The organism is Tumebacillus flagellatus (assembly GCF_000714935.1).
Lineage (GTDB): Bacteria > Bacillota > Bacilli > Tumebacillales > Tumebacillaceae > Tumebacillus > Tumebacillus flagellatus.
The window spans coordinates 113232-228574 of the sequence record NZ_JMIR01000003.1; the positions used below are offsets into that span (position 1 = coordinate 113232).

The window sequence follows — 115343 nt, forward strand, 5'->3', positions numbered from 1 at the left end:
TCAGCGCGTAAAACCCAAGCGACATCAAGAGGATATTCAAAAGCGTCAACGGAACGCCCTGCGGAAAACTGCGCATCCAATCCATCGGTTTCTTCCAATACATCGTTCCTCACCTCAACCTCATGCTACTAGGAGGAGGTTCGATTCGTAAAACGAAACTATTGAATAGGATCTATTCAAAAACTTGAACCAAGAAAGGTCTGCCCGCCTCTATGGAACTCGATCAAATCCGCGCCTTTCTCGCCATCGCGCAGACGAAGAGCTTTACCCGCGCCGCCGAACAGCTGCATGTGGCGCAATCGACGATCACGACGAGAATCAAACTGCTTGAGGAAGCGGTCGGCAAGCCGTTGTTCACCCGCGACTCGCGGCGGGTGGAAGTGACGCCGACGGGGTTGACGCTGCTGCCCTATTGGCAGCGGGCGTTGGACTTGTTGCAGGAAGCGGAAGTGTCCGCGCACCTGCAAGGCAAGTTTGCAGAGCGCTTCACGGTGGGGGCGCTGGCTTCGATCTGGCAATTCACGCTCTACCCGTTGGTCTTGGAATTTCGCAAGCGGCACCCGGAAGTGGCGCTGCGCACGATCACGGGGCATTCCAGCGACATCGTGCTCAAGATGTTTGACGGGCTGATCGATCTGGGGCTGGTGTACTTGCCGCCGCATCATCCCGATATCGAGGTCAAGCCGTTGTACCACGATTCGATCGTGCTCGTCGGACCTCCGGACTTCGATGCGGGCGTGGACGAGATCACGCCGGATCGGTTGCCGGACTTGCCGTTCCTCTTCATGAACTGGGGCTCGCCGTTCTCCGAGTGGTACGAATCGGAAGTCGGGCCGGGGTACGTGCCCTCGTGGCAGATCGACGATACGATGATTCTTGCACAGGCGATTCAGGCGGGAGAAGGGATCGGCTTCTTGATGGAGAATCTCGCCGACGACCTCGAAGCGAAGGGCGTTGTCAAAAAACTCCCCTTCCGCCCCCGTCAGCCCGTCCCCACCCGCACCGCCTACCTGATCTACCCCAAACGCAAAGTGGAGTCTCCTGTGCTCCACGCGTGGAAGCAGCTGTTCAACGAACACGCCGACCGCTTGCCCTAGATCAAAAAAGGAGATTGAGCCCCGCGCTCCATCTCCTTTTCTGTTCAATGGAAACATTCCGGTATCACTTCTGTTTCATCAGCTTCTCCATCTCATTGAGCTGTTCCTCGAACACTTTCATCGCTTGCTCGATCGGCTTGGGCGTGGACATATCCACACCTGCATCTTTCAAGATCTCCAGCGGCGGTTTGGACGATCCGGCCGCGAGGAAGTTTTCGCGGACGCGCTGCACCGCCGGTTCGCCTTCGTCGAGGATCTGCTTGGCCAACGCCGTCGACGCCGCAAACGATGTCGCGTACTGGTACACATAGAACCCGTAGTAGAAATGCGGCACCCGCGACCATTGCATCCCGACTTCCGGATCGGCGGCGAGGGTGTTGCCGAAGTATTTTTTGTGAATGTCGAGGTAGAGGGTTTTGAGCGTTTCGGCGGTCAGCGCTTCGCCCTTCTGCTCTTTTTCATGTGCGAGCTTCTCAAATTCCGCGAACTGCGCTTGGCGGAACAGCGTGCCGACGAACGTCTCCAGATATTGATGCAAGAGATACATCTTCTCGTCGCGCGTCGTCGCGTGCTTGTACAGCGACTTGAACATCAGGGTCTCGTTCATCGTCGACGCCACTTCCGCCGTGAAGATCGGGTAGCCGGAGTAGAGGTACGGCTGCTTCTGCTGCGTGTAGTACGACTGCATGGCGTGCCCGAGTTCATGCGCCACCGTCGAGACGTCGTCGTAATGCCCTTGGTAGTTCAACAGCACGAACGGATGGGTGTCATAACAGCCCCACTGGTAGCCGCCGCCCCGTTTGTTTTCCGTGGAGTAGACGTCGATCCAGTTGGAGTCAAACGCCTGTTTCAACACGTTCACATAATCGTCGCCGAGCGGTTTCAGACCTTCAAGCACCATCCCTTTCGCTTCTTCAAACGGGATGTAGCGCTGGTCGTTCGCCGAGATCGGCAGGTAGAGATCGTAGACGTGCAGTTGGTCGACGCCGAGCAGTTGTTTTTTCAAGTTCATGTAGCGTTGCAGGAGCGGCAAGTTTTTGTGCACGGTGTTGAGCAGTTGGTCATAGACGTCGGTCGGGATGCCGTTGGGCAGGAGGCTGGCTTCCAGCGCGGAGTCGTACTTGTGGACGCGGGCGGCGAAGTTGTTCGCTTGCACTTCGCCCGCAAACATTGAGGCGTAGGTGTCTTGGTAGTGCTCGATCACGCGGTTGTACAGTTCATACGCGCTCTTGCGCAGCTCCCGGTCGCCCTGTTGCAAGATCGCCGAATAGTTGCCCGGAGTGAGGTGAATGTCGTGCCCGTCCTTGGTGCGGAGCGTGGGAAACAGGATGTCTTTTTGCAGCATGGTGTAGATTTTCTCCGGGGCCTTCGCCATCGGATGCGTTTGCGCGAGGACGGCTTCCATCTCCTGCGAGAGCGTGTGCGGCTTCGTCTTCATCGCGTCTTCCAGAAACGGTTTGTAGGCGGCAAGTTCCGGTGCCGCGAAGATCGTTTTGACTTCCGCTTCGGGAATCGAGCACAGCTCCGGCATCACCCAAGAGGTTTTCTCGCCGACGAGGGTGGCGAGTTTTTCGGCGCGGTCGTTTAACGCTTGCAGTTTGGAGTCGCCGGTGTTCGTGTCAAAACTGAGCTTGGCGTAGACGTGCACTTTGTCAAACGTGCGGGAGAGGACGGCGTAGTTGTCGAGCATCGCCTTGACTTGCGCGGGGTTTTTCAGGTGGCCCCGAAAGCGGTTGAAGTCGCGGAGCAGGGCTTCGACTTTTTTGCAGTCTTGTTCCCAGGCGGTTTGGGACGGGTAGATGCTTTCGAGGTTCCACTTGTACTTGTCGGGCACGTCGCCGCGCTTGCGGTAGTTCGGTGCGCTGGCGGCTGCGGACGGTTCGCCGGCTTCCGTGCTGCGGATTTCGACCGCTGGTTGCCCGGACGGCACGGCGGCGTGCGTGGCGGAAGCGGGGACGTAGAGCGTGGTCAAGGCGATCAACATCGCCGAAAGCGCAGTCAACGATCTTCTCATCGGTCGCTCCTCCTCGGGGTGATAGTACCTATTGTGATTCCCTGAAATCCCCAAACCCATGTGGAAGAGATGGAAAAAAAGCCCCTCTCCGCCAAGGCTGCGGAAAGGGGCGTTTCAGACTTACTTGCCGTCGGCGATTTCGCGGACGAGTTGCGGGAGCCAGTCGTTCAAGTTGGTGAACTCGTATCCGGCGAACTTGGCTTTGTCGGTGTTCAACAGCCACGAAGCCGGGACGCCGTACGGAGACGCTTCGGCACCTTCCGCGACGAGAGCCTGCTTGCCGACCGTCTCTTCGATCAAGCTGAGCAAGTCGCGCAGAGAGATGGTGCCGTCAGCCGCGCCGTTGTAAGGGCCGGGTTGCTCGACCGTGCCGCACCACGCGATAAATTTCCCGGCTTCCTCCGACGTGATGTAGCCCATCGAAGCGTCGAGGTTCGGCATCCAGAACGGCTTCTCCTCTTGCACATGCTCGACGTGGAAATGCAGGCGGCGGGTGTAGTCATCGAGCCCGACGACGATCGGGATGCGAATCGCGACGACCGGGAAGTCCGCTTTTTGGAAAAAAACACCCTCTGCGTGGCGTTTGCCGTCCGCATACGAGAAGTTGGTGTACGGGCCGTATTGGATTTCGTGGCGGTACGGGTCGAAGTCGGACTCCGCGTGCGTTTCGCCGTTCGGGTCGTACACCGCCATCGTCGAGGTGAACACATAGCGGCCGACTTTGCCGGTCAGCACGTCGACGGCGTTTTGCGCGTCGTCCGGGCCGTAGCAGATTTGGTCAAACACGACGTCGTAGCTTTTGCCTTCCAGAGCGGACGAAAGCGAATCGCGGTTGAGACGGTCGAGCGTCAAGCGCTCGACGCGGTCGCCGAAGCCGTCCTCCGTTTGGCCGCGCGTGGCGACGGTGACGGTCACGCCGTCCGCGAGCAGTTTTTCCACGAGATGCTTGCCAAAAAAGCGGGTGCCTCCGAAGATGAGTGCTGTTTTCATCGGGTTGATCTCCTTTATCTGGGTGGTATTTCCATTGTACCACTCAAACGCAAGGTTGTGATAAGATCAATTTGTTAGGCATTTAAAGTTGAAAACAGGGAGAGATACCCGATGAGTCATCAGGTTGACCGAGAATTTAACGGGACATTTACGGAGACAGATGCCGCCGAACAGAAGTCGTGGATGATGCTTCAGGATTGGGCGGATCTGTGCTTTTTGCATTACGCGTTTGATCCGGACATGCTGCGTCCGCACCTCCCCGCGGGAATGGAGTTGGACGTGTTCGACGGTCGGGCGTACGTTTCGATCGTGCCGTTTTATATGAAGCGGATTCGGTTGCGGTTGGAGCCGGATTTCCTGTCGATGCACTTTGGCGAGTTGAATTTGCGCACGTATGTGACGGTAAACGGGCGACCGGGCGTGTATTTCTGGTCGATCGACGCCGATTCGTGGTTGGGGTCGGTGATGGCGAAGTTGATATATCACCTGCCGTATCACGACGCGGACATTGCGCTGGTGGAGAACGACGGAGTGTTTGAGTTCAATTCCGTGCGCGGCGGCGCCGGTCCGGTTGCGAATTTCTCGTGCAGATATCGTCCGACGTCGGAGGTGTTTGAGGCGGAGAGCGGGTCGTTGGAGGCTTTCTTGACCCAGCGGTTCTCGTTGTTCTCGACCGATGCCGAGGGGAATCTGTACCGCGGCGACATCGAGCACGGGACATGGCCGTTGCAACACGCCGAGGCGACCGTGGAAACAAACCTGCTGTTTGAAGCGGCCGGCCTTCCCCAGCCGCTCGAAGGGCCGAAAGCGTATTATGTGAAAGATATCGTCACACACTGCTTTGCGTTAGAGAAAGTGAAATAGAAAGAAACAAACCTCGGGCGATGTTGTACCCGAGGTTTGTTCGTTGAAAAGACAGTGGAACGTGAAAAACCTCGGGCCGAAACGGTGCCCGAGGTTTTTGTATTGGGTTGACCCGGTCGAGTTCGGACGGACGGCGTCTTGGACTCGGAGACGGGCCGTTCATTTTTTTCTTACTTGCGGGTGAGGCCGACAGCCGCTTCCACCTTGGCGAGGGTCGCGTTTGCGACTTTGTTCGCTTTCTCTGCCCCGGCGTCGAGGATGTCGTCGAGCTTGGAGGACTCGATGAGGTTGTGGTAGCGCTCTTGGATCGGCTTGATCACCGAAACGGCGAGTTCGGCGAGGTCGCCCTTGAGCGCGCCGTACGTCTTGCCCGCATACTCCGCTTCGATCTCTTCCAGCTTGCGGTCCGCAAGCAACGAGTAGATCGTCAGCAGGTTGGAGATGCCCGGCTTGTTTTCCTTATCGTAGCGAATCGCGTTGTCCGAGTCGGTCTGCGCACGCTTGATTTTCTTCACGAGGTCCGCTTCCGAATCGAGCAGCGAGAGGAACGCGCCTTGGTTCGGGTCGGACTTGGACATTTTCTTCGTCGGGTCTTGCAGCGACATGATGCGCCCGCCGACCGTCGGCAGTTGAACTTCCGGAATCGTGAAGACCTCGCCGAAACGGTTGTTGAAACGCTGCGCCAAGTCGCGGGTCAATTCGAGGTGCTGCTTCTGGTCCTCGCCCACCGGCACGATGTCGGTGTTGTAGAGCAAAATGTCGGCTGCCATCAGCGGCGGGTACGTCAACAGGCCGACCGGGATCGACTCTTCGCGGCCGCGCGCTTTGTCTTTGTACTGCGTCATGCGCTCCAGTTCGCCGACGTAGGAGATCGTCTGCATGATCCAGCCCAGCTGCACGTGCGCCGGAACGTCCGATTGAACGAACAGCACGACTTTCTCCGGGTCAAGCCCGATCGCCAAGTACAGCGCCGCCAGCGAGCGGGTGTTTTGACGCAGTGCCGCCGGGTCTTGCGGCAACGTGATCGCGTGCTGGTTGACGATGCAGAAGAAGCAGTTCTGTTCCTCTTGGACGGCCAAAAACTGCTTCATCGCGCCCAAATAGTTGCCAAGCGTAATCATGCCGCTCGGTTGAATCCCGGAAAAAATGGTTTTCATGACCTTCGCCTCCATAAGTTCTGCTCTCCGTTTTTCTGTCTGCACCCGGGGGTTATTTGCCGTCGAAGAGACCGCCTTTTTTATGTTGTTTGGTGACTTTCATCGCTTTCGCCGCAATTTCCTTGTCGGCACGGCCGAGACCGCGTTGTGCGGCGCTCTTGGATTTTTTTTCTTCAACGAGTCTGCGCATTCTCTCGATTGCGGTTTCGTTTTGCTCGCTCATGGTGTCTGTGAGCCTCCTCGGTTATTCGTTCGCCATCTCGCGGGCGCGGGCGTTGGTGGCAAGTACCGCGTCTTGCATCATCTCGGAAAACTTGCGCTCCTCCATGACGCGAAGACCCGCCGCCGTCGCGCCGCCCGGCGTGGTCACACTGTCGCGCAACTGTGCGGGATCGGCTCCTGTCTTCAGCATCGCCGCCGAGCCGTAGATCATCTGCGCGACCAATTTTCTCGCCGCGTCCTGCGGCAAGCCGTAGGACATCGCAGAGACTTCCAGCTCTTCGGCCATGCGGTAGAAAAACGCCGGCGCGCTGCCGGAGATCGCGGTGAGGTCGTGGACTTGCTGTTCCGTGCATTCCACCGATTCGCCGATCCCGGCGAGGATCATCTGCAGCGCGTCGCGTTGCTTGTCCTCCACGTGTCGTCCGCACGTGAACAGGGTGATCGACTCGCCGATGCCGGCCGCCGTGTTCGGCATGATCCAGACGACGGGAGTTCCTGCGGGCAGCAGTTCTTCCAACAGCCCGACCCCGATGCCCGCCGCCACCGTCAGCACGAGTTGTCCGTTCACGTACGGCGCAAGTTCGGTCAGCACGGCGCGATGGTGTTGCGGCGGCATCGCCAGCACGATCACATCTGCTTGGGGTGCGGATTCCCGCCAATCTTGAGTCACCGTGACGCCGTGCGCCTCGCGCATCGCTTGCAGACGCGCCAGGTCGGAGCGGTTCGACACGATGATCTCCTCTATGTAGTCCTTCTGTGTACGCAAAACCCCGGCAAAAATCGCTTCCGCCATTCGCCCGGCACCTATGAACAAGATTCGTTGCTTCCTCACAGCTCTGCCTCCCATCATTCTGGCATCATTATACTTTGCTATTGCGCAGAAAAAAAGTCTTCAGTTGAACTTGTAACTCCGTCTTGATCTGCGCAAATTGCGTCTTACGATGCCCGTTGGCGCCGGAAGCCTCCCAACAATTCCTAGTACATGGATTGTAGCATGGAACGGACATACTTTCACTGTCAATTCTAGAGGAAAGACGGGGATGCGAATGAACACCTACCACGACCTCGTGCGCCAAATCCGCAACACGTCCATCCGCATGGACTCGACGGACGACCTCGATGTGCTGGTGGAGGCGGTGGGAGACGCGCAGATCGTGCTCCTTGGCGAAGCTTCGCACGGCACGTCCGAGTTTTATACGTTGCGCATGGAACTGAGCAAAAAACTGATCGAGCGCAAAGGCTTTCAATTCATCGGCGTGGAAGGCGACTGGCCTTCTTGCTGCAGCTTGAATTCGTATGTGAAGCACATGGCGGACGCTCCAGAGTCTGTTCGCGACGCGCTCGGCGCGTTCAACCGCTGGCCGACGTGGATGTGGGCGAATCGGGAAGTGATGGAGCTGGGCGAATGGTTGCGCGGGTACAACGCGAATCGTTCGGAGCAGGAACGAGTGGGTTTTTACGGATTGGATATGTACAGTTTGTGGGAGTCGCTCGACGAAGTGGTGAAGTTTCTGGAAGAGACGAACGCGCCGGAGTTGTTCAAAGCGAAGCGGGCGTTTGCTTGTTTTGAACCGTATTCCCGCGAAGGGCAGACGTACGGGATGGCGGCGGCGTTTTTGAATGAGACGTGCGAGGAGGAAGTGGTCAAGCTGCTGACCTCGCTGCAGGAGCGCCGTTTTCAAGGTCGTCCGCAAAGCGAAGCGGAATTGAGCGCGGAGTTGAACGCGATGGTGGCGGTGAACGCCGAGCGCTATTACCGCACGATGATGCGCGGCGGAAGTGATTCGTGGAACGTGCGCGACACGCATATGGTCGATGCGTTGGAGCATCTGATGCGGTTTCACGGGAGAGGCGCGAAGGCGATCCTCTGGGAGCACAACACGCACATTGGCGATGCGCGGGCGACCGACATGGCGATGGACGGCATGCTCAATGTCGGGCAGCTGGTTCGCGAGCGGTACGGGCGGGAGACTTGCTATGCGATCGGGTTTGGTACGCATCGCGGTACGGTGATTGCGGCGCGCGAATGGGGAGCGGCGATTCAAGAGATGCCGGTGCCGGAAGCGATCCACAATTCCTGGGAGGACCTCATGCACCGCGCCGGAGCGTACAACCAAATCCTCATGCTCGGCCCGCGGAACCCGCACTTCCAAACCACCGTCGGCCACCGCGCGATCGGCGTCGTCTACCACCCCGAGTACGAACGCGGAAATTACGTCCCGTCGAAAATGTCGGAGCGGTATGACGCGTTTGTGTTCGTAGATGAAACGAAAGCTCTCCAGCCGTTGGCGGTGGAGAAGGTTTTGGTGTAAATCTAGCAAAAAGCACGGACCTCAACTAGGCCCGTGCTTTTTTACTCATCCTCATTTCGAAAATTCACAATTGGAAGTAAAACTGGATCAAATCCAGCCATCGTGACCACTTGGCTTACAGCTGCACGCAAGTAAGGATAAAGAATTGAAGGTGCATTATACTTCGCAAATACCTCTAAATCAGAGGGTTCAACTTGCTCAGCTACAAAATGACCTAATAGTGAGATATCAAGAGAAAAAGGCATTTCAGAATCAGAATCTTCTTCTCTTTGATTAATTTCACATAACATTGTGACGATAAAATCACCCGGATTTTCTTTATGAACTGCCCAACTACGGGTGAGATTTATGGAAAGATTCTCATCCTCTTGATCTTCGCCAACGTAATCACGATTTATTTCAAAATGAATGGAGTCAATTTTATAACTAATAAATCTAATCCGACTCTCTTCTCTCATGACGCAGCGACTCCTTCTCTACTTGTTACGACAACTCCTTGTTCAGATTCATTGTGCTTGTTTTGATAAGAGTACTCAATGCGTACTACAATTGAATCTCCACCAGATACAAACATCAAATCGCCGTTTTTTGGCATTGTTTTAATCGAAGCAGTTTGATAAGGCTTAAGGGTATGTGTCGCATCAGACCACATTTTCGTGTAAGGAAGCGACCCAAAATATTGATCGTACACGCGCTGAGTTGCTTCCACTCGTGCGGCCAATTGTTCTGGCGTTAGCGAACTATAATACTGATCAACTAATGCAATCAGCTCCTGCAATCTGCGATCATCCATGGTCACACACCCTTTCGAAACTTTTTATACACTCAATATTCTTCACGCAAATATGAATTTCGGTATCTGTGGTTAAGCCAGTTTGAAAGTAGTTCTGTAATGGAGCGGATTTGTTATAGATTGCTCTTATCATATCAAATTTCCCAATCAACCCCAAGTCTTCATTTTGCAAAACTTCTACCAAAGTATATGCAAGATGGTCTTGATTGCTTCTCAAATTCGGAAGTTTGTGTGAAGATTCAGAATTTAACCAACTCCATATACGATCCAATAACTCTCTACCATTAGCAGACATCGTGTCGAGCACACGGTTTGCTTCCGCCTCAAGTATGGAAGTATATACAACTGGATTGGGACCTCCCCATCTAGCTGCTAAAGAATCATCATCGTAGTAGTAATACCCGCCTCCTAGCCAATGCCATTTACTTGATGGGATTAACCCATCATCATCAATTACGTTTGCACGCGTTGCATCAGTACCATGATAACCTCTGAACATTTTAATCATCCTACCGAATCCCCATTTCAAACTCATATTCCGGTTAAGATACAATAATTCCTATGTTACTAAACAAATTATATTTTAAAATCAATTTTCCCGCAACTATCATTTTTGTGAAGTTCCACAATGGGAAGACTTAATTTTTCCAACTGAAAAGAATTAGGAATCGGCCATTTCATCTTTTCTCATCCTACGGCTTCATACTCAAACTCTGAACCAAAAACGCCTCCCCCCCAAAATGGGAGGCGTCTTTTTAATGATGCGCTGACCTCATTTCGTTTGCCTGCCAAAGAAAAGCGAATCACGAGCACGCTCATGGCGAAGACGATGTACACCGGCAGGTACGTCTTGGTGTCGGTGTCGGTGCCGTTGGCGATGCAGCCGAAGTCGAGTCGGGTTCCCTGCTGAACGCGGAATTTACGTCCCGTCGAACATGTCGGAGCGGTATGACGCGTTAATATATGTTGAGGAAACGAAGGCTCTGCAGCCGTTGGCGGTGGAGAAGATATTGGTGTAGCAAAATGACCTCCCGCATCCGTGGGAGGCTTTTTTTCTGGAAAGCAGGTAAAAAGTCCCCCTTTTCACCGCGAGTTCTCTCTGCTACACTCTCCCTAACGATCATTAGTTAGGGAGGTCCGTCCACCATGACAGCGACTGAAATCAAAAAAGTCGCCCTCTCCCTGTTTGCGGAGAAGGGTTATGAGGAAACAACGCTTGGCGAGATCGCACGGGAAGTCGGCATCAAGACGCCCTCGATCTACGCGCACTTTGCCAGCAAGGAAGAAATTTTCTGGTGCTTGGTCGAAGAGCAGACGGCGCTCTATGTGCAGCACTTGGAAGCCTCGTTCGCGCACGTCGAGGGAGCGGACATCGAAACCCAACTCTACTCCCTGCTGCGCGAGATGACTTCGTTCGTCGTGCAAAACAGCGAAACCGCTTCGCTGTACAAACGCATCTGGATGCACCCGCCTCTCCAGTTCAAAGACCGCATCCGCCGCGTCGTCACCGAAGTGGACCGCATGATCTGTTCCCGCCTCGCCGCCATCCTCGCCCAAGGCGTCGAGCAAAACATCATCCGCGACCAAAACCTCGAAGAACTCACCCAAACGTACCTCTGCCTCGTCGACGGCTACACGTTCGGGTTGATGTTCTACGACGACGATTCCTATACGCAAAAGCTGGACGGCATCTGGCGTGTGTTCTGGCAGGGACTCAAACGCTGAGAAAAAACACTCTTTCCCCTAAGGAGGCTGATTCCCCGTGGCCACTCTGCTTCAATACAAATGGGTCATCCTCGGCGTGCTCGAAATCCTCGCGTGGACGACGACGTTTCTCATGCTGTACGCCCGTTACGGGCTTCGCTCCAACCTGTGGTTTAAAATCTTCAGCGTCGCGTTCGCCCTCACCGGCGTGATTCCGCAAGTCGCCGTCGGCATCTTGAATTTCATCGCCAACCGCGAACTCGACCTGTTCACCCTGATCCTCGTCCTGCTGATCCTCTACGGCGCCACGCTTGGCAAAAAGCAAGTCCGCCAACTCGACGCCTGGGCGAAAAATAAGTTCAACAAAAAAAACGCCTCCCTCTCGTAAGGGAAGGCGTCTTTTCTACGAAGCGCCGACTGCTTTGCGCTTGCCTGCCAAGGAAAAGCGAACCACGAGCATCACGAGCACGCTCAGGGCGCTGACGATGTACATCGGCAGGTACGTTTTGGTGTCGGTGCCGTTGGCGATGCCGTGCACGGTGGAGAGGAGATAGAGAAGCGGGCTTGCCATGTGGAGTTTTTTCCAGACTGTTTGCCCGATCTTCGTGCGCAGTTCGGTGGTGAAGATCGTGAAGACCAAGAAGTAGCCCGCCACGATGCCAAACGCCATCGGGATCGGCTCCAAGTGCGACTTCAGCGGGATCAACAACTCCGCCCACGTGTAGTGCGAGTACGAATCGTACGCCAGCAAGATCAGGTGGAACATGACCAGATACACCGACCAGCGGGCCAGCGAGACGTGAGCAGCCGATGCCGCCGCGGCGGGCTTGCCCTGTTTGGTGCGAAGAGATTGATAGAGTCCGACCAGCACGGAGAGCGTGATCAAAATGTAGCTGCTAATGCCCGCCGCCCGCGTTAACGTCCACGCGTCCATCCAGGACGGCATCGAGATGTGGTAGAACGACAAAATCGTATTCATGGGAGTACCTCCTCCTCTAGTTCACAACTTGCACGTGGCGAGAGTGCTCGACGAACACGCCCTTTTGCTTTCGGCGTTGCAAAAATTCCGCGCCGCGTTTCGGACCGAGCAACAATGCTGTTTTCGCCCAGACGTCCGCTTGCACGGCGGTCGGTGCCGTAACCGTCGCCGACGCAATCGTCGTGTTCGACGGGCGTCCCGTGCGCGCATCGAGCAAGTGATGCTGCCACGCAGATCCCTGTTGCCAGCGGCGTTTGACGGTGGACGAGGTGGCGACCGCTCCGGTGCTCAGTTGCAGTTCCGCCACGTTGCGCTCCGGATCAAACGGGTCGGCGACGCCGATGTTCCATGGCTCTTGCGGCTGTCCGAACGCCCGCAAATCTCCGCCCGCGTTGACAAATCCGCATCCAAACTGCCGCAGATGCCGGGCGGCGCGGTCGACCGTCCAGCCCTTGGCGATGCCGCCGAGGTCAAGCTGCGTGCCCGGCTGGACACGGATGGCTTTCTGCCGGAGATCGAGTTGGAACGGGAGAACCGTCGGGAGAGGCAGTTCTGCGTCCGCTTCTCCTCGCGAGTCGCGCTTGGCGGGCAGTTTTTCAAACGAGTCGTCGTAGCCCGCCGTCTGCAAGTGGCGCAAGAGACCGGGGTTAAAAATCCCCTCTGTTTCGTAAAACGCATCCTCTGCCGCTTTCAACATCTCGCAAAGCATCGAGGAGATCGGCATCCAAGTGAGCGTGTCTTCCCCATCACCGCCCAACTCCGCCGTTGCGGATTCGAGACGGAAGCGGGGGCCGCTTACGGATTCGAGACGGGAGCGGGGGCCGCCCGACCTCTCTGCCACCGCAGCGTTGAGTTTGGAAAGCTCGCTGTCCGGACGAAAGCGGGAGGCGATCTCCTCGACTTGTTCAAACAGCAGTTGCACGTCGGTCATCAGCGTTTGCATGTCGGCCGCTTCCATCGGTTGTGCAGGTTGGAAGCAGACTTCGATGTTCGTGTTCATGGCGCGAAAGTTCGTTTTTTCCATCTGCACCTGCCTCCTTCTTCCTGATTAGGACCCGGATGTACGGGAGTGATTGCCGCCGCCTTGGCGCGGCGAGGTGAAACCGCCGAAGTTGCTGTTTCCTCCGAAATTCCGGCCGTTGTTCGGGTTCACGAACCCGCCGTTGCTGTCGCCGAAACTTCCGCTGTCATCTCCGTTCGGGTCTTGCTGCCCTTGATCGAAGCCGCCGGTGGAACCGTCAAACCCGCCGCTGTCGTTGTTGTTATAGTCATCGTTGCCGAGATAGCCGTCCGTGCCGCTTTTGCCGTCGTCGATGGTGGAGTTGTTTTTATTGGAGTTCGAATCGCTGTTGCCGGAATTCGAATTGCCGTTGTTGTTGTGGTTGCGCGACGGCGTGTTCGTCGCGGTCTGTTTGCTGTTGTCCGTGTTTTGGTTGTTGTCGACGTTAGCCATCGTGATTTGCCCGGTGAGCACGGAGACGAGCGCGACGCTCCCCAAACGGATGATCCAAGGTACCCATTGTTTCGGTTTCATCTATCCTTCACTCCTTGAGAGGGTTTGTTGTTTCGTTGTTGAGTTCAGTATGGAGCACGAGGATTTGATTTTTCTTTGTGCCAAACAAAAAAAGACCCGACTCGCATCGAGTCAGGTCTTTGTCACAGCTTTGTCAAAATACTTACCGCTTCTCCCGAATCAACCACTTCTGCTTGATTTTCAGATACCGCTCCATGTCGTGAATGAAGTGCAACAGCATCGCACGGTTCTCAAACTCATGGCGGTTTTGCGGGAGTTCATCCTGTTTAAACGCTTCCTGCAGCGCGTACAACTGGTTCAACCGGGTTTGCACCAGTTCCTTGGTACCTGGTGCGATGTACTTCGACATCTCATCGAGATAGTCGGCGACTTTGCGCCCTTGGTCATACGCCCCTTCAAACGCCGAAAGCGTCAGCATGATCCGCTCGATGATCTCAAACTGACGGCTGCGCATGAGGAAGTAAGCGTAATAGCGGGTCTCCACGCGCAAGACGTGGTTCTCAATGTCATGCAACGCCGTTTTCAACGCGTCGCGCAAAATGTCGGCGGTCTCCGTGATCTCCCGCCCTTCCCAATCGGTTGCGCCCTCGCGCAAGAAGCGGGCAATCTGGCGGAAGATCGTCTTGAAATTGCTTTCGATCTGGGTTTGGTACTTGATCAGTTCTTTCTCGCGGTTTGGCATGTACGAGTTCATCAACAGCGCCGACCCGATCCCGACGGCGACCAGCTTCAACTCGTTGAACACCATCGAAAGCCCGACGTGCTGCGCCATGAACATGTGCAAGATGATCACGCACGCCGTCAACACGCTGCCCTGCACTTTGAACAGCACCGCCGTCGGAATCAAAAACAGCAAGATCAACCCGATCACCCACGGATGAAATCCGATTAAATGAAACGCGAGCACCGCATACGTGATCCCGATCAAGCACGCGCAGAATCGCTCCCACGCATCGCGGTACGAACGCTTGACCGTCTCCCGCAAGCACAGGATCGTCAAGATCCCGGCAAATGAATAAAATTCCAACCCCAGCCAACCGGCGACATAGATGGAAAGGGCGCTGCCGAGCGCTGTTTTCACCGTGCGAAACCCGATTTTCACGGAGGCAATGCGTTGCAACATCTGGAAGAGTCCTCCTCGCTCTGGAACTTGTTCCTTCCAGCATATCACAACAGCGTTGCCAAGACCTCCGGGGCGCGCTTACAAAAGTGTGAATACTGATGCTCTCCGCCCTCTACAGCGCGAAACTCGGCATGAGGCACTTTTTCTTGAAGAATGTTCGCGACGGCGCGGTTGGAGTTCAGGAACTGCAACCCCGCCTCTTCGTCGCCCTTGCCTTCGTTGGTGCCGCAGTCCAGGTAGACTTTCTCCAACAGCGAGAGATCCGCTTCCCGCACGAATCTCTCCATGTCTTCCTGGTTGCGGTAATACGCGATGGAAAAACCCGCGATGCGGCGAAAGATGTGCGGATAGCGGCACGCCGCATACACAGTGATCGACGCTCCGGACGAAATCCCCGCCATACCCGTCCGCTCCGGCAACGTGCGGTACTTGCGGTCGATCAGCGGCTTCAATTCCTCCGCGATGAAGTCGATGTACGCGCCGCCCTTGCCGCCGCGCTCGTCGTGAAAGCCCAAGATCTGCTCGCTGAACGCCCCGTGTTTCCACGCGTAATACTCGTCGATGCGCTGCTCCGGCACTTGGTCGACCGCCACGACGATCACGTCCACCGCCCGCTCGTCCAAGTACGCTTCCAAACCGAGCGACACACCGCCGATCTCGTCTTCGTCGCGAAACACGTTTTGCCCGTCGTGCATGTACAACACCGGATACCGCGCGTCCCCCTGCCCGTAGCTTTTCGGCAGGTACACACGAATCTGGCGTTCTTGCTGAAACGCCGGAATCGGCACCAGAAATTTTTCCACCATCAGATTAGACCTCCTCGTAAAACGCCAGCACTTCGCGGGAGACTTCCGCCGGGAAATCGTAGAGCATGTTGTGCTCGGTGTTCGGGATGATTACGACTTTCGAGTACGGTTTGAGAACCGCTCGGCAACGGGCGATGAATTCGTTTTTATAAGCAAACGCGCGGTGCTTGGCTGCGGGTAAAAAAAGCACCGGGCACTGCATCTTCTCATACAGCGGAAGATGGCGGACTTGATAGAGTTCGGAGATCATCTTCACTTCGAGCGCCTTGGTGGTCTTGCGCCCGAACTTGCCGTTTGGAAGCTGTACCAACGCCGGGACAAACCCGTCGAACACGGCGCGCTCCCGCACGGCGTTCCACTTCTCGCCCCAATGATCGCGCAGCACTTGCACAAACTCGTCCGTCGTCGCAAACTCCGGCTCTATGGAATTTCCCGCCACCATCTGCAGGATCGTCTCCAACGCGACCGGCTCGCCCTGCGGTTGTGCCATGTCGTAGATCGCGCCGTCGGAGAGCGCGAGCGACCGTGCGCGCTCCGGGTAGTGCGCCGCCAGCCACGCCGAAACATGGCAGCCGAGCGACGACCCGACGAAATGCGCGCTCTCTATGCCCAGCGCATCCATCACGCCGATCACATCGGCGGCCATCGTCGCGATCTCATACCCCGACTCCGGCGCGTCCGAATGCCCGTGCCCGCGCAGGTCAATCCCGATCGCCCGATACGTCTCGGTAAAAAACGGAACCACGCCGTTCCACACGCACGCCGCCCCGTTCATAAAGTGCAAAAAAATCACCGGTTCGCCGCTGTCGCTCCATTCGTAGACAGCAAGATCGACGCCGTTGACCGGTATTTTTTTCATAGGAGCCCGCCCTCTCTCTTTCGCTCTCATTTCTGTGCTGATAGTACCATGATCTGGAAGACTTTGCTACCTACATTTGTGCACATCTTCACTTGTGGTTTTACGGTTGTAAATTATAATGAAATAAAACTGGTCAGTCACTTAAATTTCATAAGGGAAAAAGGGAGATGAACCAGCATGTGTGGAATCACGGGATGGTTGGACTGGCAGCGTGATCTGACAGAACAAGGAGCCGTCGTTACCGCAATGGCAGACACGTTGAAACGGCGAGGCCCGGATGCGGGAGGTCAATGGTTGTCCCCGCGGGTCGGTTTGGCACATCGCCGCTTGATCGTCATCGACCCGAACGGCGGGCTGCAACCGATGGTGTGCAGCGTCGGCGGGCGGGCATTTGCCATTACCTACAACGGCGAACTCTATAATTTTCTCGACTTGCGCCGCGAGTTGGAAGGCCGCGGACATGTGTTTGAATCGCGCTCCGATACGGAAGTTCTGCTGCGCGCCTATATCGAATGGGGTCCCGCCTGCGTGGAGAAGCTCAACGGGATCTTTGCGTTTGCCATCTGGGATGAGGGAGAACAGCAGTTGTTTCTGGCGCGCGACCACATCGGCGTGAAACCGCTGTTCTATGCGCAGCGAGGAAGCTCGTTCCTCTTCGGGTCGGAGATGAAAGCGCTGTTGGCAAATCCGCTCGTGAAGCCGGAAGTGGACATGGACGGTCTCACCGAGTTGGTGTCGATGGGCGTGTTCCGCACGCAGGGGCACGGCATCTTCCGGGGCGTGACCGAAGTTCTGCCGGGCCACTCCTTGCTCGTCACCCGAAACGGCGTGCGCGTGACGCAGTACTGGAAATTGGACAGCCATGAGCACACCGATGATTTCGCGGCGACGGCGCAACACGTGCGCGAACTGCTGGAAGACGCGATCACCCGCCAATTGGTGTCCGACGTGCCGATCGGCTCGATGCTTTCCGGGGGGCTTGATTCCAGCGGCGTGTCCGCCATCGCCGCCCGCGCATTCCGCCAAGAAGGGCGTCAACTGGACACGTTCTCGCTGCAATTCGTGGGCGAGGAGCGCGACTTCAGAGCCAACCCCATGCAACACGACCTCGACGCTCCGTGGGCGAAACGGGTCGCCGACGCATCCGGCACGAACCACCGCGTCATCTTGCTGGACACGCCCGACCTGCTGGACAACATCCTCGAACCGATGCGCGCCCGCGACTTGCCGGCGACCGGCGACAACGAAACCTCGCTCTACACCCTGTTCAAAAAAATGAAACCGGACGTCACGGTCGCGCTCTCCGGCGAATCGGCCGACGAAGTGTTTGGCGGGTATCCGTGGTTCTACGTGCCGGAGATGCGCAATTTGAACCTGTTCCCGTGGCAGGCGATCGGTGTCGGCAAAGTCGAGAATATCGTCCGTCCCGACCTCTTGGATCAGCTCAACCCGGTGCGCCACCGCGCCGAGCGGTACCAACAAGCGTTGCGCCAAGTCCCGCGGCTTGCGGGTGAATCGGCGGAAGACGCGCGGACGCGGGAGATCTTCTATCTGAACATGACAGGATTCCTCCCGTACATGCTGGACCGCAAAGACCGCATGAGCATGGCGGCGTCCTTGGAAGTCCGTGTGCCGTTCTGCGATTACCGGTTGATTGAGTACTTGTGGAACGTGCCGTGGGAGATGAAGTTCGCCCGAGGCGAAGAAAAAGGCTTGCTGCGTGAAGCGTTCTCCCATGTGCTGCCCGAAGACGTGGTGCGCCGCCGCAAAACCGCCTACCCGCTCAATCACAACCCGGCGTATCTGGAGGGTGTGAAAGCGAAAGTGCGTGAAATCGCGGAAGACGGCACCTCGCCGATCTTCGACGTGTTCAACCATGAAAAAATCCTTGCCTCCGCGTACTTTGAAGGGCAGTACGAAGCAGGCCCTATTGCGCTGAAAAACTACTACGAATACATCATCCAAATGGACGGCTGGATGCGCGAGTACAACGTGTCCTTGGTGTAAAACAGCAAAAAAAGCAGTGGAACGCGAGGGTGCGTGCCGCTGCTTTTTTTATAGCGTGTTGAGTCTCCTGCCCTTTTCTAACGCAACGCCTGCGCCGTCGAGCGAATCAAGCGGGTCAACTGCGTCGCCATGTATTTCGGCGAATACGCCATGTCGCCCTGCAACCACCACGCGACCATGCCGGTGTGCGCCGAGGAGATGTAATGCAGGAAGAAATCGAACGGCACCGCCCACTCTCCTTGCGGCGGGAGCAGGTCTTTGCGCTTCTGCATCGCCACGCGCATGACGTTTTCCAAGTAGAACTGAAAGCGCGGGAACCCGCGCTCGCTGAGCATCACCCGGTAGAAATCGCCGTTTTGCGCGAAGTGTTCAAACATCCGCACGAACGCGGGGGCGGGATCTCCGTCCTTGGGCAAAGGTTCCGTTTCGCCAAAGCAGCTCCGCAGTTCGTCCAACACCTCTTTGACCAGTTGGCGCAACAGGTCTTCTTTGTCCCGGTAGTGTTGGTAGAACGTCGAGCGGTTGACAGTGGCTCGCTCCGTGATGTCGCGCACGGTGAGGCGGTCGTAGCCTTTCTCCTGGATCAGTGACACCAACGCGTCACGCAACAGTTTGCGGGAGCGTTTGATGCGGGCATCGAGTTTTGCTTCCACGAGAATTCCTCCTGTTGTGTCTCATCTGTCGTATATTTCGCTGTTGTTGCACAAAATTCCTCATTGTGTTGGACATCCAACACTTGCGCCGATTTTGAGGGTTGTAATTCGATATGCGAAAATTATAATGAATATAAATCATCTCAGCCATTACATTTCAGCACAAGGAGAGAAGATTTTATGGAGACTAAACAACTGGTTCAAACCCGCGGGTCGAGCCTGATTCCGCCGATGGAAGAGTTCAACACCGAAGAGAAGCGGGCGAACCCGTTCCCGATCTTGAAAACCCTCCGTGAAACAACCCCCCTGCGCTACAACGAGACGTACGGCACGTGGGATGCGTTTCTCTACGAAGATTGCCATCGCATCTTGAAAGACCCCAAAACGTTCTCGTCGAGCTTCAACCGCGACAACCGCAACGTGGAGAACATCATCTCCGTCGACCCGCCGCGCCACCAAGAGTTCCGCGAGTTGGTCAACGGCGTGTTCACGCCCAAAGCGGTGGCGGACATGGCGCCGCGCATCCGCGAGATTCTGGGCTTTTTGCTGGATGCGGTGAAAGACCAAGGGCGGATGAACACCGTGTATGACGTGGCGGCGCCGCTGCCGGTCATGGTCATCGCCGAACTGCTCGGCGTTCCGGTCACCGACCGTCTGTACTTCAAGGAGCTCTCCGACACGCTTGTCACCGGCGTGGAAGACGCGTCGGAAGAAACCTACCAGCGCGTGTTGGCGAAGCGAAATCACGCCCGCGAGACACTCACCGATTACTTCCGCCACCATTTGAACCTGCGCAAAGAGCAGCCGACGGAGGACTTGGTTTCTCACCTCTGGTATGCCAACGCCGAAAAGCAAGTGCTGAACGAAGAGCAAATCCTGATGTTCTTGACCACGCTCTTGATCGCCGGGCACGAGACGACGACGAACTTGATCACGGCGATGGTGCGCGTGCTCACCGAGCACCCGGAGCTGCAAGAACGCCTGCTTGCAGAGCCGGAGCTGATCCCCGGCTTTGTGGAAGAGACGCTGCGCTACTATCCGTCTGTGCCGAAATTGATGCGCCGTGCGACGACCGACGTGGAAATTCGCGGGCAAGTGATCAAACAGGACGAACTGGTCAACGTCTGGATGGCGTCCGCCAACCGCGATGCGGCGAAGTTTGCCAACCCGGATCAATTCGACCCGACGCGCCAGCCGAACGCGCACATCACGTTTGGCTTTGGCAACCACTTCTGTTTGGGCGCGCCGCTCGCACGTCTGGAAGGGCAGATCGCGCTGGAAGTGATCGTGAACACGCTGTGCAACCTCGCGCTGGTTGAGGGTGCCAAGATCGAGCCGACGCCGTACCCGCTGTTCACGGCAGTCAAGGAATACCCGGTCACGTTTGAAAAAAGAGCCTGACACGCGACCGTTCATTTTTTACGAGAAAAAGGGAGATGACACAACATGTGCGGAATCACCGGATGGTTGGATTGGCAACGCGATTTGACAGAGCAAGGCAACGTCGTCACGGCGATGGCAGATACTTTGAAACGGCGCGGCCCGGATGCGGGCGGTCAATGGCTGGCACCGCGCGTGGGGTTGGCGCATCGCCGCTTGATCGTCATCGACCCGAACGGCGGAGTGCAGCCGATGGTGCGACAAGCGGGCGGAAACACCTACGCCATTACATACAACGGCGAACTCTACAACTTCCGCGAACTGCGACGCGAACTCGAAGGCCGCGGGCATGTGTTTGAATCGCGCTCCGACACCGAAGTGCTGCTGCGCGCCTACATCGAGTGGGGCCCTTCTTGCGTGGAGAAGTTCAACGGGATTTTTGCGTTTGCGATTTGGGATGAGAAGGAACAGCAATTGTTCCTCGGCCGCGACCACCTCGGCGTCAAACCGCTGTTCTATGCACAGCGCGGCAGCTCGTTCCTATTCGGGTCGGAGATGAAAGCGCTCTTGGCCAACCCGCTCGTCAAACCGGAAGTCGATCAGGACGGCCTGACCGAGTTAATGGCGATGGGCGTGTTCCGCACGCCGGGTCAAGGAATCTATCGCGGCGTGACCGAAGTGTTGCCGGGCCACACCGTGCTCGTCACCCGAAACGGCGTGCGCGTGACGCAGTACTGGAAGTTGGAAAGCCGCGAGCACACCGAAGATTTCGCGGCGACTGTGCAACACGTGCGCGACTTGCTCGAAGACGCGATCACCCGCCAACTCGTGTCCGACGTGCCGATCGGCACGATGCTCTCCGGCGGCCTCGATTCCAGCGGCGTCTCGGCGGTGGCAGCGCTCGCGTTCAAGGGAGAAGGCCGTCAACTTGACACCTACTCGCTGCAATTCGTGGACGAAGACCGCGACTTCAAAGCGAATCCGATGCACCGCGACCTCGACGCGCCGTGGGCGAAGCGGGTCGCCGACACGTCCGGCACGAACCACCACATCATCTTGCTCGACACGCCGGACCTGCTCGAAGACATCCTCGAACCGATGCGCGCCCGCGACTTGCCGGCGACCGGCGACATCGAAACGTCGCTCTACACCCTGTTCAAAAAAATGAAACCGGAAGTCACCGTCGCCCTCTCCGGCGAATCGGCGGACGAAGTGTTCGGCGGATATCCGTGGTACTACACGCCGGAGATGCGCAGCATCAACAACTTCCCGTGGACGGCGCTTGGCGGCAACAAACTGGAAGAAGCGGTGCTTCCCGACGTGATGGAGCGCTTGAACCCGAAAGCGCATCAAGCGATGCGCTACCAAGAAGCCCTGAGCCTCGTGCCGCGACTGGCGGGCGAATCGGCGGAAGACGCGCGGACGCGCGAGATCTTCTTCTTGAACATCGCCCGCTTCCTCCCCTACATGCTCGACCGCAAAGACCGCATGAGCATGGCGGCGTCGCTGGAAGTCCGCGTGCCGTTCTGCGACTACCGCTTGGTGGAATACATGTGGAACGTGCCGTGGGAGATGAAGTTCGCAGGCGGCGTGGAAAAAGGTCTGCTGCGCGAGGCCTTCTCGCACGTCCTGCCCGAAGACGTGGTGCGCCGCCGCAAAACGGCGTATCCGGTCACGCACAACCCGACGTACGTGAACGGCGTCAAGCAACGCGTGCGCGAGATCGTCGAGGAAGGCACCTCCCCGATCTTCGACCTGTTCGACCGCGACAAAGTCCGCCAAGCCGCGTACTACGAAGGGCCGACCGGCTCCGGCTTCGTCTCGTTGAAAAACTACTACGACCACATCATCCAGATGGACGCGTGGATGCGCGAGTACAAAGTCTCTCTGGTGTAAGAGGGCAAGAAGACACAAAAAAAGCAGTGGAACGCATTGGCATCGCAAAAAAGAGGCGCGAGGATAGGCTCCCCCTATCCTCGCACCTCTTTTTCCATGCCAGACACGAAACGCACTAAAACAACTCCGCCAGCAGCCTCGACTGCTCCTCCAGCTCTTTCGCCGCTTGTCCGATGCCGACGAACTCATGATTCGCCCGCTCGATCAGGCGTTTGGAGTCGACGACAGTGGATTGGGAGAGTTGAGTGCCGGCTTCGATGTTCTCCACTTGGCTGTTGATGTTCTTCACGCTGGTGTTGACCATCTCTGTGGTTTCTTGCACCCGTCGCGCCAGTTTGCGCACTTCGTCGGCGACAACGTTGAACCCGCGTCCCGCTTCTCCAACCCGTGCCGCTTCAATCGCGGCGTTCAGCGCCAGCACGTTGGTCTGTTGGGCAATACGGCGAATCGTCTCGACCAACCCGCGGATCGACTTGACCTCTTCCACGAGCAACGCGAGGACAGCCATGTTGTCTTCGGCGACGTCCACGCTTTTCTGAATCGCTTTCGAAAGATCTTCGCTTCGAGCAATCCCTTCCTCCGCGCGGGCACGCAGTTCGTCGGCCATGTACTGAAGACTTCCGGTGAGCTGAAGCGTGCTTTCCTCACGCGCTGTAATATCGGTCGCCACTTTGACAATACCGAGGATTTCCCCTCGCTCGTTGCGGACAGCCGTGTAGGTCGCTTCCAACCAGAGCAACCTCCCGTCCTTGGCGACGCGCTGAACCTTATCTTGTACCGCCTTGCCTTGGCGCAGATTCTTCCAAAACTCTTGGTAAGCCGGGCTCCCGGCATACTCAGACGTACAAAACTTCCGATGGTGCATTCCAATCATGTCGACGACACGATAGCCCATTGCCCTGGCAAAAATCTCATTCACCCACAAAACCTGTCCCTCGAGATTGAATTCGATCATCGCGAGCGACCGTTCCAACGCAGCGAAAACATCCAAGCGGTTTAACTGATTGTCCATCTTCCAACTATTCCTTTCCGGAAATTCAAGGCTTCGACCGAATCACCGATTCATGTATAGACTCATTATTGAGTGTAGATTCAACAATATTCTATAGATTCAACTCTGTCCGATCAGATCCTGCTAAATAAAAAGGAGTCCTTCGCGAGGAACTCCCTTATCAACCGATGATCTGCCGTCCTTACTTCCCGCTCTCCCGAAACGCGTTCAAAAACATCTTCGGGATCTTGGTTTCAAAACGCATCAGCTTTTCCGTGGTCGGATGTACAAACGACAGGACTCGCGCGTGCAGGCCCAGTCTTGCCATCGCCTTGCCGCTGGCGCCGTACTTTTTGTCGTTGACGATCGGATGGCCGATGTCTTGCATATGTACGCGAATTTGGTTTTTGCGACCCGTTTCCAAATTCACTTCCAGCAGCGAGAAGTTGCGGTTGGACTTCAGCACTTTATAATGCGTCACCGCACGCTGCCCGCCGTTTGGCGTCGGGCTGGAGTAGACCATGAGCGTCTTGGTTTCTTTCAACCACGAAGAAATCGTGCCTTCCTTCTTCTTCACTTGGCCCTCCACCAGCGCGATGTACGTCCGCTCTTCCACCGCGTCTTGCCAGTTGGTTTGCAGTTTCTCTTTCACCGCTTGGCTCTTCGCAAACATCATCACGCCGGACGTGTCGCGGTCGAGTCGATGCACGACGAAGATCCGGTTCTGCGGGTCGGTGCGGCGCACATGATCCATCAACTGCCGGTACGCCGTCAACTCCTCCGCGTCTTTCTCGGTGGCGATCGAGAGCAGCCCGGACGCTTTTTCAATCACGATCACGTCGTCGTCTTCGTAGAGAATCTCCACGCCTTGCATCTTGGCGGGCTCGGCGACGGGGGCTTTTTTCTCCCCGATGGAGACGGTTTGCCCCAGTTTGAGCGGATGATTATACGCCGTCACCGACACGCCGTCGACATGAACGTCTCCCCGCGCCAGCAGCGATTTGACCGAATTGCGGCTGAGGTTGGTGATGCTCTTCAGCAAAAAAGCCAACAGTTCCTCAGACTCCTGCACGGTGAACTGCTTGCTCTTCGGTTTGCTCTCGGGTTTGCCCGTTGCACGCGGCGTGCCGCTGTGGGTGTTTTTTTGAAAACCTCTCGCCATGTTGCGCTCCCTCTGCCCTGTTATTTTACAAACTTCTCAACAGGGAACCTTTTTTCATTGATTTGGTACTTATCTTGAACGGCCTTGGCGAGATCAATACCTTGTTGGTTGCAGAAGCTCAGCAGGTAGATCGCGATGTCCGCCACTTCCATCCGCACTTGCTCGCGTTTCTCGGCGCTCAGCTTTTCGTCCGCGTAGTCGTCGTTGTCGAGCCACTGGAAGTGCTCCATCAACTCCGCCGCTTCGATGGCGATGCTCATCGCCAAGTTCTTCGGACGATGGCCCTCTACATGCCAGTTGCGCGCTTCCGTAAACTCTCTCACCTGCTGTTTCAACTCCGCCACCGTGACGACGGCATCTCCCCGAACTTCGCTCATTCCACTCGCTCTCCCATCTGTTCCAGCATCTGTTTGGCTTGCCGAACGTTGTACTCCTTATCTTCGCGGCGCAACAGCTCGCGCACCGGCCCGATCCAGCGCCGGTCGTCAATCTTCGCGAGCGCCTTCAGCGCATATTGCCGCACCTGCGGATTGGTGTCTTCCAATCGCGGCACCAAGTACGGCACCGATTCCGCCCGCCCGATCTTGCCGATCGCGGAACACGCCATCCGCCGTGTCGTCACCGACGGCGAATTCAACATCTCGTACAGGCGCGGCAACTCGTCCGCTTTGCCCTGCTGACCGACGCGGTACGCTTCTTCGCCCGCCGTCATCGCGAGGCGCAGCGGTTCGCCGATGCGCGGGTCGAGCTTCTCCTCGGGAAACAGATCCATCAACACCCGTCCCCAGTTCAAACTCGCGAGCGTCACGTCCACCAGCGTCGGGTTCTTCGAGAGCTCCGGGTTGCAGATGTCGCAACAGACGCGCGGCCGCTCCGTGAGCGCTTGTCCAAAGTACCCCAGCACCCCTTCGCGTCGGCACAGCGGCGAGTGCAGCAGATCCACGACGCGGTTGAGCTTCCCGAAGCGGCGCAACTTCAAGCGTTCAATCGCTTGGAGCACGTCGCTTTTGCGCGAACGCATCCGCTCGACGTCCAACCGCAAGATCACGGCGTCGCCCGTCAGATCCAGCACCTCCATCGCGCCGATGTTCTCCCACTGGTGAACGAGCAGCGACAGCCGGTCGTCATCCAACCCCGGCCAGCGCGTCATCTCGCGCCACGAACCCCGAAACACGCCGCCCTCGCTGCTGTGCAACCGCATCAACTCAAACGCCGTGTCGTACTCCTGCTCCGTCGGAAACTCCCGCTTCAGAAAGTAATGATGGATCGCCCGGTCCTGCTCGTTGTAGATCGTCATGCACACCGACGGCAATCCGTCCCGCCCGGCGCGCCCCGCCTCTTGGTAATAACCTTCGACGCTCGCCGGAACGTGCAAGTGCACGACAAACCGAATGTCCGGCTTGTCGATCCCCATCCCGAACGCGTTGGTCGCGACGACGATGCGCACATGACCGGACATGAATCCGTCCTGCACCGCCCGCCGCTCTTCCGGCCGCAAGCCCGCGTGGTAAAACGCAATCGGCTCACCCGGCAGCGCCATGCGCAGATACCGCGCCACTTCTTCGCACTCGTTGCGCGACGGCGCGTAGACGATACCCGCTCCGTCCTGCTTTTGCAAAAACGAAAACGCCGCGCGGTACTTCGCTTCCTTCGTCTCTTCGCGCCGGAACACCAGCGCCAGATTCGGACGGTCAAACCCCGTGACGAACTTGCGGCAATTGAGAATCCGCAGTTGAATGAGGATGTCCTCCTGCACTTCCGGCGTCGCCGTCGCCGTCAACGCAAGGACCGGCACGTGCCCGATCTTCTCCCGCACCGCGCCGATCTGCAAGTAGTCCGTGCGGAAGTCATGCCCCCACTCGGAAATGCAGTGCGCTTCGTCCACGACGAGCATGGAAACGGGAATCTCCTGCAACAGCTGCAAAAACTCCTGGCTCCTCAGCCGCTCCGGCGCGATGTAGACCAGTTTGAACGCGCCGTGCCGAATGCCGGCGAGTCGGTTTTTCAACTCTTGAGGGGAGAGGAGCGAGTTCAGGTACGTCGCTTCGTCGATGCCGCGGCGGTACAGCGCTTCGACTTGGTCGTGCATCAGCGCCACCAGCGGCGAGATGACGAGCGTCACGCCGGGCAGGAGCAGCGCCGGCAACTGGTAGCACAGCGACTTGCCCGCGCCCGTCGTCATGATGCCGAGCACATGCTCGCCGTCCAGCAACGCCCGTATGATCTGCTCCTGCCCGCCGCGAAAGCTGTCAAAGCCAAAGTACCGCTTGAGCGGTTCGCGCAGATCAAGCTCAAGCTCCTGCATCTTCGTCCTCCTCCTCTCCAACCGCCATCTCCCATTTCAAGCGCGCCTGCACCAACGCCGCCGCCCGCTCTCGACCCTCTTCGGAAAAAACAGACTCCACGCCCCACCTGTGGAACCAACGCCGCAACTCCAACTCGTCCGTTGGGGTCAGGAAACGGCGCAGGTCGAAATCCGGGCGGGTGCGCGCTTGGTCGAGCAGCGATTCGAACGTTTCATGCGGCTCGCGTGCGAGATCGCAGCGCTCCGGCGTCCCGCGTCCGTTCAACGCGTCGTGTTCCGCCAACTCGCTTTTCACGCGTCCAAACAACGCGTCGCGTTCCTTCAACTCGTCCGTCTCGCGTCCATGCAACGCGCCCTGCTCGTCCCGCTCCGCCGCCAGCGCCGCCAAGAACGCGAGCAACGGCGTCCGGTTGCTGACGAGCGCTCGCAGGCGCGCATAGCCTTCGCGTTCCCACGAAAGCACCAGCGCCGTCTCCACGCCCAGATTCTCCGCCAAGCGCTCCTGCGTGTAGCCGAGTCCTTGCGAAGCACGCAATCCGCACAGCACCGCCGTCGCCAGCTGGGGTTCGAGGAGATTCAGCAGCCCGCCGACCTCGTCGCGTGCGCCGCGCGCGTACGCCCGCACTTCGTCCAGACGATCCGGCGCATAGCGCCATATCTCATGTCCCGCGAAACGCTCCAGCCACCCGGCGACCTCGTCAAACCAAGCGCCCTGCAACTGGCTGTGAAAGCGCCGTTCCTCCGGCGACCTCCATTCCCGTTCCACCGCTTCTTGCAAAAACTGCACGACGCCTTGCACCGCACGCGCAAAAAAATCCATCCGCTCATCACCTCATCTCTCTAGAAGATACCGCAGTTGCGCCCAAGAAGAAAGCCCCTAGAACGTTTCTTCCAAAAGAATCACCCTCGCGGCGGCGAGACGTCCATCCCCGACACGCGGCCCGTACCCGTTTGATCCAAAAAAGCGACCCGTCCTCTGTGGAGAGAACCGGTCGCAGGATCTGCTTCTATGAAATTCTTACGACGCGGTCGTCCCGGCAACCTTGGTCAGTTGCGTCCAGACGCGGTTGAGATCGAGCTCCGAGAGTTTTTCCTTCGCCGTCTCCATTTTGATCGAGAGGCGGCAGTCTTCAACGGTGTGCAGAAGCGGCACGTCGAGGACGATGGTGGCGAGCGTTTTGCTGAGGCGGGCGAGTTCTTGGTGCTCTTCGATTTTGTCCTTCATCTTGCCTTTCAGTTGCCCGAGGTTCTCGATGAGGTTTTCGACGGTGCCGAACTCTGCCAGCAGTTTCTTGGCGGTCTTCTCCCCGATGCCCGGCACGCCCGGGATGTTGTCGGACGTGTCGCCCATCAGACCTTTGAGGTCGATGATCTGCGACGGGGTCAAGCCCCATTCTTCAAACAGCGTTGCCGGCGTGTAGTAGTTCATTTCGGTGATGCCCTTTTTCATGATCGCGACGGTGACGTTCGGGCGCACGAGTTGCAGCGCGTCGCGGTCGCCGGTCAGCACGAGCACGTCGTGGCCTTCGTCTGCCGCTTTGTGCGCGAGGGTGCCGATGATGTCGTCCGCTTCGTAGCGTTCGTCCAAGTGCTGCGGGACGCCGAGCGCGTCGAGGACTTCCTTCGTCGTGTCAAACTGCGGGTGCAGCATGTCCGGCAGTTCGCCGCGCGTGCCTTTGTACTGCGGGTAGAGCTCGCGGCGGAACGTGTCGCGGGAGACGTCCCACGCGACAAACAAGTGCGTCGGCTGCATCTGCTCGACGGCCTTCAACAACATGTTCATGAAACCAAAAACTCCGTTTGTATACACACCGCGCGACGACTGCATGATCCGCCCGCCGTACGCGCTGGCAAAGTAGGCGCGCACAAGCAGGGACGAGCCGTCCACGATGAGAAAGTTGCTGTTTTTCAACAAGGGGTTGTCCTCCGTTCTAGTCACTCTGCCCACCATTATACCACAGAAAAAAACCCCCTCGCCGCAACCAAGCGTTGCCATAGGGGGGTTGTTGTTTTTCTGCACGCAAAAAATTATCGGCCGCGATACACGCCCGGACGCTTTTCCAACAGAGCGCGCACCGCTTCGAGATGGTCTTCCGTCTCCGTCACGATCGCCATATGCGACGAGACGAGGTCGAGCGCCGTGCGCAGGTCGGTGCGCTGGCTTTGGTAGGCGGCGCGCTTGATCAGGCGTACGGCGACCGGCGGTTGTGCGGCGATCTTGCGGGCGAGCGCGTACGCTTCGTCCAAGACGCTCTCTGCCGGAACGACGCGGTTGACGAGGCCGATGCGCTCCGCCACGTGTGCGTCGATCATGTCGCCCGTCAGCAAAAGTTCCAGCGCTTTCGCCATCCCGACGAGCTTCGGCAGGAAGTACGCTCCGCCGTCGCCCGGCACGATGCCGAGCTTCACATACCCTTCGGAGAATCGCGCCTTGTCACTCGCCACGCGCAAATCGCACATCAAGGCCATGTCGCATCCGGCACCGACCGCGTCTCCGTTGACGGCGGCGATCACCGGTTTGTCCACTTGTTCAAGCGTCAGCGGCACGCGCTGGATCAGCTTCCACAGCGAGTTTTTGCGGGCGAGTCCGGTCGAGTAGGTGTCGAGTTGGGCATCGCCTTGCGCGAGAAAGCCTTTGCCCTCGCGCATCGCCCGCACGTCGCCGCCGGAGCAAAACGCACGTCCCGCGCCCGTGACGACGACGGCGCGGATGTCGTCGTTGTCGCGGCACTCTTCGAGCGCTTCCACCCATGCCTCGATCATCGGCACGGAGAACGCGTTCCGCGCGTCCGGCCGGTTCAAGGTGATCGTGGCGATGTGGTCTTGCACGGTGAACAACAGGTCGCTCATGATTCTTCCTCCTCCCATCCGTTCAAGGTGTCGAGATCATCCACGATCTCCGGGATGAGAAACGTCGCGACAAAGTTTGGCTGCTCCTCTTCCGGAATCCAATGTCCGTCCACGCCAAGTGCCCGCAACGTGACGCGGAAGTGCGCCATCGCGATGCCGACGCAGAGGCGGACGGAGTTGGGAGCGCCGGGGAACAGGGGCTTTTTTTCCTTGTATTCTTCGAGGAACGTAAACGAGATCATGCCTTTTTTGTGATAGCGAACATGCCACGGTTGTTTGTTGAAGGAGGACGGCGCGACTTGCACCGCTTCCAAGGCGCGGAAGAACCAGCGCGGAGGCGTCTTGTCTTCGATGTAATGGATTTCCTCAAGTGACTTGCGTTTGCCTCTGTTGGTGCTGCCGAATTTGAACAGACCTTCATACAGCGACGCCATGCCGCCTTGCTTGGCGCTTCCGACGGCGACGACGGCGAGCACGCGCTCGTTCTGTTTCAGTCCGGCGATGCGGCCCGCTTCGTCCGGTTTGAAAAAACCGCCGACCCAGCAAGTCTCAAGTCCAAGCGCCGTCGCGTAGAGAACGCACTGTTCGCCCATGTACCCCGCCGCTTCGTAAAAGTACGGAGCGTCGAGGTTGGCGACGATCGCGATCAACGCCGGAGCGTTGGTGACGGCGCCGTAGGATCCGATAAAGCCTTTGAAGATGCGGGACGTTTGGTCGGTCCCTTCGACGAGCACGGCGCGGGTGTCGCTGTCGGGATACGGTTCCCAGCCGGAGTCGAGGAAAGTCTGAAGTTTTTGACGGGTATCGGCGGCGAGAGGCTCGCCTGTATAGGAACGGCTGCTGTGGCGGAGTTCCACCGCCTCGAACAGCGGAATGGCCTGTGTACGAGAAAGCGTGCGCTTGGGATTGGACACGAGAATTGGACTCCTCTCTATCGATAGGGGTTCAAGTCTAGTCTACAATAAGGTGGTACACATGTACACAGCGCTCCCCCACATGATCACAGCCGAAATGCGGTTGATCAACGGCAAGATGCCGGAGTTGATCCGCCCGACGAGGCGTCCGGCGAACGCGAGCGAGAGAAACCAGAGCAGGGAGACGAGCATGCACGCGGTCGTGAAGCCGGCTTTGTCCGAGCCCGCGTACGAGAGCGACGACGTGCCGATCACGCCGACGGTGTCGAGCAGGGCGTGCGGGTTGAGCAGCGAGACCGAAGCGGCGAAGAGGATTTGGCGCTTCGGGGAGAAAGCGACGGGCTCTTCCGTTTTTTCAGGCTGGTCGGCGGAGGCGGCGTTTTTCCACGTGAGCCAACCCATGTAGAGCAGAAACAACACGCCTCCGATGATCAGCAGCCAGCGCACCCAGTTCACTTCGAGCACCAACAGCGATACGCCGAACACAGAGAGCAAGATCAACAGCCAATCGCACAGAGTCGCCGTCGCCACCACCGGCAACGCTCGTACAAAAGCACTCTGCCGCGCTCCTTGGTTGAAAACAAACACGTTCTGCACGCCAAGGGGCAGGATCAAACCAAATGCCAGTAAAAACCCATGCAAAAATGCCAATGAATAACACCCCTTCAAAAAATAAACTGCCGCTGCGCGAGATGCATTCTGCAAAGCCGCACCTCAACCCCCTGCAAGCCAACAGCGCAGTCCCCCCTGCATGCACCCTACGATTTACGTACGGAACGTCTTGCTAATTGCTGCCCGCTCATGGCGAAAAAACACCCCGCCCACGCTGGACGAGGTGCTTTTTTCTATTCCGTCAACACTTTCTGGATAAACAGTGTCGTTTCCTTCGCGAGGTCGAGTTCCTTCACATCGTGAGACTCCCACTCGCCTTCTTCCTTCTTGAAGACGCGAACGATCGGGCGGGACGGCAGACCTTTGTGCTGGCCGACGACCATGCCGACTTGACCGTTATCGAGCTTGATCGAAACCCCCGTCGGATACACCGCCACCGAGCGCAGAAACTGCACCACCACTTCGTGGTCAAACTGCTTGCCCGCCAAACTCATCATCAATTCCGTCGCTTCATGCGGCAACATCGGCTTCGTGTCCTCGTTGCCCGCAATCAAATTGTCAAACGCGTTCGCCACCGCCACGATCTTCGCAAACGGATGGATCTCATCCCCCGCCAAGCCGCGCGGAAACCCGCTGCCGTCGATGTGCTCATGATGTTGCAAGCAGCAATGCGCCGCGATGATGGAGATTTCGTTTTTCTTGCGCAGACGCTTGTACCCGCGCCACGTATGCGCTTCGTCGCTCGAAATCCCCTTGGGCAGATCGCTCACTTCTTCCTTCTGCACTTTCTCCGGCAACTCGATTTTGCCGATGTCATGGAACATCGCCCCCATCGCCAAGTCGCTCAACTGCGCGCGGTTGAGGCCCATGTTCGTCCCGATCACCACCGACAGAATCGTCACGTTGATCGAATGCAGGAACAAACGGTTGTCCTTCGTCCGAATGTCGGAGAGCGACACGAGAACTTTCTTGTTCTTCATGATCTCGTCAATGATCGAACCGGTCGCCTGCGAAATCGTCTTGGTGTTAAACTCGCTCCCGCCTTGGATGTGCTGTACCGCCGTCGCGAAATTGCTGAGCGCTTCCCGGCGCGTGGTCTCGGAAACCACTTCCTCCACCACCACATCGGCAAAGCGCGCGTCTTGGATGAACAGCATCGAGACGCCCAAGCGCCGCAGCGTGCTCAACATCCCCACCGTCAATTGGACCCCCGCGTTCAGCAAGGGTCTGCCGTCGTTTGTATAGATCGTGCGCGCCAGCACGTTGCCGGGTTGCACCGTGTCCACAGATACATGTCGCATATGGGCAAATCCCCTTTGTAAGCCAATTCGATGACAAAAGTTCCTCTTTCTAATTTACCATATTATATGGAGCTTAGAAAATGCTGAACTTCAGCCGGGGATTTCATTAGTTTCTAAAAAAACAAACTATCTGCGCGCGACTTTGCCCGCCCCCGCTTGGTCGAGCGGCTTGACGATGATCGCGTCGATGTTGACGTGCTTCGGGCGGGTCGCCGCCCACGTCACGCAATCGGCGATGTCTTCCGCCGTCAGCGGCGTCATGCCCGCGTAGACGGCGTTCGCTTTTTCCTGATCGCCGTGGTAGCGGGTGACGGAGAATTCCGTTTCCACCATGCCCGGATCGACGGTGGTGACGCGAACCGGCTTGCCGAGCAATTCCTGGCGCAACGCGTCGGTGATGGCGCGCACGGCAAATTTCGATGCGCAATACACCGCGCCGCCCGCGTACGCTTCCCGTCCCGCGATCGAACCCAAGTTGATCACATGCCCGTTGCCGCCCTCGATCATATGCGGCACCGCTTCGCGTGTCATCAAGAGCAGCCCGCGCACGTTGGTGTCGAGCATCGCGTCCCAGTTCTCCGTGTCGTTTTCTTCAACGACCGGCAGCACGCCTTTGGCGAGGCCGGCGTTGTTCAACAGCAAGTCGATGCGGCCGAAGTGTTCCTTGACGGCGGCGACGAACGCTTTGACCTCTTCGGCGTGGCGCACGTCCAAACGCATGACGAACGCCTCTTGGCCGGTCGCTTCCTTGATTTCTGCGGCGATCGCTTCCAACTTGTCCACCGAGCGTGCGCCCAGCGCCACTTGGAAACCCGCTTCCGCCAATTGCAACGCGCTCGCCCGGCCGATGCCGGAAGAAGCGCCGGTGATCATGGCGACTTGTCCTTGCACTTTCAATGCCATATGTATCGCTCCTTGTTCTCGATCATCCTGTTGACCCTGCTCAGGTTTACACATGTAGTTTACTCCGACTCGTCAAAAAACTCCATCGTCGCCACCAAGTGCTGCAACAGCGGCTCGATGTCGTGGATGTTGTCTTCGTCGATCTTCGCCCGAAACATCAGCGTGATGCGATACCCGCCTCGGCCCGCTTCCTCACCGGGTTGGGTCATCAGCACCGTGGAAAGTTCGTGCCGGGATTGCGCCACTTCGCCCCAGACTTCCTCCAGGTAGTTTTCATAGACGGCGGCGTGCGCCGCTTTTTCCGGGGGCAGATCGAAGTGCAGCTCCAAGACGCAACCCGGCAGTTGGTCGGCGAGCCGGACGCGGCGGAGTTCGCCCGCAAAGTCGAGCAACCCGCTTTGCAGCAGGACGGTCGCTTGGATTTCACTGTCCGGTTTGCGGACTTGCATGCGAAACGTCCGCGACATCGTCGCGAGGTCCACGAGGTCCTCCCGACCGGACACCCGCAGTCTCTGGTCGTGGTCGAGGTCGTAAAGCGCCCCTTCAAAAACCACTTTTAAATTGTCATAGATGGTGGGATCGAACAATCGTTGTTCCTCCTTCTGGCCCGTGCGTGCTACAATCAGAATAACACGTTTTTCCATTTCTCTCGACAGGGGGACTCACATCATGAATTCGCGCCTGCAAGCATTTCTCGACCGTATGGTGCCACGATTGGCAGACTTACATAAGCTTTCCAATGAAGCGTATTGGCGAGCGACCACGACCGGACGCTCGGAAGACGAGGAAGAGTACGCCAAACTGAAAGCCGATTTGCTGAAACTGTACGCCGACCGGGAGGCGTTCGCCGAACTGCGCGAGATGCGCGAATCGGGAGCGGTGACCGACCCGCTCTTGGCACGCCAACTGGACGTGCTCTACCACAATTTTGCCGAGAACCAAATCGACGAGGCGGACATCGAAGAGATGGTGCGCCGCGAAACGGAGATCGAGGGGCGTTTCACCAGCTTCCGCGCGCTCATCGACGGCGAACCGGTTTCGGACAACCAGATCCTCGACATCATGACGAACGAGAAGGACGAAGCGAAGCGCAAAGCCGCTTGGGAAGCCAGCAAGCAAATCGGCGCACAAGTCGCGGAGAACGTCCTCTCGCTGGTCAAGTTCCGCAACGAAATCGCCAAGAAGCTCGGCTATGAGAACTACTACGTGATGAGCTTGCAGTTCCAAGCGATCGACCCGCAGGAGCTGTTCACGCTCTTGGAGCAGTTGGAAGTTTCCACCCGCGAGCCGTTTGCCCGCGTGAAAGCGGAACTCGACGCGGCGCTCGCCGAAGGACTCGGAATCGCGACGGCCGACATGCGTTCGTGGCATTACTACGACCCGTTCTTCCAAGAAGCTCCGGAGTTGTACGATGTGGAGTTGAACGCCTACTTCGCCGATCAAGACGTCGTCGCGCTGTCCCAAACGTACTTCTCCGGCCTCGGCCTCGACGTGCAAGGCATTCTCGACTCGTCCGACCTCTACGCGCGCGACGGCAAGCAACAGCATGCGTATTGCACCGACATCGACCGGGAAGGCGATGTGCGCGTGCTGTGCAACGTGACGTCCAACGACTATTGGATGTCGACGATGCTTCACGAGTTGGGCCATGCCGTGTATGACAAATACCACGACGCGTCCCTGCCGTGGCTGCTGCGTCAACCGGCGCACACGCTGACAACCGAAGCGATCGCCATGCTGTTCGGACGTCAGACCAAGGACTCGACGTGGCTGAATCGCATCGCGGGCGTTCCGGCGGAAGAAGCGCAAGCGGTCGCGGTCGATCTGCACAAGCAACTGACGCTGGCGATGTTGATTTTCATGCGCTGGGGTCTGGTCATGACCCACTTCGAGCGCGATCTGTATACGAACCCCGATCAAGACCTGAACACGCTGTGGTGGGACTATGTCGAGCGCTTCCAGCTCGTCCCGCGCCCGGAGAACCGCAACCAGCCGGACTGGGCGTCGAAGATTCACATCGGCATCGCGCCGGTGTACTACCAAAACTACATCCTCGGCGAACTTTGCGCGTCGCAGTTCTTGGCGGCGATGGAGCGCGACCTCGGCCTCGCGTCGCTCACCGAAGAACCGCGCGTCGGCTCCTGGCTGACGGAGCACGTCTTCCGCGTCGGCTCCCGCTATCCGTGGAACGAAATGATCGAAAAAGCGACGGGTCAACCCTTAAGCCCCGAGTTTTTCGTCAAGCAATTCGTGAACGCCTAACCATGAAAAAAGACCCTGTCCGCAAAGGATTGGGTCACTATTTTCTATAAAAAGACCCGGCCCGCAAGGGATTGGGTCACTTTTTTCTCAAGAAAAAGACCCGGCGATTGGTGCCCGGGTCTTTCTCGCTTACTTCGGCAGTTTTACGGTGATGGTGGTGCCAACACCCTTCTCGCTTCGCACGTCGAGCACGCCGCCGTGTTCGCGGATGATCTTGGACGAAACGGTCAGCCCGAGTCCGGTGCCTTCCGTCTTGGTCGAGTAGAACGGGCTGCCGAGGTTTGCCACTTCCTCCTCGGTCATCCCGACCCCCGTGTCCCGAATCGTGCACGACACATACGTGTCGTCTTCGTACGTGCGAATCGACAGCGTCCCGCCGATGTTCATCGCTTCAAATGCGTTTTGCATGAGATTGAGCAAGACTTGCTGAATCGCTTCTTTGTGCATGGAAACCGGCGTCAACTCCGCAAAGTCGGTTTCCACGTTGATGTTGCGCAGCGTCGCTTGGTTTTGCACCAAGATCAGCAAGCGCTCGATCACGCCGTTGACGTCCGCCCGCTCGCGGGTGACGTCGGAGGGCTTCGTCATCAGCAGGAAGTCGCGGATGATCTTCTCCATCCGGTCGACTTCCTCAACCATGATCCGCGTGTACTCGCGAATTTCCATATCGCCCTGCTCGCCCTTGAACTTGTGCTCAAACAACTGGAGAAAACCCTTGATCGACGTCAGCGGATTGCGAATCTCATGCGCCGTCGCCGCCGCCAGTTGCCCGACGACCGCGAGCTTCTCCGACTGGATGATCTCGCGCTGAAATTTCTTATCTTCGGTGACGTCGGAGAAGCAAAGCATCTGCCCGACCGGATGGCCGTCCTCGTCCAAGAGTACCGTCCACTCGAAATCGCCCAGAATGTGGTCGCCGCGTTTGAGTTCAAACACCTGACCGCCCGAGATCTGCGCGAACATCTCGTGCGCGTCTTCCGGCTCCAATCGCTCCAAAACGGACAGCACCGGTTGACCGATCAATTGCTGCTCCGAGTCGCACATCCATGCACAACCGCTCGGGTTGATTTCCTGCAATATGCCGTCCGTGCTAAACACCAAGATCGCACGTTTGTCAGACATGATCATATACCTGTAGCGCGAGTGCAAACTCACCGTCGCCACTTCCCGATCGAGATGCTCAAAGCGGAAGTTCAGCGTGAACAACGCCAAAACTCCGACTCCCAAGAGCAACGCGTGAATGGCAGTCGGGACGATGGGAATCGCGGAGACCTGGGTGAATCCCGAAGGAATCAGCCCCATCGCAGCCGATTTATGCACAGCAAACAACAGATACGAAAGCGCCAGCGCCAAGGCCACACCGGAAAAAATCCCCTCGATGGCCCGCAAGCTGCTGGAAGTGGAGTGCCGGCGTTTCTGCAGAAACAGCCACATGACTCCCCACCAAACCGCCGTGTTCAGCCAGTAGAAGCCAAAGGTGAGGATGGTCATACAATCCCTCCTACGCGGGTGTCATTCCATAGGATAAGGATTCGATGCGATGTTGCCGATTTCCTGCGACTATCTAAATACTCTATACAATTTCTGAGAACCGGGTCTTTATCATTTAATACCTCAACTTGATCAACAAATTGCGTATTTGATCATCGTGCACCAAAACCTCGTCATAATAGCGGTTCGTGATCTCCGTAAGCGCCACGTCATGATAGAAGAAATCCAGAAAAAACTGCACGAACTGCGGCGAGGACGTCATCACGCCCTTCATCTCGCCGTTGTGGAAGATCGCCAGCAAGATACGCGATTCGTCGACGATCAGCAGCCGCCAGCGCTCCAGCGAGTGCCGCTCCCACTCCGGCACCGGAAACGTGGTCAGGTGCCGAAGTGCGGACGGGACGGAGCCGAGGGAGAGAGCTTCCACGCGCACGCCCTCCGCTTCCTTTTTTTCCAGATGAGGCTTCAGCCGCTCGAACTCGTCGGCCCAAAGCGAGAGCCGGATCGAGGTCGCGGCTTTTTGAATCCATTCTTCCATCGTCAAGAGCATCGAGGCATCTTCCTTGAGCATCCAGACGCGGTCGTCCACTTCGGGACGGTCTTCGCGGTAGGCGGTGCGCAGCTGTTCGACGTTTTGATAGAAGTTCTGGGTCAGCGCCTTGATCACGATCTCGATGTCCACCGCTTGGTATTCGCTTTTGTTGCCGGTCATCGATTCGAGGATGATGCCTTTGTCCACGAGACGGTGCAGAACTTCGTAGATCTTGCCGCGCGGGACGCCGGAATCCTTGGCGAGCGCGTAGCCGGTCATCGGTTTCCCGGCGTGGTGCAGCGTCTCGTAGACTTTGTTCTCGTAATCGGTGAAGCCAAAGCGCGTGAGCATGGAGCTTACATCTCCTGCGGCGCTTGCAGCCCGAGCAGGTTCAGCGCCGTGCGCAGCACTTGCACGGTCGCGGCGACGAGGTGCAGACGAGCAGCGGTTACCGCTTGGTCGTCGGCGATGACGCGGACGTGCGCGTAGAATTTGTTGAACGCTTGAGCAAGGTCGATGGCGTACTTGCCGATGATCGACGGGTCGAACTCGGTACCCGCGCGTTGCACGATGTGCGGGAAGTTCAACAGCATCGTGACGACCGCCCACGATTCCGCGCCTTCCAGAGCACCCGCGGGCAGTTGGATTTTTTCCGAAGCTGGTTCATAACCCGCTTTGCGCAGGATCGAGCAAGCGCGCGCGTGGGTGTATTGCACGTACGGACCGGTTTCGCCCTCGAACGTCAGCATGTCTTCAAGCGAGAAGTTGATGTCGTTCAAGCGATAGTTTTTCAGGTCGTGGAAGATGACCGCGCCGACCCCTACAGCTTTCGCGACGGCGTCTTGGTTTTCGAGGTTCGGGTTTTTCTCGGCGATGACTTGGCGCACGTCGTCGATCGCTTGTTGCAGCACTTCGTCGAGGAGGACGACTTTGCCCTTTCTGGTGGACATCTTCTTGCCGTCTTTGAGCATCATGCCAAACGGGATGTGGTGCATTTCTTTCGCCCACTCGTAGCCGAGTTTTTCCAGCACTTTGAACACTTGCTTGAAGTGCAGGCGTTGCTCGCCGCCGACGACGTAGAGCGCTTTGGCGAAGTCGTACGTGTCGTGGCGGTACAACGCCGCGGCAAGGTCGCGGGTGGCATAGAGGGTGGCGCCGTCCGATTTTTTGATCAGGCAGGGCGGCATGTCGAATTCGTCCAGTTTGACGACCATCGCGCCTTCGTCCTCGACGAGCAGTCCTTTTTCTTCGAGGAGGGTGACGACGCGGTCCATTTTATCGTTGTAGAACGCTTCGCCGTGCAGGGAATCGAAGCGGATGCCCATGAGTTCGTACGTTTTGTTGAACTCCTTGAGCGATTCGTCGCGGAACCACTGCCAAAGTTCGGTCGCTTCGACGTCGCCGTCTTCGAGCTTTTTGAACCATTCGCGCGCTTGGTCTTCGAGAGACGGGTCGGCTTTGGCTTCGTCGTGGAATTGCACATAGAGACGGAGCAGTTCCGGGATCGGAGACTTACGGACGGCTTCTTCGGAGCCCCATTTCTTGTACGCGACGATCAGTTTGCCGAACTGGGTGCCCCAGTCGCCGAGATGGTTGATGCGCACCGGGTTGTAGCCGAGTTTCGCGAGGATGTTCGCGAGCGCGTTGCCGATGACGGTGGAGCGCAGATGGCCCATCGAGAACGGCTTGGCGATGTTCGGGGACGAGAGGTCGATCGTGACGTTCGCGCCGTGGCCGAGATCGGCGGCACCGTAGGCGTCGCCCGCCGTGAGGACGTTCGAGATCACGTCTTGCGCGACCGCTTCTTGGTCGAGGAAGAAGTTGATGTACGCCCCGACGACTTCCACGTTGCCCACCGGAACGCCGGCTTCAGCGAGTGCCGGTTGGATTTTTTCCTTGAGTTCGGCGGCGATCATCGGCGGCGCTTTGCGCAGCGTCTTCGCCAGTTGGAAGCACGGGAACGCGAGGTCGCCCATCTTGGGGTCTTTCGGGGTTTCGAGGAGGCGGAGAGTATCGGCTTCCTCCAAGTTGGCAAGCGGCGCGATGACGGCCGCGATTTGGTTTTTGTAGGACATGGTTTGCACGCACCTTTGTTCTGAGATGGATAAAAATAAAAAGCTCTCGTCTCTAACGAATCGTTAAGAGACGAGAGCTGTTGCTCCCGCGGTACCACTCTTGTTGCTCTCTCCCGCATCGGAAAAAACCGAATGGGACGAAGAGCCGCTTTGCGCTGTAACGGGCTGACCCGGCCCCGCCTGTTCGGGGGGCGTCTCGGAGGTGCGCTTCTCCAGGCTTGCTTTCGACCGGGCTCTCACCATCCCCGGCTCGCTGGGTGTCACACAGGCTGGATACTGTCCTCGTCTTAGACGTTCTTGACTTATTATATCCATCCGCATGACGGTATGCAACTTTTACCGCCGGGGGAGTTGGTCGGGGGAGTCCGTGCGGTTTGTCCGGCCTGAACGATCCTCCGGGCGGAATTTCTGTTCCGATACGATTTGCGTGCGTTGCACATAACCGGAGTAAGCGCGGCGGAACACGCGGTACGTCCCGATCGCGACGGCGAGGTCGTCGGTGTAGCCGAGCAGGACGATAAAGTCCGGGATCAAGTCGATCGGCGAGAGGATGTAGACGAGTCCGCCGATGATCAGGAATTTATCGCGAAACGGAGTTTGCCGATCCTTGAACATGCCGACGAGGTTTTGAAAAAAAGAAGGTTTGCGATCCACGGAAATTTCCTCCTGCTGATAGGATGGGAGTGTGGGACATGAAGCGCAAATCGCGCGAGTTGAGTTCCATTCTGACACCGGAATTCTTCCGGGGCATCACGCCCCGTGAGGACTCCGTATCCTTCCACATGATCTTCACTAGTATGTACGTACAAGCCTGGCAAGAGTTGCCCCCGGCACGCGAATTCTCCGTACTTGTTACGACTGACCCAGTAAAAAAAGCCCCCTCCACACGAATGAACGTCGTGGAAAGGGGCTTTTTACTGATTATCAATTAAAACACTTTCGCCGCAAAGTCGGAGAGTTTGCTGAGCGACTCTTGCTCAACTTCCGCATGCAGGGAGTTGCCGTGGGAGTCCATGGTGACGATCGCTGCGAATCCTTCGACTTCGAGGTGCCACATCGCTTCCGGGATGCCGAATTCCATCAGGTCGACGCCTTTGACTTTCTTCACGCAACGCGCGTAGTACTGCGCCGCGCCGCCGATGGCGTTGAGGTAGACCGCGCCGTGCTCTTGCAGGCCCTTGAGCGTCTTCGGACCCATGCCGCCCTTGCCGATGATCGCGCGCAGGCCGAACTTTTTGATGATGTCCGCTTGGTACGGCTCTTCACGGGAAGAAGTGGTCGGGCCCGCCGCTTTCACGTGCCATTCGCCCGCTTCGTCCTGCAGCATGACCGGACCGCAGTGGTAGATCACGCCGCCGTTCAAATCAACCGGCGTGGTGTGCTCCGGCTCAATCATGTACTTGTGGAACGCGTCGCGGCCGGTGTGCATCTCGCCGTTCAAGATGACCACGTCGCCCACTTTCAGATCGCGAATCTGCTCTTCGGAGATCGGCGCTTGCAACACGACGGTGCGGGTGCCGGAATCGCCTGCTGCCGCTTCCTTCTTGGTGGTGTCGATCGCGTCGACTTCTTCCTTGTACTGCCATTCCTTGATCGCGCCGGTCTCTGCGTCGAGCACTACGCCCAGACGACGGAACGCCCAGCAGTTGTACGCGACCGAGACGTAGAAGGAAGCCGGGAGACGGTTCATCACGCCGATTTTGCAACCGAGCAGCGACACTTTGCCGCCAAAGCCCATCGTGCCGACGCCGAGATGGTTCGCCGTTTCCATGATGTAGTCTTCCAGTTTCGCGAGGTCCGCAATCGGGTTCACATCGTCCACGCGGCGGAACAGTTGTTCCTTCGCGAGCGTGTACCCGGACGTGCGGTCGCCGCCGATGCCGACGCCGATGAAGCCTGCCGAGCAGCCTTGGCCTTGCGCTTGGTAGACCGCGTGCAAGATGCACTTGCGGATGCCGTCGAGGTCGCGGCCCGCTTTGCCGAGACCTTCGAGTTCGGTCGGGAGCGCGTACTGGATGTTTTTGTTCTCGCAGCCGCCGCCCTTGAGGATCAGCTTGACTTCGATGTCGTCGCGTTCCCATTGTTCAAAGTGAATCACCGGAGTGCCCGGGCCGAGGTTGTTGCCGGAGTTTTCCCCTGTCAGCGAATCAACGGAGTTCGAACGCAGTTTGCCGAGTTTGGTCGCTTCGGCGATCGCTTCGAGAATCTGCTTCTTCATGACGATCTGGTTTGCGCCCACCGGCACGTGGATGTGGAACGTCGGCATGCCGGTGTCTTGGCAGATCGGCGACTCCTCTTCTTGCGCCATCACGATGTTCTCCGCGATGGTGTCGAGCGCCAGAGAAGAACGGTTGCCGAGCTCTTCCTCCAGACGAGCTTTGGTCACCGCGACGCGCACGTCGGACGGGAGGTTCGTCGAGGTTTGGATGATCAGGTTCAGCATGGATTCTTTGAATTGTTGCATTCGTCTATCCCCTTTAAGTAAGCGGGTGAGCCCCGCAGGTTCCGTACAAGCATCGTCTTTTATTATAAGACTGTTTCTGCCGGAACCGCAATGCAAGCTAGCTTACCGGTACGGGGTGATAGCGTTCGTGGCAGGGTCGTAATCCAGCCAGAGCTTCGTATTTGCCGTATCTTTGCCGTTGGCGGGCATGAGGCGGCGCTTGCCGCCTGAGCTGCTCGGAGAAATTTCATAGTTGGCCATGTGACGGGTGGTATCCAATTTGTACAAGACTTGCGGCGCCTCTTGGTCGTCGTGGAACAAGTAGAACGTCAGCGTCCCAGGGTCCGTGCCGCTTCCGGTATTCGTAACGCCCGGCGATGTAACAAACGCCGAAACGAGGTACGTGTTCTCGTCCATGTTCGGAAACACTTGGCCGATGTAGTTGATGTCTCCCTCTAACCCGGGCAGGAATTTGATCGAACGATGTTCCGCGTAGAGGTACATGTACGATTTCAGCACCAACGTATCGTTGCTCCACAACTTGTACACAAAGCCCTTCTGACTCAGCGAACTGAGCACGATGTTCTGCACGTTTGGATTGGAGACGACGGACGTGACTTCGCCCGTTTTGAGGTCGATCACCCGCATTTCACCGGCTCCGGTCCCGACCGCTTGGTCTTCCGCCACAAAACGAAACGTCATCTGATCGCGAGATTCCGCTTGCGCCAGCATTTTTTCCTGGTGCGTTGCGGTGTTGTATTGGATCACGCGGGCGGGTTTCATTTGTTTGTTCTCGTCAATGTACGTTAGCAACGCCTCTCCATGCTCCCCGTACACCCATGTATAATCGATCGGATCTTGGCTCAAACTCATCGGTTGGATGCTGTTGTCGCTGTCAATGAAGTACGCTTGCCCCGTACTGCTGCCCGCGGGGTACACGATAAACGCGAGAAACGGTCCCGTCATCAACCCTTTGACGGAGTCATCCGAATGCACGGTGAACACGTGGGTCGTTTTTTTGTTTCGCACGACGCTGATCCCGTTGCCCTCTCGCAAGATCTTCAAGCCGAGATCGTAATTGTCGTAAATCGTCTCCTGCTTCAAAGCCTGATCCGCGCTCGTCGCGGCATCCTGTTGATGCCCCAAGTAGCTCGGAACCGCCGCCACCCCCAGCGCCACGCAAGCCGCCGCCGCGATGCCGGTCAGCCACGGACGCCAGCGGTCGCGCCGGGCGAAACGACGTCCTTTTTTCACGACGTTTTGCCACGTGCGGGCTTTGGCGATCGCCAGTTCATGACCCGACGGCATCCCTTGTGTTCCCCGCAACGCTTCTTCCAAAGATTCAGGCAATTGGATTCGCTCTTCCATACAACTCTCCGCCTCCTTCTCTTTCCCAAACGTCACGCAACTTCAAAATCGCCCGATGGGTCAGCATCCGCACTTTCGCTTCGGTCATCCCAAGAATTACCGCGGCGTCACCCACATGAAAGTCGTGCAAGTAACGCAACACGACCACATCGCGGTAATGGTCCGGAATTTGCAACAGCGCTTCCCGCAACTCTTGTTGCAAGAGCATCCGCTTCCACTCGCCGTCGTCCTCCGTGAGCTCCGACCGCACATCCCGCTCGTACTGCTCGTGAATCTGCTTGCGGCGAAACAGTTTGCGCCACATCGAGTTCAAGTGGTTGTGCGCGATGGAGAACAGCCACGTTCTATACCCGCTCTCTCCGCGAAATTTCATAAAACTGCGATACGCTTGCAAAAAAATCTCCTGCACCAAGTCCTCCACATCCGCCCGTTGCTTCACAGTGTGGAACACATAGCGGTACACATCTTGGTAATAGGCGTTGTAGATCTCATAAAACGCCTGTTCATCGGCAGGCTTCATTTCGTCCCTCGCCCCCTCTCTGTACCGTTAGTGGTCGCGTCTACCACCCTTTGTTTCACTCACCCGGAAAAAATCCGTAAGAAATCAAAAAAAGAGACCGGACACATCCTCCGGTCTCTCCTCTCCCGTTATGCTTTTACAGACAACAGCGATTCGGCGATGCCGCGGACATCGCCCGCGCCCATCGTCAAAATCAACCCGCGCTGGTTGGATTTTTCCCGACGAATCCAATCGGCGCCTTCTTCAAGGTTGTTCACGACGATGACTTTCTTGCCTCGCGAGCGGATCTGTTCCGCCAACTCGAACGTGAGCGCTTCCGCTTCGTCGCCCGATTCCCGCGCGGATTGGAAGATCTTCACGAGCATCACTTCATCCGACAGCGTCAACGCCTGCGCAAAGTCCTCCAGAAACTTCTTGGTGCGCGAAATCGTGTGCGGCTGGAACACCGTCAACAGAGTATCGTCCGGGAACGACAGCTTCGTCGCCCGAAGCGTCGTCTCGATCTCGCTCGGATGGTGCGCGTAGTCGTCATACAATTCCCAGCCTTCAAACTGGCCGAGGTAATCGAAACGGCGGTACACGCCGCGAAATTCCGCAAACGCCGCCTGCACGCTTACAAACGGAATGTCCAACAGACGGGACACCGCGACAGACGCCAGCGCGTTCAGCACGTTGTGACGGCCGAGCGCGCGCACTTCGATCACGCCAAGCTGCGTGTCGCGCTCCCACACTTTGAATTTCAAGCGGCCGCGGCACTCTTCCAGATCAGTGGCGTAGATGTCGTTGTCAGGATCGAGCCCGAAGAACACGGTGCGGCCCTTCGTCTTCAACTTGCGGCACAGCTCTTGGTCGCCCCACGCGATCAGCGCGCCGTCCTCCGGCACTTTGTCCACGAACGTCTGGAACGCGCTGAACACGTCATCGAGGTCGCGGAAGTAGTCCGGATGGTCGAAGTCGATGTTGTTGACGATCGCAATCGTCGGATTGTAATTGTGGAAGCTGCGGCGGTACTCGCAAGCTTCCGCGACCAGATAGCCCTCCCCGTAGCGAGAGTTGCTGCCGATGTCATAGTTCTTGCTCCCGATGACGACCATCGGATCGAGCCCCGTCTTCAACAACAGGTTGGAGATCATCGACGTCGTTGTGGTCTTGCCGTGCGTCCCCGAGATCAAAATCGTGCGTTTGTCGTTCATCAGATGCCCAAGCTGCTCCGGATACGAATGCACCGGAATGCCTCGCTCCTTCGCGGTCTTGATCTCAATATGGTCATCTCCGTACGCCGGAGAGTGGCAAACCATGTCAACGCCCGTCAAGTTGTCAGCGGACGGGGTCACGATGCGGGTGATTCCGGCTCCAGCCAACAGAGCATCGGTGAAAAACACATCTGCGCTGTCTGAACCGGAAACATTCAGACCCATGCGCGCGTAGATCTGCGCCAGGGCGCTCGTCCCGGAGCCTTTGATCCCCACAAAGTGGATTTTCTGCATGCTGCGGAGACCTCCTCGTTCGAAGTCTAGTCTAAAGAAACTCAGTCTTTAGTATGGGCAATGTCACACGAAATTGCAAATAACGAATTATTACAATCCTTCGTACAACGGAAATTCAAAGCGAAACAGCACGCCCTGCCCTTGATCGCTCCGCACCGTGACATGAGCAAAGTGCTCGTGCATCGTGCGGTACACCATCGTCAGCCCCAAGCCGTTGCCGTTATCCTTCATGGAAAAAAACGGCGTGCCGAGCAGATGCAGTTTGGCGGCCGGAATCCCCGTGCCGTTGTCTTCCACTTCCACCACCAAGGACCGCCCCCGCCGATAATGGCGGAGGGTCAACACCGGGTCCTCGATGTCCTTCATCGCTTCCAGCGCGTTCTTGATCACGTTAAAAAACGCCTGTTTCAACGTCTCGCGCCGCCCGAACACCAAACAGTCCTCGTCGTGAAACTCGTACTGGACGCGCTTTTTGTACTGCTTGTCGTGAAACAGATCGACGGTGTGCTTCAGCAGCCCCGACATCTGCAACGGCGATTTCGGAGCGTCGGGCACCGGCGGCTTCGCGACGTCGAGCATCGACGAGATCGTGTCGATGCCGCGGTCGAGCTCCTCCATCGCGATGTTCAAAAACGCATGCGGCTGCACTTCGGCGAGCAGTTGCAAAAACCCCCGCGTTGCCGTCAGCGGATTGCGCACTTCATGCGCCACGCCCGCCGCCATCTGCCCGATGGAAGCGAGACGCTCGACGTCGAAGCGCTTCTTCTGCTCGTCGAGGTAGGAGTTTTTCAGCTCCATGTAAGACGCCATCCAGTTTTGCATGGCGAGCTCCACGTTGTTCGTCAGCTCCTCGGCGATCCGCAGACTCATCTCCAACGCAATCTGCCGCTCCTGCGCGTACTCCAGGAAAAACTCCTGCAACACCCGCCGGAACATCCGAAAGCGCTCAATCGCCTCTTCCGGAGGCACGTCTTGCACGGCGCGCTTGGCGCTGGTCTCGCGCGCCCACTCCAGCATCTGCTCCCGCGCCGAACCATAAAACGAAGCAAACACGATATCCAAGAGCTCCTCTGCTTCCTGCCGCAGCGTCTGCTCGTAAAACTTGTCTTCCATGTGGTAAAAAAAATTCTGGTTGTCCTCGTGACGATCCGTCCACCAGCGAAAGGTGAACTCCGAGATGCGCTCTTGCATCCGGCTGCGGAAGCCCTGCACGACTTTCAGCATATTCTCAAACTCCTTAATGTGCTCAGGCAATCAAACTGTGACGACTGTACCTGACATTATACCCCACGTGCGACACATTGGGACAATGGACGATTTGCCTCATTTTTAATTTTCTCAGTCTTTTTGCTTTGGGACGAACGGCTCCACATGGATCATCACGCCCTCGATCTCTTCTCTCGCCGCAAGCGTCCGTTCCACTTGATCGGTAAGTTTGTGACTTTCCTCTACACTGAGACCGGCGTCGACCGCGATCACGGCGTCCACGTGCACGTCGCTTCCGTGATGTCGGGCTTTCAACTCCCGCACTTCGCGCACGCCGTCGGTTCCCTGGATCAACGACCGAATTTCCCCCAACTTCCGCTCGTCGTAGCCGTCGCTGAGCGCATGCGCCGCTTCGTAAAAAATCTCATACGCCGTCTTGGCGATGATCAGGCCGACGACCAGCGCCATCACGGGGTCGAGCCAATGCCAGCCGATGCGCGCTCCCAAGATGCCGACCATCGCGCCAAGCGAAACCAGCACGTCCGCCCGGTTGTCGGCCGCCGCCGCTTGCAGCGCCTGCGAGTGAATGCGCTTGCCAAGCCGCGAGTTGTACAGATACACACAGACCATCACGCCCGCTGAAAAAAGCGCCGTCCACAACGAAATCAGATCCGGTGTCACCGGTTCGTGGCGGATCAAACTCTGCACGCCGTCCCAGAGCACGTCGAGCGCCACGCTCGCCATGATGAACGCGGCGGCAAACGTCGCAATCGTCTCGGCGCGCCGATGCCCGTACTTGTGATCGGCGTCGGCCGGTTTGCGCGCGATCTTCAAGCCGATCAACACGGCGACCGACGCGACGATGTCGGTGGCGTTGTTCAACCCGTCGGCAAACAGCGCTTTCGAGCCCGCCGTGTGCCCGACGAACAATTTCAACGCCGAGAGGAACAGATACGCGGCGATCGAGACCCACGCGCCCCGCTCTCCCTGCTTCATGCGTTGGTTTTTGTCCTCCGCCGTGACGGGCGATTGGACTGCCTCCGCATCGATCCGCCGAATCAATCTTCCCCGCTGCTTGACGCCGCTCAATGGATCACCCCGCCGTCATACGGCGCGTTGCCGTCGTGTTTGCCAAGCCCTTCCTCGATCATTTTGTTTTTCAGCTTGTCGACCAAGTAATTTCCGAGCATCTCGTACAATTCGAGGTGCGACATTCCTGCAATCCATTCCAGCATGTGCTCGCGCTCCAACTCCCCCAAAATGCCGCTGACGATGAGGACCGCGTCCTCCTCGTCTCCGACCAATTGGTCTTTGTACAGTTCATACATCTCGTCCACCAACTTCATCTGAGACCCTCCTTCCAACCCGCAGGGGTTTTTGCCGTAGTTTTCCCGAGAGGCTAAAATTCTTTCCCAGTAGTTTTTTGTAGGTTTGCGTATGTTGACGTAGTATTGCCACTATTCTAAATGCAGTCATTTAGGGGGTGTCCTACACACCATGATCCATTTCTCGCAGATCAACAAGCACTACGGTCAATTCCACGTCCTGCGCGACATCGACCTGCACATCAAACCGGGTGAAGTCGTCGTCATCATCGGCCCGTCCGGCTCCGGCAAATCAACGCTCTTGCGTTGCATCAACCGCCTGGAGACGGTGACGAGCGGAGAGTTGATCGTCAACGGAACCAAAGTCAACGACAAGTCGACCGACATCAACAAACTGCGCCGCGACATTGGAATGGTGTTCCAGCATTTCAATCTCTATCCGCACATGACCGTCCTCGACAACATCACGCTCGCTCCGACCAAAGTCGGCGGCCTCAGCAAGGAGCAAGCGTCCGAGATCGCCATGAAGTACTTGACCAAAGTAGGCATCCCGGACAAAGCCAAATCGTTCCCGTCGCAACTCTCCGGCGGCCAACAGCAACGCGTCGCCATCGCGCGCGGCCTCGCCATGAAACCGAAGATCATGCTGTTTGACGAACCGACGTCCGCGCTCGACCCGGAGATGGTCGGCGAAGTGCTCGACGTCATGAAATCGCTTGCTAAGGAAGGGATGACGATGGTGTGCGTCACGCACGAGATGGGATTCGCGCGCGAAGTCGCCGACCGCATCGTCTTCATGGACCAAGGCCAGATCTTGGAGGAAAACACGCCGGCCGAATTCTTCGACAACCCGCGCGAAGAACGCGCCCGCCAGTTCCTCTCCCGCCTCAACCACTAATCTACATCTGAAAGGGGTCAACTCCTGTCATGAAAAAAACTTGGAAAAAAGCACTCTCTCTGTTCCTCGTCTCTTCTGTCGCCGCGCTCACGCTCGTCGGTTGCGGCAGCTCTTCTTCTGATTCTTCCTCCAAATCCGGCGACACCGGCTCCAAAACCGGCACCGTGTCGTCCGCAACGCTCGACGCGATCAAGCAACGCGGCAAACTGGTGGCGGGCGTCAAGTACGACACCAACCTGTTCGGCTTGAAAGACCCGGCGTCCGGCACCGTCTCCGGTTTTGACATCGACATCGCGCACGCGCTGGCCAAAGACATCCTCGGCGACGAAAACAAAGTCGAATTCAAGGAAGTCACCTCCAAAACCCGCATCCCGATGCTCGACAAGGGCGACATCGACGTGATCATCGCGACGATGACGATCACCGAAGACCGCAAGAAGCAAGTCAACTTCTCCGACGTCTACTTCAAAGCGGGTCAATCCCTGCTCGTCAAGCAAGGCTCCGACATCAAATCGATCGACGACCTGAAAGGCAAGAAAGTCCTCGCCGTCAAAGGCTCTACTTCGGTCACCAACATCAAGCAAAAAGCGCCGGACGCGCAAGTTCTCGAATTTGACACCTACGCGGACGCGTTCACCGCGCTCAAAGCGGGCAAAGGCGACACGCTGACCACCGACAACGCGATCCTGATGGGCATGTCCCAACAAGACCCGTCCTTCGTCCTGACCGGCGGCCTGTTCACCGACGAACCGTACGGCATCGCGTCCAAGAAGGGCGATGACGAGTTCACCAAGTACCTGAACACCTTCCTCAAGAAGATCAACGACAACGGCGACTACGCAACGATCTACAAGAAGTGGTTCAAAGAAGATCCGAAGAAGTAAGCCGCAACGCTTCCCTACCTTTTTTCTCCTGACACAGGAAGGAGCATGAACGTTGTGCTCCTTCCTTTTTCCTAGAAAGGGGGAGATGATCCCAGATGATCGACTTCACGATCTTGACCGACCATTTTCAGGAATACATGGACGGTTTTCTGACCACTATCGAGTCTTCCGCGCTGGCGCTGCTCGGCTGTCTCATCCTCGGCACGATCATCGCGGTGTTCCGCATCTCGCCGATCAAGCCGCTGCGCTGGTTCGGCACGGCGTACGTGGAATTTTTGCGCAACATTCCGGTCCTGATCACCGTGTTTCTGTTTTACGCCGGCGGGCCCGTGCTGCACCTCAACTTAAGCGGGTTCGCGTCCGGGACGATCGGACTTGCCGTGTACACATCGGCGTTTGTGGCGGAAGCGATTCGCGCCGGGATCAACGCCGTTCCCAAGGGGCAGATGGAAGCGGGCCGTTCGTCCGGCCTGTCGTACATCCAGACCATGCGCTACATCGTGTTGCCGCAAGCGTTCAAAATTGTCATCCCGCCGATCGGCAACCAATGCATCAACTTGATCAAAAACTCCGCGACGCTGGGCGCCGTCGCCGGTCTCGACCTGATGTACCAAGCCGACATCATCAACTCCGAAACGTTCGACGTGTTCTCGACGTACATTTTTGTCGGGATCTTCTATCTCGTACTCACGATTCCGCTCAGCCTCTTGTTCTCGTACATCGAGCGCCGGCTGAACCGGGCTTATTAGAAAGGGGGCGCTGACACATGGACATGGACTTTGCCGGTGCCTTATCGCCTGCCAACCTCAAGTACATGATGCACGGTCTTGGCGTCACGCTGGAGGTTGCCGTCTGGTCGATCGTACTCTCCTTTCTGCTCGCCAACTTGATTGCGGTCTTGCGCTACGCCCGCATCCCGGTGCTCTCGCAGATTCTGTTCGTCTTCGTCGAGATCGTCCGCAACTTGCCGTTGCTCTTGATCATCTTCTTCATGTTCTTCGCGGTGCCGGATGTGTTGAAAATCAACATCACGCCGATTCAAGCGGCGATTGCCGCGCTGACGATCTTCGAATCGGCGATGATCTCCGAAATCATCCGCGGCGGTCTGAACTCGATTCCCAAAGGGCAGATCGAAGCCGGGCGCTCCAGCGGTCTGACGTACGTGCAGACGCTGCGCTACATCGTCTTGCCGCAAGCTCTGCGCAAGATGGTGCCGCCGCTCGTCTCCCAGTTCATCTCGCTGCTCAAAGACACCTCGCTTGCGATCATCATCTCGCTGGAAGAGCTGTTGCGCACCACGCAGATCGTCTACAGCCAGAAGATGAGCTACGTCTTCCCGGCGTTGATCTTTGCGGCTCTCGTCTACTTCGTGATCAACTACTCGCTTTCACTGGTCGCCGGACGTTTGGAAAAGAGATTTAATGTCTAGTCGAAAAGTTCTGAACAAGCATCTCCTCCCGTGGTACTATGGGAAGAGGTGCTTTTTTACGATTTGTTTACGTTCGGAGGAAAGTTCAGTGCGAAATCGGTATGTGCATCTGCTCTTGATCATGGCGGCCACGGCGTTTTTTGGCGAATTGAAGATGAACCCGTTTGACGATTCGTCGTTTCGCTTCTCGTTGGGGACGACCTGTTACTTTTTTGGCTTGATCTGGTTTCAGCAGTTGCGCGTGTTTGAAACCGGCGTGTGCGTGGGGGGTTTTTTGCTGCTGTTTCGGGTGTTCCTGTCCCACAACCAAGGGCACGGATGGGACGAAGCGTTGCTGTACCACTTCCCCTCCACCGTCTACTACATGCTGTTTGCGCTGGTGCTGACCTTCACGAACTTGCGGCGGCACTTGGAGAAGCCGTGGATGGTCGGAGTGATCGGCGCGGGCGGCGACTTGGTTGCCAACATCGGCGAGTTGACGCTGCGCGATGCGCTCGGGGCGCAGTACTCGTTTGATTTGCATACGTTCCTGATTCTGGCGCTGTTCGGATGTTTGCGGTCTTTCTTCGTCGTCGGGCTGTACAACATGCTGATGATTCGGCAGTTGCGCTTGCTCGGCGATCAGCAGAAAGCGCAGATTGAGCACTTGGTGCTGCTGAACTCCTCGCTGTACGAGGAAGGGTTCTACCTGCACAAGTCGATGGGCCACATCGAAGACATCACCCGCAATTCGTACGACCTCTACAAACAGTTGATCCAGCAGGAGAAAGCAGGCTCGCTTCCTCCCGGTTACTCCCGCCACGCGCTCTCGATCGCCGAAGAAGTGCACGAGCTCAAAAAAGACTCGCAGCGCATCCTGGCCGGTCTCGACAAACTCTTGCGCCAAGACACGATTGAAGAGCGACTGTCGCTTCGGGACCTGACGCTGCTTGTCGTGCAGGCGAACCGCAAGTACGCGGCGATGCACGGCAAAGAGATCGAGTTTCAATGGCTGTGCGACGTCAACATCGAAACCAACCGCACGTACGCGTTGGTCTCGATCTTGAACAACCTCGTCGCCAACTCCGTGGAAGCGATCGGGCACAGCGGTCGAATCGGGCTGGAAGTCCGGCTTGCGGACGCGTTTGTGGAATGGACGGTCTGGGACAACGGCCCCGGCATCCCCGACGAGGACGCCGCGTACGTGTTTCAACCGGGCTACACCACCAAGTACGACACGCAAGGCAATCCCTCGACCGGCATCGGCCTCTCGCACTGCCTCGATCTCGCCGCTTCGCTGTGCGGCAGTTTGGAGATGACGCGGCGGGCGGGTTTGACGCAGTTTTTGCTGCGGATGCCGACGTCAGAACTTTTACAAAAAAAACGAGAGGAGTGGATCTCATGAACTTCTATCTCATCGAGGACGACCCCGCCACCCGCCGCATGTTGGAGCGGATCTTGATGGACGGAGAGCTCGGCGACGTGATCGGAACGGCGTCTTCGGGACTGGAAGTGACGCTTGAAGACGTGCGCGGCGCCGACATCGTGCTGATCGACTTGCTGATGCCAGGCCGTGACGGCATCCAGACGATCCAAGACTTGCGCGGGCAGGGCTTCAACGGCCGCTTCGTGATGATTTCACAAGTTGAGAACAAAGAGATGGTCGGCGAAGCGTATCTCTGCGGCGTGGACACGTTCATTCACAAGCCGGTCAACCGCCTCGAAGTGCTCTCCGTGCTGAAGCGCGTCATCGAGCACATGCAATTGGAGCAATCGCTCTCCACGATTCGCCGCTCGCTCTCCGTGCTCGACGGGCACAGCGGGTCGGGGCGGGCGCTCGCGGCGGCGGCGAGCAAGGCGTTCGCCGATCACGCGCACGATGTGCTGACCACGCTTGGCATCGCGGGCGAATCCGGCTCCGGCGACCTCTTGAAGATCTTGGCGTACCTCCACGACCAAGAAGGCCGCTACGAAGTGCCAGTGCTCAAAGAACTCTACCAAGCGGTCTTGACCGGGCTTGAGCCTCGCATCTCCGACGAGCAGTTGCAGCGCGAGATCAAAGCGATGGAGCAGCGGCTGCGGCGCACCGTCTTGCAAGCGCTCGGGCAAATTGCGTCGATCGGCTTGACCGACTACGCCAACCCGACGTTTGAGCAGTACGCCCCGCGCCTGTTCGACTTTCAAGACGTGCGCACCCGCATGAAAGAAATCCAAAACGGGGAAAAAACCACGCGGTGCCGTTTAAACATCAAAAAATTCCTCACCGCGCTCTACACCGAAGTCAAATCGCGCAGTGAAGACGCATAATGTAGAGCAACGTAAAACAAATAGGCGGCAGGTTCGCTTCCGAATTCGGAATGAGCCTGCCGCCTAGGTTTGGGTTTCCATCAGCGTCTGATCCATGAGATTAGTGGAGTACCTCCGGGATGTCTTGGTCGAATGCTTCGCAGAGCATCAGTTCACGGCGCAATTCTTCGAGGCGAATCTTCGCGTCTCGCACCGCGTCTTGGTCGTTCGCCTCCAGCGCGTCGGACAGCGTCACCAATTCGTAGTCCATCTCCAGTTTCAGCACCGGAATGCGTTGCTCGATCTCCCGGCTCTTAAACGCACGAATCACATCGTCGCTCGTGATGCGAATCGGCTTCTCATACACGATTTTCTTGCGCGGTCCATGCAGCTCCATGATTTGCAGGGCCTCCCCGTTGTGAAATTTGGAAATCAAGATCGGACCTTCCGAGATCTGCTTCACGACGGCGTGCCCCTTGGTGCGGATCAATGTATATTGGAGGGCGTTGACCAGTCGCTTGTCTTGCAAGACCACCGATCCCTTCAGCACGAAGCCCCCCTCTGCCGGTTGGAAGTGAAACTCCTTCTTCTCAATGCCCGTGGTGGCTACGAGGACGACGTCTTCCGAACGATCCTTCCAATAGAGAGACACCCCGCCGGAAGCCAATTGACCTATAAATTGCTCCAAATCAGTCTTGCCAAGCACCAAGTTCATGTCGCAGTACTCAGCTTGATGGAAATGGTTCTGCATCTTCATCCCCTCCCTTGGTTTTATTATACTCAATATTCTGACTTTTTGCCAGTACAAAAGACCCACCTTTTTAGTGGGTCTTTCGGCTTTTTTTGGGTTTTTTTGCTTCGAGATTAGAAACCGTTTACAGCCTTGTAGGCGTTGACGCGGCCGTATTTCCAGTAGGTGCCGGTGCCGGAGATCGCGTCGGACGTGGTTTCCACGCGGCTGATGACGGAAGCGTTGGAGTACGCCAGGTTTTTCGACCAGGTCAGGGACATCAGGCCCGCGACAACCGGAGTTGCCATCGAGGTGCCGGACATCGTGGTCGTGCCGCCGCCCAGTTTCAGCGAGAGGATGTTGGAGCCAGGAGCTGCCACGTGCACCCAGGAACCGTAGTTCGAGAAGGAAGAGCGAGCGTCGGTTTCGGTCGTGGACGCGACCGCTACCACGTTTGCGTACGCAGCCGGATAGGATTTCGTCGTGGAGTTGGAGTTGCCTGCCGCCGCCACGATGATGACGCCTTTGCCGTACGCGTAGTTGATCGCGTCTTGTTGCGCTTGGGAGAACGTGCCGCCGCCCAAGGACATCGAGATGACGTTCGCGCCGTGGTCGGCCGCCCAACGGATGCCGGAGGTGATGTCCGAATCATAACCGGAGCCTGCGGAGTTCAGAACTTTGACCGGCATGATCTTCGCGTTCCAGTCCACGCCCGCGGTGTTCGTGGAGTTGTTGGTGAGCGCCGCCGCGATGCCCGCGCAGTGCGTGCCGTGGCCGTGATCGTCCATCGGGTTGGTATTGAGGCTGACGTAGTTGTACCCGGCGACGAGTTTCGATTTCAGGTCGGCATGGTTCAAGTCAACGCCGGTGTCGATGATCGCGATCGTGCGCGAAGTCGTGCCTTGGGTGATGTCCCATGCTTGCGGAGCTTGAATTTTCGGCAGATGCCATTGCGAGCTGTAGGACGGATCGTTCGGAGTCGCGTCGATCGTGTAGATAGCGTCTGCTTCTACCGCTTCGACGTCCGCGTCCGCTTTCAGTTCCGCGATATATTCATCCACGTGACCGGCCGGAACTTTCAGAACCGACCAGTTGCCGCCGATGTTGTGATCTTCGGTGAGGCCGTGCTTTTGCGCCACATTCGGATTTGCGAGTCCGGTCTTGGTTTTGACGAGGATGCGGTCCGGAGCTTGCGACTTTGCTTGAGACTTCGCTTGCGAGACTGCGTTGCCTTGCTCTGTGGATGCTGCAGACGCCACGCCCGGAACGACCGATGCGAGGACTGCAAATGCTGCCAGAGTGCCAACCAATTTCTTGTTGAACTTCGCCATTGTGTGAACCTCCCGTTTTTACTTTAAATTTTTGTGAGTGAATTAACCTCACACCCAAAGTATAAACGGGACACAATCTCACCTGCAATTTTGAAAAACTCCAATCTGGGGAGGTGACATCCGTTTTCTTTCCGTTTTTTAATGATTTCTTCAAAATTCTCTAAAAGAAAATTCTAAATATTTTCGACAAACTTTCACAAAAAAAACACCCTGTCCATTACGGAAGGGTGCGTTTCGGGAGCGGGCGCGCTTCGAGGCGGTTGATCGGGACGCCCTGCTCGGAGAATTTTTGTTCGTACTCGGTCATGATGTTGCCCTCGGCCCACTCGGAGTTGTGCAGGTCGAGCGTGATCTTGGCGAGCTTCCAATCGTCTTCCGCCAAGGAGTTCAGCGAGAACTCAAACAGCGGGCGGTTGTCCGTTTTGAAGTGCAGGTCGCCGTCCGGCTTCAGCACTTCGCGGTACAGTTTCAAAAAGCCCTCGTGCGTCAAGCGGCGCGAGGCGTGGCGGTTCTTCGGCCACGGGTCGGAGAAGTTCAAGTAGATGCGCGAAACTTCGCCGGGGGCGAAGATGTCGTTCAAGCGCGACGCGTCGGCAGGCGTGACGACGAGGTTCTTGCCCGCTCCCGCCATCTCGGCTTTGTGCCCGACGCGGCCGAGCAAGAGGTATTCCAGCTCGATGCCGATGTAGTTGATGCCGGGGTTTTGCACCGCGTGTTGAGAGATAAACTGCCCCCGTCCGGTGCCGATTTCGATGTAGATCGGGTTGTCGTTGCCAAACAGTTCATGCCAGCGGCCTTTGTATTTCGTCGCCTCTTGGATGATCCGGCCTGCTTCGATGTACGTATGGTATTGTCGCAAAAACTTGTCGCGTCCGCGAATGCGCATAGGGTTGTCTCACCTTTGTCCAAGAATCATTGCCTTCCAGAATTATAGTGTCTGTCTGTAGTCTGTGCAAGGGTTTCCAAGGCAATGCTTGGTAGAGAACACAACTTTTTACGAGAGGTGCGGACGGAGTATGGTCAACGGATGGTACGGGTGGCCGCTGGAGCGCGTGTTGCTGGTGCTGCTGGGGCTGATGTACTTTGCGATTTTTGTGCAGGTCACGATCTTTCATTACCGCCAGAATTTCCGGCATTGGTCGATGTGGGTGCCGGTGATCGCCACGCCGATCGACGCGCTGGCGTGCGAGACGTATGCGTTTTGGACGCCGCAGTGGGTGTGGCTTGTGCTGACGATCCTGCTGGCGGTGTCGCTGGTCGCCGGGATGGTCGGCTCGTTTCTGCATTGGCGCGGCATCGGCGAGCGCGTCGGCGGGTACGAGATGCGCAACTTTCTCGTCGGGCCGCCGGTCGCTTTGCCCGCGATGATCACAGGGACGAGCGTGCTCGGTCTCGTCATCCTGTTCTGGAGGTGAGGTCATGAGCGAGTCCATGAGCGAGTCCATGAGCGAATTCGAACGTTTGCGGACGCACTACCCGAACTATGACGTGATGCGCGAACAGGAGCAGTGGGACGAGCACACCCGCGAGATCGTGCAGAAGCGGTTGGAGACGCTTCAGACGTACGCGAAGTTGACCGGCGAGGAAATTCAGCTGATCAAAGCGATGGCGGCGCTGTTTCTCGACGACAACCGGTCGGGGCTGTTGGCGTATGTGGTGAAGCATTTCAATGCGAAACTCTCCTCCGACATCGGCGAGGACCAGCGCAAAGTCGGCGTTCCGAAACAAAAGGACTTGATCAAGGACGGCTTGGCGGCGTTGGACGTGCTCGCCGAATCGGAGCACGGCAACGCGTTTGCCAAATTGTCGCCGGAGCAGCAGACGTCGATTCTTGTGGGGTTGGAGCGGGAAGTTTTGACGCTTCGGACGCGGGAGGGACGCGAATTGCCGGCGCGTGCTTTTTTTCAAAAGATGCTGACCGAGACGGTGAGCGCGTACTATTCACATCCGCAAGTCTGGTCGGAAATCGGCTACGGCGGGCCCGCCTATCCGCGCGGGTACTACCGGATCGAGTTCGGCTTGACCGATCCGTGGGAGGCGAAACGAGATGCCTGAGGAGCATGATCCGATTCACCATCATGTCTGCCACTATGACGGCGCGCGGTGGGACGATCTCGACCACCGCAAATACCCGCAGGAAGCCGATGTCGTGATCGTCGGCGCGGGCACGGCGGGCGGCATCTTGGCGTATGAGTTGACCAAGATCGGGCTGCGCGTCGTCGTGATCGAGGCGGGACCGTTTTGGAATCCGCAGAGCGACTTTGCGTCGGACGAGTTGTCGATGACGCACTTGGGTTGGCAAGACACGCGCCTCGTCGACGGCAACAACCCGCTGCGCATGGGGCACAACAACTCCGGGCGCGGCGTCGGCGGCGGGTCGGCGCATTGGACGGGTGTTTTTTTGCCGTTTCATGAGAGCGATTTCCGCATGAAGACTGTTGAGGGCGTCGGGGCGGATTGGCCGCTGCAGTATGAGGATCTGGCGCCGTTCTACAAGTACATCGCCAAGGAGATCGCCGTCTCCGGGCCCAAGTCGTTCCCGTGGGGCGCGTACCAGGGGCCGTTTCCCTATCCGGAGCGCGACCCGCTCTCGGCGAATTCGGAGATGTTTCGCCTCGGGTGCGAGCGCTTGGGCATCCGCTCGGTCGTGACGCCGCTGGCGATCAATTCCGCGCCGTTTGACGGGCGGCCGCCGTGCATCAACCGGGGGTTCTGCAACCAAGGGTGCTTGCCGAACGCGAAATATTCGTCGCTCGTGCATCATGTGCCCAAAGCGATTGCGCAAGGGGCGGAGTTTTTGACCGATTGCATGGTGACGCGCGTGGAACTCGATGAGCGGGGCCGGGCGCAGAGCGTGATTTTTACGCATGACGGCGAGGAGTATCGGCAGCGCGGGCGCGTGATCGTGCTGGCGTCGTTTGCGGTGGAGACGCCGAGGCTGTTGCTGAATTCGAAGACCGCGGGACACCCGGACGGGCTGTGCAATTCCAGCGGGACGGTCGGCAAGTATCTGATGCCGCATTCAAGCCATGACGTGTACGGGAAGTTTGAGCAAGAGATTCGGCTGTACAAAGGCACGCCGGTGATGGCGACGACGCAGGATTTCTATGAGACGCGGTTGGATCGCGGGTTCATTCGCGGGTATACGCTGCATGCGCACGGGGCGCGCCCGATGGCGATGAGCACGGGGTTGGCGCGCGATGCCGGCGTGTGGGGGCGTCGATTGCGCGAGACGATGCTCGACTACAACCACTACGGGCGGGTGACGATGGTCGGCGAAGTGTTGCCGGACGCAAACAACCGCGTGACATTATCGGACGAAGTGGACGAGTACGGGATGCCGATGGCGAAAGTGACGTTCTCGTATGGAGAGAACGACTTGAAGCTGATCGACCATGCGGTGGAGCAGATGAAGGCGATCCTCAAAGCGGCAAACGGCGAGCCGGAGTTCGTCGTGTCGGACACGGCGCATCTGATGGGCGGCGCGCGCATGGGGGCCGATTCGCAGGATTCGGTCGTCGACCAATGGTGCCGGGCGCATGACGTGCCGAACCTGTTCATCTGCTCGGCGGCGGTGTTCCCCACGTCCGGCAGCGGGAATCCGACCGCGACGGTGATGGCGCTCGCGGCACGCACCGCGCACTACATGATCGACGAGTTCAAACGAAACAACCTGTAGGAAAAAACGGAACTGTCCCGCGTGAACGGTGGCATGCTCATAAGGGCAAACGCCCTCATGTGACAGTTCCGTTTTTTACAAAGAAATAGGCAGACTCCCGAGTAGGAGCCTGCCTTTTTTCGCCCTTGAGATGGCGGGTGATTACTGTGCCGCTTTGCCGGAGAGGATGGTCTCGATCTCTGCGATGTCGTCTGTACTGAGTTGAACGTCGATCGCTTTGACGTTCTCTTCCACTTGCGACGGACGCGAAGCCCCGATGATCGCCGATGCCACGTTCGGCTTGCGCAGAACCCACGCCAGCGCGAGTTGCGCCATCGAGCATTCCTTGCGCTCTGCCACCAGTTTCAGCGCGTCCAACTTCGCAAAGTTCTCGTCGGTCAGGAAGCGGTTGACCATGTTCGCCGCCTCCGTCGTCGCGCGCGAGCCTTCCGGTGCCGCTTGACCCTTGGTGTACTTGCCCGTCAGAACGCCCTGTGCCAGAGGGGACCAGACGACTTGGCCGACGCCCTCGCGCTCGCACAGCGGGAGAACGTCCTTCTCGATGTAGCGCTCCAGCATCGAGTATTGCGGTTGGTTCGAGATGATGCGGTCGAGCAGCTTGCGGTCGGCAATCTGCAGCGCCTCTTGAATCTGCAACGCGCTCCACTCCGAAACGCCCGCATAGAGGATCTTGCCCTGCGTCACGAGATCGTCGATCGCACGCAGCGTCTCTTCCAGCGGCGTTTCCACGTCGAAGCGGTGGCATTGCCAGAGGTCGATGTAGTCCACGTTCAAACGCTTCAGCGAAGCGTTGACTTGCTCAAAGATATGTTTGCGCGACAAGCCGCGGTCGTTCGGACCGTCGCCCATCGGCCAGTACGCTTTGGTCGCCAACACGTACGAATCGCGTTGGTACTTCGCGAGCGCGCGCCCCACGACGATTTCCGCTTCGCCCCGGCGGTACACGTTCGCCGTGTCAAAGAAATTGATGCCCAGCTCATACGCTTTGTCGATGCAAGTCTCCGCGGTTTGGTCTTCCACCGTACCGCCGTACGTCAACCAAGACCCCAGCCCGATTTCCGAAATCTTCAGACCGGAACGGCCCAAGTTGCGGTATTTCATTTGCGTCATGTCAAGAAGCACCTCCGTATGTAAGAACTACCACTGTAGAGGATTCGCCTCGTGCAACCGTTTCCCCTCCCTACACTTTCGCCCACAGTTCCTTCGGGTTGAATTTGTACAGGTTGTCGTCCCGCGTCATATGCCGGTTGATGATGAATTCGCGGCGGATCGTGCAGGGGTCGTCGTGAAACTGCCGGATGTACGCGTCAAGCTCCTTCTCCGGATACACACGCTCGGCGTCGAGTCCGGCGAGGAGATGCTCGAAGATGAACAGTTTCTTCTTATGCTGACTGGGAATGTTCTTCAGCCGCCCGTCCTCTGTAAAAAAATCCCGCACCGCTTTCTCATACGCCTTCGGATATAACTCTTTCATCATTCCGGCTTCCCTCCATATTTCATGACCATCTAATTAGATAGTATTCGAATTCGCTTCTCTCTGTCAATGATGCTAGAATAAAAAACTGAAGCAAAGCGAAAGGAGTCTTCCGCATGCACGATACCCCGGAGAAGACTGTCTATGAAATGATGGGCGGCGCGGACGCGATCCGCAAATTGGTCGACGCGTTCTACAGCCGCGTGGGCAAGCATCCGGACTTGATGCCGATCTTTCCGGACGACCTCGGACCGGTTGCCGACAAACAGTACCTCTTCCTCACGCAATTTTTCGGCGGGCCGACGCTGTACTCCAACCAGTACGGGCATCCGATGCTCCGCGCGCGGCACATGCCGTTTGAAGTCACCCCGACCCGCGCCAAAGCGTGGCTGTCCTGCATGAGCGAGGCGCTCGACGAAATCGGGCTCAGCGGCCCGTTGCGCGAGTTCGTGTACGACCGCCTCACGCAGACGGCGTACCACATGGTCAACTCGCACGACGCGTAAAAAGCACAAAAAAACCAGTCTTACGCCCCGCTTGCAAGCAGGCAACGTGCGGCTCAGCCGACACACAGAAAAGGTCAGCCTCCAAATTGGAAGGCTGACCTTTTGCTGTACGATCGCATGTAAAGTCGCGCCCCCAAAATCGGCGGTCTGACTTTTTACGAAGGGTCCTCGTCAGGCTCTTGTTCTTTCAGACGCCCGACACGCTTCAAAGACTCCCGCAGCAGGAGTTCAATGTGTGCGTTGACGCTGCGAAACTCGTCGCCGGCCCAACGCTCCAACGCCTCATAGACCTTGGGGTCGAGCCGGAGCGGAAACTGCTTCTTGGCCATGCCGCATCCCGCCCGTCTAGTAGAGCGATCCGGCGTTGACGACAGGTTGGGCGCTGCGCTCCGAGACGATGGCGACCATGAGGTTGTTGATCATCGACGCTTTGCGCTCTTCGTCGAGCTCGACCACGCCCTCTCTCTGCAGTTTCTCAATCGCCATCTGCACCATGCCGACCGCCCCTTCGACGATCTTGGCGCGGGCGGAGAGAATCGCCGCCGCTTGTTGGCGCTGCAGCATCGCGTGCGCGATTTCGGCGGAGTACGCCAAGTGCGTCAAGCGCGCTTCCAACACTTTGACCCCGGCGATCGACAAGCGGTTTTGCAGATCGAGTTGCAGTTGCTCCGCGATCTCGTCCGGATTGGCGCGCAGCGTGAAGCCGCCGCGGTCGTCCAACGTGTCATACGGATAGTAACTTGCGATGTGGCGCAGCGCGATCTCCGACTGGATCTCCACGAAACGCTCGTAGTTGTCGACGTCAAACATCGCTTTGGCGGAGTCGACCACGTTGAACACGATGACCGCCGCGATTTCAATCGGGTTGCCGTCCACGTCGTTGACTTTCAGCTGCGACGTGTGGAAGTTGCGCACGCGCATCGAAACTTTCTTGCGCAGAGTCAACGGCATCGTCCACCAGAACCCTTCTTGGCGCAACGACCCCAGATAGCGTCCGAAGAACATCACCACATACCCTTGGTTGGGCTGGACGATCTGCAGCCCCGTCATCGAGAAAATCCCCAACAACAGGAGAATCACCGCTCCAATCGCGCCGGGCACGCCTCCGTTGACCCCGGAGACGATCGCCAAGACGAACAATGCCAGCACGAGCAAGACTCCGACGAATCCGTTTAACGCCCACGCTTTCCGCTCTTGCATGAACCCTCACCCTTTCCATGTCCGTTTCATTCTCAGTTTATTCTCAAGTGATATCATTATGATATCATACGAAGCCCCAAATCAAAAGTCGCACCCAATGAAAATAAGAAAAAACCACCTGAGCAAAGTCAGGTGGTTTTCCTTAAAGTGTATCCAGATGCCGCAAGGGTAACCTCAGCGGGAGGTGCGCGAGCGACTGCACATGAGGTGTATCACGGAAGTTACGCGAGCAACTGCGCGAGGGTCTCGCGGGAGTTCGTAAGCTTGTCCACATCGACCGTTGCGGAGAGCGCTTCGAGGATGCCTGCGAAGTACTCTTCCACTTCGGACGCCACGCCGAGCTTGCCGTCTTGGACGGTTGCGAGGAGAGCGGCGGTGTAGAGGTCCTTGAACCGGCGGCTTGCCGCATCGAGGTACGCTTGCACAGGAGCTTGCAGTTGCTTGTCCAACGCGTCCTGCATCCCCTGCTTGCCGTTGCGTTCAAAAAAGTCCTTGGCGGACTTGAACAGCCCCAGCGTGCTTTGGAAGTCTTCCGGACGGTATGTCGGCAGCGTTTCTTCAAACTCCGGCGTCTCAAACGAGCGCGGTTGGTACGGCTCCAACTCCAGTTTCGGCGCACTCTCGCGCACGGCGTCGCCCATGCGGTCGGCGAGGCGTTTCGCGCTGTGGTTGACGTGCTTCTCGACGCGCAGCGCCGTCGCCCGCATCTCTTGGCCGAGCGTGTAGCCGATGTAGCGCACCAGCTCGTCGAGTGCGGAGCGCAGCGCTTTTTTCAGATCGCGTCCGTCGTCTTGGAGCACGGCGGGGTTGAACGATTCCTTGAACATGTCGCCGAAGCGGAAGAACAGACGTTGCTTGACATAATAAAGCAACTCGTCGATCTCCTTCTCCACGGCGCGCTCTTCGGAGGACGTTTCCACCGCGTGCACGCCTTGCAGGGCTTTTTGCTTCGCGGTGTCGGCGGCGAGGAGTTTTTGCGCGCGCACGGACTCGTCTTCGTTGGCGGTGGAGATCAGGTCGTCGAGCGTCGTGACGGCGCGGCGGATTTCCGAGACCGCCGACTTCACGGCGATCTGGGTCAGCTCTTGGATCGTGAAGGAGAGGAAGTCCTGCTCAAACTTCGCAAGCCCCGACAGCGCGAGGGCTTCCGCTCCCGGCATCAGTTCGCCTTCGACCGTGTTGGTGCGCTGGCGGTAGACTTTCTCTGCGGAGCCTTGCAGCTTGCCTTTTTCATGCAGGCGGGCAAGCAGCGCGGTCTGCGAAGAGACCGGGTAGATGCGCGGCATGGAAATTTGGCAGGCGACGAGGTTTTTGCGGACGTGGTCGACGACGCCGCGCAGTTCGTCTTCGTCCTTCGCCAAGTCGGACGCGTTGACGATGAAGAACATCTTGTCCATCTCAAACGTGTCTTTGACGCGCCCGAGCTGTGTCAGGAAGTCGCGGTCGGCGTTGGAGAACGCGTGGTTGTAGTACGTCACAAACAGCACGGCGTCGGCGTTCTTGATGTAGTTGAACGCGACACCGGTGTGGCGGGCGTTAATCGAGTCCGCTCCCGGCGTGTCGACGAGCGTGATGCCTTGGGCGGTCAGCGGGCAGTCGTAGTAGAGTTCAATCCACTCGGCGAAGCACGCTTTCTCTTCCTTGGCGACGAACGCTTTGAACTCTTTCATGTCGACGAGCAGTTCGCTGCCGAGGTGCTCGCGAATCGGTGCGAGGCCCTTGGCGACCGCTTTGAGGAACGAGAAGTGCGGTTTCGCCGTCGAGAGCACTTGCGACGGGTCGAGTTTGGCGATTTCGTTGTGCGCATCGTCCAGCGTCGAAGCGGCGAGTCCGAACACGGCGAGCGATTGCTGCACGTCGGTCGTGATGTCGCTCTCCGATTTGATTTTCACGCGGACACTGCCGTGCGGGTATTGGTCATTGGGCGGCAGGATTTTGTTGATTGCGGCGGTGGTCGGGTTCGGCGACACCGGCAGCACCATCTCGCCCATCAGAGCGTTCGCAAACGACGACTTGCCCGCCGAGAACGCGCCGAAAAGCGCCACGGTGAACAAATTTTGCTCCAATCGTTCCGCGCGCTGGATCATCCCCTGCGCCATCGACTTGAGGCCGGTCAGTTCAGCGGTCACATCGGCCGCCGTGCGCAGGCGGGCGGCCGTGAGACCGAGTTGAGACTTGAAATCTTCCATCGTGCCTTACTTCCCTTCTTCTCCAGTCAGCACGCGCAGAAGGCGTGCTGTGTAGTCTTTTTCCACAGCTTCGAGGTCGGCGAGCGCTTGTTGTGCGCCCAGCAGGCTGTCAGCGGCGGCGAGTTGTTCGCGCAGTTGAGCGCCTCGCTCCTCGGCTTGGGCGTTTGCAATCTCCACGGCGCGTTCGGCAAAGCGCGACGCTTCCTGCCGGTAGAGTTGCTTGACCTCGGCGGAGAGGTCCTTGGCGTACTGGTACATGTATTCGTCGGAGGACAGACCGCCCTCTTTGACGACTCCGGCGAGGAAGTCCAAGTCGAACGACACGTGGAAGTGATCGTACACCGATTTCGCATACGCCTCGTCGCGGATGCCGAATCCCTCCGGCACTTTCACGAGCAGTTCGCGGATGTGCCAGTCGATGTTCGCTTTGACTTTCTCGGCGAGGTCAGCGTGCAGCGCTTGCAGGCGGCTCTCGATCTCCGCTTGCGTCTTGCGCGCGGAGGCGAGGAAGCCCGCTTTGAAGCCCGGTTTGCGGCTCTTCAGATAGTGGCCCGCCAGTTCGGTGGTCTGGAACGGCGTGATCTTGGCGTTGTCGAGGAGCGAGTTGATCTCCTTCTTCAAGCGTTCTTGCAGATCGAGCGGTGCAGCTTGCAACGCTTGAAGTTGCTCGCGGGCTGCTTCGGCGGTCGCGAGCAGTTCGTCGGCGTTCTCGACGGCGTCGAGTTGCGCTTGCAGGTCGCCGCGCTTCTCGGCGTTGGCCGCCGCCTGCACTTTGCGGTGCTCGTCGATGAGGTAGGCGGCGGAAGAGACGATGCTGTTGACCAACAGCGCGTCGCGTCCGGCGAACAACTCGCCGATTTTCTCTTGCAGCGCTTCGAACATGTTCTCTTCATGATCCGGCTCATGCAGCGTGGTAAAAAACAACCCGTCCGGCTCGATGCCCCAGTTGCCGAAGCCCTCGATCACCGAGTCGCGGTAGTCGTCAAACGACAGCTCAAAGTCCATGTGCTTGTCGATCTGGTTGACGACGAGGTAGACCGGCTTGCCGCGGTCTTTGAGCGTCTTGGTAAAGGAGAAGTTCAACTCCGATTGCACGTGGTTGTAGTCCATGACGTAGATCACGACGTCCGCCAAGTGCAGCGCCGATTCGGTCGCCACTTTGTGCGCGTCGTCGGTGGAGTCGATCCCCGGCGTGTCCATGACGGACAGGTTCGGGGCGAGCAGGTCGGACGGGTGAGCGATTTCAATCGATTCGACGGTGGTGCCGTCGACCGCGTAGTTTTTGATCTTCTCCAAATCCTTGGCGACGTCGAATTCGAGGTAGTCGCCGTCGGTGAGGTACGCGCGGGCAAACGACTCGCCGCCGCGAATCTTCACGACGTTCGCGGACGTCGGGATCGGGCTCGACGGCAGGATGTCCGCGCCGAGCAGCGTGTTGATCATCGTGGACTTCCCGGCGGAGAAGTGGCCGCAGAACGCGATGGAGAATTCGCCGGAGGTCAGTTTTTGAATCAAGTCGCGCATCTTCGCGGCGTGTACCGCATCGCCCGCACGCTCCATCTGCTCGGCGATCCCGCTCAAGCGGGCGTCAAGGTTCTCGTGGCGGACTTGCAGTTGCAGGGTCTCTATACTAGAGGTCATCGGAAAAACTCCTATCTATATACTCCGAAATAAAACTCTTCCGTAGATGATTCTATCATGGGTTTACAAGATACGCACGCAACAGCGGAAATGTGAAAAAAACAACAGTAGCAAATGCCGACAAATTGTGCCCCTTTCCCTCCGGTGGGCGATCGTTTAGAATGAGAAGGTGTCTTTTCTTCATGAAATAACTCAGTAGGAGTGAATATAGAATGGCAGACGTAACGGAAATGATCGAAACCGAAACTCCAAACGAAGAACTCGCCGTCGAGAAAGCCGAACGCAAGAAGCTGGAACTGGAAGACAAGATCCTGCGCTATTTCCAGAACAAAGAGATCGAAAAGGAACGCAAGGAAGAGAACAAAATTCTCTTCGAAGAAATCGAAGCGTTCTTTGAAGGCATGGAGGACGTCGAGGACGATCTCGTGCTCCCGTTGCCCAACGGCGAATTTGCCGTGCTGTCCAAGAAAGCGTATGTGAAGGACATTTTTGACAAGGACGCGCTCGCCAACGAGCTGCTGATCGCCAAGGACGAACTGAAAACTCCGTTTGACTACTCGATTCTCACGTCGCAGGGCAAACTGACGCCGGACATGATCTCCAAACACACCTCGACCGAAACGATCGTGAAGATCCGCTTGTCCAAGCGCAAGACCAAGCCCAAGAAGAAGAAAAGCGAGTAGCACGCAAAAAAAGCCCCGCGCAGCGAGATGTCTGCGAGGGGCTTTTTGGTGTTCTGCCGAACTTCCACTGAATCCTAGTAGTAGAAGACGGTGGAACCCGGGTAGTAGTAGGAGGTCATCCAAGACCAGGTCTTGCCGTTGTCCGCCCAGTAGTGGGTACCGTTTTGCGACATGATGTTCGTGCCCGGGATGGAAGAATCGTAAGAGCCTGCACGATATTGGGTTTCGAACATCACGCCGGAAGAGTTCAAGATGCCGATGCCGGACATGTTGTCAACAGCGGTCGTGGTTGCGGAGTAGCGGGAGTTTGCTTTGTACACTTGGGAGTTGACGGTGTTGTCAACGTCGCAGTTGGAGTATTTCGGGTGCAGGATGTGGTACCAAGCGTACATTTTGACTGCGATTGCGCCTGCGTTGAGGGATTGAGCCGGCCAGGAGCCGATCCACTCGTTCGGGAGCACGTCGATGTTGTAGTCATACCACGGAACGACCGATACGGAAGAGATCGGGTTCGCGGTGTTGTTGTTCGCGCGGATCCCAACGCGGATCGAGGTCGGCTTGGTGTACGCTTCCGGAGCGACCAGCGAATTTTGGTCCACGATCAGTTTGGTGCCTGCGGTTACAGCGCCCGGAGTTGCGTTGGACGGGCGTTCCGCCACGTCGACGCGGACGACTTTGCCGTTTTCTTTGACTTCTTTGACAGCCGGAGCTGCCATTGCGGACGATGCCATGAGCGACATCGCAGCGGTCATCATGACCAGTGCAGTTGCCTTTTTCATTGGTAGTTTCCTCCCTGTTCTCTAATGTGTATGTTTGTTCTCCGATCAAAGATCGGAAAGTGAATCCCCTAATGACGCATGCTGTCGAGCAGCACGGGCAGGTTCGGCGCCGGTTGAATCGCTTCGCCCTGCTTTTCTTGATAATCGGCAGAGACTTCCTTGAGCTTGTCCACGTGAGAGTACTCCACGATCTTATACGGAGAGTCTTGCTTTTCCCGCGCCACTTCGCACAGACGGTAGTTCTCGCCGTCGGAGTCGTTGTCTTCGAGCAGATGGTAGAGTTCATAGTTCACTTCGACGTAGAAGTAGCGGGCTTCCACGTATCTCGTGTCTTTCGGCGCTTGGTCTGTCATGTCGTAGATCCGCTTGACTTGAACCGTCTTGAAATTGCGAAGGGCAATTCGGTCATCCAGTTGGTAGACCCCTTGCATTTCCTCGCTCATCAAGTCCATCACTTTGTCGATGTCCTCGCGGTCCAACGCGTCCAAGTAATCCCACAGCACATTCTCCGCCAGCGACGTCGAATCCGCCTTCGTAAAGTGAAACTGGGTCTGCACCGGAGCCGCAGCAGCGGTCTGCTCAGACGATGTCGCCGATACAGGTTTCGCGCCGTCCGCGCTCTCCCCGCATCCTCCTGCGCCAAGCATTGCCACCAGACATGGCACCGTCAACCACCAGCGCATGCGTTTCATCTGTAACAGTTCTCCTTCCAAAGAAAATATTCATTCACAAATCAGACAAATGAAATAACTAACCCTCGATAACAATATACTACATTGATTACCTATTGTCTATTGATTTTTCAGGCTTTACACAATAAATAAAAAGAGCCCGACGAATCAGGCTCTTGCTTTGTGAACGGACCGGGGCAAGTTACTTTTTGACCCCGAGTTCGTGGATGATGCGGTTGTAGGAAACGGCCTGTTTGTAGAGCGGCAGGGCACGCGGGTTGCTTCGTTCGTAGTAGAAATCGGCAAGCAGCACGCAGACGTCATACGCCGGGATGACGGCGCGGTTTTGGTCGAACAGCTCCAATGCCTGCTCATAGAAGGCGGTCATTCGCTCTTCGTCACCGAGCAAACCGTACGTTTTGGCATGGAGCGCCAACATCCGTCCTTCGAGCAAATAGTGCAAGCCGAGCAACCCGCCTTCGCGAACCAGCTCCAGCACTTGGTCGGCGTACTGGAGGCTCGCTTCGAGATGGTTGGCTTTCTGCGCCCATTCCGCAAGGTTCATCAGCGGTTGGCACATCACGTATCGGTCGTTCAGCAGTTCGAAGGAAGTCATCGAGCGCTGCAAGTATTGGTGGGCCGTCGTCAGGTCGCCCTGTTCCATGTACCAGCAACCGATGTTGTTTTCCAGCGTCCCGATTTCATGGATCAAGTTGTTGCTTTGCGCTTCTTGAAGCAGCTCTTCCATGATCTTGCGGGCTTCCTCCGGACGTCCGAGCTTGTTGGCGAAGGCGGCTTGCATCGATTTCGAGCGGATGCGGTATTGGTGTTTGCCGAGCGCTTCCGCCACTTTGGCGGATTGGTCGGAGTAGCGGTAGCCGGTGCGCCAGTTTTGCATGTAGAACATGCAGTCTCCGATTCGGTAGAGCACGCGGGCGTAGAGGTCTTCCGCGACGGGCTCCACGCGCTGCAACAGCGTGTCCGCTTGCAGGTACTGCCGGAACGCTTCGACGAGGTCGCCGGTAAACGCGTACGCCCGTCCGTACTCGATCAGAAGATCAGCGCGCGTGATCGGGTCGAACTCGCCGCCGTCGGTCAGCGTCTCGCGCAGTTTTTCAAGCGCCGCTTGGTACTTGCGCTCCGTCATGTTCAAGAGATAGCATTCGTAGAGCACCGCTTCGGCGTGCAGGTCTTGGTAGCCCGCTTGTTTGGCGCGGGCGACAACCGAGCGGATGCGCTCGAACGCTTGTTTGTAGTTTTGGGCCACCGTGGCTTTTTTGGTGAGCTCAATTCCTTCGCGCAATTCGTCGCGGAGGGCGTCGGTGGTCCTGAGTTGTTCGACCGCCACGCCCAAGCGTTCCGCCATGATCTTCAGATGCTCCGCTTTGACTTGCGCTTTTCCGTTTTCGATTTTGGAGAGTTGCGAAACGGAGCAGAGTCCGTCGCAGAGTTCTTCTTGGCGCATGCCTTTTTGCAGGCGGTACTTTTTTAAGTTCTCGCCGATGTATTGCATGAGCTCTTGAGGTTCCGTCATGATGTTTGCATCCTCCTCTCCGACACCAGCCCGCGGCGGGCCTGTTCGAACCGATGGTTGTATTCGATCGCGGCGGGGATACGCCCCGGTCGATTTGCCAATCGGTATCGTTTCAAGTTTTCGCCGACAACGACGTGCACGTCTATTCACCCCAACCAACGGCCTCTTTGTATCGTTTTTCATAAGCAAACGCCCGGGCGTACATCTCCACCGCGTCCGGGTCGTTCTGCTCTTCCAGGAGTTCGGCGATCTCCACCGCCGTTTCGTAACTTTCCTCGTACGCGTGATGAAGTTCATAGCGCGCCAACGCGCTTTGGAGCCATTCGAGCGCTTGTTTGGTTTTGCCGCGACGCCTGCACAGCTTGGCGCGGATACGCTCCGTCCTCGACTCATAGAGATACGCGGCGGCCTTCACCGACGCGTTCAATTCCTGCACCTGTCGAAGCCAATCGTCCGCTCTGCCCTCTTGCCCCTCGCTTGCGGCGACTTCCGCCAATTCCACGTACGGCAAAATCGAAAGAAACGGGTGTTGGTCGATCACCAGTTCCAGATGCGTCACGGCGCGCTCCAAATAGAGCCGCGCTTGAATCAGGTCCCCGTCCACACGATAGAGCAGACCGAGGTTGACGCAACTCCCGCCGACTTCCGGCACCAATTGATTCTCTTCCGCTTCATGGAGGTTGCTGCGAAGCAGCGCATAACTCTGCTCCCTCTCTCCCATCCAAAACAGATTCAACGCCATCATCGTCGCAGTCCGCAAACGCCAGAGGTGCTTGGACTGCTCCCTCGCCAGCCGGTTGGCTCTGGAGGCGCGCTGATACGATTCGCGATAGTCTCCCAATTCATAGAGCAAGTCGCCGTGTTGGCAGCACAGGTCCAACTCACGGGGATGTCCGGGCGGGATCTCGCGCAACAAAGCATCCGCTTTCCTCAAACAGCGCAACCCCTCCGCTTTGTTTCCCCCGTGCAGATATGCCTTCCCCAGTTCACACCAAACTTCGCCCTGACGAAGCACTTCCAACTGATGAGGAGACGTTAACAGCCCGTTCAGCAAGAGCAGCGCGTCTTGCCAACGCAACAGCTTGCTGGACATCTGGGCAGCAAAAAAAGTCGCCTCCCCGCACAAGTCGTCATATCCGTGGGCGCGGGACTGCTCGATGACGGCGCGCGCCATCTCCAACGCCCGTTCTTGCTGCCGGGCGGCGGAAGCGCGTTCGGCGATCATCAACTGTTCTTGCAGCCGCTCCAGATAGGAATCGGACGTAAGCAGCCTCTCCACAGGCATGCCCAGCCGTTCGGCAAAGCGCCGCCACTGGTCCGGTGTGCCTTGCGCTTTGCCGTTTTCCAACTTGGAAAGTTGGCTGACGCTGCAAATGCCCGCGCACAGTTCCTCTTGCTTGAGGCCTTTGAGCAAACGGTGTTTTTTTACGTTTTGACCGGGAGTGAACGTCTGTCCCGCTTCTTGCGACAAACTCCTCACACTCCTCGTTCTTCATACGATTCAGACGATCAGTGGTTCCTCGAACTATTTTCTCCGTACTCTATTATACTAGGATGCTCAAATTAATTAAGTCCTGAAACAAAAAAAGCGCCGCATCGGCTTCCCTTGCGCACGACTCGGCGCGCGTGCGGGCGATGCGGGCTTGGCAGAGGTACTTGGCGCCGGGAGTTTCCGGCAAGAGCTCTTCTACGTCCTACAACCAGCGCTCAGCTTCGGCAAATTTACCCTCGCGATCTGTGCTTTGCCGGTTTGCATGTCCATCACCCCGCAAAAATCCGATCATATTTCCGGGCATATTGCAAAGACAGCCGATACATCTCCAAGGCTTCCGCGTCTCCTCGCTCCTCCAAGAGATCTGCCAGTTCGGCAGCCCGTTCGAACGCTTCACGCGGAGCTTGGTGCTCTTCGTAAATGCGCAACGCCTCTCGCAGATGCTGAATCTGCTCGGACGTTTTCCCCTGCCGTTTGGCAGACTCCGCCCAAATCTCACAAGCCACCCCTTGGGTCAGGTAAGCCGCGCCTTGCGGGGAGGACTTCAAAATCTCATCGGCGCGGGACAAATACTCCTCGGCCGTCCGATATTCTCCCATCGACACATGATATTTCGCAAAAATCAGGTACGGCATGCACCAAAAAAATCCATTCTGCACATCCTGAACCAATTCCATTCGACTCAACGATTTATGCAACACCTCACGCCCTTCAGACATTCTCCCCATCACAAGGTACGTAAGCCCGAGATTCGTCAGGTACAGCGCTTCCTGAAAAACAAACTGGTTCGCCGCCGCTTCTGCCACCACCGCCTGAAAGTGCTTGGCAGATTCTTCATAAAGCCCCAACTTCGAAGCGGCCGTCGCAACATGGCCTTGACACGCGATGCGCCACTCAAGCGAGTATTCCGGCTCCTGCGACATACGCAGGGCGATTTCGGCACAGCGAAGGGCTTCCCGGTAATCTCCCATCGTGAACAACTGATCGCTTTTCATGTAGTACAACTTCATGTACTTCGGGTCTTCCAGAAGGCACTCGTCAAATGCGGCTTGGGCCTTTCGGTAATACTGACACCCCTGCTCCACCTGTTTCATTCTCACATACGCGACGCCTAACAATCCCCACAACTCGAACCGTTCCACTGCGGAGAGGTGGCTGTCATACGGCAAAAGCTCTTGCAACGTTTCCGCTACTTCTTGCCATTGACTCAAGGCTTTATAGTTTTTAACCTCGTCCAAAACGACTTTCACATACAAATCTCTTCGTTTCTCCGGGTCGATGCTCTCCCGAAGACGCTTTAAGATCGCAAAAGACTGCTCCGGCTTTTTCAGATGAAAAGCTTTTCTGGAGAGTTGTATCTGTTCTTCGACTTCGTGCGCAAAAAAGTCTTCGCCCTGCAAGGCCCCCACCGGCACGCCAAACCGACTCGCAAATTCCTGCACTTGCGAATCGGTTGCTTGCGCTTTGCCGGTTTCAATCTTGGAAAGTTGGCTGACACTGCAAATCCCTCGGCACAACTCTTCCAATTTCAGGCCTTTGCTCAATCGGAATTGTCGAATCCGAGTCCCTATCATATCCCCCTGCACCCCCGTTGCTCTTATAAGAGGAGCGTTTTCTGTTCGGTTTCCAGCTCTTGGTCGAAGTCGATTTCGTAGAAGCCCGCTTCCATGACGCTCTCCGGGCGGCGCTCGCTCGATTGGATGACGGAGCGGCCCATCGCGGCGACCAGTTTCAGCGAGTAGACCACTTCAAACAGGTCGTAGATCGACTGCTTGTTGTGGTCGGACAGGCAGATCATCTGCACGCGGTTGACCCGCGCCAGTTGGAAGATGACCTGCAAGAGATGCGGCGACGAAACGACGCCGAACGGGTTGTCGGCGAGCAGGACTTTCGAGGCGTTGTCGAGGCCGGACATCTTGGCGCGCAAGTACGAAAGCACCGCGATGAACATCGCAAAGCATCCGGTGTACTGCTCGCCGCCCGACCATTTCATGATCTCCGACCAGTGGTCGTAGCGGACTTTCTCGCCCGGCACCTGCTGCGGTTTGAACACTTTGATCCGCGCTTCGGAGATCGGAGCGACGACGTTGAGCAGGTGTTTCGACGAAAGCTTGACGGTCAACCACTTCTCGATATCGTCTTCGTCCTCGCCCTTGGCGGACTTCTGTTGCAGTTCTTCCGTCAGCGCGTGGAGGTATTGCGACATCAGTTTGAGGCCGACGCCCGGCTCCCACTTGTCTTTGAGCTGGATGTCGATCGCTTGGACTTTCTTGCCGCGGTAGTCGATCTTGGTGTATTGGGCGATCGACTTCAAGTTGTCATAGACGCGCTCGGCGTGTTGGAGGCAGCGGTGGACGAGTTCAACCTTGGCTTCCTCCAACTCTTGGCGTTCGAGGTGCGCTTTCTCGACGTAGAGCTTCATCATCTCGAAGCATTTCTCAAACACGGGGCGTACCTGTTCGATGTCCGCCATGTCGCCCTCCGCTTTGGAGTCGATGACGGAGCGGATGAACTTCTGCACGATCTTGGATTCGTACTTGTCGATCGAGCGCTCGAAGCGGAAGAATTCGTCCTCCATCTCGCGGCGGCGTTCCTCCGTTTGCTTGGAGGTGCGCTGCAGCCCTTTGTCGAGTTCGTTGACGATGGCGGTCGGCTCGGATTCAAGCTTTGCCGCGCGGTCTTCCGCAAGATCGAGCGGGTCGCGCTCGATGGAATAGGCGGAGAGGAGCGTTTCCGTTTTTTGCAAAAGGGATTTGGCTTCTTCGCGGTTGGTTTGGATTTCGTCGAGCGCTTGCTCGTTGATTTTGCGCTGGTTCCAGAGGTCGGAGAGCAGTTGTTTCAACGAGTCGCGCAGGGCGGCGAGATCGGCGGTTTCGTCGAAGAGGTGCGGGGCGCGGTCGAAGTCTTTTTTGACTTTTTTCTCTTCGGTTTCGATCTTGCCTTCGATTTTTTTCTGGTCGGCTTGGAGGTCGGTGCGTTCGGTTTCCAAGTCTTTTTGCTCGGCGCGGGATTCCTTGAGTTTGGTTTCCCAGAAGGTCAGTTCGGACGCCGGGGGCAGCGTGGTGTGCGCCGCCAGTTCGTTAGGAGTGATCTCTTGTTCGTCGATGTAAGCTTGATTGAGCTTGATCGACTCTTCGTGGTTTTGGATCAGGCGCAGCAGTTCGTCGCGGCCGACCGATTTCTGGGCGAGCAGGCCGTCGAGCGATTCGAGTTTGCCGCAGACGGCGTCGTACGTCAGACCCTCTTCCGGCGGGAGCGGCGCGGGCGTGTCGGCGTCGCGGCCGAGGTATTGCTCGCGGGCTTTTTGCAGAGAGGCTTCTTCCGTTTCCAGCGCGTAGACGGCCGGGATCAAGCGGTTTTCTTGGTCGCGGGCGTCGTGGCGGATGCGGGATTGCTCCTTGAGGTCCGCTTGGAGCATCGCTTCCTGCTCTTGCTGGGTTTTGCGGGATGCTTCGCGGTCCGGGAGTTCGCCTGCCAAGTTGGCGAGGAGGTCGAGGACGCGGAGTTTGTCGCGCAGAGACGCGAGAGTTTCTTGGGTGTCCTTGACCGTTTTTTTCGCGTCGGTGATTTGCGTGCGCAAGTCGGTGACGCGGGTGGTCAGGGTTTCGATCGTTGTGTTTTTGTCGGTGATTTTGCGGTGCAGGGCGTCGCGTTTGGTTTGCCAGTCCGGCATCGGGTTTTTCTTATACGTCTCGAAGAAACGAAGCAGGTCGTCGGCGACGCCCTCGATGTGGCGGCGGGACTTTTCGACGACGTCCATCGTTTCAAAGAGGGACGCCATCTCCGTTTCCAGAGCGGTGCGGCGGCGGTCCAGCGCTTCCTGCGAGAGGAACGGAGAGTAGCCGCCGTGCAGGGAGACGTAGGCGGTGTCGGTGCCGAGGGACACGAGGGCCCCTGTGCCTTCGGCACGATCCCCTCGGGAGGATACCTCTCCCTGCGGGATCATTTCTTGCTCATGATTCCCATTCGATGAGATCGACTTCGATCCCTCAGGGATCATCAGAAGCGGGATGAGACTTTCGAGATATACCCCTTCCCAGTCCAGACGGGGATCTCTGAGTTTGCGCATGTCTGCTTCTGTAAGCAGGAGCGCGTACGGGAGCATCGGGTTGCTGCGAACATGATGTTCGCGGGCGGTCGGGTCTTGGGCTTGGAGCCATTGCGAGCCGAGCAGGGCTTCGATGCCCCAGTCGGAGAGCACGCTTTGGAAGCGCAGCAGCTCTTGCGACGGCACGTAATAATCCGCGTTGCTCAGCAGCGCTTTTTTCTCTTCCAACGCGCCCTTCTTCGCCGCCAACTTGTTGTACTCCGACGCATACGCTTCCCGCTTCTCCGTCAGCTTCAACTCCAAGTCGGCCCGCGACGCGTGCAAGTCTTCCCGCGCGAGGTCGACCAACTCCAGACGCGCCGCCAACTTCGAGCGCTCCGCTTCAAACAGCTCGATCTTGCCTTCCAGCTTGTCTTGATCGCGCACCGCTTTGCGCAATTCCTCGCGCTCGCTCTCGATCTGCTTCTGGGCGCTCTCAATCTCCGCGTCCCACGCTTCCACTTGCGCTTCCGTCTCGCGGACGACTTTGTTGCCTTCGAGTTCCTGCCATTTCAGCTGATCCCGTTCCGCCGCCGGCGCTTCGGCGATTTCGTCGCCCAGAGCGTCTCGCACAGCCGCTTTTTGCTTCTCAAACTGCTTGAACCAGTTCTCAAGCTCCCCGCCCGACTTGCTCAACTCATTCAAAAGCCCGGCGATGCGGTCGTGTTCCTTCTCCGCGTCCGCTTCCGCTTGCTTCCACGATTCGCGCTCCGCTTGCTTCGCTTTCAACTCCGCTTGCAGCGAATCGAGCTTCTCTTGCCACAGCGTCAAAAACTGCCCGCGATACGACGCCGCTTCCAGCAGCAAATCTTCGTTCTGCATGTCGAGACCCGCCAACGTTTCACGGTCGCGGGCGAGGCGTTTTTCCAGCTCTTTGATCTGGAGGAATTTCGGGATTGCCCGGTGCAGGCGGACGTTTTTCTCCGCCGTCGTTTCCTGCTCTTCCAACTCTTGCAGACGCACGGCGAGATCTCCCAACTTGCGCTCGGCGGCTCGGTACTCCGCTTGCAGCGCGTTCACGTCCAGAGACGCTTGCTTAAACTCTTCTTCGCGAATCTGCTCCTTGAGCGCTTGCACCACTTCCGTCAGCGCCGCCGCTTCTTCCTCGCGCTCGCCGACCATCTCTTGCAAACGGCTCTTCACAAACACCAGTTGGCCTTCCAGCGTCGTGCGGACTTTCTGCGCGTCGGAGTACGCCGCGACTTTGTCCACCACAGAGCGTCCGGCAGACTCAATCTCTTGGAACTCCTCCAGATTCTTCTCAATCTGCGGAATTCTAAGCAGCTTGTCTTTGTACTTCAGAAACGAATTCGCCAAGTCCTGCGCTTCGTTGTCATCTTGAAACAGCGCCTGGTCCACCGTCGGGATCAGCAAGTTTTCCAACAGCGACTGCTCCGTTTTCGACCGGGCGAAGAAGCCGTCCATCCCGCCCTCGGAACCGTTGGTCGTGCGGATCGACAGCCACTCTTTTTCATAGATGTGGTACTGCGCGAGGTGTTGGATGTACTTGCGGCGGTCGTGTTGCGAGAACGTCTGCACGCCCGACTCCTTGCGCAAGAAATTGTAATAATCGCCGTAGCCGATCACTTTCCCGTCGGCGACCAGCGGCATTTTGGCAATCGAGAGCTCGTCGCCGATGCGGTACGGATGGGCGTAGGTGAAATACTTCAGCTCCCCCTCTTCGTCCGCCGCTTTCGTAAAGCAAAAGCCCGTCAGCAAAAACTCACGCTCGCCGCCCGCCGAGTCGAGTTTCCATTCGACGAGGATGTGCCCGGTGTAGCGCTCGTGTGCGAGCAAGTCGACCATGCGGCGCGACCCCATGTTGCCGCCGGGGAGCTGGGTTTGCATGACCAATTGCAGCCAGAGGGTCTTGCCGCCGCCGTTAGCGAGGTTGATGAGGGTGTTTTTGCCGTGCAGTTTAAAAAGTTCATCGGCGTACTGCTTGCCGCCCTTGTCATATTGGATGTTGACCAGTCGGATTCGGTTGATGCTAGGCATAGAAGATCTCCTTTTGCTGGATCAGGGCGAGCAGTTCGTCCTTGCGCTTTTGGTGGGCGTAATACTTGCGCACCATGTGGTCGAGCTTGTCGGTCGGGTGAATCTCCGAATCGACCGCGACTTTGGCAAGGCCTTCCTCCTCCAAGAACCCCCACACTTTGAGGAGGTAGCTCACCCGGGATTTGTGCCCCATTCGCTGGTTGGTCAGCGTCTCGTCATACGCGGGCATCGAGTGCCAGTACTCCGCCACTTGGGAAAAATTGAACTCGTACTCGGCGGAGAGGTACTGCCCGTAGTCGCCGGTGCCGAGCATGTGGAGTTTTTCCGTGACGTACTGCTCCAGCTCTTCGATCGGGACGTACTGGCGGACTTTCGTGTTCAAGTCGTCCGAGTTGTAGAACATCGCGAGCGTCGCCAAGATGATGAAGTACGCGAGGTAGAGCTTCAAGCCCATCGAGACGTTGTCGTTGCGCAGGCCCATCTTGACGCGCAGCTCTTCATTGGAATAGCCAAACACTTTATTGTCAAGCGCCGGCGTGACATAGAGCTTGTCGCCGACGTGCAGAATTTTGATTCCGGCTTGCTTCTCGATCATCTGCGAGACGATTTCTTGGGCGACCGGGTCTTCCTTGTACGCAAACACCAAGTCGCGGTCTTTCTCGTCGGTCTCGCCTTTTTCCAAGAGCAAGATAAAAAGCTGGATCGCGCGTTCCACGCTCTCTTTGCTATACATACAAACCCTCCTTATAGAAGCGGAAGTTCGACACCGTCCACGTCTCTTCGTCGGCGAGGCGCAAGTGGCGTTCGCCCTGTTGCTCGACTTCGACCAGCACCGTCCCGAGCACTTCAAACTCCGGCTCTTCGTTCAACAACTGGACGAGCAGATACGGCAGATTGGTCTCGTCCGAATCGAGAATCTTCGCCCGCGTCTCCGAATCCAGCCGGAAGTTGATCGGGCTCATCTGGTGCAACTGCACGAGGAACGGGTAGAAGTCGCGGGCGTTGACCACGTCGTAGAGCTTCTCCGCGTCCAACGCGCCCAGAATGTCATGCAGGCTCAGCGATTGGTCGAACATCAGCGGCTCGAAGATCATCCGCAGATAGTCCCGGTAGCGGGCGTCGCGGATGTTTTTTAATTTGACTTTGGGGTCTTCCACGACGGGTTGCCATTCGTCGGTGGGGACGTCGGGCGCATCGGATGTTTTTTCCTCGACGATCTTCTGCACCGGTTGGGGGGCGAACGCTTTGTGCACGTTGAAGCGCTTGCGGATGTTCAAGCTCATCAAGGGCTCGATCAAGCGGCGCACGTTCTCAAGCGAGACATGGTTTTGCATCAGCGGGTCGAGAAACTCGCGCTCGAAGTTGACTTTGGAGCGGAATCCGGAGACGATGCCCTCTTCCAGCGATTCGAGCACCAACTCCTGCAGGTCGAGTTTGTCGACGAGCAGCTTGTTGTGCAAGTTTTGCACTTGGTTCAGGCGCTGCGACACTTCGACGAGGCGGTTGATCGCCATCTCTTCGCGCTCGCCGCTCTGCTTGCGCTCGAAGTTGTCCCGCGTCTCGCGAATCAAGTTGTTCAACTCCTCGAACATCTGCCGTTCCTTGTCAAACTGCTCCTTGATCAGCGAGAGCATCGCTTCGTACTTCGTCAGCGAGAACTGCGACACGTCGCGCTTGATCCCCATCTTCATCCGCTCGATCTCCTCGCGCAACTGCCGCACGTCGAGGCCGAGCGTTTCCACCGTGCGCAGCGCGTCTTCGAAGACACCCTTCTCAATCTGTTGGCGCAACAGCATCTGCGAGATCGAAATCCGCAGTTCCTTATACATCTCCCGCGTCTTGAACAGCAAATCAAGCCCCGCGTCGGAGAGTTTGAAGCGAATCTGACCGGAAGCGACGTGGTACGTCCCGTTCTCGATCAAGTGAAACACGTGCTTCTCTTCTTCGCGCGTCTCGATGTTGCGGTAGACAAACTCAAACGCCCGCCCGTCGTTGCGCAGTTGAGCGAGCATGTAGGACGCCAAGTCGCGGCTTTCCTCCTCCGTGATCTCCTGCCCGTACACTTCGCGAATTCCTTCCCGCAAAAAACGAGCCACGTCCGCATGGTCGCACTCCACGCGCCCGATCAGCATGTGCTCCAAAATCAACAGAAGCACGCCGAGGCCCAGCGCCATCAAGTCAAACTCCTGGTACTTGCGCAGTTCGCGCAGGCGAAACAGCGGCCAAAAAGCCGCGATATTTTTCATCCGGTCTCGAAACCCGGCCAATGCGTCGCGCACGTACAAAACCTCCATTCACGCACAACTCTTCATCCCCTGATTCTACTCTTTTTCTCGCCAAAAAGTCAGTAGTAACTTATAGAAAGTAAAAATATCGAACCATCAAGTTAAACATTGATAACAACTTCACATTCGGGTATAATCAATGAAACAACAAACTATCGGAATTAAGAATAACTAACACAATACACCAAAGAGGTGAAACTCATGATTCGCAGGCTTCCGCTGGTGTCGAAGTTGCTCTGTCTCTTGCTGATTCCGCTGCTGGCGCTCGGGCTCACGTCGTGGATCTCGCTGCGCAACTTGGACAGCATCTCCCACGACTTGACCGACGTGCTGTACGTGCACGACTACGGGACGCTCGATTTGATCTCGCAGGCGCAAGGCGACATGTACGACGCGCTGCTCGCCGAACATTCGATCTTGAACACCGAGCCGGACAATCCGCGCTTTGGACAGTTGCAAACCGCCGTCCAAGAACACGCGTCCGCCGCGCGCCAGAAAGTCGAAAGCGCCCGCAAACTCGCTGAGAGCGACAAACCCGACTGGGAGCGGTTCAAACACCCCAAGACCCAGCGGACGATCTTCCAGAACCTCGACGACTATGACAGCAATTTCTCCACGTGGGTGCAAGTGTCGAGCTCGATGATCGACAAACTCTCCAAACAATCGGTCTCCACCCGCTCCGAAATCATCGCCAAGATCGACGAAGTGGACTACACGTTCCAAGCGTCGCTGACTTCTCTGGGGGAGATGAAGCAGTTGCTCGATTCGGTCGCCTCCACCGCCGTCGCCGCCAAAGACACCTCGGAAAAAAACGCCGTGCAGACGATCCTCCTCACGATTGCCGTCGCTCTCGTGCTCGCCTCGGTCTTCATGGCGCTGTTCCTCGTGAACATCCGCTCCTCGCTGCGCCGTGCGCTCACCGTCATGGAGAAAGCGGCGCAAGGCGATCTCCGCGCATCTGAACAGCCGAAACTCGCCAACGATGAAGTCGGCAAGCTGGGAAACTCGCTGCACGACATGGTCAAAAACCTGCGCCTCTTGATCGAGCAAGTCACGCACACGTCCGAGCAAGTCAGCGTTTCCTCCCGCCAGATGACGGAGCACGCGGAAAGCATGCAAGAATCCACGACGCAAGTGGCGGGCGAACTGGAACAGTTGGCGTCGGGGGCCGATGTGCAAGCGGCGAGCGCCGATCAGATCTTCCTCTCGATGGAGGAGATGGGGCGCGGCATTCAGAGCATCGCGGAGAACACCGTCGTCGTCACGCAAGCGGCCGTCGAGACGGCGGAGGAAGCGGACAGCGGGCACGAATCGATCCAGCGCGCCGTGAAGCAGATGCACTCGATCTCGTCGGTCACCGACCGCTCCGCCGACAAAGTCCGTCGGCTCGGGCAGCACTCGTCAGCGATCGGGCATATCGTTTCGGTGATCACGAAACTGGCGCAGCAGACGAACATGCTGGCGCTCAACGCCTCGATTGAAGCTGCAAGGGCGGGGGAGCACGGCAGAGGGTTTGCCGTCGTCGCCGAAGAAGTGCGCAAGTTGGCGGAGCAATCGCAGCATTCCGCGCATCAGATTGAAGAGTTGATCGAGCGGATGCAGGAAGACACGGAAGACACTGTCCAGACGATGGACGACGTGATCCAAGAAGTGCACTCCGGCATCGTCGCCGTCGACCTCGCGGGAGAAGCGTTCCAGCGGATTCTCACCAAGTCGCACCTCGTCGCCGGTCAGATTCGGGAAATCACGTCGGCGGCGGAGCAGATGACCGCCACGACGGAGCAGGTTGCTTCCTCCTCCCAAGAATCGGCGGACATCGCGCACCTCACCGCGTCCCGCACGCAGTCGTGCGCGGTCACGGTCGAAGAGCAGATGAAAGCGATGGACGAGCTCTACCATCTCAGCGAACGCCTCAATACTACCGCCCAAGAACTCCAACACGTGCTCAGCCGCTTTGAGATGTAAAAAAACGCCGCCCCGCGTGAACTGTGACCCGCGGGCGGCGTTTCTTTTTTACTTCTTCTTCCCTTTGGACTTGCCGTTTTTCTTCGCCGGTTTTCCCGAAGCAGCGGGAGCCGGGCGGCGCGGTTGGCCGGGGCGGCGGTTGACGATCTTGCCTTGCTCCAAGCCTTTGGAGAAGATCTTGATCCCCAGCGCGTTCTCAAACTTGCGCATGATGAACTTCTCCTCCGGCGCCACGATGTTCACCGACAACCCGGATTGCGTCCCCCGTCCCGTGCGTCCCGCACGGTGGACGTAATGCTCCGCATCGGTCGCCGGATCGAAATGAAACACGTGCGTCACGCCTTCCACATCGAGCCCGCGCGCGCCGAGGTCCGTCGTGACGAGCAGTTGGAACTTGCCGTCGCGGAATCCGTTCATCGCTTTCTCCCGCTGAATCTTGGCGGCATCGCCGTGCATGCCCTCCGCCGTCAGCCCCATCTCGTTCAGTTCGCGCACCAGCCACCACACGCGGTCGCCCTCATTGACGAAGACGATGGCGCGGTTGACGTCATACGCCCGCACCAAGCGGCGCAGCGTGTCCGCTTTGTCCTGCTTCGCCGTCCCGAACCACACGTGGTCGATGCGGCCCATGTGCTCGCCCTTTTTCGCTTCGATGAAGACCGGGTCGTTCATCCAGCGCTTGGCGATGTCCTTCGCTTCCGAACTCATCGTCGCGGAGAAGAACAGCAGTTGGCGGTCGCGCAGGGTGCTGCCGACGATTTTTTTCACGTCCTCAATATTGCCAAGTTCGAGCATCTGGTCCACTTCGTCGACGGTGATCGACTTCACTTCATGGACTTTGAGCTTCTTGCGGCTTTGAATCTCCAAGATGCGACCCGGCGTGCCGACGATGATGTGCGGCTTGTCTTTCAACTTCTCCAACTGACGGTCGATGTTCGCGCCGCCGACCAGCGCCAGAGAGCGAATCTCCGTGCCTTCCGTCACCTCGCGAATCGCCGATTCGATCTGCACCGTCAACTCGCGGGTCGGTGCGAGCACGAGCACTTGCACGTCGCGCTTCGTCGTGTCGATGCGCTGCAGTTGCGGCAGGAGAAACGCCAACGTCTTGCCCGAGCCGGTTTGCGATTGCGCCACCACGTCGCGGCCCTCTTGCACCAGCGGAATCACGTCCGCTTGCACCGGCGTCGGGATCGTGATGCCCAATTTCTCAAGCGCTTGCAATTGATACTCCGGCAAGTTGTATGGAAGAAACGAGTTCGTTGTGTTCGTCGTCATGAAATAGCTCCTTTACCCAAAAACGTCTGTCTCTGCTATCATACCCCACTCGCGCCCAAAACGCCAAAAAAAGGCAGAGTTCCGCAAGGGATCTGCCTCTTTTCGCTATTGGTAGGTGACCGCTTGCTGGCCCAACTGCACCCACGCCTGCTGGAAAGCGGCGAGGTTGACCTGTTTGCGCGTGCCGTCGAGCGGGTCGTTGACGGTGACGGTGTTGCCGTCATAGCCGACGAGCAGCACGCAATGCTCGCTGAACGTGGCGCGCACGGTGCCGGTGGGAGACTTCCAGGTCACCCAGTCGTCCGTCGGGCTGAACGTGTCGGTCGTCCAGACGATCACCGGCTTGCCGTTGCCGACAGCGTTCAGCACGTCGTCAAAGCTGTGCCCCGTCAAATCGACGGCGCGGCCCGGCAAGTAGCGGCCCAGCTCTTCGGCGATCGGGCCGTGGTAGACCGAATACCCCCGGCCGCTGCCGGTGACGTCGCCGACGAAGCCGGTGTTCGGATCGCCCCACGAAATCGTCTGGCCGTTTGCGTCCTTCACTTCCGGCGTCGGGTCTTTGCGCACGTTGCGGGCGAGCTCGTTCTTTCCAACGGAGACACCCGCCGATTGCAACAGCATCGTCAGCGACGTGACTTCACAGCCGTTGTACAACTCCGGGTTCTGCGCGATGACCGGCACGTTCAAGACGCGGCTTGCCGGGCGTGTCGGTTGCGCGGCAGTCGAGACAGCCGACGAGTCTTTCGCATCGGAAGAGGCCGCCTTTTGCGAGTCTTTGGCATCGCCGTCTGCCGTTTGCGCATCCTTGGCATGTCCGTCTGCCGTCTGCGGGTCCTTGGCAGAACCGGATGCCGACTCCGGGCTTGGTCCTCCGCTCGATTGCTCCGCCGCACCTGCCGCCTCATGCGTTTTCGCCTCAGCTTGTACATGATCATTCCAAACGCTCCACGAAAGTCCGCCGATCATCGCGGCCAAGAGCGGAAGTGCCAGCCAATGAAAGCGGTTCGGTTTCTGCGGGTCTCTAGATGGTTCGTCTTCACGCACGGCGTTCCACTCCTTTTCTCGAGTTGCGTATCACTGATTTCTATTGTAACTCCAACAACAACTTCTGCGCTTCCTCTTGCAACGAAGAATCGTAACCTTCTGTGAGCACAGCCTCCAAAATCGACCGCGCCAGCTCCACTTCGCCCTGTTCCGCAAGCAGAGCCGACATCGTGACTTTGGCTCGTCCATACTGCGGGTTGAGCAAGATCGCTTGGCGCATCGACTCGACCGCTTCGTCGAGCAGATCAAACTGCGCGTAGAACACGCCTAAATTGTAGAACGAGCGGGCATGCGGGTGCTGGCGAAGCAGCGACGTCAGCGCTTTGTGCACCGCTTCCCAGTCCTGCGCTTGCCACGCCGTCTGCTGCACTTGCACGAGCAGCAGCAAATTGCCCGGTTCGCGCTCGGCGGCTTCCTGCAACAAGTGAAGCGCCGCTTCGACCTCGCCCTGTTGAACCATCCCCTGCGCCGTGCGCACTTCCGGCGGCATCAAAGCCAGCGCGGCTTCGCGATGATCCGCCATCGACGCGATCATCGGATAGGGCGGCAGGTATTCATTGTGAAAAACACCCGCTTTGTACGCGAGGTTGTCGGCGACGGGGTCGGCGATTTTTTTCAACACTTGCGAGAAGGGGTGCAGGCAGACGGTGCCAAACGACGTGATCATGTCGGGAAACGCCTGCAGTACGCGAAGCGGCGCGTGCATCATCCACACGGCGCCGCGATGGCGCGCCAACCACTCGCCCCAATACGCCCCCAGAAAATAATACAGCGATTCTTCCGCCGGTATGTCCGTCTCGGCGATGAGGTTCGCAAAACGTTCATACTCCGCATCGCCAAGCCCCTCCCGCACCCGCGCCCCGTCGAACAGCGGCCGCAAGTTTTCCGCAATCACATGCGCGTTCAAAAACACATCCAAGTGCGTCGCGTCCTCATCGTCGAGCGACAACGGAGCTTGAAACACCTCGTGCGCGATTGCCGCCAGCACGTCGGCCGCGCGGCGCAAGTCTTCCGCCTCCACGCTCCACCCGCCGACGGAGCGAAACGCTGCCGACGCTTCCCGCAGTTTCTCAAGAAAAATCCGGACGCCCTCCGGCCAGCCCTCCGCCCGCAGCGGCGGCGTTTCATAAAACAGTTTGTCCTGCTCCGATTCCAGCCGGACGTAGTCCTTAGGTAAGTTCATCATCTGTTATACCCCTTTTCCAGAACTAGTTCATTATGAAAAAATCCCATGTCGAAAATAGTTATTTAGGATTTCTATACTATTATTTATAAAATCTCTTTCCTTTTTCTGATAATCGAGTATACTACTGATAGAGGCCATTACATTTAAAAACAAACAGATAAAATAGGGAGGCTGTTCAAAATGAAATCTACCTTTGCAAAAGGCGCGCTGGCGCTGGCAGTAGCCGCAGCAGCATTTTCTTTCGTAGGTGTTGACGCAGCATCTGCAGCATCGCAAAACATCTCCGCAAGCATCACCAAAGTCGTCGCGGCCGACTACTACATCTACATGTCTTGGGGCGCAGTAAGCGGCGCTTCGAAGTATGTCATCAAAACTTCCAACTACCCGTCCGTTGACGCTTCCGACGTAGACTGGGCGACCACCACCGGCACGACGCTGACCAAGCAGATGGCAACCAACGTCGGCTACCGTTACTTCCGCGTCTACGCGTATGACAGCGCAGGAACCCTGCTTGGATACTCGAACCAAGTCGGTGCCGCGAAGTACCAAAGCGGTTCGGTCATCCGTATGAAAACCGACTCCTCGCTGACCTCTTCCTACCCGGCTCCGACCGGCACGAACTACACGAAGCCGGTTTGGTTCATCACGTTGGACTCGACCTCCAAAGCTGCGTATGTCTCGCCGAACTTCCAACTCGGTGAGTTCATCTCCGAAAGCACGATCACTTCGGGCATCGTTGACCCGATGATGGTTCAACACTTGCAAAACGCGCGCAACCGCAAAGGTTCCGCGATGTCGCTCAACTCCGGCTACCGCACGCCGGGCCACAACGCATCGGTTGGCGGCGCGACTTATTCCCGCCACATGTACGGCGATGCCGTCGACGTTCCGGCGACGACGACGTCCGACTACAACTACTACCAAAACCTGTTCGCTCCGGAAGGTCCGGACTACGTGGAAAGCTTCGCAGAAGCGGGCTACAGCCACTGGCACGGCGACTGGAGAAACGAAGTTCGCGACTACTCGAACTTCTAAGACCTGTGAGTTTTTTCCGAGCATGGCTCCTTTCCCCCTGGAGTCATGCTCTTTTTTCCATCATATCAGTTTGGACAGGATTGTCAGCAAATAAAAAACCCGCCGAGCTTTCGGCGGGTTTGTTCGGCTTACTTATAGAAGGCGATTGCATTAGGGGGCGGCCAAATCACAGCCGTTTTTGTTGTATGAACGGCTCCTGCTGCAGCTGAAATCAACAAAGCTGCCATCATACCCCCAAGTACCCACTTTTTCATGGTGTCATCTCCTCATGCTCTTTAGAGTCTTGTTATATTCCACAGCCTGCTTGTACAATTGCACAGACCGAACGGAATCAGTTTGAGAATAATACTCCGCCAATTCAACGGAAATTTCGTAGGCTTCATCGAGGACGTTGTGCTGGTGGTAGATCTGCACTGCCTCCAGCATCAATTCCTCGAACGATTGTACCTCGCCCTGTTCGAACTTAAGCTTCGCCAAAAAACGCAACGCCCCGGCACGCTCGCGATACGAACTGACACCTGCCTGCTCACAAAGCTGGAAGATTTCCCGCAGATAGTCTAGGCACTTGTCATGCTCGTGATGCAAAAACGCCACTTCCGCCAAATGCATCAACGGCATATAAAGATACAATCCTGCTTCCATCAAAGAAAAAACATTATAGGATCGTTGGAAATATTCCAAAGCGCGCCCAAATTCACCGCGTTCCTGGTAGATCTCTCCCAAGTTGTTGGAGATGATTGCGACATCGAGAAGCAAGGAGTTGCCGTTCGCTTCCTGCAATGCTTCCAGATAAATCTGCTCGGCTTTCTCCTCTTCTCCCAACAGCCGCAACGGGATGGCTTTCAGATAGAAGGCACGAATCCGGAACAGATGTGTGTTGGTGCTGATCGCCTCGCGCTCTGCTTTCTCTGCATACCGCAAACTCGCTCTATTATTTCCCATGAGGCTGTGGAATTTGGTTAACCCGCTGAGAACTTTGTACAGCAATTTCGAGTGATCCCCGTCACGTTCAAGAAACTCATACTCTTGATCGGCTCGCAGATAACAATCGAAAGCCGCCTGTTGATCGCCTGAAAAGTCATACGCTTCCCCCAAGATTAACAACGTCCACATCTTCTGGGAAACGGACTGAAAAAGTTCACGAGACAAGATGTGCCCCGCGAGCTTTATCACTTCTGCATGCGCTTTGTTTTCATACAAGAGGATAAAACACTTGTCATGAATCGCATCCACCAACACCTGCAAATAACCAAAGTCATCAGCCAACTTTATGACCTGCTCCAGTTGCTCCAGCGCTTTGGGGATGTTACGCGCGGTGTGATAGTCCCTCGACACCTGCAGCAGCTCTTTGAGCTCTTCCAAAATCGCGTCGCCGGATTCCAGACGCTCCAGAGGGACGCCGAGGCGGTCGGCCATTTGTTTGAGCATGGTGCGTTTGAGATAGGTCTTGCCGTTCTCGATCTTGCTCAACTGGCTGACACTGCACAGACCAACGGCCAATTCATCCTGAGTCATGCCCTTCAAGAGCCTGTACTTCCGAAGATTGTCCCCGATGATGCGGTTCCGCTCGTCTACATCCACTCCGACTGCCAAATCCTTTCACCTCATAGTGTTAATTTCAGCAATTGTGGAATAATTATAACAATCACGAACGTTTTTGTACATATATTCAGTCAAATTCAATTTGTATGCTTTTCATGAATTATACTGAAGAGCAATTTATGGTTATTAAAAAAGAACCGAGCCTGCGGAGGCCCGGTTCTTTTTTGACTTTGACGAAAGAAACTTAGTTCTTGCCTTCGACGTAGACGTGCTTGAGGTCGTAGGTCGGAGCGGAGACGTTGTTCTGCCAGCCCTTGACGTAGCCCTTGAGCACCATCGGAGTCGCGCGGAAGTAGACCGGTCCGACGACCATGTCTTGCATGAGCAGCTTCTCTGCGTCGTAGAGGTACTGCATGCGTTTCTTCGCGTCCGGTTCGTTGTTGGCGTTCTTGATGAGCTCGTCGTATTTCGGGTTTTTGTACACGACGTCGTTAAACGGCGAGTCGGACGTGTACATGTCGAGGAAGGTCATCGGATCGTTGTAGTCCGCGCCCCACAGCGACATGACGAGGTCGTAGTCGTGATTATGCTGGCGTTGGAAACGCAGCTTCGACGGTACGGATTCGATCTGAACGTCGATGCCGAGGTTTTGACGCCATTGTTCCTTGAGGAACTCCGAGGATTTCTTGGCGGTGTCGGAGTCGTCGGAGAGCAGCTTCAACGCCGGGAACGAGCTCAGGCCGGCTTCTTTGAGACCTTCTGCGAGCAGGTCTTTGGCTTTTGCTTTGTTCTCGTCACGCTTGACGACGTCGCCGTTGTCCTTGCGGAAGTCGCCGCCGTTGCCGTCGGAAACGCCGGTCGGGACGAAGCCTTGAGCCGGTTGCGAGCCGTTGGCGAGGATGACGTCAACGTATTGCTTTGCGTCAATCGCGAAGGTGAGCGCTTGGCGAACTTTGACGTTGGCGAGCGCTTTGTTTTGTTCGTTGAACTGGATGTACGCGTTGGTGAGTTCCGGGACGACGGAGTATTCCGGCTTGTCCTTGTAGCGCTCGACTTGGTCGCGGACGATGGTGAAGCGGTCGAGTTGGCCGGATTCGTAGAGGTTCTCCGCAGCGGAAGAGTCCTTGATGATCTGCCAGGTCGCGGACGCGAGCTTCACATTGTCTTTGTCCCAGTAGTTTTCGTTCTTCTCGATCTTGATGTCTTGCTCGTGGTTCCATTCCACAACTTTGAACGGACCGTTGTAGAGCACTTTGTCGGCGTCGCTGCCGTACTTGTCGCCTTGCTTCTCCACGAAGTCCTTCTTCTGCGGGAAGAAGATCGGGAACGCGGTTTGCGCCAAGAAGTACGGGCGCGGGGACGCGAGGGTGACTTCGAGCGTTTTGTCGTCCTTCGCATGAACGGCCACTTGGTCGACAGAGCCCTTGCCGGAGTTATACTCGGCGCCGCCCTTGATCCATGCGACCATGAAGGAGTACTGTGCAGCCGTCTTCGGGTCGAGGGTGCGCTTCCATGCGTATTCGAAGTCTTGCGCGGTGACGTTGGAGCCGTCCGACCACTTCGCGTCGTCGCGCAGGTGGAAGGTGTAGGTCAAGCCGTCTGCGGAGATGTCCCAGGACTTCGCGACGCCCGGTTGCGCTTTGCCGTCCTTGTCGATGCGGGTCAAGCCTTCGCCGACGTTGCCGATGACGAGGTTGGAGTTGGAGTCCGTGGTTTTGGAGCTGTCCAGCGTGGACGGTTCGCCTGCGATCGCGAGGTTGATTTCCTGCGCGTCGTTGGAGCTGCTCGACTTGCTGTCAGAGGAGTTATCAGAACCGCAGCCGACGAGCGCTACCGTGGAGAACATGGTCACAGCGATGCCGATGCCCAGCCATTTGTTTGCTTTCATAAGTTATCCCTCCTGAAGTGGGTAAAGTGCGTTGAAGTGTTGTGTTGTTGTGTTACAGACAGATGACGGTTGTTTCAAGATTCGGATGGGTTGAATATATCAAGTATTTTGAGGGTATACAATATGTTAGGGAAAAGTAAATATGTTTAGGGTATTTGGAATATTGGCGGTTGTTTGGTCAGTTTTTCAATTACGGTGAAGGTTGTATTAGAAATAGAAGTAAGCGGTTACACGACGATGTAAAAAAGCCTCGGTGCGCAGAATGCGGGCACCGAGGCTGATTCGTTTTTTTCAAACCCTTGCTTTCTCAAGCGCCAATTCGACGGCCCGCTTGGCATGGAGGTACGTGGAATCAAACAGCGGCACCCGCGCATGTTGGTCTTGCACCAACAGCGTGATCTCCGTGCAGCCCAAGATGAGCCCTTGCGCCCCGCGCTCCGTCAAGTCGTTCATGATCGCTTGGTACTGCTCACGGGACGTGTCCTTCACGACGCCCTGGCACAGCTCGTCAAAAATCACCGCGTTCACGACCGACTTCTGCTCTTCCTCCGGCACCAGCAGCTCGATCCCGTTCTCGGCCATGCGCTCGCGGTAAAACGGCATCGACATCGTGTAGTTCGTGCCGAGCAGTCCGACTTTGCTCATCCCCTGCGCACGAATCGCTTCTGCCGTGACGTCGATGATGTTGAGCAGCGGGATCGAAACCGCCGCTTGCACTTCATCGGCGATCTTGTGCATCGTGTTGGTGCAGATCAGCAGCAGGTCCGCGCCCCCGGCTTGCAAGGAGCGGGCCGCCTCGCTCAGGATAGAGGCTGCCTTCGCCCAATCTCCAGCTCGTTGGCAAGCGGCGATCTCTTCGAAGTTCACGCTGTAGAGGAGCACGTTCGCCGAGTGCAGCCCGCCGAACTCGTCGCGCACCAGTTCGTTGATGTGTTTGTAGTACAGCGCCGTGGATTCCCAACTCATGCCGCCTAAAAGCCCGATTGTTTTCATGTCGTCTCCTCCAGTTTCAAATGGTTGCTTTCACGATAACGGAGAATTCTCAGGACCAAAAGAGCCAATTCACGAGAAAAAAGCAACCAGTCGCCCGGGTGGCAGTGGTTGATTTTTTTCAATGAATTGGCTCTTTCTCTGTGCGGGAGGAAGACTTATAGTAAGGGGAAATAGAAATGTCAGGTCGGTGAGGTACTGCTATGTCGCGCAAAACACTTTACCAACAGGTGTATCACAAACTTCGCTATCTGATTCTGAGCGGCGAGTGGACGATGGGAAGCGCGCTTCCTTCGGAGCGCAGTTTGTCGTCCGAGTGGAACGTGTCGCGCAATACGATTGTACGGGCGTTTGTGGAATTGGAAGACGAGGGGCTGGTCTACAGCAAAGTGGGCAGCGGGCGCTTCGTGCAGCCGCTGCCGCCGGTCGACGCGCTGACGCCGTTTTGCTGGAAAGACCGGTTGCGGCAGGAGTCGACGGCGAAACCCTCGCATCTCACCGAGTGGAGCCGGATGTATAGCTCGAACTCGTTGATCAACTTTGCGTTTGGCGAGGGCGGCAACCATACGCTGCTCGCTTCCGACTTTGTCCAGCATGCGAGCGTGCAGCGGATCTTCACGCAGGCGTTGGCGCACTATCTCCTGCCGATCGAGGGGCATCCGGAGTTGCGGGAGTGGATCGTGTCGTGGATGGGCCTGGAGCAAGTGCCCTCCGCCGAGCATGTGATCATGACGTCGGGTTCGCAAGAAGCGCTCTATCTGACGGCGTCGATCCTCGCGAAGCCGGGCGATGCCGTGGCGGTGGAGATGCCGACGTTCTTCGGCGCGTTGCATGTGTTTCAGTCGCTCGGACTGCGCATCATCCCGATTCCCATGGACGGCGACGGGATGCGGGTCGATGTGTTGGAAGGCGTGCTGGCTCGCTACCGGCCGCGGTTTCTGTACACGGTTCCGACGTATCACAACCCGACGGGGCTGACGCTGTCCTTGCCCCGCCGCAAGCAGTTGCTGGCGTTGAGTGAGCGGTACAACCTGCCGATCGTGGAGGACGACGCGTACCGGCATCTGCACTTCGAGGAAGAGCCGCCGCCGACGCTGAAGTCGCTCGACACGCAAGGGAATGTCATCTATATCAATACGTTTTCGAAGACGCTCTCGCCGGGTCTTCGGCTCGGGTGGGTGTCGGCGAGCAAACCGTTTCTCCAGCAGATCGTGCGCCGCAAAGAGCTGATGGCGACGACGAACACGTTTGCGCAGTTGATGTTGCTGGCTTACTTGCAGGACGGGGATTGGGGGCAACATCTGGAGAAGTCGCGCCAGAACTACCGCTCGCAAGCGGAGGTGATGGGGCGCTATCTGCAGGAGTTCACCCCGCACGGGATTTCGTTCACGCCGCCGCGCGGAGGGTTTTATTATTGGGTCGCGCTGCCGGAAGGGATGCGGCCGCAGGAAATCTTGGAGGCGTCAATTGCAAACGGGGTGCTGTTTGCGACGGGGGATATGTTTCTGAGCCGCGAGACCGATCAGCCGTTTATTCGGCTGAGTTACAGCCATGAGCCGATTGAGCGGGTTGAGGAAGGGATGCAGAGGTTGGGGGAGGTTTTGGCTTTGGGGAGAGAGCAGCGGGGGTGAGGGTCGGGTAGGAGCCTGTGCCTAGCCCTCCTCCTTCATGGAGTCCGGGATCGCGTCGACGGGCCTTGATTTGTAGTAGGCGAAGAGGTCGATGGCGAAGCAGAGAATGGCAAATGTTGCGAGGGTGAGGATTTGCAGGTCGGTTAGGGTCACGGTGTGTACCTCTCTCGTTGGGTGTCCGGTGCTGGTTGGTAATTTAATGGTAAGTGTTTTGGGCGTTTTGGTCAATATTTACTATATAAAAACGGAGAAAAGGCAGATGACCCGGGGGTCGTCTGCCTTTTTGGGTTGGGTAACTTCATTCTGTTGTTTCAAGGGGAATCACATCGATCCGCAGGACTTCGGTGGCTTCGTCGATGTACGTGTTGTTGAGTTTGACGGCAAGGTCGCCTTGGCGTCGTTTCTCACGCCATTCTTGGAGTTCGGCGGGAGATTCGAGGCGGAGTTCTTCCAGAGTTGTCGCTCGTTGAAGTAGATAGTCTGTTGTCAGGAGGCAAGAGCGGACACTGGAGCGGTCGGATGCGATGGGCGGATGGAGTTGCTTCCATTCTTCGATCTCGAAGCGGACGTAGAGCTTGTCTTTTTTCTTCGGATCGGAAGGTATTTCCGTGATATCGCTTCGCTTGACCACATTCCATTCGCGGATGCGACCGATCCAGTGGATGCCGTTGTCGGATTTGAATTTTTTCTTTGAGAAATGGATGCCGATCCACTTCAAACTGCCGATTGCGTCCTGCTTCTTCAACTTGCTGAGCTGGATGTGGTAGAAACGATGATCTCTGTTGATTTCCCATTGCTCGCGAGTCCTCAAAGCACCGATGAGGACGTTTTTCGGGGTCAGTTTTTCTTGGAAGTATTCAGCGGTTCCTCGGGTTGGCGTCGCTCGTTCGTGTGCTTTTTCCGGCGAGTCTTGAATCAGTTCTTGTAAAAGCGTCTCGACCAACTCCGTCGATCCAGGGAGAAAAGGGAGTGCGCCCACGTTCACTTTTTTGATGCTTTTATAGAAGTGATGCTCGCGGAACTTGTCCTCGTCGTGGTACGGGAACAGGACGTACGCGCCGAACATTTGCCGCTCGTACGTGCCGTCGTCGCGGGATTCTTGCACGATGGCGTCGCGGTATCGGTGCATGGTGTTGATATCGTCCTCTTCTGGACCCAGCGAAACAGGGTTGATGCGGTACTTCGCGTCAAAAACGTATCTGTATTCCCGTTTGGTTCTTTCCCGTCGGGAGGCTTGCTTTTGGATGGTGAGCACGTTGTCCGGTTGTTGTGCCAAGGTCGGGACATTTCTGAACGGCGTGTTGTATTGCAGAGAGAACTCCTCACCCGTTCGGCGGTCGCGAAAGCGGGATTTCGCTTGGCGGGACTTGTCCAGATAAACGGAGAGTGATCCGTGTTGGACACGCACGATGTCTTGGGAGAGCAGGTCGTAGTGCTTCTTGAACAAGCTGTGGAGCTTGAGGAAGCACCAGTATTCGTAGAGTTGCGCCACGTCTTTCAGCGAGAGACGGAAGAGATCGCCTTGGAGAGAAAGACCTTTTTGTAAGAACAGGTAGTCTCGGTAGACATCTCGATATCCCGGTGCCATTTGCAAAACCAGCGTGAGCGACATCTGCCGCATCTCCCCCACCCCTTGCAGGAAATCGAGACGCAACAAGCGTTCAAGGTGTGTCTGCATGCGGTCGATCATGCGGAGCCAGTCGGAGGTGACGGCATCGGCGCGGGTTCTTTTTTGCGGCTTGTGGGTGTCGGAGATGCGTTTGCGCATGTCTTTGAGCTTGGCTTGAATGCGGCAGAGCGCCCAGCGAACGAATCGGTTTTCTGCCGTGTCGTAGTCGATGCGACGCTTGGTTTCCAGCAGTTTCACGGGCTGGTAGCGGGTGCCGTTGATCGAGAGGATGCCGTGGTTTGGATCATGTGCCAGCAAATGCGGACGTTTTTGCAGATAACGGTGGTTCTCTCGTCCGGCGCGTTTGACTTTATCGGCGAGGACCTCGCGACGTTCCTGTTGCAAACGGTGGTGCGGTGCATTTTGGATGCGTTCCACCGAGCGGACGAGATGATCGAAGATCCCGCGCAAGATGGAAAAAAACTCCGAGTACGTCTGCGGCTGGTTGGTTTGCGCGGTGCCGGTCGTCTGGTAGGTGGTACGCAGAAAGTCAAACGCGAGGTTGTAGACCTGCGCGTTAACGTCGTGGAGGATGTTTTGGTAGTCCTCTTTGTAGTCGATCTTGGAGGGGAAGATCTCCAAACGGACTTGGAGCAGCGGTCGTCCGTGTTCGCGAATTTCGAAGTCTGTGTAGCCGACTTCGTTTTTGAAATTGAGGATGCCGGTGAGCAAGCCTTTGCCTGTGCCGATGGGTTTGACGGCTTCGCGAAGCAGGGCGTTTTCGTGGTGGAACTGAAGCTCGCGGTCTGCGTCGCGGGCTTGGATGATGACTTCGTAATTCTGCTGTTCGTAGAAGCAGGGGTAGTGGCGGTTGTGGAGGGTGAAGTCGATCAGTTTTTGCTCCACGGGGGAGAACGATTTGAGTTCTTGTAGTTGCAAAGACTTGTCCACGAGTTCGACTTGTAAGGTAGCGTTCACCCACTCATCGCCGTCACGATGCAGATGCAACGCTTCGGCGGTTGGGTGGAAGGGCTTGCCTTTGATGTAGAGATCGAAGCGGTCGGTTCGCACCCAAAGGAGTTCCACGCTGTTGTTAGGAGAGCCAGAACGAGGTGAATCCATCCTCATCGAACCTCCGGAGCATAAATGCTATTTTCTTGGCACTTGCCACATATCGAAAATGATTCGACCATTCATCTTCTGACATCTTTGCTGGTTTGAAGATAAACTTATTCAGTTTCGAAGACGGGTTGTCTAGGTCTCCAAGATCAATGCTTTTTTTCGCAGCGAATAATAGAAGGTCGATCAATGTCTGTTTCACGTTCGTACTACTCCCTTGAACTCGAGGTAATATTTTTTGACAAAGTTGCATGTCAAAGGCAACAGTGTCCGAAAGAATTTTAAATCGATCATTATATGTCATGTAAAAACAAACTGCATCCCGCACTCGATAACCAATGTGAGACTGGATGGGTTCGAGGTATTTGTTTATCTGTTGAAGCCTACTTGATACTTCTTGGATCAAAGTGGTGTGATCTTCCACGTCTTTTAATGTAAGATAATCACTTCGGAGAAATGAATGGTCAACTTCAATTGGATGCGGACTTTGCAACGTATCGTCAAGAAAATTCAGGTCTTCTAGATTAATGTAATTGAATTCAATTGTATTGGCACGGTCTAATACCTTTTTGCTAAAAGGATGCGTCGTCTCGTCCATATTTACTGTACCAATGAAATAAACATTTTCCGGTATATGAAGTTCCCCGTAAGTCTCTCGATCCTCTTGTGACATAGACATCTCTGACACAACAGTGTGAGTCGTTATTCGCGATTTACCTTCGTCCTTCCACTCTTGCGTTTCAATTATGCTTAGCAAATCACTGAAATAGTGTTCGACACGCGCTAGATTCATTTCATCAAGACAAATGAAATAAGGCTTGTAGCTATTCGAAGGTTTGATTGCCTCATACAAAACTTTTGTGATTGTACCCGGCTGAAACTTACCTGATAGGTCAGTATACCCAATCAAATCGGAAGGATCGTTCCAGTCAGGACGAACAGGGATGAGATTGAATTGTCCATTGGCCTTTGTAGCGCCTAAGGCCTCCGCAAAGAGTTTAACAAGCTTTGTTTTACCTGTACCTGAGATTCCTGCAAGGATTACAAAGGGTTTTGTTTTTAATGATAAATAGAAGTTTCCGATTGTATGTTTGGGAAAGGAATAGCCTTGGGAACGGATAAAAGATTGTATGTTTTCCACTAATGACTTTACATCCTCATCCATAATTCTAAGGACCAATTGCTTTACCTCCACCAACTTATTCATCCTCAATAACTCAGGACTATTGCTTAGGACTTTCTTCCCCAACGATGTTATCCATAAAGTACCTTTACCATCGCCATCAAGTAACCCTTTTTGTGCTAACTCAGTACGAACCCAGAGTACGTCCGTCTCAAGTTTCGATTTACCACTTTGATTTTTCTCGTATCGTTCATCTTTTGTCAGTTTGTACTCACCGGCTATTGCATCATATACTTCCGTAATGCTATGAGTCGTTTCATCTTCCAAAACCTTCAGAAATGGTAAAGGAAGATCATTTCTTTTATACTTGGGATTTCCCATACGCTTCACCCCGAAAAATTGATCAGAAACTACTTATTATATTGTATCAATCGCTGGAATGAATCTCGACATATTTTCAGAATCTAAACGAGTGAGTTTACGCCTTCCCTTTATTTCACACGCAGTTATTTAGAAAAATTATCTTCTAATACTTTATGACCAAAACTTCGTTGACACGACCGCAAAAAACTCTAATATAAAACATGCAATCTCCGTTATGAAATACGAGGATCGAATAGTAGGCAAATCTTTCTATGATGTGTTTTTGATAGAACGTGTTTGTCATACTAGAGAAATCTCATGCAACAGTGGTACAATTCCAGTTGACAGTAATCTAATCGGCTAAGACAGGCCGTCATATATCTTTAATAGAAAAAATTAGGATGGTGAAATACATGCTTCGAAACATGCTAGATAGCAGTCATATACAGGAACGCATCCTTCAAATACAGGAAATGTACCTTTCCGATTCCCGCCCGTGGGTTGTCGGTTATAGTGGCGGGAAGGACTCCACTGTCGTTTGTCAACTTGTATTTCAAGCACTTCAGCAACTCCCCCCGGAAAAGCGACATAAAAAAGTCTACATCATTTCTTCTGACACCTTAGTTGAAACACCACTCATCATCGCAGCAATCAGCAAAACGTTGTTGAAGATCCAAACTACAGCTCTCCAGTTGGGATTGCCAATAGAAACTCATAAAGTCCGCCCAGAGTTGAAAAAGACATTCTGGGCTTCTCTAATTGGGAAAGGCTATCCCTCGCCTCGACAGAAGTTTCGATGGTGTACAGACCGAATGAAAATTGAGCCGGTTAATAAATTTGTTTTGGAAAAGGTATCTGAGTTCGGGGAGGTCATCTTGGTTTTAGGTATAAGGGATTCAGAAAGTGCCACACGTGCACAGGTCATGAGTTCCCATACTGTAGAGGGGAAAACGTTAATGCGTCACTCTACTTTAAACAATGCCTATATTTACGCCCCCATTCGCGATTTTGACCTGCAAGATGTTTGGGATTATTTGTTGGACTTCGAATCACCTTGGGGAAATGACAACAATGAGTTGTTGGAGTTGTATCAAAACTCCCAAGGTGGTGAATGCCCTCTTATCGTAGACAAAGAAATTAAGGAAACCGCAGGTTCTTGTGGCAATAGCCGATTTGGATGCTGGGTATGTACTGTCGTGGTACAAGATAAAGCCGTTATCGGTTTCATTGAGAGTGGAGAAGAATGGCTGCAACCACTACTCAATTTCCGTGATTGGCTCTCTTCAATCCGAGATCGTGAAGGAAGTCGGCAAACTCACCGGAGAGATGGAACCGTCTATTTTGTGGGACAAGGTGAAAATCGCCGGCAAGGTCATGGCCCCTTTACTTTGGACACTCGTAAAGAAATCCTTCAAAGATTGCTTGAAACTCAAAAGAAAGTCAAAAATCCTTACGACCCTGACTACAAACTCATTCGTGATGATGAACTTAAGATCATTCGTCACATGTGGATTGAGGCTGGCGATTGGACAGATAGCTTGCCTAAAATTTATCGGGAAGTAATGGGTGAAGACCTTGATTGGGAATATGATGATCGTCCCCTCTTTCAACAGGACCAAATTACCGATCTGGAGCTTTTATGTGATGAACATGATGTAAGTTTTGATCTGATCAAAATGCTTATCACTGCGGAGAAAAACTACAGTGGTTACAAAGTACGTCGTGGACTTATGCACGATATTGAAAAAGCACTGAACCAAGACTGGCTACATTATGGGAAAGTAGAAGGGTTTAAGGAATGAAACTACACAAACTAAAACTTGCAAACATCGGTGCGTTCTATGGAGAATACGAGTTTGACCTCTTTTCGAATGAAACCTCAAAGAATGTCATCCTTTTTGGTGGCCAAAACGGTTCTGGTAAAACAACAATTCTCGAAGCAATTCGATTGGCGTTATTTGGGCCGCTGGCATTTGGTTACAAGACCGACACATCGACATACTACGAAAAAATAAACACTAAACTGAATACGATTGCCCAAAAACAAGAAAGAGCTACTTTCAGGATTGAGCTCTTTCTGGAAGTAGTGGAAAACCTTAAAACCAAGAACTATACGATAATTCGAGAATGGAAAAGAATTGTTAGTCACATTCGAGAAGAAGTATTGATCAAATTAGACGGTATGCCTCTTGATGAACGTGAATCGGAAATCTTCCAAACGAAACTCAGAGAAGAAAACCCACCTCAATTATTCGAGCTATGTCTGTTTGACGGTGAACGTATCGCTCAGATAATTTCCGATGAAATTTTATCGTCTTACTTAAAAGATGCTGCCAAAGTGATGTTCAACCTGGACTTATTCGAAAATCTAGAAACAGATCTAAGTAATCTGATTAGACAAGATTCGATCTATGGCAGCCTGTCAAATGAAGAAAAACTCCTCTTTGAAACAAAGCAGAACCTAGAAGAGCTCACGCTTCGTGAAGAGGCTCTCATATTCGAACAGGAACAGATTACTCAAAGACTTGAAGAAACAGAGTCAATTTTATCTGAAAGCAAAAAGCAATTTGAAGTTCACGGTGGGCTTATTAAGGAACGTAGAGACGAGCTACTTTCCAAAATGAGCGCTCTGGATAAAAAACGCACCAAGATGATGGAAAAGACAAAAGAAGCCGTCACAACTTTACTACCATTTGTCTTAGTGAAGGATTTGGTCGAGGACGTTTCACAACAGATGAAAAATGAAGCTGTTCACGAGATCAGAAACAACGTAAGTGAAATGCTGACTTCCTCCCATATTTCGCAACTTGTAGATAAGTTAACTGAAAAGAAAATGATAACGACCGAAGTACCTAAAGACAAGATTTCAGAACAATTGTTTCAAGGATTTCTTGACCTTTTGTCCCCTAATGACACAGAAGAACAACCATTGCACCGTGCTTCCTCTCAACAGCGTGCAGAGCTTGATCTTCTGCTCCAGCAAGTTGTCGAGTTTAACGCAGATGATCTCTTAAAAAGCTACAAGACAAACGTTAAGTGGATAAAAGAAATCCAAGACATCCGGAAGCAAATAGATGAAAATGATGCAGACGATCTTATCAACTTATCGGAAACTATCTCGAAGCTCCAAATAGAAATAACGAAGCTACAGGCTCAACAAGATCATTATTCTGACGAGTTATTGCAACTCGCAACTGTAATCTCCGATCAACAGCATAATTATGAACAGCTCAAGGCTAAAGTGGTTCGTGCTAAAAAAGCGGAAAATGTTTTTATTATCACAAATCGTGTCCTTGATGTTAGTCGTTCGTTTAGATTTATGCAGATCAGAAAAAAGTTACAGGAAGTTGAATGGCAAGCTACAAAAATGCTACAATCCCTGTTCCGGAAAGAGTTGTTCATTTCCAAGGTCTCGATTGACCCTGATACATTCCAGCTCAGGCTCTATAATACAGAACACGAGGAAATTAACAAAGATATTCTCTCTGCGGGTGAAAAGCAAATCCTACTCCTATCTATCGTGTGGGCTATGGTCAAATGCTCTAAAAAACGAGTTCCATTTGTCTTTGACACGCTGCTGGGCCGTCTTGACCAAACGCACCGAAAGAGTCTAATTCAAAATCTCGTCCCGAATTGTGGTGAGCAAGTCATTATTTTGGCTACAGACTCAGAGATAAACGAAGAGGATTATAAAGTGTTTCAACCGCAGATAGCTCGGACCTACACAATTGACTTCAACACCTCTACGTCAACCGTAGACGTAAGTACGAACTACTTCATGTACTCAAATCAGGAGGTGACAAAACGTGAACTTTCGCCTCAGGACCTCTAGGAAGACTGCCGAACTACTAAAAGATTTACAGACCCAAACGAATATGACTCCAAATATTCTAGCTCGATTTGCAGTCTGTCTGTCTTTGAAATACAAACCCAAAGAGGGGGATGAGAAGAACAAAAAACTTCTTCTTACCCCTGTCAAGGATACTAGTGGACTTGAGTTCAATAGAAGCACACTCACCGGTCAATTCGACTATGTATTCAAGGCATTGATCACCCAACACTCAGGTCATGAGATTAGTGACGAAGAGTATTTCCCCGGTCTGTTCAACTCACATTTGGAAAGAGGAATTCACCTACTCAAAAACGAGTACCAATACGCAGGTAATTCAGAAAAACTTATCACAAACCTACTTTATCAGACTAAGGAGGTTGCTCAATGATCTACTTCGATAACAGTGCAACAACTCCATTACATCCAGAAGTTCGGGAAGCTATGCTTCCCTATCTTTTTGAGATTTTCGGAAACCCATCTGGTAAATATTACACTCAAGCTGAGCAGGCAAAAAAAGCTGTAGAAAATGCTAGGGTCCATGTTGCAACACTTTTAGGTTGCGATCCCGAAGAGATTATTTTTACCAGCGGCGCAACCGAGAGTAATAACATGATATTAAAGGGGTTCGCAGATTACTACCAGGCTGAGTCACCTCACATTGTGATAACTAAAGTAGAACACCCTTCTATTTTGGAAACAGCCAGATATCTCGCGCAAAAAGGCTATCAAGTCACGTTCCTAGATGTCGACAAGTTCGGTAGAGCTAACGTACAGCAACTAGAAAACGTACTTCCTCACGAACCTAGTACCCCGGTGTTGGTAAGTGTACTTTGGGGCAATAATGAGGTAGGTTCTCTAAATGATATTGCTACCTTCGCTAAGCTTTGCACCGTCAGAAAAGGCGTTGAAGAAGATAGGCCTGTTTTCTTTCACACTGATGCAACTCAAGTAGTTGGCAAGGTGAAGACTGATGTTCATCAGATCGGAATCGACTTCCTATCCTGCTCTTCTCACAAGTTGCATGGTCCTAAAGGAATAGGAGCAGCCGTCATTAAGAAGCATCGGTTAGGTTATAGACCTAAGCTAACCCCTTTGCTTCATGGAGGAGAACAAGAAGACGGTTATCGTAGTGGAACACTGAGCGTGCACAACATTGTAGGGTTTGGAAAAGCAGCTGAGATTGCATATCTAGAGTTACAGAAGACCAAATCCACGCTGAAAGAGCTCGAGGACTATCTGATTGACAGGATTGTAACTATGTTCCCTGATATCGTTCGGTTGAATAGCGACATACAAAACAAAATCCCTGGACTCATCAATTTGCAGTTTGTTGGGATTAAAAATGAGAAGTTGATTCGACAACTTTCAAACCATGTAGCCGTGTCAACTGGTTCCGCTTGCAGTTCTAGTAAGCCGTCTCACGTATTGCAAAGTATGGGGTTGAGTATAGATTCCATTCGTTTTTCGATTCGTATCTCTCTCTCAACTTTCAACACGAAGGATGAAATCGATCACTTTTTATCTCTATTGAACAGTTAAAAGGAGACGGGGTTCCCCGCCTCCTTTTCTTCAAATATATTTATCTAACCGGATAGTACCCTCATTATCAAATTCTTTCATTAATATCTCAATGCCACCGTCTGCAAACTCCTCAATTACTTTGAGAAGTTCGTCCGAACTTTCCGGCTCGGATTTCATGAGCACAATCCCTTTCACGACTTGTAAGTTATGAACATCAATATTTCCTACTGTACAAATATCATCTGGTTTTGGTCCCTCAGATCTCTTGTCCTCCTTTACCCCCACCAAACATGCGTAAGTGAACAATTGGTGCATAGTGTCGATCACCTTTTTATCGCGCAGCATTCGATAGAATGCAATATTCTTTGTATGGATTTTTTTCTTGTCTTCAAACCGATAAATTTCTTGCATTTGAATCCCCCCTAATCAACCTTAACAATTTGAGTCTTGTTCCAAATGCCATCTGCACGATCTTCAAGATGATATTCTCGATTAACAAAAGGTTTTATTATATCTTGATATTCCTTTCCTAAGTCGGCACCTGTTACCATAAAGATTACTTGTCTCCCAAACTGCGGTAGATAATTAACTACACGCTCGCGATGTTCCTCTGAAAAGAGTCCTACAGGATTGTCTATGATAACGGGGGCAACAGAATTTGTTGATTTATTTATACCGGCAATATACGAAAGACTAATTATTTTAGACTGACCCGTACTCGGATTTAGTGAACGACCTCTTTCAATCTCAAATAGGGAACCATCCGCATGTTCAATCATCAATTGGTATGTCGAACTAAGTTTTAAAGATTTATACTTTTTTGGTTTATTTGTAAGCTGCAGAAAAATTTCACTTGACCATTTTTCTACATCTTTCCTCTTTTGATCAATCAATCGCTCTTGATATTCGGTTAATGCTTCAACCGTCTTTCTAGCAAAATTCACCCGCTTTTCTGCCTCCTGCTTTTCCTTACTGACGGTGTATTTTGCTATTTCATTCTCTAATTCATTCAAGTCTTTGTTCTTTACTTCCATCAACGTATTAAATCGTTCGATTTTTAGTTCTGTTTCCTTACCTTTAGCCTCTAGCCTAGCGATTTCATCCGCACTTCTCTGAACAGCTTGCTCATTATAATTGCCAACTTCGGAACGTAGTTCTATCTCTCTTTCTTCAAGAGTATTGATTTCGCGATTCACTGCTACTTTCTTCGTACACAAATCGTTATACTGTGCTTTTGCATTAATGCTATGTTGAGCGAACATATCAATCCCTTGAATAGCCCTCTGCCTTTCAAGTGTTCGTTGCCACTCTACATCTTTATCTTTTAGTGACTCAATTAGATCATTTATGTGACCTATATGTTGCTCCGTAAGTATTTCTCCGCAAACACAAACATCACCCTTCAATATTTGTGACAAGAATTCTTTACTAGGAAGCACAGTAAGAGGTTTCCCTACCAATTCAGCAATAGTTGGCTTAAGTTCGTTCGCAAGGATACTCCCCAAAATCATGGTACCATTTTCACGAAACACCTTCATTTTCTCATCATCTAAAACCACTGCGCGGTCTCGAAGATCTTTTAGAGTATCACGTATTTGCTGGCGTTCTTCAATCTTCGACTTGATTTCCTCATATTTTTTAAGCTCGTCCTCGCGTTTTACTATCCTACTCTGAATTTCTTTTAATTCCTTTTTATGGATGGTAATATCATTTTCATACTGCTCAATTTCTGACAACAGACCTTGTCTTTTCTTTATCAACTCTGCGCCCTTGGTCTCTTTTACTAACAGGGCATCTCGACTATTTTCATACTCTTTAACAAGGGTACGAAAATCAGAAATAGCAAACTCAATCTCCTTTATTCCAAGGATTCGCAATATCGCTTCTTTGTAGTCTGCACCAGATGCAATGTTATAGGCGTCAATTTTCTCCCCATCGAAGAAGAAATACTTCGCAGCATCTTCATGAATAATTGAATTAATAAAATCATATGCTTCCCGAGGCTCATTATCCATCGCCTCACCATTTTTCCATATACCTAGTTGATGATCTAGATTTTGACTTGAAATTTGCCCTTTGATAATTCCTTTTGGTCTAATAGTCCGAGTAATGTTTAACTGATTCCCTTCATGTTCTGCAATTATTGATACGTAGGCTTCGTATTTTCCTTCTTCGATAGCATTCTGGTTAATCAACTCTTTCAAATCAGATCCTTTTTGGGGTCCATACAAACAAAACATAATACCATTAAAAAAGCATGTTTTTCCAACATCATTTGGTGCATATATGATCGTAACATTTCGATCCGCTGTCAAAGGAAACTCAAAACCTACCTCTCCATAATAAGCCATAAAGTTGTTCAAAATCATCTTTTTAATAATCATACCTCAGCTACCTCCTTAATGTTTTTTTCTACGATTTCTTTTAAATCCCCCATGATAGATCTCCTTTTTTTATGAACCTGTTTTCTCTCACACTCAATAATTTCTCTTAACCCTTCGTAGTTAACACCGAATTTATCCGACACTTCTTTCATAAGTTCCTCATTCATATCTAAGCTCCTCCTCAAAGTGAATAGGGATCTAGCCCTTGCGTCATGAGAAAATCGTCCAAATTTGTGATTGCGATGGTGCCGTTTATTGCATCATTCGCCATTGTTACGATTCGAGAATATTCCTTCGATATCACTTGTTTAGCTAACTCCAGCTCTCTAGAATCCCGCTGATCATATGGTGGAATTACAATAAAGTCATAAAGATACCCCCTGGTCTTTCCAATTGATTTTCGAAGAACTCTACCTCTGCGCTGTACAAATTCACGTAGAGATGTTGATGAGCTAATAAAGATAGCTGTATCACAAACAGGAATATCAACACCCTCATCAAGACACTTTACCGCTAGCAAAAACTTCCTGATACCCCTTTTAAAATCTTCAATCATACGTGGGCGGACTTTTACCGAGTCAACATGCCCCACGTATATGAAATATTCTTTGGAAAGCTGATCCAAAATTGTGGCGAAGTTTTGTAAATGAACAATTGAATCACCATATATCAAGGTACGTTGCTCTGGTCTGATACTAGAGATTATCTTCGGAAAATATTCACTTTTACTATCGGTAGTTTTAAGGATTTGTGCCCGTTGAGATAACATCTGTTCTAGACGAGATCGATCCCCGTTTTCCTGTTCATTTGAAGCAGTTAGAAATCGTAATCTTGCGATGTCATTCGATAGTCGAACATAATCTTCCCACTCGCCATTCGTAAGAAATACAGGGGTAATAAAATACTCATACTCAACTAGATACCCTTCACGAATCGCATCTTTTATCGAGAACTCAAATGACTTATGTTCGAAATAATCATAGATTCGCTCGGTACCCTCCTCGTCAAAGTTTCTGTCAGGTGTTGCACTTAAACCAATTCTCAATCTAGGTCGAATCTTGTCCATGAAATTTTGAACACTTACCGTGCCCATATTATGGGCTTCGTCGGCAATCAATGCAAAGCGTTCAGTAAGTATATACTTTAAATTTGACATCATGAAATTAGAAGAAGCTGCATTGTAGGTGCAAATAACAATTGTACGACATGGGATTCTAGCTTGTATCAAATCTAAGAACTGCGATTTCCACGTTGAGTTTGAGGACCCACACAGTAATACATAATCATCAGGGAAAAATAACTTAACATCACTCTTCCACTGTTGTAGTAAATCTAAGGACGGGACCATAATCAACAACAAATCCCATTTATTCTTAACAGTATACATAGAGTACAATGCCGCCTTCGTTTTCCCAGTCCCAGTCGCCATTTGAAACAAACATACTCCATCTTGCCTCAAGAAAGCTTGTAACGCCTCTTCTTGACATGGGCGAGCTTCAAACCCCAGCAGATTGTCAGCCATCGTATTACTAGATTCATATTGAAAGTATTCCGGTGATATCTGGATTAACTTTTCGCGGAATGCTTTCGGGAATTCAAATGTGTTAAACCCTACTAATTCACCTTCCCAAAGTCGTTCGAAATATCGCCTACGCGATTCAGCTCTGCTTGATACAGCCGAGTCCCAGCTACAATAGACTTCAAACGATTCAAAATTTCCACCCCAGCCTCCTACAGACTCATTATTAGAACCAAAGAAGACTACATGATCTCCTTTCTCATCGGTAAAGATTCCAACCTTGTCATGAAAAATCCCCGTTCCTTCTGAGCCTTCTACCCTACCTAAATCAGGCAATGTAATACGAATATCTAATCGACCACATTTAATCAACCAACAGAGGTTAGCCACATCGAAATCATTTCGCCTTTGATAAAACTCTTCAAACATAGTAAGTAGGTGCTCTTGTAACCATTGACGTTCTTCGTACCCAGATCGAATCAGATCTATATCTTCTTTTGACAATCTTACGCTTGTTATTAATCGCATTTTGCCACCTTTACGAATGAAAGGCTCCAACCCAATCTTTATTCTAGAGTAGATTGAAGAACTGAAAAATCCCGCTGCACGATCATAGAAAAGAGAGCTGGACAAACACGGAATATAGAATTCCTCAATCAGATTATCTTCACCAGTAATGTACTGATCCTTAAAACTTACCTCTTGGAGAGACAATAAGTACAACCTCCATTGTATTTGGTCAGATTAGCAAATCACTAATAGAGACTACTCCACAATTTTACAAGAGTTTGACAGTTTGTAACAAGCCTATAGGAATCTTTTCTGTGATATTTCATAAAAGTACCTAATTATCATCTATTATTGTAGACCAAATAACATATCCTTGAAAACCAATCACCCTTTCGGGTATAAAAAGAAAAGCGGGAGAATCCAATCGACTCTCCCGCAATCTTCCATCTTACGTTATCCCTCCGAAAGTTCCTTATATGTATTTGACAAGGTTACGATGCTCAAATACAGTTTCGAGGTCAAATAGCTAGGATGCTATCTATATTTATAAACTCATTATTAAAAAATAATCCAACCTACTTTACATGACTGTAATCCAGAGTGAAGATATCAACTGCCTTTTCTGCCATTTTTTCTTGTCGATCTTCTATCTGCTCAATTCCCCATGTAGCATAATTAGTAAGTTCATGAGTCATCAACATACTAGTATCATTTTGATAGACTCGTAGTTTATCTTCAAATCTGCGATTTCCAGCCTTCCCTTGGGGGGAAGGCCCTAATAGAGTCAGATTGCCAAGTCGATTCAGATATACGTCATGCTCCTCTTGAGAAAACTTATTTGCCCATTCTCCAACTTCATTTGACTTATCAAAGTCGATTACTTGCGGCAGAATATGTTCTACAGTTACATATTTTCGCTCAGGCGCTATCCACATTTCATTATGCAAACTATGTTCGTACTCAGCAAGGATGAAATACGTAGAGTAGCTTGAGTAGTTCACTGTGAGCAACTTCATACTCTCTTTGAATTCGGCATCCTTGGCGTGCTTGATAAACACTGCTGCAAGTTGGGTAAGATCATTATCTAAGTTTCGGGCACACTCACCTACTTCTTTTTCTATATTGGAAGGCTTTTCTTTCATAACGGTAATATATCTCAACAGGAAATTAAGGCACAATCGAGCTATTTTATACAATTTCGTCTCATCATTGTTAAATTTCCGAAATGCAGAAAGTAATATTGGATGTAACAAATCAAAGCCTAGAGAACGCATCTCCTCTAAAACTACGATTAATTTTTGATTCGTAAAACAGCCGTTGTGTGGATTGATTAAAGCACCATAGTATTGAGAAAGATTATGCAAATCCAGAATGAGGCGTTTTGCAAAGGAATAATCCGTCACTCGATCGCGAACTGATTTAAAAAGTCCCTGATGAGTCGTATGTTCGTACGTTGCAATCCAGTAATGGCGTAAGTATTTTTTCACTACAGAATTGTCAAGGGTACGAATCATATCAAGCCACTTATCCTTTAGTTCTTCAAAATCTCTGTGGTGCGCGCAATATTTGAAAAGTTTGTTTTTTATCAGATCAACCGACGAAAGCTCCAGTCCTCGGTCATTAAGAGTTTCGAATATAAGAAAAGCATCTCCATCCTGTTCTACAACAATCTCCACAACCTCGAAGTCTTTCAAAATAGCATCGTTCAATTGCTTTATCTGTTGAATTGCTTCCGCATCGTTCAACCCAGCAATTCGATCATCGATCTTCTTTTGGATAAATTCAAATGCTGTTTTTATCGATTTCGAGGCGTTAAATAATTTTCTATTTTCAAAACTCTTTACAATTGCTTCCTTTTCTGTCGCTTCCTTAGCCCAACCTTCTACAATGTACTTATCAAAAAACTCTCTGTTTACATCTCCTAATCGGAACTTAGAGCCAATTGTTTGACCGTCTTCATCTAAAAACTCCAAGTACTCTTTTAGCTTATTTCTCCGATGTTCAACACCCTCCATCGTACTAAAACGCGGCTGGCTATAGAGGTATCTCAGCACGTATAAAAATATCGCAACAGTTGTCATGCGTTGTTGACCATCGATAACTTCGATCACGTTGTCCGATTTTTTACGTTCTTCGTTGAATACAAACGTTCCGAAGTAATGGTTAGTCTCAGATGTGATAGTCACGTCTAAATCATTTAACATATCTTCCAGTTCATGTTTAGTCCAAGAGTAAGGACGCTGGTAGTCTGGGATTTCATAGGTCACTCGTTCAGCTAAAATTTTTTGCAGGTTTTTCCCATGTGCAGATATTTTCATTTTCGGGCTCCTATTCTCATTAGAAAGTACTTTAAAATTATATCATTTTGGGTTAGAAAAACTAAGCAACCTATCTTGTTTTTTATTAGGTATTTATTCAATGGTATAGCAAAGTTGGAGAAGTCTATACTGACTCTAGATAATATCTCCCCCCAAACCCCCCGCGCTCCTCCAACTTCTTTTTCCTAACCTCCATCAACTGCTCCTCACTCGCATCATGCACCTTTGCCAGCGCAAACAGCACTTCCATTACATCAGCCAATTCCTCAACGTTCCGTGCCTCAAGATACTCTTGCACTTCCTCTTGCAGCTTGGTGCGGAGTTCTTGCTGGTACTCGTTTTCCTCCAAAGTTCTATACACCGGTTTTTTGCCTGATTTCTCAATAATCGCCGGGATCAAGTCCCTGACCAATTTGTTATACGTCGCCATAAGTCACCTCGAGAAAATTAGTCCATCTTAACTATAACAAATGCCACTCTGCGGAGGTGTAGTTTTTTCCAGAGACAAGTCCTCATAACACAAATCACAGATTACATTGACACCACAACATAATTCGCATACCATAGAACTACAATCAACTTCGACGCACATAGAAGAAAAAAACCCTCACCGAGGTGAAACTTACATGCCAACCACCAACCCCCAAAACACCCCCACCCTCCAAATCGACCACTCCCCCGCCTACGAACTCCTCGTCAGCTTCTTCGCCTACACCCGCAAGACGCACCACAAATCCATGGACGCGGGCACTCCGTGGATTCGCGAAACCCGCAAGACGCTCCCCCCTGCCTTCGCCGCCCGACTCGACGATCTCGGATCGTCCATCTCCACGCTCTTCCACGGCTTTGACTTCCTGATCCACCAATGCCCGCCGGAGCACCGAACCACCGCCGCCGCCTTCCTCACCTGGGCCGCGTCCCTCCCAGTCGGCGATCTCTTCCAACTCCTCGCCCCCTACGTCGACGTCCCGGCGGACATCGTCTCGCTGCGGGACCAATGCGTAGACCTCCTGCACCACTGGAACGCCGAATACTTCCAAACTCTCGATCCCTCCATCCTCCAAGCCCTAGCCGCCGACGCCGAGCAAAAAAACACCCTACTCGGCACCCTCCCCGACATGGACGTGATCGAACTCGCCACCAACGGGGTCCGCTACGAAGTCACGCCGGAGCTGCGCACCATCTTGCTCGTCCCGCAATACCACCTGCGCCCGATCTCCACGATGACGAAGTACAACACCTCCATGTCGATCTACTACAGCATCGACCTGCCCGCTCCGGCGGACGGCGGCCCGGCACCTGCCCTCTTGCGCCTGACCAAAAGCCTCGGCGAAGAAAGCCGCCTCCGCCTCCTGCGCTTCATCGGCAGCGGCCCCGACAGCACGCGCTCCTTCACCGAAGTCGTCCAATCCGCCGGACTCTCCATGTCCACCGTCCATCACCACCTCATGGCGTTGCGCGGAGCCGGGCTGATCACGGCACACGGCGAAGGCAACGTCACGTACTACACGCTTCGCCGGGACACCGTCTCCCGTCTATCCCACGACCTGCTGTCCTACTTCCTCCCGGACAGCGCCGAATAGGAGGCCCCTCTCATGCGGGAAAAAGGGTATTGGTTCCTCGTCAGCGGCTTTACCGTCAGCGCACTGGGCGACGCCCTCGGCGTCCTCGCCCTGGAATGGCTCGTCTACCAACTCACCGGCTCCCTGCTCGCCATGGGCACGCTCGTCATGACCACGCAAATCGCCGAATTCGTCGTCCGCCTCGCCGGAGCGACCCTGCTCGACCGCATCGACCGCGTCCGGCTCATGGCATGGCTCGATGCCTGCCGGTTCGCCGCCTACGGCGGGATCGCCGTGCTCGCGTGGACGGACACCCTGCACATGTGGCATCTCTACGTCAGCGCCGCCCTCGTCGGCACCTGCACCGCCCTGTTCAATCCGGCGGGGATGGCACTCCTCCCCTCGCTCGTTTCTGAACGAGACCTCGTGCGCTGTCAATCCCTCCTCGACACGTCCATGACGGTCGCCATGCTCACCGGCCCCGTCCTCGGCGGTCTGCTCATCCATTTCGCGGGCCCCGTCGTCGGCATTGCGCTCAACGCCGCCTCCTTCCTGCTCTCGGCGCTGATGCTCGTCCAGATCCGCCGCCTCGTCGGTCGACAAACCCCGGTGCAAGCCGCCAAGCCCTCCACCGGGTACTGGAACGAGATGCGGGAAGGGATCGTTTTTTTCAAAAAAGTACCTGCCCTGTTCGTCATCATGCTCTTCGCCGCCATCGGGAACATGACCGGGGTCGCCGTATCCGCGATGTGGGTGCCCTACGTGCAAACGTGGCTCCACAGCGACGCCCTCATGCTCGGCACGTTCATGACGCTGTGCGGCATCGGGGCGGTCAGCGGCGGTCTGCTCCTCGCGTGGATGGGCGACGTCTCCAAACGCCGCCTCTGGATGCTCGGCAGCATCTTGGTCAAGGGCCTGTGCTTCGTGCTCCTCGGCACCGTCACGCACGTCTGGATGGCAGTTCCGCTGTTCGTGCTGCTCGGGTTGAGCGGGCCGTTCTTCGGGGCGATTTCGTCGGCGCTGTACGGGCGCTTGGTGCCCGCCCCCTTGCGCGGGCGCGTGATGTCGATCCGCCTGCTGATCGGCGGGTCGCTGCAACCGGTCGGCAGCGGACTGGGCGGCGTGGTGGCGACGATGTTCGGCATCCAAGCTCTCTTCCTCTCCGCGGGCGTGCTCGCGTTCGGCTGTGCCGCGCTCGGCGTGCTGTTGCCGATGCTCAAGGGCATCGACGGAAATCTGTCTGAGAAAGCGCAAGAAATCTCCAAAGAATTAGCGCAGACGGCGTGAAAACGTTTTTTATAAGTGTATATGAATTATCTATCTTTTGAATCATTCTAAAACCTTATGTTATACTTATGTCAACGTCTCATTTCCCCAAGTGAGAGCGTTCCCAACCCCCTTTAGACCCGGCGTTCTCCCCATTCGCCGGGTCGCTTGCTGTCCCCAAACGCACAAAAAAGAGAACGGGCAACATAGCCCGTTCTCTTTTTGTATTTTGCCGCTTGGCGGCAGGTATTACATCTCGATCGGCACTACGTTCGACACGACGATGCGCGTTTATACCTGTACTGTGCAGGGTGGAGGGTACAGGGACAGGAGATTCGTTTTTTCAAAAAAACCGAGCGCGGGGCCGTGGCTTAGATGTCTGCATTGATTCCAAGCTTCCTGAGACGCACTAGGTACAAAATCACGTCATTCCAGAAGCTCAGAAACCGCATTCTTTCCTATATGCAAAATTTCCAGCCAACGACCAAATGTCGCATATAACCTTTTTGAACAATATATATCAAACTAGAAATTTGTTCATTTTTATAGAAGGATATATGAATTCAAAATAGAATATTACATGCAGATCAAAATTACTTATTTGGAGGCAACTAGAAAATGTCGAAAACCCATTATGTACGCGCCGCTTTTCTCACTGCTTTTGCAGTAACTGCCAGCCTTAGCTTCATGTCGCCTGCTTTCGCTACAACACCAACCGATGGTAGTAAAGTAGTAATAGATCCGGGGTCCGGGGCAGCCTACTACCCTGGCACTTCTATTACAGCCAAACCGGGTGATATTCTGGTTACCAATAGCACTTCATCCTCTGGGCTTACTGGTCATGCTGGTATTGTCGTTGACTATAGTGGGAATGTTGTGTCCATTGCAGGTTCCGGTTACCACCCGACAAAGTACTCCGTCTCCACGTGGTTCTCGTCTTACCCGCATGAGAAGATCGTTCGTCATAGCAACACATCCACTGCCCAATCAGCAGCTAACTGGGCTTCCAGTTTCGTCATCAACTACAGTTACTTGGACTACTCACTTTCCGATCTTGCCTCTCCTTACAAATCAACATATTGTTCAAAAATCGTTTGGGACGCTTATTACTACGGAGCTAACTATACGCTTCCTTACTACTACGACACTTTCTTTGGGTACAATGCTTGCGCTCCGTATGACCTTGTTGGGGCTCCAAATACCTCTACTCTCTATGCGAATTTCTAAAAAAAGAGAGGTTTACCGCAATATGATATACTCATGTTGCGGTATATTTTATTTAAGGGAGGCAATTCCATGCCGTATGATTTGATTGCGTTTGGGGTTATGGTACTTCTTATTACCCTCCTAGTTGCCATGATTACAAGAAGTTTCAGAAAAAGAAAACCACTAAGTTTGAATAAATCCATCTCATGGCTTGCGTTACTGTTGCTTATCGTTGCAATTCCCTATTGCGGTCATACACAAACAAATAGGGAAATCCAAATGAAACACCTTCTCAATACCATCAATCAACAGTCCATACTATCTCCTGAAAGTGACAAAAGTGCAATTCATGAAATCTCAGTCATGACGAAACCCATTCGATACAGTCTTTTAAGAGAAGAGCTTCGATCCAATACATCCATTGGGGATAAGTTTTACGATGAATACCTTACCATCAACGGCCAGCAATACATTGTTACAATTGCATGCTACACGTTTCCACTTAGGTGGTCTGTATTTGAAACTTACTCTTTGAATGAAGTCAAAAAGTGATCTGCATCAAATCAACAGGGCATGAGAAAAAGAGGACGAGGCAACATGCCCCGTCCCTTTTTGTATTTTGCCGCTTGGCAGGTATTAGAGCTCGACCGGCACCACGTTCGACTCGACGATGCGGGCGGAGAGTTTTTCGACGGCGATGCCTTGCGGGAAGTTGAAGATCGGTTTTTGCAGGACGAGGTTCATGACGGCGTTGATTTCGGCGGCGGTGAGGTTCGGTTTCGGTTCCGGGATGACGAGTTTCGCTTTTTTCTTGGTGTCGGTGGTGAAGTACAGTTCGAGATCGCGTTTCATGGGTAGGGCCTCCTTGGTGGTTTTTTTTTTGGTGGTGAAGCTGTTTGGTGATCGGTTAGGCGCGGGTGAGGTCTTCGCGGTTTTGCAGTTGGATGTGGTGGAGCTGGTAGGAACTCAGGCTCGCGAGCGCCTCGCCGACGGCGTACACGTCGTCTTGGGTCGCGGTCGGTGCGATGCGGGTGTAGCTTTTGTCTTTGTACTGCGGCGCGCCTTTCTCGTCGAAGCCGGTTTGCAGGTGGAGCATCATGCTGGAGAAGCCTTCAGTGGTGTTGATCATCTGGAATCCCTCCTGGGGTTGTTTTGTCTTACACCTATACCGTGCAGGGAAGAGGGTAAATCAGGGACAGGAGGTTCGGTTTTTTGGAAAAAAGAACAGGGTTTAGATTGGTAGCCAATTGACATCCCAACATTTGGGTCTTATATAATACGTACAAAGGGGTGTTCTTCTATGAAAGGTCTCGGTAAGCTTCTACTTGCAACTACCCTCGGGTTCATTGCGATATTTTGTTATTTCTATATTTCGATCACAAGCAACCAACAAGCAGTTTTGCATCCGGAAGTTGCGGGTCGTGACTATTGGCTGAATCTGTTACAAACAAGCGCAGTCCCCTATGTATTTGCAATTTGTGTAGTGGGAGTGTTGGCGTGTGCTATTTCGGAAATTCTCCAACGTGTACAGGCGAAAAAGGTAACGAAATCAGAATAGCAAACATGAAAAAAGGACGAGGCATCGCTGCCCCGTCCCTTTTTGTATTTTGCCGCTTGGCAGGTATTAGAGCTCGACCGACACCACATTCGACTCGACGATGCGGGCAGAGAGTTTTTCGACGGCGATGCCTTGCGGGAAGTTGAAGATCGGTTTTTGCAGCACGAGGTCCATGACTTTGTTGATTTCGGCAGCGGTGAGGTTCGGTTTCGGTTCCGGGATGACGAGTTTCGCTTTTTTCTTGGTGTCAGTGGTGAAGTACAGTTCGAGATCGCGTTTCATGGGTGGGGCCTCCTTGGTGGGGTGTTTTTTTTTGGGTGGTGAAGCTGTTTGGTGATCGGTTAGGCGCGGGTGAGGTCTTCGCGGTTCAGGAGTTGGATGTGGTGGAGCTGGTAGGAGCTCAGGCTTGCGAGCGCCTCGCCGACGGCGTACACGTCGTCTTGGGTCGCGGTCGGAGTGACACGGGTGTAGCTTTTGTCTTTGTACTGCGGCGCGCCTTTCTCGTCGAAGCCGGTTTGCAGGTGGAGCATCATGCTGGAGAAGCCTTCGGTCGTGTTGATCATTTTCGTTTCCCTCCTGGGGTTGTTTTGTCTTACACCTATACCGTGCAGGGAGGAGGGCAAATCAGGGACAGGGCTTGGAAATATTTTGACTTCCCAGAATCTATACTTCTGTGCAATCTATCGTTATAATTGGTAGAGGTATATATTTATTCTAAGTTTAAAGACTGAGCATATAGATCCCTCAAGCAAGGGAGGTACTTGGCGCATGTCGACGATAGAAGTTAGTACGACCTCGGAAATCGGTCGGACGGCTCTCCCGCGGCGGATTTTGGAGTTGATGCAGGAGCGCGGCGATGCATTCACGATCCGTGGATTTTCTCAACGATTGGGGATCTCGCGGGAATACTTACGAATCATGTTGGCGGGCGATCGTCCGATTTCGCCGGCGATGACGGAACGGATCGCGCAAGGGTTGGGGATCACGGTCGAGCGGCTGAAGCAG

At 54.9% G+C, this 115343-nt stretch carries 111 protein-coding genes and 1 other annotated feature (2 of these 112 cut by a window edge); of the genes, 34 read left to right on the forward strand and 77 right to left on the reverse strand.

Annotated features, from left to right (window positions below):
• Nucleotides 1–103, reverse strand: partial view of an MFS transporter gene (locus EL26_RS03420; protein ID WP_038084517.1) — the beginning only. It extends 1127 nt beyond the left edge of the window; only the first 103 of its 1230 coding nucleotides appear in the window; it begins with the start codon at nt 101–103; its stop codon lies off the left edge, out of view.
• 109 nt (nt 104–212) lie between these two features.
• Here EL26_RS03420 and EL26_RS03425 point away from each other — a divergent pair, with 109 nt between their 5' ends.
• A complete protein-coding gene (locus tag EL26_RS03425; protein ID WP_038084519.1) occupies nt 213–1097 on the forward strand; it encodes a LysR family transcriptional regulator in 885 nt (294 codons plus the stop codon).
• Between the two features lie 64 nt (nt 1098–1161).
• On the opposite strand, the gene pepF is transcribed toward EL26_RS03425, so the two are convergent.
• Complete coding sequence (gene pepF, locus EL26_RS03430; RefSeq protein ID WP_038084521.1) at nt 1162–3111, reverse strand: oligoendopeptidase F; 1950 nt, start codon at nt 3109–3111, stop codon at nt 1162–1164.
• A 120-nt stretch (nt 3112–3231) separates the two neighbouring features.
• Nucleotides 3232–4101, reverse strand: coding sequence for an NAD-dependent epimerase/dehydratase family protein (locus EL26_RS03435; RefSeq protein ID WP_038084523.1), 870 nt, complete (start codon nt 4099–4101; stop codon nt 3232–3234).
• Between the two features lie 111 nt (nt 4102–4212).
• On the opposite strand from EL26_RS03435, the gene EL26_RS03440 reads away from it, so the two are divergent.
• On the forward strand, nt 4213–4965 hold the full coding sequence (locus tag EL26_RS03440) for a YqjF family protein (protein WP_052035943.1): 753 nt from the start codon (nt 4213–4215) through the stop codon (nt 4963–4965).
• A 170-nt stretch (nt 4966–5135) separates the two neighbouring features.
• On the opposite strand, the gene trpS is transcribed toward EL26_RS03440, so the two are convergent.
• From trpS to proC, 3 genes are read right to left on the reverse strand one after another with little or no spacing between them, the layout of a single operon-like run.
• Nucleotides 5136–6122, reverse strand: coding sequence for a tryptophan--tRNA ligase (gene trpS / locus EL26_RS03445; protein WP_038084525.1), 987 nt, complete (start codon nt 6120–6122; stop codon nt 5136–5138).
• A gap of 52 nt (nt 6123–6174) precedes the next feature.
• Nucleotides 6175–6345, reverse strand: a complete 171-nt coding sequence (locus EL26_RS25785) for a hypothetical protein (protein ID WP_162835155.1) — start codon at nt 6343–6345, stop codon at nt 6175–6177.
• 21 nt (nt 6346–6366) lie between these two features.
• Nucleotides 6367–7176 carry a pyrroline-5-carboxylate reductase gene (gene proC / locus EL26_RS03450; RefSeq protein ID WP_274518864.1) on the reverse strand — a complete coding sequence of 270 codons (810 nt, stop codon included), beginning with the start codon at nt 7174–7176 and terminating at the stop codon, nt 6367–6369.
• Between the two features lie 208 nt (nt 7177–7384).
• On the opposite strand from proC, the gene EL26_RS03455 reads away from it, so the two are divergent.
• Nucleotides 7385–8656, forward strand: coding sequence for an erythromycin esterase family protein (locus EL26_RS03455; protein ID WP_152559164.1), 1272 nt, complete (start codon nt 7385–7387; stop codon nt 8654–8656).
• A 41-nt stretch (nt 8657–8697) separates the two neighbouring features.
• Here the strand turns inward: EL26_RS03455 and EL26_RS23385 are convergent, their stop codons facing one another.
• From EL26_RS23385 to EL26_RS24875, 3 genes are read right to left on the reverse strand one after another with little or no spacing between them, the layout of a single operon-like run.
• Entirely contained in the window at nt 8698–9114 is a 417-nt protein-coding gene (locus EL26_RS23385; RefSeq protein ID WP_052035944.1) for a protein-export chaperone SecB, read from the reverse strand.
• Nucleotides 9111–9449 (reverse strand): hypothetical protein, encoded by a 339-nt coding sequence (locus EL26_RS24870; protein ID WP_152559165.1) that lies wholly within the window; start codon nt 9447–9449, stop codon nt 9111–9113. Before EL26_RS24870 ends, EL26_RS23385 begins: the two co-directional genes overlap by 4 nt.
• Nucleotides 9442–9957 carry a hypothetical protein gene (locus EL26_RS24875; RefSeq protein WP_152559166.1) on the reverse strand — a complete coding sequence of 172 codons (516 nt, stop codon included), beginning with the start codon at nt 9955–9957 and terminating at the stop codon, nt 9442–9444. Before EL26_RS24875 ends, EL26_RS24870 begins: the two co-directional genes overlap by 8 nt.
• Before the next feature lie 638 nt (nt 9958–10595).
• Between EL26_RS24875 and EL26_RS03465 the strand changes: the two genes are divergently transcribed.
• Both EL26_RS03465 and EL26_RS03470 read left to right on the forward strand, forming a co-directional pair.
• Entirely contained in the window at nt 10596–11174 is a 579-nt protein-coding gene (locus EL26_RS03465; protein WP_038084529.1) for a TetR/AcrR family transcriptional regulator, read from the forward strand.
• 37 nt (nt 11175–11211) lie between these two features.
• Nucleotides 11212–11541 carry a hypothetical protein gene (locus tag EL26_RS03470; RefSeq protein ID WP_038084530.1) on the forward strand — a complete coding sequence of 110 codons (330 nt, stop codon included), beginning with the start codon at nt 11212–11214 and terminating at the stop codon, nt 11539–11541.
• A 15-nt stretch (nt 11542–11556) separates the two neighbouring features.
• On the opposite strand, the gene EL26_RS03475 is transcribed toward EL26_RS03470, so the two are convergent.
• The 6 genes from EL26_RS03475 to EL26_RS23390 all read right to left on the reverse strand — a co-directional run bounded on the left by EL26_RS03475 (nt 11557) and on the right by EL26_RS23390 (nt 16454).
• On the reverse strand, nt 11557–12132 hold the full coding sequence (locus EL26_RS03475; RefSeq protein WP_038084533.1) for a hypothetical protein: 576 nt from the start codon (nt 12130–12132) through the stop codon (nt 11557–11559).
• A gap of 16 nt (nt 12133–12148) precedes the next feature.
• On the reverse strand, nt 12149–13156 hold the full coding sequence (locus EL26_RS03480; protein WP_038084534.1) for an FAD:protein FMN transferase: 1008 nt from the start codon (nt 13154–13156) through the stop codon (nt 12149–12151).
• Nucleotides 13157–13180: 24 nt separating this feature from the next.
• Nucleotides 13181–13666 (reverse strand): hypothetical protein, encoded by a 486-nt coding sequence (locus EL26_RS03485; protein WP_038084535.1) that lies wholly within the window; start codon nt 13664–13666, stop codon nt 13181–13183.
• Nucleotides 13667–13808: 142 nt separating this feature from the next.
• The gene (locus EL26_RS03490) at nt 13809–14789 is read right to left on the reverse strand and encodes an aromatic acid exporter family protein (protein WP_038084536.1); all 981 of its coding nucleotides are present in this window, start codon (nt 14787–14789) and stop codon (nt 13809–13811) included.
• 44 nt (nt 14790–14833) lie between these two features.
• Nucleotides 14834–15595, reverse strand: a complete 762-nt coding sequence (locus tag EL26_RS03495) for an alpha/beta hydrolase (protein ID WP_038084539.1) — start codon at nt 15593–15595, stop codon at nt 14834–14836.
• Nucleotides 15596–15599: 4 nt separating this feature from the next.
• Nucleotides 15600–16454, reverse strand: coding sequence for an alpha/beta fold hydrolase (locus EL26_RS23390; protein WP_052035945.1), 855 nt, complete (start codon nt 16452–16454; stop codon nt 15600–15602).
• A 177-nt stretch (nt 16455–16631) separates the two neighbouring features.
• On the opposite strand from EL26_RS23390, the gene asnB (EL26_RS03505) reads away from it, so the two are divergent.
• Nucleotides 16632–18461 (forward strand): asparagine synthase (glutamine-hydrolyzing), encoded by a 1830-nt coding sequence (asnB, locus tag EL26_RS03505; protein WP_038084541.1) that lies wholly within the window; start codon nt 16632–16634, stop codon nt 18459–18461.
• Nucleotides 18462–18538: 77 nt separating this feature from the next.
• Here the strand turns inward: asnB (EL26_RS03505) and EL26_RS03510 are convergent, their stop codons facing one another.
• Complete coding sequence (locus tag EL26_RS03510) at nt 18539–19114, reverse strand: TetR/AcrR family transcriptional regulator (protein WP_052035946.1); 576 nt, start codon at nt 19112–19114, stop codon at nt 18539–18541.
• A gap of 180 nt (nt 19115–19294) precedes the next feature.
• Here EL26_RS03510 and EL26_RS03515 point away from each other — a divergent pair, with 180 nt between their 5' ends.
• Together EL26_RS03515 and asnB (EL26_RS03520) are read left to right on the forward strand one after the other, a co-directional pair.
• Nucleotides 19295–20515: a cytochrome P450 gene (locus EL26_RS03515; RefSeq protein WP_038084545.1), complete on the forward strand. Its 1221-nt coding sequence runs from the start codon at nt 19295–19297 to the stop codon at nt 20513–20515.
• A gap of 45 nt (nt 20516–20560) precedes the next feature.
• Nucleotides 20561–22390 (forward strand): asparagine synthase (glutamine-hydrolyzing), encoded by a 1830-nt coding sequence (gene asnB, locus EL26_RS03520; RefSeq protein WP_038084548.1) that lies wholly within the window; start codon nt 20561–20563, stop codon nt 22388–22390.
• Nucleotides 22391–22505: 115 nt separating this feature from the next.
• On the opposite strand, the gene EL26_RS26400 is transcribed toward asnB (EL26_RS03520), so the two are convergent.
• The 12 genes from EL26_RS26400 to EL26_RS03580 all read right to left on the reverse strand — a co-directional run bounded on the left by EL26_RS26400 (nt 22506) and on the right by EL26_RS03580 (nt 34015).
• Nucleotides 22506–23402, reverse strand: coding sequence for a methyl-accepting chemotaxis protein (locus tag EL26_RS26400; RefSeq protein ID WP_038084551.1), 897 nt, complete (start codon nt 23400–23402; stop codon nt 22506–22508).
• A gap of 181 nt (nt 23403–23583) precedes the next feature.
• Nucleotides 23584–24543 carry an RluA family pseudouridine synthase gene (locus tag EL26_RS03530; protein WP_038084553.1) on the reverse strand — a complete coding sequence of 320 codons (960 nt, stop codon included), beginning with the start codon at nt 24541–24543 and terminating at the stop codon, nt 23584–23586.
• A 20-nt stretch (nt 24544–24563) separates the two neighbouring features.
• Nucleotides 24564–24920 (reverse strand): nucleotide pyrophosphohydrolase, encoded by a 357-nt coding sequence (locus tag EL26_RS03535; protein WP_038084557.1) that lies wholly within the window; start codon nt 24918–24920, stop codon nt 24564–24566.
• Entirely contained in the window at nt 24917–26848 is a 1932-nt protein-coding gene (locus tag EL26_RS03540; protein WP_052035947.1) for a RecQ family ATP-dependent DNA helicase, read from the reverse strand. The genes EL26_RS03535 and EL26_RS03540 overlap by 4 nt, the downstream gene beginning before the upstream one ends.
• Entirely contained in the window at nt 26835–27668 is an 834-nt protein-coding gene (locus tag EL26_RS03545; RefSeq protein WP_038084558.1) for a hypothetical protein, read from the reverse strand. The genes EL26_RS03540 and EL26_RS03545 overlap by 14 nt, the downstream gene beginning before the upstream one ends.
• 198 nt (nt 27669–27866) lie before the next feature.
• A complete protein-coding gene (locus EL26_RS03550; protein ID WP_038084779.1) occupies nt 27867–28760 on the reverse strand; it encodes a 5'-3' exonuclease in 894 nt (297 codons plus the stop codon).
• 116 nt (nt 28761–28876) lie between these two features.
• On the reverse strand, nt 28877–29698 hold the full coding sequence (locus EL26_RS03555) for an enoyl-CoA hydratase-related protein (RefSeq protein ID WP_038084561.1): 822 nt from the start codon (nt 29696–29698) through the stop codon (nt 28877–28879).
• A complete protein-coding gene (locus tag EL26_RS03560; RefSeq protein ID WP_038084564.1) occupies nt 29695–30612 on the reverse strand; it encodes a nitroreductase family protein in 918 nt (305 codons plus the stop codon). Before EL26_RS03560 ends, EL26_RS03555 begins: the two co-directional genes overlap by 4 nt.
• A gap of 42 nt (nt 30613–30654) precedes the next feature.
• Complete coding sequence (locus EL26_RS03565) at nt 30655–31263, reverse strand: LysE/ArgO family amino acid transporter (RefSeq protein WP_038084566.1); 609 nt, start codon at nt 31261–31263, stop codon at nt 30655–30657.
• Nucleotides 31264–31457: 194 nt separating this feature from the next.
• Nucleotides 31458–32525 carry an HD-GYP domain-containing protein gene (locus EL26_RS03570; RefSeq protein ID WP_038084568.1) on the reverse strand — a complete coding sequence of 356 codons (1068 nt, stop codon included), beginning with the start codon at nt 32523–32525 and terminating at the stop codon, nt 31458–31460.
• Between the two features lie 126 nt (nt 32526–32651).
• A complete protein-coding gene (locus EL26_RS03575) occupies nt 32652–33428 on the reverse strand; it encodes an SDR family NAD(P)-dependent oxidoreductase (RefSeq protein WP_038084570.1) in 777 nt (258 codons plus the stop codon).
• Between the two features lie 59 nt (nt 33429–33487).
• Complete coding sequence (locus EL26_RS03580; protein WP_038084572.1) at nt 33488–34015, reverse strand: hypothetical protein; 528 nt, start codon at nt 34013–34015, stop codon at nt 33488–33490.
• Nucleotides 34016–34097: 82 nt separating this feature from the next.
• Between EL26_RS03580 and EL26_RS03585 the strand changes: the two genes are divergently transcribed.
• Nucleotides 34098–35690 carry a M2 family metallopeptidase gene (locus EL26_RS03585; RefSeq protein ID WP_052035949.1) on the forward strand — a complete coding sequence of 531 codons (1593 nt, stop codon included), beginning with the start codon at nt 34098–34100 and terminating at the stop codon, nt 35688–35690.
• Between the two features lie 129 nt (nt 35691–35819).
• On the opposite strand, the gene EL26_RS23395 is transcribed toward EL26_RS03585, so the two are convergent.
• The 4 genes from EL26_RS23395 to EL26_RS26570 form a co-directional block, all read right to left on the reverse strand.
• A complete protein-coding gene (locus EL26_RS23395) occupies nt 35820–37181 on the reverse strand; it encodes an ATP-binding protein (protein WP_052035950.1) in 1362 nt (453 codons plus the stop codon).
• A 115-nt stretch (nt 37182–37296) separates the two neighbouring features.
• A complete protein-coding gene (locus EL26_RS03595; protein WP_038084576.1) occupies nt 37297–38064 on the reverse strand; it encodes a TrmB family transcriptional regulator in 768 nt (255 codons plus the stop codon).
• A gap of 5 nt (nt 38065–38069) precedes the next feature.
• A complete protein-coding gene (gene argS / locus EL26_RS03600) occupies nt 38070–39788 on the reverse strand; it encodes an arginine--tRNA ligase (protein WP_038084578.1) in 1719 nt (572 codons plus the stop codon).
• 63 nt (nt 39789–39851) lie between these two features.
• Nucleotides 39852–40086: a binding site (T-box leader), on the reverse strand.
• 38 nt (nt 40087–40124) lie between these two features.
• Nucleotides 40125–40442, reverse strand: a complete 318-nt coding sequence (locus EL26_RS26570) for a YkvA family protein (protein WP_038084581.1) — start codon at nt 40440–40442, stop codon at nt 40125–40127.
• Between the two features lie 38 nt (nt 40443–40480).
• Between EL26_RS26570 and EL26_RS03610 the strand changes: the two genes are divergently transcribed.
• On the forward strand, nt 40481–40720 hold the full coding sequence (locus tag EL26_RS03610; RefSeq protein WP_038084584.1) for a hypothetical protein: 240 nt from the start codon (nt 40481–40483) through the stop codon (nt 40718–40720).
• On the opposite strand, the gene EL26_RS03615 is transcribed toward EL26_RS03610, so the two are convergent.
• The 7 genes from EL26_RS03615 to EL26_RS03645 all read right to left on the reverse strand — a co-directional run bounded on the left by EL26_RS03615 (nt 40717) and on the right by EL26_RS03645 (nt 48158).
• On the reverse strand, nt 40717–42252 hold the full coding sequence (locus EL26_RS03615; protein WP_038084587.1) for a fumarate hydratase: 1536 nt from the start codon (nt 42250–42252) through the stop codon (nt 40717–40719). The two genes, EL26_RS03610 and EL26_RS03615, sit on opposite strands and share 4 nt — an antisense overlap.
• Before the next feature lie 102 nt (nt 42253–42354).
• Nucleotides 42355–43599 (reverse strand): hypothetical protein, encoded by a 1245-nt coding sequence (locus EL26_RS03620; RefSeq protein WP_038084588.1) that lies wholly within the window; start codon nt 43597–43599, stop codon nt 42355–42357.
• Nucleotides 43574–44119, reverse strand: coding sequence for an RNA polymerase sigma factor (locus tag EL26_RS03625; protein ID WP_038084590.1), 546 nt, complete (start codon nt 44117–44119; stop codon nt 43574–43576). Before EL26_RS03625 ends, EL26_RS03620 begins: the two co-directional genes overlap by 26 nt.
• Nucleotides 44120–44247: 128 nt before the next feature.
• A complete protein-coding gene (gene murC / locus EL26_RS03630) occupies nt 44248–45606 on the reverse strand; it encodes a UDP-N-acetylmuramate--L-alanine ligase (RefSeq protein WP_038084593.1) in 1359 nt (452 codons plus the stop codon).
• A 90-nt stretch (nt 45607–45696) separates the two neighbouring features.
• Nucleotides 45697–46830 (reverse strand): two-component system sensor histidine kinase NtrB, encoded by a 1134-nt coding sequence (locus EL26_RS23400; protein ID WP_052035951.1) that lies wholly within the window; start codon nt 46828–46830, stop codon nt 45697–45699.
• A gap of 114 nt (nt 46831–46944) precedes the next feature.
• Entirely contained in the window at nt 46945–47901 is a 957-nt protein-coding gene (locus EL26_RS03640) for a cation diffusion facilitator family transporter (RefSeq protein WP_274518865.1), read from the reverse strand.
• Nucleotides 47898–48158, reverse strand: coding sequence for a DUF6154 family protein (locus tag EL26_RS03645; RefSeq protein ID WP_038084595.1), 261 nt, complete (start codon nt 48156–48158; stop codon nt 47898–47900). The genes EL26_RS03640 and EL26_RS03645 overlap by 4 nt, the downstream gene beginning before the upstream one ends.
• Nucleotides 48159–48309: 151 nt before the next feature.
• Between EL26_RS03645 and EL26_RS03650 the strand changes: the two genes are divergently transcribed.
• The 6 genes from EL26_RS03650 (at nt 48310) to EL26_RS03675 (ending at nt 53634) form a co-directional block, all read left to right on the forward strand.
• The gene (locus EL26_RS03650; protein WP_038084598.1) at nt 48310–49035 is read left to right on the forward strand and encodes an amino acid ABC transporter ATP-binding protein; all 726 of its coding nucleotides are present in this window, start codon (nt 48310–48312) and stop codon (nt 49033–49035) included.
• 29 nt (nt 49036–49064) lie between these two features.
• Nucleotides 49065–49919 carry a glutamate ABC transporter substrate-binding protein gene (locus EL26_RS03655; protein WP_038084601.1) on the forward strand — a complete coding sequence of 285 codons (855 nt, stop codon included), beginning with the start codon at nt 49065–49067 and terminating at the stop codon, nt 49917–49919.
• 95 nt (nt 49920–50014) lie between these two features.
• Nucleotides 50015–50668, forward strand: coding sequence for an amino acid ABC transporter permease (locus EL26_RS03660; protein WP_038084604.1), 654 nt, complete (start codon nt 50015–50017; stop codon nt 50666–50668).
• 23 nt (nt 50669–50691) lie between these two features.
• The gene (locus tag EL26_RS03665; protein ID WP_038084789.1) at nt 50692–51348 is read left to right on the forward strand and encodes an amino acid ABC transporter permease; all 657 of its coding nucleotides are present in this window, start codon (nt 50692–50694) and stop codon (nt 51346–51348) included.
• A gap of 88 nt (nt 51349–51436) precedes the next feature.
• Nucleotides 51437–52732: an ATP-binding protein gene (locus EL26_RS03670; protein ID WP_038084607.1), complete on the forward strand. Its 1296-nt coding sequence runs from the start codon at nt 51437–51439 to the stop codon at nt 52730–52732.
• Nucleotides 52729–53634 (forward strand): response regulator, encoded by a 906-nt coding sequence (locus EL26_RS03675; RefSeq protein WP_038084609.1) that lies wholly within the window; start codon nt 52729–52731, stop codon nt 53632–53634. The genes EL26_RS03670 and EL26_RS03675 overlap by 4 nt, the downstream gene beginning before the upstream one ends.
• A gap of 100 nt (nt 53635–53734) precedes the next feature.
• Here EL26_RS03675 and EL26_RS03680 read toward each other — a convergent pair whose 3' ends face one another.
• The 3 genes from EL26_RS03680 to trmB all read right to left on the reverse strand — a co-directional run bounded on the left by EL26_RS03680 (nt 53735) and on the right by trmB (nt 56560).
• Complete coding sequence (locus EL26_RS03680; protein WP_038084612.1) at nt 53735–54364, reverse strand: hypothetical protein; 630 nt, start codon at nt 54362–54364, stop codon at nt 53735–53737.
• A 113-nt stretch (nt 54365–54477) separates the two neighbouring features.
• On the reverse strand, nt 54478–55674 hold the full coding sequence (locus EL26_RS03685; protein ID WP_038084614.1) for a S8 family serine peptidase: 1197 nt from the start codon (nt 55672–55674) through the stop codon (nt 54478–54480).
• A gap of 217 nt (nt 55675–55891) precedes the next feature.
• Entirely contained in the window at nt 55892–56560 is a 669-nt protein-coding gene (trmB, locus tag EL26_RS03690) for a tRNA (guanosine(46)-N7)-methyltransferase TrmB (protein WP_038084616.1), read from the reverse strand.
• Nucleotides 56561–56690: 130 nt separating this feature from the next.
• Here trmB and EL26_RS03695 point away from each other — a divergent pair, with 130 nt between their 5' ends.
• Genes EL26_RS03695 through EL26_RS03705 form a run of 3 tightly spaced genes read left to right on the forward strand, consistent with a single transcriptional unit; the run spans nt 56691 to nt 59353 of the window.
• Nucleotides 56691–57089, forward strand: coding sequence for a hypothetical protein (locus tag EL26_RS03695; protein ID WP_038084617.1), 399 nt, complete (start codon nt 56691–56693; stop codon nt 57087–57089).
• 4 nt (nt 57090–57093) lie between these two features.
• Nucleotides 57094–57729: a gluconate 2-dehydrogenase subunit 3 family protein gene (locus EL26_RS03700; protein WP_202962843.1), complete on the forward strand. Its 636-nt coding sequence runs from the start codon at nt 57094–57096 to the stop codon at nt 57727–57729.
• Complete coding sequence (locus EL26_RS03705; protein ID WP_038084618.1) at nt 57722–59353, forward strand: GMC family oxidoreductase; 1632 nt, start codon at nt 57722–57724, stop codon at nt 59351–59353. Before EL26_RS03700 ends, EL26_RS03705 begins: the two co-directional genes overlap by 8 nt.
• Before the next feature lie 141 nt (nt 59354–59494).
• Here EL26_RS03705 and EL26_RS03710 read toward each other — a convergent pair whose 3' ends face one another.
• Entirely contained in the window at nt 59495–60454 is a 960-nt protein-coding gene (locus tag EL26_RS03710) for an aldo/keto reductase family protein (RefSeq protein WP_038084794.1), read from the reverse strand.
• A 79-nt stretch (nt 60455–60533) separates the two neighbouring features.
• Nucleotides 60534–60830, reverse strand: coding sequence for a DUF2087 domain-containing protein (locus EL26_RS03715; RefSeq protein WP_238546044.1), 297 nt, complete (start codon nt 60828–60830; stop codon nt 60534–60536).
• 113 nt (nt 60831–60943) lie between these two features.
• Here EL26_RS03715 and EL26_RS03720 point away from each other — a divergent pair, with 113 nt between their 5' ends.
• A complete protein-coding gene (locus EL26_RS03720; protein ID WP_038084622.1) occupies nt 60944–61333 on the forward strand; it encodes a globin domain-containing protein in 390 nt (129 codons plus the stop codon).
• Between the two features lie 155 nt (nt 61334–61488).
• On the opposite strand, the gene EL26_RS24405 is transcribed toward EL26_RS03720, so the two are convergent.
• The 4 genes from EL26_RS24405 to EL26_RS03740 all read right to left on the reverse strand — a co-directional run bounded on the left by EL26_RS24405 (nt 61489) and on the right by EL26_RS03740 (nt 66363).
• A complete protein-coding gene (locus tag EL26_RS24405; RefSeq protein WP_038084623.1) occupies nt 61489–61662 on the reverse strand; it encodes a type II toxin-antitoxin system antitoxin in 174 nt (57 codons plus the stop codon).
• Between the two features lie 16 nt (nt 61663–61678).
• On the reverse strand, nt 61679–62533 hold the full coding sequence (locus EL26_RS03730; RefSeq protein WP_038084625.1) for an SPFH domain-containing protein: 855 nt from the start codon (nt 62531–62533) through the stop codon (nt 61679–61681).
• A 221-nt stretch (nt 62534–62754) separates the two neighbouring features.
• Nucleotides 62755–64722, reverse strand: a complete 1968-nt coding sequence (locus tag EL26_RS03735; RefSeq protein WP_038084626.1) for a dynamin family protein — start codon at nt 64720–64722, stop codon at nt 62755–62757.
• Between the two features lie 6 nt (nt 64723–64728).
• Nucleotides 64729–66363 (reverse strand): dynamin family protein, encoded by a 1635-nt coding sequence (locus tag EL26_RS03740; RefSeq protein WP_052035952.1) that lies wholly within the window; start codon nt 66361–66363, stop codon nt 64729–64731.
• Between the two features lie 212 nt (nt 66364–66575).
• Here EL26_RS03740 and EL26_RS03745 point away from each other — a divergent pair, with 212 nt between their 5' ends.
• On the forward strand, nt 66576–67046 hold the full coding sequence (locus EL26_RS03745; protein ID WP_038084628.1) for a hypothetical protein: 471 nt from the start codon (nt 66576–66578) through the stop codon (nt 67044–67046).
• A gap of 74 nt (nt 67047–67120) precedes the next feature.
• On the opposite strand, the gene EL26_RS03750 is transcribed toward EL26_RS03745, so the two are convergent.
• The 9 genes from EL26_RS03750 to EL26_RS03785 form a co-directional block, all read right to left on the reverse strand.
• Nucleotides 67121–67825 (reverse strand): SpoIID/LytB domain-containing protein, encoded by a 705-nt coding sequence (locus tag EL26_RS03750; RefSeq protein ID WP_052035953.1) that lies wholly within the window; start codon nt 67823–67825, stop codon nt 67121–67123.
• A gap of 68 nt (nt 67826–67893) precedes the next feature.
• Complete coding sequence (locus EL26_RS03755; protein ID WP_038084630.1) at nt 67894–68517, reverse strand: hypothetical protein; 624 nt, start codon at nt 68515–68517, stop codon at nt 67894–67896.
• A gap of 181 nt (nt 68518–68698) precedes the next feature.
• On the reverse strand, nt 68699–70030 hold the full coding sequence (locus EL26_RS03760) for a helix-turn-helix domain-containing protein (protein WP_038084632.1): 1332 nt from the start codon (nt 70028–70030) through the stop codon (nt 68699–68701).
• A gap of 142 nt (nt 70031–70172) precedes the next feature.
• Nucleotides 70173–71501: a helix-turn-helix domain-containing protein gene (locus EL26_RS03765; RefSeq protein ID WP_038084634.1), complete on the reverse strand. Its 1329-nt coding sequence runs from the start codon at nt 71499–71501 to the stop codon at nt 70173–70175.
• A 73-nt stretch (nt 71502–71574) separates the two neighbouring features.
• Nucleotides 71575–71709 carry a hypothetical protein gene (locus tag EL26_RS26405; RefSeq protein ID WP_274518866.1) on the reverse strand — a complete coding sequence of 45 codons (135 nt, stop codon included), beginning with the start codon at nt 71707–71709 and terminating at the stop codon, nt 71575–71577.
• 82 nt (nt 71710–71791) lie between these two features.
• The gene (locus tag EL26_RS03770) at nt 71792–73096 is read right to left on the reverse strand and encodes a helix-turn-helix transcriptional regulator (protein WP_081856958.1); all 1305 of its coding nucleotides are present in this window, start codon (nt 73094–73096) and stop codon (nt 71792–71794) included.
• A 23-nt stretch (nt 73097–73119) separates the two neighbouring features.
• Complete coding sequence (locus tag EL26_RS03775) at nt 73120–77607, reverse strand: coiled-coil domain-containing protein (protein WP_038084638.1); 4488 nt, start codon at nt 77605–77607, stop codon at nt 73120–73122.
• The gene (locus tag EL26_RS03780; RefSeq protein ID WP_038084639.1) at nt 77600–78340 is read right to left on the reverse strand and encodes a DUF6063 family protein; all 741 of its coding nucleotides are present in this window, start codon (nt 78338–78340) and stop codon (nt 77600–77602) included. Before EL26_RS03780 ends, EL26_RS03775 begins: the two co-directional genes overlap by 8 nt.
• Nucleotides 78333–79886: a hypothetical protein gene (locus EL26_RS03785; RefSeq protein ID WP_152559167.1), complete on the reverse strand. Its 1554-nt coding sequence runs from the start codon at nt 79884–79886 to the stop codon at nt 78333–78335. Before EL26_RS03785 ends, EL26_RS03780 begins: the two co-directional genes overlap by 8 nt.
• A 207-nt stretch (nt 79887–80093) precedes the next feature.
• Here EL26_RS03785 and EL26_RS03790 point away from each other — a divergent pair, with 207 nt between their 5' ends.
• Nucleotides 80094–81857 carry a methyl-accepting chemotaxis protein gene (locus EL26_RS03790; protein ID WP_052035954.1) on the forward strand — a complete coding sequence of 588 codons (1764 nt, stop codon included), beginning with the start codon at nt 80094–80096 and terminating at the stop codon, nt 81855–81857.
• 48 nt (nt 81858–81905) lie between these two features.
• Here EL26_RS03790 and EL26_RS03795 read toward each other — a convergent pair whose 3' ends face one another.
• The 3 genes from EL26_RS03795 to EL26_RS03805 form a co-directional block, all read right to left on the reverse strand.
• Nucleotides 81906–83132, reverse strand: coding sequence for a DEAD/DEAH box helicase (locus tag EL26_RS03795; RefSeq protein WP_052035955.1), 1227 nt, complete (start codon nt 83130–83132; stop codon nt 81906–81908).
• 105 nt (nt 83133–83237) lie between these two features.
• On the reverse strand, nt 83238–84176 hold the full coding sequence (locus tag EL26_RS03800; protein ID WP_052035956.1) for a C39 family peptidase: 939 nt from the start codon (nt 84174–84176) through the stop codon (nt 83238–83240).
• A 40-nt stretch (nt 84177–84216) separates the two neighbouring features.
• On the reverse strand, nt 84217–85362 hold the full coding sequence (locus tag EL26_RS03805) for a tetratricopeptide repeat protein (RefSeq protein WP_038084643.1): 1146 nt from the start codon (nt 85360–85362) through the stop codon (nt 84217–84219).
• Between the two features lie 180 nt (nt 85363–85542).
• Between EL26_RS03805 and EL26_RS25995 the strand changes: the two genes are divergently transcribed.
• Nucleotides 85543–86397, forward strand: coding sequence for a D-Ala-D-Ala carboxypeptidase family metallohydrolase (locus EL26_RS25995; RefSeq protein ID WP_052035957.1), 855 nt, complete (start codon nt 85543–85545; stop codon nt 86395–86397).
• A gap of 128 nt (nt 86398–86525) precedes the next feature.
• Here EL26_RS25995 and EL26_RS26410 read toward each other — a convergent pair whose 3' ends face one another.
• From EL26_RS26410 to EL26_RS03825, 4 genes are all read right to left on the reverse strand, one after another.
• Nucleotides 86526–86651, reverse strand: coding sequence for a hypothetical protein (locus tag EL26_RS26410; protein ID WP_274518867.1), 126 nt, complete (start codon nt 86649–86651; stop codon nt 86526–86528).
• A 4-nt stretch (nt 86652–86655) separates the two neighbouring features.
• Nucleotides 86656–87990 (reverse strand): helix-turn-helix domain-containing protein, encoded by a 1335-nt coding sequence (locus EL26_RS03815; protein WP_038084646.1) that lies wholly within the window; start codon nt 87988–87990, stop codon nt 86656–86658.
• Nucleotides 87991–88183: 193 nt separating this feature from the next.
• On the reverse strand, nt 88184–89827 hold the full coding sequence (locus EL26_RS03820; RefSeq protein WP_038084647.1) for a peptide ABC transporter substrate-binding protein: 1644 nt from the start codon (nt 89825–89827) through the stop codon (nt 88184–88186).
• Between the two features lie 291 nt (nt 89828–90118).
• A complete protein-coding gene (locus tag EL26_RS03825; RefSeq protein ID WP_038084649.1) occupies nt 90119–90820 on the reverse strand; it encodes an aspartate/glutamate racemase family protein in 702 nt (233 codons plus the stop codon).
• Between the two features lie 200 nt (nt 90821–91020).
• Between EL26_RS03825 and EL26_RS03830 the strand changes: the two genes are divergently transcribed.
• Nucleotides 91021–92448: an aminotransferase-like domain-containing protein gene (locus tag EL26_RS03830; protein ID WP_038084651.1), complete on the forward strand. Its 1428-nt coding sequence runs from the start codon at nt 91021–91023 to the stop codon at nt 92446–92448.
• A 21-nt stretch (nt 92449–92469) separates the two neighbouring features.
• On the opposite strand, the gene EL26_RS26415 is transcribed toward EL26_RS03830, so the two are convergent.
• From EL26_RS26415 to EL26_RS03840, 3 genes are all read right to left on the reverse strand, one after another.
• Entirely contained in the window at nt 92470–92601 is a 132-nt protein-coding gene (locus EL26_RS26415; RefSeq protein ID WP_274518868.1) for a hypothetical protein, read from the reverse strand.
• Between the two features lie 145 nt (nt 92602–92746).
• Nucleotides 92747–95179, reverse strand: a complete 2433-nt coding sequence (locus EL26_RS03835) for a restriction endonuclease-like protein (RefSeq protein WP_038084653.1) — start codon at nt 95177–95179, stop codon at nt 92747–92749.
• Nucleotides 95151–96680 carry a winged helix-turn-helix domain-containing protein gene (locus tag EL26_RS03840; protein WP_052035958.1) on the reverse strand — a complete coding sequence of 510 codons (1530 nt, stop codon included), beginning with the start codon at nt 96678–96680 and terminating at the stop codon, nt 95151–95153. The genes EL26_RS03835 and EL26_RS03840 overlap by 29 nt, the downstream gene beginning before the upstream one ends.
• 395 nt (nt 96681–97075) lie before the next feature.
• On the opposite strand from EL26_RS03840, the gene dndC reads away from it, so the two are divergent.
• From dndC to EL26_RS03860, 4 genes are read left to right on the forward strand one after another with little or no spacing between them, the layout of a single operon-like run.
• Nucleotides 97076–98464, forward strand: coding sequence for a DNA phosphorothioation system sulfurtransferase DndC (gene dndC / locus EL26_RS03845; protein WP_038084655.1), 1389 nt, complete (start codon nt 97076–97078; stop codon nt 98462–98464).
• Entirely contained in the window at nt 98461–100494 is a 2034-nt protein-coding gene (gene dndD, locus EL26_RS03850; protein WP_038084657.1) for a DNA sulfur modification protein DndD, read from the forward strand. Before dndC ends, dndD begins: the two co-directional genes overlap by 4 nt.
• Nucleotides 100469–100882 (forward strand): DndE family protein, encoded by a 414-nt coding sequence (locus EL26_RS03855; RefSeq protein WP_038084659.1) that lies wholly within the window; start codon nt 100469–100471, stop codon nt 100880–100882. The genes dndD and EL26_RS03855 overlap by 26 nt, the downstream gene beginning before the upstream one ends.
• Nucleotides 100879–102033 carry a cysteine desulfurase family protein gene (locus EL26_RS03860; protein WP_038084661.1) on the forward strand — a complete coding sequence of 385 codons (1155 nt, stop codon included), beginning with the start codon at nt 100879–100881 and terminating at the stop codon, nt 102031–102033. The genes EL26_RS03855 and EL26_RS03860 overlap by 4 nt, the downstream gene beginning before the upstream one ends.
• Before the next feature lie 30 nt (nt 102034–102063).
• Here the strand turns inward: EL26_RS03860 and EL26_RS03865 are convergent, their stop codons facing one another.
• The 6 genes from EL26_RS03865 to EL26_RS03885 all read right to left on the reverse strand — a co-directional run bounded on the left by EL26_RS03865 (nt 102064) and on the right by EL26_RS03885 (nt 109176).
• On the reverse strand, nt 102064–102426 hold the full coding sequence (locus tag EL26_RS03865) for a hypothetical protein (protein WP_038084663.1): 363 nt from the start codon (nt 102424–102426) through the stop codon (nt 102064–102066).
• Nucleotides 102427–102437: 11 nt separating this feature from the next.
• Nucleotides 102438–104399 carry an AAA family ATPase gene (locus tag EL26_RS03870; protein ID WP_038084664.1) on the reverse strand — a complete coding sequence of 654 codons (1962 nt, stop codon included), beginning with the start codon at nt 104397–104399 and terminating at the stop codon, nt 102438–102440.
• Complete coding sequence (locus tag EL26_RS25305) at nt 104396–104566, reverse strand: hypothetical protein (protein WP_161780651.1); 171 nt, start codon at nt 104564–104566, stop codon at nt 104396–104398. The genes EL26_RS03870 and EL26_RS25305 overlap by 4 nt, the downstream gene beginning before the upstream one ends.
• A 14-nt stretch (nt 104567–104580) precedes the next feature.
• On the reverse strand, nt 104581–106632 hold the full coding sequence (locus tag EL26_RS03875) for a DEAD/DEAH box helicase family protein (protein ID WP_038084666.1): 2052 nt from the start codon (nt 106630–106632) through the stop codon (nt 104581–104583).
• Nucleotides 106633–107003: 371 nt separating this feature from the next.
• A complete protein-coding gene (locus tag EL26_RS03880) occupies nt 107004–108746 on the reverse strand; it encodes a DUF262 domain-containing protein (RefSeq protein WP_038084667.1) in 1743 nt (580 codons plus the stop codon).
• A 124-nt stretch (nt 108747–108870) separates the two neighbouring features.
• Nucleotides 108871–109176 carry a nucleoside triphosphate pyrophosphohydrolase gene (locus EL26_RS03885; RefSeq protein WP_038084669.1) on the reverse strand — a complete coding sequence of 102 codons (306 nt, stop codon included), beginning with the start codon at nt 109174–109176 and terminating at the stop codon, nt 108871–108873.
• 196 nt (nt 109177–109372) lie between these two features.
• Between EL26_RS03885 and EL26_RS03890 the strand changes: the two genes are divergently transcribed.
• The 4 genes from EL26_RS03890 (at nt 109373) to EL26_RS03900 (ending at nt 113332) form a co-directional block, all read left to right on the forward strand.
• Nucleotides 109373–110329 (forward strand): ArsR/SmtB family transcription factor, encoded by a 957-nt coding sequence (locus EL26_RS03890; RefSeq protein WP_038084671.1) that lies wholly within the window; start codon nt 109373–109375, stop codon nt 110327–110329.
• A gap of 12 nt (nt 110330–110341) precedes the next feature.
• On the forward strand, nt 110342–111595 hold the full coding sequence (locus EL26_RS03895; protein WP_038084673.1) for an MFS transporter: 1254 nt from the start codon (nt 110342–110344) through the stop codon (nt 111593–111595).
• Between the two features lie 597 nt (nt 111596–112192).
• Complete coding sequence (locus EL26_RS24885) at nt 112193–112801, forward strand: hypothetical protein (protein ID WP_152559168.1); 609 nt, start codon at nt 112193–112195, stop codon at nt 112799–112801.
• Between the two features lie 69 nt (nt 112802–112870).
• The gene (locus EL26_RS03900; protein WP_038084675.1) at nt 112871–113332 is read left to right on the forward strand and encodes a hypothetical protein; all 462 of its coding nucleotides are present in this window, start codon (nt 112871–112873) and stop codon (nt 113330–113332) included.
• Nucleotides 113333–113416: 84 nt separating this feature from the next.
• Here EL26_RS03900 and EL26_RS03905 read toward each other — a convergent pair whose 3' ends face one another.
• The gene (locus EL26_RS03905) at nt 113417–113632 is read right to left on the reverse strand and encodes a DUF2922 domain-containing protein (RefSeq protein ID WP_052035959.1); all 216 of its coding nucleotides are present in this window, start codon (nt 113630–113632) and stop codon (nt 113417–113419) included.
• A 55-nt stretch (nt 113633–113687) separates the two neighbouring features.
• On the reverse strand, nt 113688–113909 hold the full coding sequence (locus tag EL26_RS03910; RefSeq protein WP_038084676.1) for a DUF1659 domain-containing protein: 222 nt from the start codon (nt 113907–113909) through the stop codon (nt 113688–113690).
• 171 nt (nt 113910–114080) lie between these two features.
• On the opposite strand from EL26_RS03910, the gene EL26_RS03915 reads away from it, so the two are divergent.
• The gene (locus tag EL26_RS03915; protein WP_038084677.1) at nt 114081–114338 is read left to right on the forward strand and encodes a hypothetical protein; all 258 of its coding nucleotides are present in this window, start codon (nt 114081–114083) and stop codon (nt 114336–114338) included.
• 66 nt (nt 114339–114404) lie between these two features.
• On the opposite strand, the gene EL26_RS03920 is transcribed toward EL26_RS03915, so the two are convergent.
• Both EL26_RS03920 and EL26_RS03925 read right to left on the reverse strand, forming a co-directional pair.
• Nucleotides 114405–114620 carry a DUF2922 domain-containing protein gene (locus tag EL26_RS03920; protein ID WP_052035960.1) on the reverse strand — a complete coding sequence of 72 codons (216 nt, stop codon included), beginning with the start codon at nt 114618–114620 and terminating at the stop codon, nt 114405–114407.
• Between the two features lie 59 nt (nt 114621–114679).
• Nucleotides 114680–114901: a DUF1659 domain-containing protein gene (locus tag EL26_RS03925; protein ID WP_038084678.1), complete on the reverse strand. Its 222-nt coding sequence runs from the start codon at nt 114899–114901 to the stop codon at nt 114680–114682.
• Between the two features lie 205 nt (nt 114902–115106).
• On the opposite strand from EL26_RS03925, the gene EL26_RS03930 reads away from it, so the two are divergent.
• Nucleotides 115107–115343, forward strand: the 5' end (the start) of a protein-coding gene (locus EL26_RS03930; protein WP_038084681.1) for a helix-turn-helix domain-containing protein. Its footprint extends 951 nt past the window's final position; the window shows 237 of its 1188 coding nt (coding positions 1–237); its start codon is at nt 115107–115109; its stop codon lies off the right edge, out of view.

Coding starts and splice junctions, on each gene's coding strand:
- EL26_RS03425 (WP_038084519.1), top strand. CDS start 213: ATGGAACTCGATCAAATCCGCGCCTTTCTCGCCATCGCGCAGACGAAG.
- pepF (WP_038084521.1), bottom strand. CDS start 3,111: ATGAGAAGATCGTTGACTGCGCTTTCGGCGATGTTGATCGCCTTGACC.
- EL26_RS03435 (WP_038084523.1), bottom strand. CDS start 4,101: ATGAAAACAGCACTCATCTTCGGAGGCACCCGCTTTTTTGGCAAGCAT.
- EL26_RS03440 (WP_052035943.1), top strand. CDS start 4,213: ATGAGTCATCAGGTTGACCGAGAATTTAACGGGACATTTACGGAGACA.
- trpS (WP_038084525.1), bottom strand. CDS start 6,122: ATGAAAACCATTTTTTCCGGGATTCAACCGAGCGGCATGATTACGCTT.
- EL26_RS25785 (WP_162835155.1), bottom strand. CDS start 6,345: ATGAGCGAGCAAAACGAAACCGCAATCGAGAGAATGCGCAGACTCGTT.
- EL26_RS03455 (WP_152559164.1), top strand. CDS start 7,385: ATGCGAATGAACACCTACCACGACCTCGTGCGCCAAATCCGCAACACG.
- EL26_RS23385 (WP_052035944.1), bottom strand. CDS start 9,114: ATGAGAGAAGAGAGTCGGATTAGATTTATTAGTTATAAAATTGACTCC.
- EL26_RS24870 (WP_152559165.1), bottom strand. CDS start 9,449: ATGGATGATCGCAGATTGCAGGAGCTGATTGCATTAGTTGATCAGTAT.
- EL26_RS24875 (WP_152559166.1), bottom strand. CDS start 9,957: ATGATTAAAATGTTCAGAGGTTATCATGGTACTGATGCAACGCGTGCA.
- EL26_RS03465 (WP_038084529.1), top strand. CDS start 10,596: ATGACAGCGACTGAAATCAAAAAAGTCGCCCTCTCCCTGTTTGCGGAG.
- EL26_RS03475 (WP_038084533.1), bottom strand. CDS start 12,132: ATGAATACGATTTTGTCGTTCTACCACATCTCGATGCCGTCCTGGATG.
- EL26_RS03480 (WP_038084534.1), bottom strand. CDS start 13,156: ATGGAAAAAACGAACTTTCGCGCCATGAACACGAACATCGAAGTCTGC.
- EL26_RS03485 (WP_038084535.1), bottom strand. CDS start 13,666: ATGAAACCGAAACAATGGGTACCTTGGATCATCCGTTTGGGGAGCGTC.
- EL26_RS03490 (WP_038084536.1), bottom strand. CDS start 14,789: ATGTTGCAACGCATTGCCTCCGTGAAAATCGGGTTTCGCACGGTGAAA.
- EL26_RS03495 (WP_038084539.1), bottom strand. CDS start 15,595: ATGGTGGAAAAATTTCTGGTGCCGATTCCGGCGTTTCAGCAAGAACGC.
- EL26_RS23390 (WP_052035945.1), bottom strand. CDS start 16,454: ATGAAAAAAATACCGGTCAACGGCGTCGATCTTGCTGTCTACGAATGG.
- asnB (WP_038084541.1), top strand. CDS start 16,632: ATGTGTGGAATCACGGGATGGTTGGACTGGCAGCGTGATCTGACAGAA.
- EL26_RS03515 (WP_038084545.1), top strand. CDS start 19,295: ATGGAGACTAAACAACTGGTTCAAACCCGCGGGTCGAGCCTGATTCCG.
- asnB (WP_038084548.1), top strand. CDS start 20,561: ATGTGCGGAATCACCGGATGGTTGGATTGGCAACGCGATTTGACAGAG.
- EL26_RS26400 (WP_038084551.1), bottom strand. CDS start 23,402: ATGGACAATCAGTTAAACCGCTTGGATGTTTTCGCTGCGTTGGAACGG.
- EL26_RS03530 (WP_038084553.1), bottom strand. CDS start 24,543: ATGGCGAGAGGTTTTCAAAAAAACACCCACAGCGGCACGCCGCGTGCA.
- EL26_RS03535 (WP_038084557.1), bottom strand. CDS start 24,920: ATGAGCGAAGTTCGGGGAGATGCCGTCGTCACGGTGGCGGAGTTGAAA.
- EL26_RS03540 (WP_052035947.1), bottom strand. CDS start 26,848: ATGCAGGAGCTTGAGCTTGATCTGCGCGAACCGCTCAAGCGGTACTTT.
- EL26_RS03545 (WP_038084558.1), bottom strand. CDS start 27,668: ATGGATTTTTTTGCGCGTGCGGTGCAAGGCGTCGTGCAGTTTTTGCAA.
- EL26_RS03555 (WP_038084561.1), bottom strand. CDS start 29,698: ATGAGCGACCTGTTGTTCACCGTGCAAGACCACATCGCCACGATCACC.
- EL26_RS03570 (WP_038084568.1), bottom strand. CDS start 32,525: ATGCGACATGTATCTGTGGACACGGTGCAACCCGGCAACGTGCTGGCG.
- EL26_RS03575 (WP_038084570.1), bottom strand. CDS start 33,428: ATGGCATTGAAAGTGCAAGGACAAGTCGCCATGATCACCGGCGCTTCT.
- EL26_RS03585 (WP_052035949.1), top strand. CDS start 34,098: ATGAATTCGCGCCTGCAAGCATTTCTCGACCGTATGGTGCCACGATTG.
- EL26_RS23395 (WP_052035950.1), bottom strand. CDS start 37,181: ATGACCATCCTCACCTTTGGCTTCTACTGGCTGAACACGGCGGTTTGG.
- EL26_RS03595 (WP_038084576.1), bottom strand. CDS start 38,064: ATGCTCACGCGCTTTGGCTTCACCGATTACGAGAACAAAGTCTACGAG.
- argS (WP_038084578.1), bottom strand. CDS start 39,788: ATGTCCTACAAAAACCAAATCGCGGCCGTCATCGCGCCGCTTGCCAAC.
- EL26_RS03610 (WP_038084584.1), top strand. CDS start 40,481: ATGAAGCGCAAATCGCGCGAGTTGAGTTCCATTCTGACACCGGAATTC.
- EL26_RS03615 (WP_038084587.1), bottom strand. CDS start 42,252: ATGCAACAATTCAAAGAATCCATGCTGAACCTGATCATCCAAACCTCG.
- EL26_RS03620 (WP_038084588.1), bottom strand. CDS start 43,599: ATGGAAGAGCGAATCCAATTGCCTGAATCTTTGGAAGAAGCGTTGCGG.
- EL26_RS03625 (WP_038084590.1), bottom strand. CDS start 44,119: ATGAAGCCTGCCGATGAACAGGCGTTTTATGAGATCTACAACGCCTAT.
- murC (WP_038084593.1), bottom strand. CDS start 45,606: ATGCAGAAAATCCACTTTGTGGGGATCAAAGGCTCCGGGACGAGCGCC.
- EL26_RS23400 (WP_052035951.1), bottom strand. CDS start 46,830: ATGCTGAAAGTCGTGCAGGGCTTCCGCAGCCGGATGCAAGAGCGCATC.
- EL26_RS03645 (WP_038084595.1), bottom strand. CDS start 48,158: ATGAAGTTGGTGGACGAGATGTATGAACTGTACAAAGACCAATTGGTC.
- EL26_RS03650 (WP_038084598.1), top strand. CDS start 48,310: ATGATCCATTTCTCGCAGATCAACAAGCACTACGGTCAATTCCACGTC.
- EL26_RS03655 (WP_038084601.1), top strand. CDS start 49,065: ATGAAAAAAACTTGGAAAAAAGCACTCTCTCTGTTCCTCGTCTCTTCT.
- EL26_RS03660 (WP_038084604.1), top strand. CDS start 50,015: ATGATCGACTTCACGATCTTGACCGACCATTTTCAGGAATACATGGAC.
- EL26_RS03665 (WP_038084789.1), top strand. CDS start 50,692: ATGGACTTTGCCGGTGCCTTATCGCCTGCCAACCTCAAGTACATGATG.
- EL26_RS03675 (WP_038084609.1), top strand. CDS start 52,729: ATGAACTTCTATCTCATCGAGGACGACCCCGCCACCCGCCGCATGTTG.
- EL26_RS03680 (WP_038084612.1), bottom strand. CDS start 54,364: ATGCAGAACCATTTCCATCAAGCTGAGTACTGCGACATGAACTTGGTG.
- EL26_RS03685 (WP_038084614.1), bottom strand. CDS start 55,674: ATGGCGAAGTTCAACAAGAAATTGGTTGGCACTCTGGCAGCATTTGCA.
- trmB (WP_038084616.1), bottom strand. CDS start 56,560: ATGCGCATTCGCGGACGCGACAAGTTTTTGCGACAATACCATACGTAC.
- EL26_RS03695 (WP_038084617.1), top strand. CDS start 56,691: ATGGTCAACGGATGGTACGGGTGGCCGCTGGAGCGCGTGTTGCTGGTG.
- EL26_RS03700 (WP_202962843.1), top strand. CDS start 57,094: ATGAGCGAGTCCATGAGCGAGTCCATGAGCGAATTCGAACGTTTGCGG.
- EL26_RS03705 (WP_038084618.1), top strand. CDS start 57,722: ATGCCTGAGGAGCATGATCCGATTCACCATCATGTCTGCCACTATGAC.
- EL26_RS03710 (WP_038084794.1), bottom strand. CDS start 60,454: ATGAAATACCGCAACTTGGGCCGTTCCGGTCTGAAGATTTCGGAAATC.
- EL26_RS03715 (WP_238546044.1), bottom strand. CDS start 60,830: ATGATGAAAGAGTTATATCCGAAGGCGTATGAGAAAGCGGTGCGGGAT.
- EL26_RS03720 (WP_038084622.1), top strand. CDS start 60,944: ATGCACGATACCCCGGAGAAGACTGTCTATGAAATGATGGGCGGCGCG.
- EL26_RS24405 (WP_038084623.1), bottom strand. CDS start 61,662: ATGGCCAAGAAGCAGTTTCCGCTCCGGCTCGACCCCAAGGTCTATGAG.
- EL26_RS03730 (WP_038084625.1), bottom strand. CDS start 62,533: ATGCAAGAGCGGAAAGCGTGGGCGTTAAACGGATTCGTCGGAGTCTTG.
- EL26_RS03735 (WP_038084626.1), bottom strand. CDS start 64,722: ATGGAAGATTTCAAGTCTCAACTCGGTCTCACGGCCGCCCGCCTGCGC.
- EL26_RS03740 (WP_052035952.1), bottom strand. CDS start 66,363: ATGACCTCTAGTATAGAGACCCTGCAACTGCAAGTCCGCCACGAGAAC.
- EL26_RS03745 (WP_038084628.1), top strand. CDS start 66,576: ATGGCAGACGTAACGGAAATGATCGAAACCGAAACTCCAAACGAAGAA.
- EL26_RS03750 (WP_052035953.1), bottom strand. CDS start 67,825: ATGAAAAAGGCAACTGCACTGGTCATGATGACCGCTGCGATGTCGCTC.
- EL26_RS03755 (WP_038084630.1), bottom strand. CDS start 68,517: ATGAAACGCATGCGCTGGTGGTTGACGGTGCCATGTCTGGTGGCAATG.
- EL26_RS03760 (WP_038084632.1), bottom strand. CDS start 70,030: ATGACGGAACCTCAAGAGCTCATGCAATACATCGGCGAGAACTTAAAA.
- EL26_RS03770 (WP_081856958.1), bottom strand. CDS start 73,096: ATGATAGGGACTCGGATTCGACAATTCCGATTGAGCAAAGGCCTGAAA.
- EL26_RS03775 (WP_038084638.1), bottom strand. CDS start 77,607: ATGCCTAGCATCAACCGAATCCGACTGGTCAACATCCAATATGACAAG.
- EL26_RS03780 (WP_038084639.1), bottom strand. CDS start 78,340: ATGTATAGCAAAGAGAGCGTGGAACGCGCGATCCAGCTTTTTATCTTG.
- EL26_RS03790 (WP_052035954.1), top strand. CDS start 80,094: ATGATTCGCAGGCTTCCGCTGGTGTCGAAGTTGCTCTGTCTCTTGCTG.
- EL26_RS03795 (WP_052035955.1), bottom strand. CDS start 83,132: ATGACGACGAACACAACGAACTCGTTTCTTCCATACAACTTGCCGGAG.
- EL26_RS03805 (WP_038084643.1), bottom strand. CDS start 85,362: ATGATGAACTTACCTAAGGACTACGTCCGGCTGGAATCGGAGCAGGAC.
- EL26_RS25995 (WP_052035957.1), top strand. CDS start 85,543: ATGAAATCTACCTTTGCAAAAGGCGCGCTGGCGCTGGCAGTAGCCGCA.
- EL26_RS26410 (WP_274518867.1), bottom strand. CDS start 86,651: ATGAAAAAGTGGGTACTTGGGGGTATGATGGCAGCTTTGTTGATTTCA.
- EL26_RS03820 (WP_038084647.1), bottom strand. CDS start 89,827: ATGAAAGCAAACAAATGGCTGGGCATCGGCATCGCTGTGACCATGTTC.
- EL26_RS03825 (WP_038084649.1), bottom strand. CDS start 90,820: ATGAAAACAATCGGGCTTTTAGGCGGCATGAGTTGGGAATCCACGGCG.
- EL26_RS03830 (WP_038084651.1), top strand. CDS start 91,021: ATGTCGCGCAAAACACTTTACCAACAGGTGTATCACAAACTTCGCTAT.
- EL26_RS03835 (WP_038084653.1), bottom strand. CDS start 95,179: ATGGATTCACCTCGTTCTGGCTCTCCTAACAACAGCGTGGAACTCCTT.
- EL26_RS03840 (WP_052035958.1), bottom strand. CDS start 96,680: ATGGGAAATCCCAAGTATAAAAGAAATGATCTTCCTTTACCATTTCTG.
- dndC (WP_038084655.1), top strand. CDS start 97,076: ATGCTTCGAAACATGCTAGATAGCAGTCATATACAGGAACGCATCCTT.
- dndD (WP_038084657.1), top strand. CDS start 98,461: ATGAAACTACACAAACTAAAACTTGCAAACATCGGTGCGTTCTATGGA.
- EL26_RS03860 (WP_038084661.1), top strand. CDS start 100,879: ATGATCTACTTCGATAACAGTGCAACAACTCCATTACATCCAGAAGTT.
- EL26_RS03865 (WP_038084663.1), bottom strand. CDS start 102,426: ATGCAAGAAATTTATCGGTTTGAAGACAAGAAAAAAATCCATACAAAG.
- EL26_RS03870 (WP_038084664.1), bottom strand. CDS start 104,399: ATGATTATTAAAAAGATGATTTTGAACAACTTTATGGCTTATTATGGA.
- EL26_RS25305 (WP_161780651.1), bottom strand. CDS start 104,566: ATGAATGAGGAACTTATGAAAGAAGTGTCGGATAAATTCGGTGTTAAC.
- EL26_RS03880 (WP_038084667.1), bottom strand. CDS start 108,746: ATGAAAATATCTGCACATGGGAAAAACCTGCAAAAAATTTTAGCTGAA.
- EL26_RS03885 (WP_038084669.1), bottom strand. CDS start 109,176: ATGGCGACGTATAACAAATTGGTCAGGGACTTGATCCCGGCGATTATT.
- EL26_RS03890 (WP_038084671.1), top strand. CDS start 109,373: ATGCCAACCACCAACCCCCAAAACACCCCCACCCTCCAAATCGACCAC.
- EL26_RS03895 (WP_038084673.1), top strand. CDS start 110,342: ATGCGGGAAAAAGGGTATTGGTTCCTCGTCAGCGGCTTTACCGTCAGC.
- EL26_RS24885 (WP_152559168.1), top strand. CDS start 112,193: ATGTCGAAAACCCATTATGTACGCGCCGCTTTTCTCACTGCTTTTGCA.
- EL26_RS03900 (WP_038084675.1), top strand. CDS start 112,871: ATGCCGTATGATTTGATTGCGTTTGGGGTTATGGTACTTCTTATTACC.
- EL26_RS03905 (WP_052035959.1), bottom strand. CDS start 113,632: ATGAAACGCGATCTCGAACTGTACTTCACCACCGACACCAAGAAAAAA.
- EL26_RS03910 (WP_038084676.1), bottom strand. CDS start 113,909: ATGATCAACACCACTGAAGGCTTCTCCAGCATGATGCTCCACCTGCAA.
- EL26_RS03915 (WP_038084677.1), top strand. CDS start 114,081: ATGAAAGGTCTCGGTAAGCTTCTACTTGCAACTACCCTCGGGTTCATT.
- EL26_RS03920 (WP_052035960.1), bottom strand. CDS start 114,620: ATGAAACGCGATCTCGAACTGTACTTCACCACTGACACCAAGAAAAAA.
- EL26_RS03925 (WP_038084678.1), bottom strand. CDS start 114,901: ATGATCAACACGACCGAAGGCTTCTCCAGCATGATGCTCCACCTGCAA.